The sequence below is a fragment of the Rhodopseudomonas sp. genome, from assembly GCF_013377015.1.
Taxonomy (GTDB): Bacteria; Pseudomonadota; Alphaproteobacteria; order Rhizobiales; family Xanthobacteraceae; genus JARJEH01.
This window is the reverse complement of the sequence record NZ_JACABA010000002.1, coordinates 342299-453254: the sequence shown is the minus strand read 5'-3', so window position 1 is coordinate 453254 and position 110956 is coordinate 342299. Positions and strand designations below refer to the sequence as shown.

Annotated in this window: 115 protein-coding genes and 1 pseudogene (1 of these 116 only partly in view); 45 read left to right on the top strand and 71 right to left on the bottom strand. The window is 64.3% G+C overall.

What is annotated here, in order from left to right; genetic code table 11:
- Positions 1-11: 11 nt before the first annotated feature.
- Positions 12-254 carry a hypothetical protein gene (locus HXX15_RS10465; protein WP_296515798.1) on the top strand — a complete coding sequence of 81 codons (243 nt, stop codon included), beginning with the start codon at positions 12-14 and terminating at the stop codon, positions 252-254.
- A gap of 66 nt (positions 255-320) precedes the next feature.
- Here HXX15_RS10465 and HXX15_RS10460 read toward each other — a convergent pair whose 3' ends face one another.
- From HXX15_RS10460 to HXX15_RS10450, 3 genes are all read right to left on the bottom strand, one after another.
- Positions 321-1868, bottom strand: a complete 1548-nt coding sequence (locus HXX15_RS10460; RefSeq protein ID WP_296515796.1) for an undecaprenyl-phosphate glucose phosphotransferase — start codon at positions 1866-1868, stop codon at positions 321-323.
- Between the two features lie 108 nt (positions 1869-1976).
- The gene (locus HXX15_RS10455) at positions 1977-3110 is read right to left on the bottom strand and encodes a glycosyltransferase family 4 protein (RefSeq protein ID WP_296515794.1); all 1134 of its coding nucleotides are present in this window, start codon (positions 3108-3110) and stop codon (positions 1977-1979) included.
- Between the two features lie 2 nt (positions 3111-3112).
- Positions 3113-3757, bottom strand: a complete 645-nt coding sequence (locus HXX15_RS10450; protein WP_296515792.1) for a polysaccharide biosynthesis/export family protein — start codon at positions 3755-3757, stop codon at positions 3113-3115.
- A 182-nt stretch (positions 3758-3939) separates the two neighbouring features.
- Here HXX15_RS10450 and HXX15_RS10445 point away from each other — a divergent pair, with 182 nt between their 5' ends.
- The gene (locus HXX15_RS10445) at positions 3940-6186 is read left to right on the top strand and encodes an exopolysaccharide transport family protein (RefSeq protein ID WP_296515790.1); all 2247 of its coding nucleotides are present in this window, start codon (positions 3940-3942) and stop codon (positions 6184-6186) included.
- A gap of 128 nt (positions 6187-6314) precedes the next feature.
- On the opposite strand, the gene HXX15_RS10440 is transcribed toward HXX15_RS10445, so the two are convergent.
- A complete protein-coding gene (locus HXX15_RS10440; RefSeq protein ID WP_296515788.1) occupies positions 6315-7517 on the bottom strand; it encodes a GNAT family N-acetyltransferase in 1203 nt (400 codons plus the stop codon).
- Between the two features lie 129 nt (positions 7518-7646).
- On the opposite strand from HXX15_RS10440, the gene HXX15_RS10435 reads away from it, so the two are divergent.
- Positions 7647-8693, top strand: coding sequence for a polysaccharide deacetylase family protein (locus HXX15_RS10435; protein WP_296515786.1), 1047 nt, complete (start codon positions 7647-7649; stop codon positions 8691-8693).
- Here the strand turns inward: HXX15_RS10435 and HXX15_RS10430 are convergent.
- Positions 8690-8896: a DUF2842 domain-containing protein gene (locus tag HXX15_RS10430; protein ID WP_296515785.1), complete on the bottom strand. Its 207-nt coding sequence runs from the start codon at positions 8894-8896 to the stop codon at positions 8690-8692. The genes HXX15_RS10435 and HXX15_RS10430 overlap by 4 nt on opposite strands.
- Positions 8897-8994: 98 nt before the next feature.
- Here HXX15_RS10430 and HXX15_RS10425 point away from each other — a divergent pair, with 98 nt between their 5' ends.
- A complete protein-coding gene (locus HXX15_RS10425) occupies positions 8995-10077 on the top strand; it encodes a COX15/CtaA family protein (protein ID WP_296515783.1) in 1083 nt (360 codons plus the stop codon).
- A gap of 37 nt (positions 10078-10114) precedes the next feature.
- On the opposite strand, the gene HXX15_RS10420 is transcribed toward HXX15_RS10425, so the two are convergent.
- The 4 genes from HXX15_RS10420 to HXX15_RS10405 form a co-directional block, all read right to left on the bottom strand.
- Positions 10115-10702, bottom strand: coding sequence for a TMEM175 family protein (locus tag HXX15_RS10420; protein ID WP_296515781.1), 588 nt, complete (start codon positions 10700-10702; stop codon positions 10115-10117).
- A gap of 28 nt (positions 10703-10730) precedes the next feature.
- Positions 10731-12011 (bottom strand): O-acetylhomoserine aminocarboxypropyltransferase, encoded by a 1281-nt coding sequence (locus HXX15_RS10415; RefSeq protein ID WP_296515779.1) that lies wholly within the window; start codon positions 12009-12011, stop codon positions 10731-10733.
- Between the two features lie 93 nt (positions 12012-12104).
- A complete protein-coding gene (locus HXX15_RS10410; protein ID WP_296515777.1) occupies positions 12105-12689 on the bottom strand; it encodes a CoA-binding protein in 585 nt (194 codons plus the stop codon).
- Between the two features lie 136 nt (positions 12690-12825).
- Positions 12826-13653: an enoyl-CoA hydratase gene (locus HXX15_RS10405; protein ID WP_296515775.1), complete on the bottom strand. Its 828-nt coding sequence runs from the start codon at positions 13651-13653 to the stop codon at positions 12826-12828.
- Between the two features lie 120 nt (positions 13654-13773).
- Between HXX15_RS10405 and HXX15_RS10400 the strand changes: the two genes are divergently transcribed.
- From HXX15_RS10400 to HXX15_RS10380, 5 genes are all read left to right on the top strand, one after another.
- The gene (locus HXX15_RS10400) at positions 13774-14187 is read left to right on the top strand and encodes a PaaI family thioesterase (RefSeq protein ID WP_296515773.1); all 414 of its coding nucleotides are present in this window, start codon (positions 13774-13776) and stop codon (positions 14185-14187) included.
- 154 nt (positions 14188-14341) lie between these two features.
- A complete protein-coding gene (rplM, locus tag HXX15_RS10395; protein WP_296515771.1) occupies positions 14342-14806 on the top strand; it encodes a 50S ribosomal protein L13 in 465 nt (154 codons plus the stop codon).
- Between the two features lies 1 nt (position 14807).
- Positions 14808-15284, top strand: a complete 477-nt coding sequence (gene rpsI, locus HXX15_RS10390; RefSeq protein ID WP_296515768.1) for a 30S ribosomal protein S9 — start codon at positions 14808-14810, stop codon at positions 15282-15284.
- 210 nt (positions 15285-15494) lie between these two features.
- Positions 15495-16742, top strand: a complete 1248-nt coding sequence (locus HXX15_RS10385) for a GGDEF domain-containing protein (protein WP_296515765.1) — start codon at positions 15495-15497, stop codon at positions 16740-16742.
- A 78-nt stretch (positions 16743-16820) separates the two neighbouring features.
- The gene (locus HXX15_RS10380; protein WP_296515764.1) at positions 16821-17123 is read left to right on the top strand and encodes an antibiotic biosynthesis monooxygenase family protein; all 303 of its coding nucleotides are present in this window, start codon (positions 16821-16823) and stop codon (positions 17121-17123) included.
- A gap of 7 nt (positions 17124-17130) precedes the next feature.
- Here HXX15_RS10380 and HXX15_RS10375 read toward each other — a convergent pair whose 3' ends face one another.
- Positions 17131-18261: an AI-2E family transporter gene (locus HXX15_RS10375; RefSeq protein WP_296515762.1), complete on the bottom strand. Its 1131-nt coding sequence runs from the start codon at positions 18259-18261 to the stop codon at positions 17131-17133.
- A gap of 269 nt (positions 18262-18530) precedes the next feature.
- Between HXX15_RS10375 and HXX15_RS10370 the strand changes: the two genes are divergently transcribed.
- Positions 18531-19478 carry a septal ring lytic transglycosylase RlpA family protein gene (locus HXX15_RS10370; protein WP_296515759.1) on the top strand — a complete coding sequence of 316 codons (948 nt, stop codon included), beginning with the start codon at positions 18531-18533 and terminating at the stop codon, positions 19476-19478.
- Positions 19479-19485: 7 nt separating this feature from the next.
- Here HXX15_RS10370 and HXX15_RS10365 read toward each other — a convergent pair whose 3' ends face one another.
- A complete protein-coding gene (locus HXX15_RS10365; protein WP_296515757.1) occupies positions 19486-20436 on the bottom strand; it encodes an alpha/beta hydrolase in 951 nt (316 codons plus the stop codon).
- 161 nt (positions 20437-20597) lie between these two features.
- On the opposite strand from HXX15_RS10365, the gene HXX15_RS10360 reads away from it, so the two are divergent.
- The 6 genes from HXX15_RS10360 (at position 20598) to HXX15_RS10335 (ending at position 26799) form a co-directional block, all read left to right on the top strand.
- Positions 20598-21854, top strand: coding sequence for a D-alanyl-D-alanine carboxypeptidase family protein (locus tag HXX15_RS10360; protein ID WP_296515755.1), 1257 nt, complete (start codon positions 20598-20600; stop codon positions 21852-21854).
- A gap of 2 nt (positions 21855-21856) precedes the next feature.
- The gene (gene tmk, locus HXX15_RS10355) at positions 21857-22549 is read left to right on the top strand and encodes a dTMP kinase (RefSeq protein ID WP_296515753.1); all 693 of its coding nucleotides are present in this window, start codon (positions 21857-21859) and stop codon (positions 22547-22549) included.
- A complete protein-coding gene (locus HXX15_RS10350) occupies positions 22546-23586 on the top strand; it encodes a DNA polymerase III subunit delta' (RefSeq protein WP_296515751.1) in 1041 nt (346 codons plus the stop codon). The genes tmk and HXX15_RS10350 overlap by 4 nt, the downstream gene beginning before the upstream one ends.
- Before the next feature lie 68 nt (positions 23587-23654).
- Positions 23655-25199 carry a methionine--tRNA ligase gene (gene metG, locus HXX15_RS10345; RefSeq protein WP_296515749.1) on the top strand — a complete coding sequence of 515 codons (1545 nt, stop codon included), beginning with the start codon at positions 23655-23657 and terminating at the stop codon, positions 25197-25199.
- 14 nt (positions 25200-25213) lie between these two features.
- Positions 25214-26005, top strand: coding sequence for a TatD family hydrolase (locus HXX15_RS10340; protein WP_296516903.1), 792 nt, complete (start codon positions 25214-25216; stop codon positions 26003-26005).
- Positions 26002-26799 carry an MBL fold metallo-hydrolase gene (locus tag HXX15_RS10335; RefSeq protein ID WP_296515746.1) on the top strand — a complete coding sequence of 266 codons (798 nt, stop codon included), beginning with the start codon at positions 26002-26004 and terminating at the stop codon, positions 26797-26799. The genes HXX15_RS10340 and HXX15_RS10335 overlap by 4 nt, the downstream gene beginning before the upstream one ends.
- Positions 26800-26891: 92 nt before the next feature.
- On the opposite strand, the gene HXX15_RS10330 is transcribed toward HXX15_RS10335, so the two are convergent.
- Complete coding sequence (locus HXX15_RS10330; RefSeq protein WP_296515743.1) at positions 26892-27287, bottom strand: MAPEG family protein; 396 nt, start codon at positions 27285-27287, stop codon at positions 26892-26894.
- A gap of 60 nt (positions 27288-27347) precedes the next feature.
- Here HXX15_RS10330 and HXX15_RS10325 point away from each other — a divergent pair, with 60 nt between their 5' ends.
- Entirely contained in the window at positions 27348-27578 is a 231-nt protein-coding gene (locus HXX15_RS10325) for a helix-turn-helix domain-containing protein (protein WP_296515740.1), read from the top strand.
- 445 nt (positions 27579-28023) lie between these two features.
- Here the strand turns inward: HXX15_RS10325 and HXX15_RS10320 are convergent, their stop codons facing one another.
- The 3 genes from HXX15_RS10320 to HXX15_RS10310 all read right to left on the bottom strand — a co-directional run bounded on the left by HXX15_RS10320 (position 28024) and on the right by HXX15_RS10310 (position 32659).
- Positions 28024-29673, bottom strand: a complete 1650-nt coding sequence (locus HXX15_RS10320; RefSeq protein ID WP_296515738.1) for an acyl-CoA synthetase — start codon at positions 29671-29673, stop codon at positions 28024-28026.
- A gap of 70 nt (positions 29674-29743) precedes the next feature.
- On the bottom strand, positions 29744-31630 hold the full coding sequence (locus HXX15_RS10315; RefSeq protein ID WP_296515735.1) for a TRAP transporter large permease subunit: 1887 nt from the start codon (positions 31628-31630) through the stop codon (positions 29744-29746).
- 9 nt (positions 31631-31639) lie between these two features.
- A complete protein-coding gene (locus HXX15_RS10310) occupies positions 31640-32659 on the bottom strand; it encodes a TRAP transporter substrate-binding protein (protein ID WP_296515733.1) in 1020 nt (339 codons plus the stop codon).
- Here HXX15_RS10310 and HXX15_RS10305 point away from each other — a divergent pair.
- A complete protein-coding gene (locus HXX15_RS10305) occupies positions 32592-32894 on the top strand; it encodes a hypothetical protein (protein WP_296516972.1) in 303 nt (100 codons plus the stop codon). The genes HXX15_RS10310 and HXX15_RS10305 overlap by 68 nt on opposite strands.
- A gap of 254 nt (positions 32895-33148) precedes the next feature.
- Here the strand turns inward: HXX15_RS10305 and HXX15_RS10300 are convergent, their stop codons facing one another.
- Positions 33149-33646, bottom strand: a complete 498-nt coding sequence (locus HXX15_RS10300; RefSeq protein WP_296515731.1) for a collagen-like protein — start codon at positions 33644-33646, stop codon at positions 33149-33151.
- A 241-nt stretch (positions 33647-33887) separates the two neighbouring features.
- Between HXX15_RS10300 and HXX15_RS10295 the strand changes: the two genes are divergently transcribed.
- On the top strand, positions 33888-35984 hold the full coding sequence (locus HXX15_RS10295) for an ATP-dependent helicase (protein ID WP_296515729.1): 2097 nt from the start codon (positions 33888-33890) through the stop codon (positions 35982-35984).
- Between the two features lie 3 nt (positions 35985-35987).
- Here HXX15_RS10295 and HXX15_RS10290 read toward each other — a convergent pair whose 3' ends face one another.
- From HXX15_RS10290 to HXX15_RS10280, 3 genes are all read right to left on the bottom strand, one after another.
- A complete protein-coding gene (locus tag HXX15_RS10290; protein ID WP_296515727.1) occupies positions 35988-36308 on the bottom strand; it encodes a YdhR family protein in 321 nt (106 codons plus the stop codon).
- Positions 36309-36355: 47 nt separating this feature from the next.
- A complete protein-coding gene (locus HXX15_RS10285) occupies positions 36356-37162 on the bottom strand; it encodes an enoyl-CoA hydratase/isomerase family protein (RefSeq protein WP_296515724.1) in 807 nt (268 codons plus the stop codon).
- A 67-nt stretch (positions 37163-37229) separates the two neighbouring features.
- On the bottom strand, positions 37230-37967 hold the full coding sequence (locus tag HXX15_RS10280; protein WP_296515722.1) for a hypothetical protein: 738 nt from the start codon (positions 37965-37967) through the stop codon (positions 37230-37232).
- 61 nt (positions 37968-38028) lie between these two features.
- Between HXX15_RS10280 and nthA the strand changes: the two genes are divergently transcribed.
- From nthA to HXX15_RS10265, 3 genes are read left to right on the top strand one after another with little or no spacing between them, the layout of a single operon-like run.
- Positions 38029-38643 carry a nitrile hydratase subunit alpha gene (gene nthA / locus HXX15_RS10275; RefSeq protein ID WP_296515719.1) on the top strand — a complete coding sequence of 205 codons (615 nt, stop codon included), beginning with the start codon at positions 38029-38031 and terminating at the stop codon, positions 38641-38643.
- Positions 38643-39299, top strand: a complete 657-nt coding sequence (gene nthB, locus HXX15_RS10270; RefSeq protein ID WP_296515717.1) for a nitrile hydratase subunit beta — start codon at positions 38643-38645, stop codon at positions 39297-39299. Before nthA ends, nthB begins: the two co-directional genes overlap by 1 nt.
- Positions 39299-39685 (top strand): nitrile hydratase accessory protein, encoded by a 387-nt coding sequence (locus tag HXX15_RS10265; RefSeq protein ID WP_296515714.1) that lies wholly within the window; start codon positions 39299-39301, stop codon positions 39683-39685. Before nthB ends, HXX15_RS10265 begins: the two co-directional genes overlap by 1 nt.
- 21 nt (positions 39686-39706) lie before the next feature.
- On the opposite strand, the gene HXX15_RS10260 is transcribed toward HXX15_RS10265, so the two are convergent.
- On the bottom strand, positions 39707-40975 hold the full coding sequence (locus HXX15_RS10260; RefSeq protein WP_296515712.1) for a serine hydrolase: 1269 nt from the start codon (positions 40973-40975) through the stop codon (positions 39707-39709).
- Positions 40976-41264: 289 nt separating this feature from the next.
- Between HXX15_RS10260 and HXX15_RS10255 the strand changes: the two genes are divergently transcribed.
- Entirely contained in the window at positions 41265-41489 is a 225-nt protein-coding gene (locus HXX15_RS10255) for a DUF3222 family protein (RefSeq protein ID WP_296515709.1), read from the top strand.
- Here the strand turns inward: HXX15_RS10255 and queC are convergent.
- The gene (gene queC / locus HXX15_RS10250; protein ID WP_296515706.1) at positions 41486-42202 is read right to left on the bottom strand and encodes a 7-cyano-7-deazaguanine synthase QueC; all 717 of its coding nucleotides are present in this window, start codon (positions 42200-42202) and stop codon (positions 41486-41488) included. The two genes, HXX15_RS10255 and queC, sit on opposite strands and share 4 nt — an antisense overlap.
- 131 nt (positions 42203-42333) lie before the next feature.
- Between queC and mazG the strand changes: the two genes are divergently transcribed.
- Positions 42334-43161 carry a nucleoside triphosphate pyrophosphohydrolase gene (mazG, locus tag HXX15_RS10245; RefSeq protein ID WP_296515704.1) on the top strand — a complete coding sequence of 276 codons (828 nt, stop codon included), beginning with the start codon at positions 42334-42336 and terminating at the stop codon, positions 43159-43161.
- Between the two features lie 119 nt (positions 43162-43280).
- On the opposite strand, the gene HXX15_RS10240 is transcribed toward mazG, so the two are convergent.
- The gene (locus HXX15_RS10240) at positions 43281-43772 is read right to left on the bottom strand and encodes a single-stranded DNA-binding protein (RefSeq protein WP_296515700.1); all 492 of its coding nucleotides are present in this window, start codon (positions 43770-43772) and stop codon (positions 43281-43283) included.
- A 484-nt stretch (positions 43773-44256) separates the two neighbouring features.
- Between HXX15_RS10240 and HXX15_RS10235 the strand changes: the two genes are divergently transcribed.
- The 5 genes from HXX15_RS10235 to HXX15_RS10215 all read left to right on the top strand — a co-directional run bounded on the left by HXX15_RS10235 (position 44257) and on the right by HXX15_RS10215 (position 50178).
- The gene (locus tag HXX15_RS10235; protein WP_296515697.1) at positions 44257-45006 is read left to right on the top strand and encodes an outer membrane beta-barrel protein; all 750 of its coding nucleotides are present in this window, start codon (positions 44257-44259) and stop codon (positions 45004-45006) included.
- A 393-nt stretch (positions 45007-45399) separates the two neighbouring features.
- Positions 45400-48525 carry an excinuclease ABC subunit UvrA gene (uvrA, locus tag HXX15_RS10230; protein WP_296515694.1) on the top strand — a complete coding sequence of 1042 codons (3126 nt, stop codon included), beginning with the start codon at positions 45400-45402 and terminating at the stop codon, positions 48523-48525.
- Between the two features lie 6 nt (positions 48526-48531).
- Positions 48532-48855: a DUF4258 domain-containing protein gene (locus tag HXX15_RS10225; protein ID WP_296515691.1), complete on the top strand. Its 324-nt coding sequence runs from the start codon at positions 48532-48534 to the stop codon at positions 48853-48855.
- Positions 48852-49067, top strand: coding sequence for a hypothetical protein (locus HXX15_RS10220; RefSeq protein ID WP_296515689.1), 216 nt, complete (start codon positions 48852-48854; stop codon positions 49065-49067). The genes HXX15_RS10225 and HXX15_RS10220 overlap by 4 nt, the downstream gene beginning before the upstream one ends.
- A 256-nt stretch (positions 49068-49323) precedes the next feature.
- Complete coding sequence (locus HXX15_RS10215; protein WP_296515686.1) at positions 49324-50178, top strand: restriction endonuclease; 855 nt, start codon at positions 49324-49326, stop codon at positions 50176-50178.
- Positions 50179-50224: 46 nt separating this feature from the next.
- Here HXX15_RS10215 and HXX15_RS10210 read toward each other — a convergent pair whose 3' ends face one another.
- From HXX15_RS10210 to HXX15_RS10200, 3 genes are read right to left on the bottom strand one after another with little or no spacing between them, the layout of a single operon-like run.
- Positions 50225-50587 (bottom strand): DUF5615 family PIN-like protein, encoded by a 363-nt coding sequence (locus tag HXX15_RS10210; RefSeq protein ID WP_296515683.1) that lies wholly within the window; start codon positions 50585-50587, stop codon positions 50225-50227.
- 2 nt (positions 50588-50589) lie between these two features.
- Positions 50590-50898, bottom strand: coding sequence for a DUF433 domain-containing protein (locus tag HXX15_RS10205; RefSeq protein ID WP_296515681.1), 309 nt, complete (start codon positions 50896-50898; stop codon positions 50590-50592).
- A gap of 28 nt (positions 50899-50926) precedes the next feature.
- Positions 50927-51055 carry a hypothetical protein gene (locus tag HXX15_RS10200; RefSeq protein ID WP_296515678.1) on the bottom strand — a complete coding sequence of 43 codons (129 nt, stop codon included), beginning with the start codon at positions 51053-51055 and terminating at the stop codon, positions 50927-50929.
- Positions 51056-51201: 146 nt separating this feature from the next.
- On the opposite strand from HXX15_RS10200, the gene HXX15_RS10195 reads away from it, so the two are divergent.
- Entirely contained in the window at positions 51202-51726 is a 525-nt protein-coding gene (locus HXX15_RS10195; protein ID WP_296515675.1) for a DUF3828 domain-containing protein, read from the top strand.
- Positions 51727-51736: 10 nt separating this feature from the next.
- On the opposite strand, the gene HXX15_RS10190 is transcribed toward HXX15_RS10195, so the two are convergent.
- Complete coding sequence (locus HXX15_RS10190; protein WP_296515672.1) at positions 51737-52693, bottom strand: tetratricopeptide repeat protein; 957 nt, start codon at positions 52691-52693, stop codon at positions 51737-51739.
- A gap of 121 nt (positions 52694-52814) precedes the next feature.
- On the opposite strand from HXX15_RS10190, the gene HXX15_RS10185 reads away from it, so the two are divergent.
- Both HXX15_RS10185 and HXX15_RS10180 read left to right on the top strand, forming a co-directional pair.
- A complete protein-coding gene (locus HXX15_RS10185) occupies positions 52815-53099 on the top strand; it encodes a GNAT family N-acetyltransferase (RefSeq protein ID WP_296515670.1) in 285 nt (94 codons plus the stop codon).
- Positions 53100-53185: 86 nt separating this feature from the next.
- Positions 53186-53590 carry a PaaI family thioesterase gene (locus HXX15_RS10180; RefSeq protein WP_296515667.1) on the top strand — a complete coding sequence of 135 codons (405 nt, stop codon included), beginning with the start codon at positions 53186-53188 and terminating at the stop codon, positions 53588-53590.
- Positions 53591-53598: 8 nt separating this feature from the next.
- On the opposite strand, the gene HXX15_RS10175 is transcribed toward HXX15_RS10180, so the two are convergent.
- The gene (locus HXX15_RS10175) at positions 53599-54390 is read right to left on the bottom strand and encodes a fumarylacetoacetate hydrolase family protein (protein WP_296515664.1); all 792 of its coding nucleotides are present in this window, start codon (positions 54388-54390) and stop codon (positions 53599-53601) included.
- A 191-nt stretch (positions 54391-54581) separates the two neighbouring features.
- Positions 54582-54962, bottom strand: coding sequence for a DUF3597 domain-containing protein (locus HXX15_RS10170; RefSeq protein WP_296515662.1), 381 nt, complete (start codon positions 54960-54962; stop codon positions 54582-54584).
- 439 nt (positions 54963-55401) lie between these two features.
- Between HXX15_RS10170 and HXX15_RS10165 the strand changes: the two genes are divergently transcribed.
- The 3 genes from HXX15_RS10165 to trmFO all read left to right on the top strand — a co-directional run bounded on the left by HXX15_RS10165 (position 55402) and on the right by trmFO (position 58535).
- Positions 55402-56310, top strand: a complete 909-nt coding sequence (locus HXX15_RS10165; protein WP_296515660.1) for a DUF2189 domain-containing protein — start codon at positions 55402-55404, stop codon at positions 56308-56310.
- A 496-nt stretch (positions 56311-56806) separates the two neighbouring features.
- Positions 56807-56959 (top strand): DUF1127 domain-containing protein, encoded by a 153-nt coding sequence (locus tag HXX15_RS10160; protein ID WP_296515657.1) that lies wholly within the window; start codon positions 56807-56809, stop codon positions 56957-56959.
- A 142-nt stretch (positions 56960-57101) separates the two neighbouring features.
- Entirely contained in the window at positions 57102-58535 is a 1434-nt protein-coding gene (trmFO, locus tag HXX15_RS10155) for a methylenetetrahydrofolate--tRNA-(uracil(54)-C(5))-methyltransferase (FADH(2)-oxidizing) TrmFO (RefSeq protein ID WP_296515654.1), read from the top strand.
- A 1-nt stretch (position 58536) separates the two neighbouring features.
- Here the strand turns inward: trmFO and HXX15_RS10150 are convergent, their stop codons facing one another.
- The 5 genes from HXX15_RS10150 to yajC form a co-directional block, all read right to left on the bottom strand.
- Positions 58537-59403, bottom strand: a complete 867-nt coding sequence (locus tag HXX15_RS10150; protein WP_296515652.1) for a phytoene/squalene synthase family protein — start codon at positions 59401-59403, stop codon at positions 58537-58539.
- Complete coding sequence (locus HXX15_RS10145) at positions 59400-59783, bottom strand: Mth938-like domain-containing protein (protein ID WP_296515650.1); 384 nt, start codon at positions 59781-59783, stop codon at positions 59400-59402. Before HXX15_RS10145 ends, HXX15_RS10150 begins: the two co-directional genes overlap by 4 nt.
- Before the next feature lie 3 nt (positions 59784-59786).
- Complete coding sequence (gene secF / locus HXX15_RS10140) at positions 59787-60866, bottom strand: protein translocase subunit SecF (RefSeq protein ID WP_296515648.1); 1080 nt, start codon at positions 60864-60866, stop codon at positions 59787-59789.
- A gap of 25 nt (positions 60867-60891) precedes the next feature.
- Entirely contained in the window at positions 60892-62493 is a 1602-nt protein-coding gene (gene secD / locus HXX15_RS10135) for a protein translocase subunit SecD (protein WP_296515645.1), read from the bottom strand.
- A 68-nt stretch (positions 62494-62561) separates the two neighbouring features.
- On the bottom strand, positions 62562-62990 hold the full coding sequence (gene yajC / locus HXX15_RS10130; protein WP_296515642.1) for a preprotein translocase subunit YajC: 429 nt from the start codon (positions 62988-62990) through the stop codon (positions 62562-62564).
- Positions 62991-63169: 179 nt separating this feature from the next.
- On the opposite strand from yajC, the gene HXX15_RS10125 reads away from it, so the two are divergent.
- Positions 63170-64141 carry an ATP-binding protein gene (locus HXX15_RS10125; protein ID WP_296515640.1) on the top strand — a complete coding sequence of 324 codons (972 nt, stop codon included), beginning with the start codon at positions 63170-63172 and terminating at the stop codon, positions 64139-64141.
- A 257-nt stretch (positions 64142-64398) separates the two neighbouring features.
- Positions 64399-66951 (top strand): HWE histidine kinase domain-containing protein, encoded by a 2553-nt coding sequence (locus HXX15_RS10120; protein ID WP_296515637.1) that lies wholly within the window; start codon positions 64399-64401, stop codon positions 66949-66951.
- A gap of 31 nt (positions 66952-66982) precedes the next feature.
- On the opposite strand, the gene HXX15_RS10115 is transcribed toward HXX15_RS10120, so the two are convergent.
- Together HXX15_RS10115 and HXX15_RS10110 are read right to left on the bottom strand one after the other, a co-directional pair.
- Positions 66983-68362 carry a peptidoglycan DD-metalloendopeptidase family protein gene (locus tag HXX15_RS10115; RefSeq protein ID WP_296515635.1) on the bottom strand — a complete coding sequence of 460 codons (1380 nt, stop codon included), beginning with the start codon at positions 68360-68362 and terminating at the stop codon, positions 66983-66985.
- A gap of 95 nt (positions 68363-68457) precedes the next feature.
- Entirely contained in the window at positions 68458-69108 is a 651-nt protein-coding gene (locus HXX15_RS10110) for a protein-L-isoaspartate(D-aspartate) O-methyltransferase (RefSeq protein WP_296515633.1), read from the bottom strand.
- Positions 69109-69341: 233 nt separating this feature from the next.
- Between HXX15_RS10110 and HXX15_RS10105 the strand changes: the two genes are divergently transcribed.
- Positions 69342-69719, top strand: coding sequence for a response regulator (locus HXX15_RS10105; protein WP_296515631.1), 378 nt, complete (start codon positions 69342-69344; stop codon positions 69717-69719).
- Positions 69720-69889: 170 nt separating this feature from the next.
- Here HXX15_RS10105 and surE read toward each other — a convergent pair whose 3' ends face one another.
- A complete protein-coding gene (gene surE / locus HXX15_RS10100) occupies positions 69890-70657 on the bottom strand; it encodes a 5'/3'-nucleotidase SurE (RefSeq protein ID WP_296515628.1) in 768 nt (255 codons plus the stop codon).
- 218 nt (positions 70658-70875) lie between these two features.
- On the opposite strand from surE, the gene HXX15_RS10095 reads away from it, so the two are divergent.
- The gene (locus tag HXX15_RS10095) at positions 70876-71154 is read left to right on the top strand and encodes a hypothetical protein (protein ID WP_296515627.1); all 279 of its coding nucleotides are present in this window, start codon (positions 70876-70878) and stop codon (positions 71152-71154) included.
- Between the two features lie 92 nt (positions 71155-71246).
- Here HXX15_RS10095 and HXX15_RS10090 read toward each other — a convergent pair whose 3' ends face one another.
- The 9 genes from HXX15_RS10090 to HXX15_RS10050 form a co-directional block, all read right to left on the bottom strand.
- Positions 71247-71798 (bottom strand): CAP domain-containing protein, encoded by a 552-nt coding sequence (locus HXX15_RS10090; RefSeq protein ID WP_296515625.1) that lies wholly within the window; start codon positions 71796-71798, stop codon positions 71247-71249.
- Positions 71799-71811: 13 nt separating this feature from the next.
- The gene (gene serS, locus HXX15_RS10085; RefSeq protein ID WP_296515623.1) at positions 71812-73203 is read right to left on the bottom strand and encodes a serine--tRNA ligase; all 1392 of its coding nucleotides are present in this window, start codon (positions 73201-73203) and stop codon (positions 71812-71814) included.
- A gap of 117 nt (positions 73204-73320) precedes the next feature.
- Positions 73321-74133, bottom strand: coding sequence for a twin-arginine translocase subunit TatC (tatC, locus tag HXX15_RS10080; RefSeq protein WP_296515622.1), 813 nt, complete (start codon positions 74131-74133; stop codon positions 73321-73323).
- The gene (tatB, locus tag HXX15_RS10075; protein WP_296515620.1) at positions 74130-74663 is read right to left on the bottom strand and encodes a Sec-independent protein translocase protein TatB; all 534 of its coding nucleotides are present in this window, start codon (positions 74661-74663) and stop codon (positions 74130-74132) included. The genes tatC and tatB overlap by 4 nt, the downstream gene beginning before the upstream one ends.
- A gap of 124 nt (positions 74664-74787) precedes the next feature.
- Complete coding sequence (locus tag HXX15_RS10070) at positions 74788-75027, bottom strand: twin-arginine translocase TatA/TatE family subunit (protein ID WP_296515617.1); 240 nt, start codon at positions 75025-75027, stop codon at positions 74788-74790.
- A 155-nt stretch (positions 75028-75182) separates the two neighbouring features.
- Positions 75183-75911: an SMC-Scp complex subunit ScpB gene (gene scpB, locus HXX15_RS10065; protein ID WP_296515614.1), complete on the bottom strand. Its 729-nt coding sequence runs from the start codon at positions 75909-75911 to the stop codon at positions 75183-75185.
- A 20-nt stretch (positions 75912-75931) separates the two neighbouring features.
- Entirely contained in the window at positions 75932-76762 is an 831-nt protein-coding gene (locus tag HXX15_RS10060; protein ID WP_296515613.1) for a ScpA family protein, read from the bottom strand.
- Positions 76759-77784 (bottom strand): beta-N-acetylhexosaminidase, encoded by a 1026-nt coding sequence (nagZ, locus tag HXX15_RS10055; RefSeq protein WP_296515611.1) that lies wholly within the window; start codon positions 77782-77784, stop codon positions 76759-76761. Before nagZ ends, HXX15_RS10060 begins: the two co-directional genes overlap by 4 nt.
- 47 nt (positions 77785-77831) lie before the next feature.
- Positions 77832-78968: an SPOR domain-containing protein gene (locus HXX15_RS10050; RefSeq protein WP_366558574.1), complete on the bottom strand. Its 1137-nt coding sequence runs from the start codon at positions 78966-78968 to the stop codon at positions 77832-77834.
- Positions 78969-78974: 6 nt separating this feature from the next.
- Between HXX15_RS10050 and HXX15_RS23160 the strand changes: the two genes are divergently transcribed.
- Positions 78975-79280: a hypothetical protein gene (locus tag HXX15_RS23160; RefSeq protein ID WP_366558573.1), complete on the top strand. Its 306-nt coding sequence runs from the start codon at positions 78975-78977 to the stop codon at positions 79278-79280.
- Between the two features lie 78 nt (positions 79281-79358).
- Here HXX15_RS23160 and argS read toward each other — a convergent pair whose 3' ends face one another.
- Together argS and HXX15_RS10040 are read right to left on the bottom strand one after the other, a co-directional pair.
- Positions 79359-81152: an arginine--tRNA ligase gene (argS, locus tag HXX15_RS10045; RefSeq protein ID WP_296515607.1), complete on the bottom strand. Its 1794-nt coding sequence runs from the start codon at positions 81150-81152 to the stop codon at positions 79359-79361.
- Between the two features lie 50 nt (positions 81153-81202).
- Positions 81203-82417 carry a deoxyguanosinetriphosphate triphosphohydrolase gene (locus HXX15_RS10040; protein ID WP_296515604.1) on the bottom strand — a complete coding sequence of 405 codons (1215 nt, stop codon included), beginning with the start codon at positions 82415-82417 and terminating at the stop codon, positions 81203-81205.
- Positions 82418-82516: 99 nt separating this feature from the next.
- On the opposite strand from HXX15_RS10040, the gene HXX15_RS10035 reads away from it, so the two are divergent.
- Positions 82517-82849: an iron-sulfur cluster assembly accessory protein gene (locus HXX15_RS10035; protein WP_296515601.1), complete on the top strand. Its 333-nt coding sequence runs from the start codon at positions 82517-82519 to the stop codon at positions 82847-82849.
- Positions 82850-82975: 126 nt separating this feature from the next.
- Here the strand turns inward: HXX15_RS10035 and HXX15_RS10030 are convergent, their stop codons facing one another.
- The 4 genes from HXX15_RS10030 to HXX15_RS10015 all read right to left on the bottom strand — a co-directional run bounded on the left by HXX15_RS10030 (position 82976) and on the right by HXX15_RS10015 (position 88904).
- On the bottom strand, positions 82976-83932 hold the full coding sequence (locus HXX15_RS10030) for a hypothetical protein (RefSeq protein WP_296515599.1): 957 nt from the start codon (positions 83930-83932) through the stop codon (positions 82976-82978).
- 159 nt (positions 83933-84091) lie between these two features.
- Positions 84092-84418: a helix-turn-helix transcriptional regulator gene (locus tag HXX15_RS10025; protein WP_296516902.1), complete on the bottom strand. Its 327-nt coding sequence runs from the start codon at positions 84416-84418 to the stop codon at positions 84092-84094.
- Between the two features lie 223 nt (positions 84419-84641).
- Positions 84642-87770, bottom strand: a complete 3129-nt coding sequence (locus tag HXX15_RS10020) for an efflux RND transporter permease subunit (RefSeq protein WP_296515597.1) — start codon at positions 87768-87770, stop codon at positions 84642-84644.
- A gap of 3 nt (positions 87771-87773) precedes the next feature.
- Entirely contained in the window at positions 87774-88904 is a 1131-nt protein-coding gene (locus HXX15_RS10015; RefSeq protein ID WP_296515595.1) for an efflux RND transporter periplasmic adaptor subunit, read from the bottom strand.
- A 146-nt stretch (positions 88905-89050) separates the two neighbouring features.
- Here HXX15_RS10015 and xth point away from each other — a divergent pair, with 146 nt between their 5' ends.
- The gene (gene xth / locus HXX15_RS10010; RefSeq protein ID WP_296515593.1) at positions 89051-89842 is read left to right on the top strand and encodes an exodeoxyribonuclease III; all 792 of its coding nucleotides are present in this window, start codon (positions 89051-89053) and stop codon (positions 89840-89842) included.
- A 38-nt stretch (positions 89843-89880) separates the two neighbouring features.
- Here xth and HXX15_RS10005 read toward each other — a convergent pair whose 3' ends face one another.
- The 11 genes and pseudogenes from HXX15_RS10005 to HXX15_RS09955 all read right to left on the bottom strand — a co-directional run bounded on the left by HXX15_RS10005 (position 89881) and on the right by HXX15_RS09955 (position 99195).
- The gene (locus HXX15_RS10005) at positions 89881-90702 is read right to left on the bottom strand and encodes a tetratricopeptide repeat protein (protein WP_296515590.1); all 822 of its coding nucleotides are present in this window, start codon (positions 90700-90702) and stop codon (positions 89881-89883) included.
- Positions 90689-90910: pseudogene (locus HXX15_RS23155) on the bottom strand (dihydroxy-acid dehydratase); the annotation flags it as partial. The gene HXX15_RS10005 and the pseudogene HXX15_RS23155, both read right to left, overlap by 14 nt.
- Before the next feature lie 598 nt (positions 90911-91508).
- Positions 91509-92108: a DUF4337 domain-containing protein gene (locus tag HXX15_RS09995; protein ID WP_296515586.1), complete on the bottom strand. Its 600-nt coding sequence runs from the start codon at positions 92106-92108 to the stop codon at positions 91509-91511.
- Between the two features lie 105 nt (positions 92109-92213).
- Positions 92214-93635 (bottom strand): dihydrolipoyl dehydrogenase, encoded by a 1422-nt coding sequence (lpdA, locus tag HXX15_RS09990; protein WP_296515585.1) that lies wholly within the window; start codon positions 93633-93635, stop codon positions 92214-92216.
- Positions 93636-93884: a hypothetical protein gene (locus HXX15_RS09985; protein ID WP_296515583.1), complete on the bottom strand. Its 249-nt coding sequence runs from the start codon at positions 93882-93884 to the stop codon at positions 93636-93638.
- Between the two features lie 6 nt (positions 93885-93890).
- Positions 93891-94211 carry a hypothetical protein gene (locus HXX15_RS09980; protein WP_296515581.1) on the bottom strand — a complete coding sequence of 107 codons (321 nt, stop codon included), beginning with the start codon at positions 94209-94211 and terminating at the stop codon, positions 93891-93893.
- Positions 94212-94231: 20 nt separating this feature from the next.
- Positions 94232-95572: a pyruvate dehydrogenase complex dihydrolipoamide acetyltransferase gene (locus HXX15_RS09975; RefSeq protein ID WP_296515579.1), complete on the bottom strand. Its 1341-nt coding sequence runs from the start codon at positions 95570-95572 to the stop codon at positions 94232-94234.
- A 17-nt stretch (positions 95573-95589) separates the two neighbouring features.
- The gene (locus HXX15_RS09970) at positions 95590-97017 is read right to left on the bottom strand and encodes a pyruvate dehydrogenase complex E1 component subunit beta (protein WP_296515577.1); all 1428 of its coding nucleotides are present in this window, start codon (positions 97015-97017) and stop codon (positions 95590-95592) included.
- A gap of 53 nt (positions 97018-97070) precedes the next feature.
- A complete protein-coding gene (gene pdhA / locus HXX15_RS09965; protein WP_296515574.1) occupies positions 97071-98102 on the bottom strand; it encodes a pyruvate dehydrogenase (acetyl-transferring) E1 component subunit alpha in 1032 nt (343 codons plus the stop codon).
- Between the two features lie 153 nt (positions 98103-98255).
- Positions 98256-98573, bottom strand: a complete 318-nt coding sequence (locus HXX15_RS09960; protein ID WP_296515572.1) for a septum formation initiator family protein — start codon at positions 98571-98573, stop codon at positions 98256-98258.
- Positions 98574-98637: 64 nt separating this feature from the next.
- Complete coding sequence (locus HXX15_RS09955; RefSeq protein WP_296515570.1) at positions 98638-99195, bottom strand: NADPH-dependent FMN reductase; 558 nt, start codon at positions 99193-99195, stop codon at positions 98638-98640.
- A 267-nt stretch (positions 99196-99462) separates the two neighbouring features.
- Here HXX15_RS09955 and HXX15_RS09950 point away from each other — a divergent pair, with 267 nt between their 5' ends.
- Entirely contained in the window at positions 99463-100077 is a 615-nt protein-coding gene (locus HXX15_RS09950) for a LysE family translocator (RefSeq protein WP_296515568.1), read from the top strand.
- A gap of 3 nt (positions 100078-100080) precedes the next feature.
- On the opposite strand, the gene HXX15_RS09945 is transcribed toward HXX15_RS09950, so the two are convergent.
- Both HXX15_RS09945 and eno read right to left on the bottom strand, forming a co-directional pair.
- On the bottom strand, positions 100081-101220 hold the full coding sequence (locus tag HXX15_RS09945; protein ID WP_296515566.1) for a zinc-binding dehydrogenase: 1140 nt from the start codon (positions 101218-101220) through the stop codon (positions 100081-100083).
- An 85-nt stretch (positions 101221-101305) separates the two neighbouring features.
- Positions 101306-102589: a phosphopyruvate hydratase gene (eno, locus tag HXX15_RS09940; RefSeq protein WP_296515564.1), complete on the bottom strand. Its 1284-nt coding sequence runs from the start codon at positions 102587-102589 to the stop codon at positions 101306-101308.
- A 137-nt stretch (positions 102590-102726) separates the two neighbouring features.
- Between eno and queF the strand changes: the two genes are divergently transcribed.
- Entirely contained in the window at positions 102727-103203 is a 477-nt protein-coding gene (gene queF / locus HXX15_RS09935; protein WP_296515562.1) for a preQ(1) synthase, read from the top strand.
- Positions 103204-103205: 2 nt separating this feature from the next.
- Here the strand turns inward: queF and HXX15_RS09930 are convergent, their stop codons facing one another.
- From HXX15_RS09930 to HXX15_RS09900, 7 genes are all read right to left on the bottom strand, one after another.
- The gene (locus tag HXX15_RS09930; RefSeq protein WP_296515560.1) at positions 103206-104408 is read right to left on the bottom strand and encodes an MFS transporter; all 1203 of its coding nucleotides are present in this window, start codon (positions 104406-104408) and stop codon (positions 103206-103208) included.
- Complete coding sequence (kdsA, locus tag HXX15_RS09925) at positions 104408-105271, bottom strand: 3-deoxy-8-phosphooctulonate synthase (RefSeq protein ID WP_296515558.1); 864 nt, start codon at positions 105269-105271, stop codon at positions 104408-104410. The genes HXX15_RS09930 and kdsA overlap by 1 nt, the downstream gene beginning before the upstream one ends.
- Positions 105272-105457: 186 nt before the next feature.
- A complete protein-coding gene (locus HXX15_RS09920) occupies positions 105458-105784 on the bottom strand; it encodes an NIPSNAP family protein (protein WP_296515556.1) in 327 nt (108 codons plus the stop codon).
- A gap of 90 nt (positions 105785-105874) precedes the next feature.
- Positions 105875-107506, bottom strand: coding sequence for a CTP synthase (locus HXX15_RS09915; protein ID WP_296515554.1), 1632 nt, complete (start codon positions 107504-107506; stop codon positions 105875-105877).
- A gap of 165 nt (positions 107507-107671) precedes the next feature.
- Positions 107672-108064, bottom strand: a complete 393-nt coding sequence (gene secG / locus HXX15_RS09910) for a preprotein translocase subunit SecG (RefSeq protein ID WP_296515552.1) — start codon at positions 108062-108064, stop codon at positions 107672-107674.
- A gap of 170 nt (positions 108065-108234) precedes the next feature.
- On the bottom strand, positions 108235-109011 hold the full coding sequence (gene tpiA, locus HXX15_RS09905; RefSeq protein WP_296515549.1) for a triose-phosphate isomerase: 777 nt from the start codon (positions 109009-109011) through the stop codon (positions 108235-108237).
- Between the two features lie 56 nt (positions 109012-109067).
- Positions 109068-109670, bottom strand: a complete 603-nt coding sequence (locus tag HXX15_RS09900) for a hypothetical protein (protein WP_296515547.1) — start codon at positions 109668-109670, stop codon at positions 109068-109070.
- Between the two features lie 283 nt (positions 109671-109953).
- Here HXX15_RS09900 and HXX15_RS09895 point away from each other — a divergent pair, with 283 nt between their 5' ends.
- Positions 109954-110956, top strand: the 5' portion of a protein-coding gene (locus HXX15_RS09895) for a peptidylprolyl isomerase (protein WP_296515545.1). Its footprint extends 902 nt past the window's final position; the window shows 1003 of its 1905 coding nt (coding positions 1-1003); its start codon is at positions 109954-109956; the stop codon falls past the right edge of the window.

Here is a 110956-nt window from a genome sequence, read left to right as displayed (position 1 = left end):
AGGATCTTTCGATGTTGAAGAAATTCGCTCTAGTCGCTTTCGCGGCGCTGGTTTGCAGCGCTGCTCCGGCTGCGGCCCAGGTCCGCATCGGCGACGACGGCGTCAGTATCGGCGCGCGTGATGGCTATCGCGATCGAGGCTATCGTGGCGACCGGGGTTATCGAGGCGATCGGGTGATCGTTCGTCGCGACCGCGATCGGGACTACGATCGCCGCCGCCACGGGCGCAATCGCACCGTGATCATCGAGCGCTAAGCGCATCGAGATGCAAAACAGCCCCGCGCGAGCGGGGCTGTTTTCGTTTGCGGATGTCAGGTTGGCTCAGTAGGCGTTCTCTCCCTTGATCAGCGCCAGCGGCGTCTTCAGCAGGATGTAGAGGTCGAACAGCACCGACCAGTTCTCGATGTAGTACAGGTCGAATTCGACACGCTTCTGAATCTTCTCTTCGCTGTCGACTTCGCCGCGCCAGCCATTGATCTGCGCCCAGCCGGTGATGCCGGGTTTTACCCGGTGGCGGGCGAAGTAACCGTCGACGGCTTCGTCGAACAGCCGGCTCTGCAGCTTGCCCTGCACCGCGTGGGGTCGGGGACCGACCAGCGACAGGTTGCTCTTGAATACTACGTTGAACAGCTGCGGCAGTTCGTCGAGGCTGGTCTTGCGAATGAAACGTCCAACACGCGTCACCCGCGGATCGTTCCTGGTCACCATCTTGGCGGCGAGCGGATCGGCCTGGTCGTGATACAGCGAGCGGAACTTGAACACATCGACGCGCTCATTGTTGAAGCCGAACCGCTTCTGCCGGAACAGCACCGGCCCCGGGCTGTCGAGCTTGATCGCGATCGCCACCAGCGCCATCAGCGGCGCCGCCAGGACCAGGATCAGCGCGCCGACGACGTGGTCGAACAGTCGCTTCATCACCTGGTCCCAGTCGGTGATCGGCGCCTCGAACACGTCGAGCGTCGGCACCGTGCCGAGATAGGAATAGGCACGCGGCCGGAACCGCAGCTTGTTGGTGTGGGCGGAGAGCCGGATGTCGACCGGCAGCACCCATAGCTTCTTCAGCATCTGCAGAATCCGAGTCTCGGCCGAGATCGGCAGCGCGAACAGCACCAGGTCGACCCGGGTGCGGCGGGCGAATTCGACGATGTCGTCGATCTTGCCAAGCTTCGGACTGCCGCCGCAGGTGTCGAGCGCACGAGCATCGTTGCGGTCGTCGAACACGCCGAGAATGTCGAGGTCGGAATCGGCGTCCTGCTTCAACGCCTCGATCAGCTTCTCGCCGTTCTCGTCGGAGCCGACGATGATGGTGCGGCGGTCGAGCCGACCTTCGCGTGCCCAGCGCCGCACCATGCCGCGCAGGATCAGTCGTTCGGCGATCAGCGCGGCGAGCCCGACAAGGAAAAATGACGACAGCCAGAATCGTGAAATCTCGCCGCCGAGTTTGGCGAAGAACGATGCGCCGATGAACAGCAGGAACACGAACGACCACGCCGAGATCATCCGCGTCATCTGTCGCAGCGTGCCGCGAAATACCTGGACTTGGTAGATGTCGGCAGCCTGGAAGCAGACCACGGCGGTCGTGGTCATGCCGAGAATGGCGGCGATGTAGTCCCATCTGAAGCCGTCGAGCCGCGCGACGTAGCCGAGGTACAGCGCGATGCCGACGAGCGCGATCAATCCGAAGTCGGCCAGGCGGACGAAACCGGCGATCACGATCGGCGAATAGGCGGCGCGCACTTTCTGATTGGTGACGGCGAGCGCGGCCGGCGACAGCCGCCGGCGGCGCTCAAGCACCGGAGGGCTGGCCTCGGCAGTCGCGGCCGCCCCCGCGGCGTCATTGATGATGGAGCGTGCGTTGATTGGTTCCACGTCACTAATCCGTTGTCGCGCAGGCATGTCGTCGCGCAGGCCAAGCGAGATCCCCACGGCGGATTTAGCGGACAAATCGGAAGAAAGAGTTATCGCGTCAAGACACGGTTAACGATTGTCGAAGGCGTCGCGATAGCCGGCCAGGACGCCCTCGACCATCGACTTCTGGGAGAAGTTCTGGAAGATTCGCTCGCGCAGCAGCCGGGCACGCTCCTGCACCGCGGCCGGGTCGTCGATCGCGGTCTCGATCGCGTCGGCCATTGCGGTTGCCAGATTCGGCGCAAACAGCGCGTCGGTGTACGGGCCGAAAATCTCGGGAATGCCGCCGACATTGGCGGCCACCATCGGGATTCCCGCCGCGGCGGCCTCGATCACCACATAGGGCATCGAATCCCCGCGCGATGGCACCACCAGCAGCCGGCCCTTGGAGAAACCATAGCGTGCCTTGACGTGACCGATGAAGCGCACCGCGTCGGTGAGGCCGAGCCGTTGGATCTGCGCCTTCAGCGTATCGAGTTCCTCGCCGTCCCCGGCCAGGGTCAACGTCACCGGCCGGCCGTCGGCGCGCAGCCGCGCCACCGCGTCGATCAACAGATCGGCACCCTTGATATGGCGAAACTCGCCGACATAGACGATGTCTGTGGCGTCGTCGGCGATGGCTACCGGATCGAACTCGCTGGCGGTGACGCCGTTGAAGACGCAGCGCACCAGTCCGGATGGGTTGCCGATCATGCGCTGATAGGTGTTGCGCGCGAATGCGCTTTCGAACAGGAACAGTTCGGTGCGGTTCATCAGGAACCGTTCCATCCGGCTGTAGAGCGCGCCTTTCAAGGTGTTTTTCGGATAGTGCAACGAGCCGCCGTGCGGGGTGTAGACCCGGATCGTGCCGTTGGGGATCGGGCTTACCCTTGTGAACACGCCGGCCTTGGCGCCGTGTCCGTGCAGCACGTCGGGCTTCAGTCGGTTGATCAGCCGGGCGAAGTGCGCCCAGACCAGAACGTCGGACGGGTTCGGTTCGCGGCGGATCGGCATTCGGTAGATGCCGAGCTTCAGCCGCGGCGCGATTTCGGCCAGCGCGGCCTCGGCGCGTTCGCCGCCGGTCAGGCTGTCAGCAATGAGTCCGATTTCATGGCCGCGATCGGCCTGCCCGTTGGCGAGATCAAGAATATGCCGGATGATTCCGCCGACCGGGGCGCGAACCGCGTGAAGGATGCGAAGCGGTTGATCGAGATTTGGCCTCATGCTCAGAACCAGCGTTCGCCGACCAGCACGGTATCGCCGGGGCCAAGCGGAGTCCCGAGCGGGACCACGGCGCGAACCGCGCCGCCGCCCTCGGGATGGGTCAGGGTGACGCGGTCGCGCCGGGCGCGCGGCGAGAACCCGCCGGCGATCGCCACCGCGCTCTCGACGCTCATATTCGGCACGTAGGGATATTGGCCGGGAGCGGCGACTTCGCCGAGAATGAAGAACGGCCGATAGGTCTCTATCTCGACCGCGACCGAGGGATCGCGGATGAAGCCGTTGCGCAGCCGTCCGGTGATCTCGGAAGCGAGGCCGGCGGGGGTGCGGCCGCGCGCCGGAACGCCGCCGATCAGCGGCATGGTGATCGCGCCGCCGGCGCCGATCATGTAGGTGTTGGTGAGCCCTTCCTGACCGTAGACCACGATCCGCAGTCGGTCGCCGGCGTCCAGCCGGTAGTCCGGACCATAGATCGGCACCACGAGCGGTGCGGCGGCATAGGCCGACGGCTGATAGCCGCGCTGGCCGTACGCCATCGCATCGAGATCGCTTTGCGGATTCATCATCGCGACCGGCGTGGAACGTCGCATGCAGCCCGCCAGCGCCAATGCGGCCAATAGACAGGTGATGATGGCGCGCAGGCGTTGCATCGGAGAATCCATGAGAAGTATCGACTTCGATTAAGGGTATCCATGGTTAACAAAGGGTAATCGCGGTACTTTCCGCCGCGTTCGCAGTCGCCGGGGCGAGCAAATTAACCGGGCAGCAACCTTAATCGTTTGTAATCGGACCAGTTGGAGAGATCGGTCGTCGCGTTAGGTAGGAGTGTACAATGCGGTTCGCGTTTTGGCGTGCAGGTAAGGACAAGGCGCCTCGCAACAGTTCGCCTGCCGACACGCTCGCCACGGATTCCGCGGAAAAGCCGAAGAAACCGAAGGTTGCGGCGGCCGCGGTGGTCTCGGCGCCGAACGGCGATATGGATCTTCGCCTGATCACCCAGGCACTGGGGCGCAAGAAACATCTTATCATCGGGCCGACGCTGCTGGCACTGGTGATCTCGATCGCTGCCGTCAACCTGATCACGCCGCGCTACAAATCCGAGGCCCGCATTCTGATCGACGGACGCGAGAACGTGTTCCTGCGGCCGAATGGCGAGCGCAATGAAGAGCGCAACGCGCTCGATCCCGAAGCCGTCACCAGCCAGGTGCAACTGTTGCTGTCGCGCGACCTTGCGCGTGAAATCATCAAGAAGAACAAGCTGGCCGAGCGGCCGGAATTCGATCCGGTGCTGCAGGGGCTGTCGCCGGTGAAGTCGCTGCTGGCGCTTTTCGGGATCGGCCGTGATCCGTTCTCGATGACGCCGGAAGAGCGCGTGCTCGACGCTTACTTCGACCGGCTCACCGCTTACGCTGTCGACAAATCCCGCGTCGTTGTGATCGAATTCCAGTCCCGCGATCCAGATCTGGCGGCGCGCGTCGCCAATTCGATCGCCGACGGCTATCTGGTGCTACAGCAGGGCGCGCGGCAGGCACAGGCGAAGTCGGCCGGGCAGTGGCTGTCGGGCGAGATCGACAGCCTGCGCAAGAAGGTCGGCGAGGCGGAATCTCGGGTCGAGGATTTCCGTTCGAAGTCCAGCCTGTTCATCGGTACCAACAACACCTCGCTGTCGAACCAGCAGATGGGCGAGCTGAACACGCAACTGAATAACGCGCGGGCGCTGAAGTCTGACGCGGAATCCAAGGCGCGGCTGATTCGCGAGATGCTGCAAAGCGGCAAGCCGATCGAAGCCTCCGAAGTGATGAATTCGGAGCTGACGCGCCGATTGTCCGAACAGCGCGTGACGCTGAGCGCGCAGCTCGCCGAGCAATCCTCGACGCTGCTCGACGGCCACCCGCGGATCAAGGAATTGAAGGCGCAGCTGGCGAATCTCGACCGGCAGCTGCGCGAGGAGGCGAGCAAGATTTCGCGTTCGCTCGACAATGACGCACGGATTGCTGGCGGTCGGGTCGAGGGGCTCACCGCCAGCCTCGAACAGCTGAAAAAGCAAGCGAGCTCGAGCAACGGTCAGGACGTCCAGCTCCGTGCGCTGGAACGCGAGGCCAAGGCGCAGCGCGACCTGCTGGAATCCTATCTGGCGAAGTATCGCGAGGCGACCACCCGCGAATCAATCGATGCGGCGCCCGCTGACGGCCGGATCATCTCCCGCGCCATCGTCTCCAATACGCCGGCCTATCCGAAGAAGCTGCCGATCGTGCTGATCGCCACGCTGGCGACGCTGATGCTAACCGCGGGCGGCGTCGCCACAGGCGAACTGCTGCGCATCACCCAGCCGCGCGGCCGCGACGCCGTGGCCCCCGTCAGCGCTGATCCGGTCGCCCTTCCGGTCGTTACCGCGCCGCCGGTTGCGCCCGAGCTCGCCGCGGCGCCGGTTGGCCCGGCGGTGCGCGACACCCATCCGGAGCTCGCCGCCGCGGTTGGCGAAATCGAAAGCCTGGCGCAGCAGTTGCGCGCCGCCGGTGACGCCGCGCGCAAGGTCACGGTGCTGGGCACCGGCAAGACCGAAAGCGTGACCCTGACCGCGTTGACGCTGGCGCGACTGCTGGCGCGTCACGCCAAGGTGGTGCTGGTCGATCTGTCGGAGTCCTCGGCGACGCTGAAGGCAGTTTCGGTGGATACCACGGCGCCGGGTCTGGCCGAACTGATGCTCGGCGAAGCCTCGTTCGGCCAAGTCATTACCAAGGACCGGATGTCGGGTCTGCATCTGATCAGCGCCGGCCGGCCGGGTTTCGACCGCGCGCTGCTGCAATCGCCGCGGCTGACGCTGGCGCTCGACGCGCTGCTGCGGGTCTATGATCACGTGCTGCTCGACGCCGGAACCGCGGCCGATCTGCCCGCGGAACTGCTGACCGCGCAGGCCCGCGCCATCGTGGTTCCGGATCCGGCGATGCCCGCCGAAGCGCGCACCCAGATGGCCGATCAGCTGAAGGCGATCGGCTTCTCGGCGGTGACGATGCTGAGCAAGCCGTCGCAGCCGGCCGATGCGACCGAACCGGGCGCGCGCAGCACCGTGGCGGCGTAGTCGCTAGAACGAGTCATTCCGGGGCGCGAGCCATTTGGCGAGCGAACCCGGAATCTCGACGCTAGTCGAGGTCGCGAGATTCCGGGTTTGCTTGAGCTGCGCTCTCGCGCCCCGGAATGACGGCTTCGTTAGCGCTGTAGTGCGGTGCGCAGGCGCTGGGCCATCTGCATCAGGGCCGGGGTATGCTTGACGAGGCGCTTGGCGCGCACCATCGACGACATCGCGGCGGCGGCGACCCTGCCGCGGCCGCTGAGTGCGATGAAGCTGTCAAAGATCGGCTCCTGGTCCTTGCAGAACAGCAGCTTGTATTCGTCCGAGCCGATCCCGAGATCGAGCGAGCCGTAACCGCGCTCGGCGTAGTGGTCGATGATATTGCGCATCAGGATCAGGCCGGGGCTGTAGCGCGAATTTTCCGACATCGTATAGGTGTTGAACATCATTGAGAACCGCTGACCGTCGGCGACGCCGGCGAACAGCGCGATCATCTCGTCGTCGCATTCCAGCGCATGGATATCGATCGCGTGGCCGCCGTCGGACAACGGTGCGGCGCAGGCGGCGCGGATGAAATCCTCGATCCCGGGGTCGGCGAACACGTTGGGCAGTTTTTGCGCCGCCATCCGCGCCGGCTTGATCTTGAAGAAGGCATCGAGCAACCGCTTGATGTCGGCTTCGTCACGGGCGAGGTAATAGCGGTAGCCGTCCAGCGCCTGCAGCTTGCGTTCCTTGCCCTTCAGTCGGCGGCGGAACGAATTGCTGATCCGCGCTGTGGCCGGCGCACCCGGCGCGATCGTCAGCAGCGGGCAGTCGTTGGTCGAGGCCTGATGCGGCAGCAGCGCCATCGGATTGCCGAGCGAGCGCCAGCGCAGCGGCTGCTGCGTCAGCGCGAGCACGTCGGCCTTGGCGGCGTGGCCGCGCAGCAGATCGATCAGCGCGACGACATCGCCGGCGCCGGCGGATTGGGCGAAATCGCGTCGCCACAACGGCATGTTGAAGGTCGCATGTTTGCCGCCGAGAAATCTGGCGATGCCGACGCCACGGCTGCGCTCAAGTCCCATCGGCAGCAGCAGCAGCGGCCGGCGTTCGGCGTCGGAGGCGACAACGATGAACGGCGTGAGATTTTCGTTGGTGCCGACGTGAGTTTGCCAGGCGTTGAGAAAATCGAAGCGCTGATACGGGGTCGACAACTGCTCGGGCTGTTCGAGCGCGCGCCAGATCGGCTCCGCCGCAGCCATATCGCGAAAAATTTCGACCCGCGCGATCCGGCTCACCGGTGGCGATGAGGTCCTGGCTTCCGCCGTCCGGCTCTCGATCAGCGCGGTCATCATCGTCATTGCCATGCTCGCTTTAGAGAATTCTTTACGCTTTTCGGCGTGTCGGGACCTTTGCAAAGAAATGTCAACAAAGAGTAATGACAATGCGCGAGCGGTGCATGGGGGTGTCGCGGCGCGAGGGATCTGGACTTGTCATCGGTGGAACGATTCTGGGCCGGGGCGAGGTTGCAGCTGGCCTATTTCAGCGGCGTTTCGCGGCTGGCCGAACTGGCCGGCGGCGGCGCTGGCGTCATCCTCAGATTCGAGCGGGTGCGGCCGGCGCGCAACGAGCGGTTTCAACCGCTGAAATCGCGCGAGATCACGCCGGAGTCGCTCGACCGCGTGATCCGTGCGATCCGGCGCTGGAAATGCGACCTGATTACGCTCGACGAGGTTTGCGCGCGGCTCCAGCGGCCGGAGTCGGCCGGCCGCTTCGTCTGTCTGACCTTCGACGGCGGCTATCGGGACCTGATGACGTTCGCCTATCCGGTGCTGGCGCGGCACGGCGTTCCGTTCACGGTGTACCTGCCGACGGCGTTTCCGGACGGGCTCGGCGAGGCGTGGTGGCTGGCGCTGGAGCAGGTAATAGCCGGTACCGACCGCGCCGCGCTGGTGATCGACCGCGCCGAGCGCCGCTTCGACACTGCGGCCGTCGCCGACAAGGTTCAAACCTATCATTTTCTCGGCAGCTGGCTGCGCTCGCTACCGCCGGCTGACCTGTCGATCGCAATCAACGATTTGTGCAAGCGCTACTCGGTCGACCTGGTGCGACTGTCGCGTGACGACTCGTTGAGTTGGGAAGACGTGGCGAAACTTGCCGCCGATCCCAACGTCACGATCGGCAGCGCTACCGTCAACTACCCGGTGCTGAGCCAACTGAACGACGCCGCTGCGCAGAAGGAGATCACCATGGGCCGCGCGGTGGCGCGCGCGGCGCTGGGCCGCGAGGTCGGGCATTTCGCCTATCCGTTTGGTGATCGCGGTTCGTTCAACCAGCATCACGTCCGGATCGCGGAGCAGGCCGGATTTGCCAGCGCGGTGACGGCGCTGCCGGGCCTGATCGGGCCGCGGCCGGTGAACCTGCACGCGCTGCCGCGGATCACCTGGGGCGGGCGAAACCGCTCGATGCGCGCGTTGCGGGTGATGCTGTCCGGGGTGTTGACGGACGTCGCGACACGAACTGGACGGGTGACTTAAGCGTCGGGCCGCAACATCCAGCTGATGATCGGCATCGCCGGTAGCACCCAGCCCAATCCGGCGACCACGTAATAGACGCCCTGCAGCAGCTGCGAATCCGCCAGCACCGGCAGTTGCGCCAGCGCCATCGCTAGCAGCGACCACACCACCACCAGCACCAGCAGGGCGATGGTTCCAAACAGCTTGCGGGTACGGATGGTCATGGTGAAATCGCGGGCTCGTTGCGGACGTTCTCGCAACGCCTTGCGCGTCGGAACGGCGGGACTATAAGGGGCGCGAAAATCCATTCAAGGCATGCTTTATGACCGCTGCCGCGGAGTTCCGCACATCCCGCTTTCGCGCCGTTCGGGGCTGGCTGGTGACAGTCGCGGCGCTGATCGTGCTGATGGTGCTGGTCGGCGGCGCCACCCGCCTCACCGAATCCGGACTGTCGATCGTGGAATGGAAGCCGGTCACCGGCGCGCTGCCGCCGCTGACGCAGCAGCACTGGACCGACGCGTTCGAGGCCTACAAGACCATTCCGCAATACCGCGAGCTCAATGCCGGCATGAGCCTGGCCGAGTTCAAGACCATCTTCTGGTGGGAATGGAGCCACCGAATGCTGGGGCGGGTGATCGGGATCGTCTTTCTGCTGCCGTTTCTGTGGTTCATGTGGCGCGGCGCGCTCGGCCGCGAGCTGAAGCGGGCGCTGTGGATCATCTTCGGACTCGGCGCGCTGCAGGGCGGCGTCGGCTGGTGGATGGTGGCGTCGGGGCTGTCGCAGCGCGTCGAGGTCTCGCAGGTCAGGCTGGCGACGCATCTGGTGCTGGCGCTGTTGATCTTCGCCGCGATCGTCTGGACGCTGCGGCGCCTCGCGGACAAGCCGCCGATCGTCGCGGCGGCACGGCTGAGATTCACCGCGATCGCGCTGCTGGTGCTGACCTTCGTCCAATTGTATTTCGGCGGATTGGTCGCGGGTCTGCGCGCTGGCAAGATGTTCAACACCTGGCCCGAGATCGACGGCGCGCTGATTCCGGCGGCGTCACGGCTGTGGTTCGAGCAGCCGTGGTGGAAGAACCTGTTCGACAATCATCTCACCGTGCAGTTCGATCACCGCATGCTGGCCTATACGCTGTGGACGCTGGCGCTGCTGCACGTCGTCGACGCGCTGCGGTCGCGGGCCGCGGCGCGGGGCGCGCTCTGGCTGTTCGCGGCGATGTCGCTGCAGGCCATGCTCGGCATCCTGACGCTGCTGTATCAGGTGCCGATCGGGCTGGCGCTGGCGCATCAGGCGGTCGGCGTTCTGGTGCTGGCGCTGGCGGTGGTGCAGGTCGAGCGGCTGACCGCGACGTTGCCGGCGGCGGTGTCGCGGCAGGCGCCTTTGCCGGTCGGTCAACCCGGCTGAGCGAAGATCGGCGCGCCGGCGCTGCGGCCACGGCGATTCACGTTCCTGCGCTCTTTCGCCGTTCGATATAGGCGGCGAGGACGGGCGACAGGAAGGCGAGGTTCCAGATAAATCTTGGCCATAGCGGATCGATCAGACTGCTCAGCAGCGCGATGGCGAACAGCGAAGTAGCGAACACCGGCGTGGTCAGCGTCCACCAGTCTCGTCGCGGAGCAACCGCCATCGCCCACAGCAGGGTATTGAACGCCGCGATCAGGAAAAGGTTGAAGCTGTACAGCGTGGTGACGTTGGGAGATTCGTAGTTGTTGCCATAGAGCCCGCAGCTCACCGGCAGCAGGATGATCGACAACAGGAAAAGCAGGTTGACCAGCACCTCGGGACGGGTGCCGTGGGTGGCGTAGGACAATCGGCGCTGATGGCTGTACCAGAACATTCCGGCGATGATGAAGCTGAGCAGCAGCGTCGACAGATAGGCACCGTAGACGTGCCAGATCTCGCGCCATAGCGGGTCGGGGCCGATGAACTTTTCCTTCGGCGCCTGATAGGCGAGCAGCGTCATCGCCACACCGAACACCGTGTTGCTCAGCGCCTCCAGACGCCGCAATTCGAAATGGCCGCCGCTCATCGCCGCGCTCCGGTCGCCGTCGTCGGCTTCACCCGCCGAGCGCCTGCTCGAGATCGGCGATCAGGTCTTCCTTGTCCTCGATGCCGATCGACAGCCGCACCACATTCGGCGCGGCGCCGGCGCTGGTCTTCTGCGCGTCGTCGAGCTGGCTGTGCGTGGTCGAGGCCGGATGGATCACCAGCGAGCGTGTGTCGCCGACATTGGCCAGATGCGAGAACAGCTTGAGATTGCTCACCAGATCGACGCCGGCCTGATAGCCGCCCTTGAGGCTGAAGGTGAACACCGCGCCGGCGCCCTTCGGCGCGTATTTGCGCGCGAACTTGTTGTAGGGGCTGGCGGGCAGGCCGGCATAATTGACCTCCTCGACCGCCGGATGGGTCGCGAGGAATTCGGCGATCGCCTTGGCGTTTTCGCAATGCTTCTGCATCCGCAGCGGCAGCGTCTCGATCCCGGTCAGGATCATGAACGCGTTGAACGGCGACAGCGCCGGGCCGAGGTCGCGCAGGCCGAGCACCCGGCAGGCGATCGCAAAGGCGAAATTGCCGAACGTCTCCTGGATCTTGATGCCGTGATATTCCGGCCGCGGCTCGCTCAGCATCGGATATTTGCCGTCCTTCGACCAGTCGAAGGTGCCCGCGTCGACGATGATGCCGCCGAGCGAATTGCCGTGGCCGCCGAGAAATTTGGTCAGCGAATGCACCACGATGTCGGCGCCGTGGTCGATCGGTCGGATCAGATACGGCGTCGCCAGCGTGTTGTCGACGATCAGCGGCACGCCGGCGTCGCGCGCGACCTCGGCGATCGCCTCGATGTCGGTGACGCTGCCGCTTGGGTTAGCGATCGATTCGATGAAGATCGCCTTGGTCTTCGGCGTCACCGCGGCCTTGAAGCTGGCGACGTCATCCGGGTCGGCCCACACCACGTTCCAGCCGAAACTCTGGAACGCGTGCTTGAACTGGTTGATCGAGCCGCCATAGAGTTTGCGGGCCGCGATGAATTCGTCGCCGGGTTTCAGCAACTGCTGGAACAGCACGAGCTGCGCGGCGTGGCCGGACGCCGTCGCCAACGCTGCGGTGCCGCCTTCGAGGGCGGCGACGCGCTCTTCCAGCACCGCGGTGGTCGGATTGGTGATGCGCGTGTAGATATTGCCGAACGCCTGCAGCCCGAACAATGACGCGGCGTGATCGGCGTCGTTGAACACGAACGAAGTGGTCTGGTAGATCGGCGTCACCCGCGCGCCGGTGGTCGGGTCCGGCTGAGCTCCAGCGTGCACGGCGAGGGTGGCGAATCCGGGAGTGCGTTCGGTCATGACTGATCCTGGTCTGCTCGATGGACGGGCGTTGCGCGCTATCTGATCGCAACATGGTGCAAGGTCAAGGCGCGGCAGTTCGCCGCGGAGATTTCAGCCGGTCTCGTTGCGGGTTTTCGCGGCGCGGTCGGAGGCCAGCGTATCGCCGCCGGCGACGCTGGCGCGATTTAGCGACAACCGCATGCCCTGGGTCGGCACCGGACCGCGCTTCGAACTGATGGTGCGCGAATTGACGCCCATCCAGGAAATCTCCGACGACAGCCGGCCGTATTCGATCTTGGGGCAGCGGTTCATCACCACCTTGACGCCGACGGCCTCGGCCCTGGCCGCGGCCTCGTCATTGCGGGCGCCCAATTGCATCCAGATCACCTTGGGCAGCGGCACCACCGCCAGGGCTTGCTCGACCAGCGGCATGACGTGTTCGGAGCTGCGGAAAATATCGACCATGTCGATCGGGCGCCCGATTTCCGCCAGTGAGGCGACGAACTGTTTGCCGAGCAGGGCTTTGCCGAGCTGTCCCGGGTTCACTGGGATCATGTCGTAGCCGCGCTCGGCCAGATATTTGAACGCAAAATAGCTCGGACGCACGTTCTGCGGCGACGCGCCGACCATCGCGATGGTTTTGACCGAATTGAGGATCGCGCGGATGTAGTCATCGGGATAGGAGTCGTGGTTCATCAGTTACACTCGATCACGTCTAACGCGACATTGCGAGAAGCGAAGCGACGAAGCAATCCAGGCGTGCGGATGACGCTCCTGGATCGCTTCGCTGTCGGGCGGCGCTGCGCGCCACCCTCGGCTCGCGATGACAGGCTTATCGGTCCTTCCAATTCGGCTCGCGCTTCTCGATGAACGCGCCGATGCCTTCCTCGGCATCCTCCGCCATCATGTTTTCCGCCATCACTTGTGACGCATAGCGATAGGCGTCGGCCAGATTCATTTCCGCCTGGCGGTAGAACGCGGCCTTGCCGATCTTGACCGTGTAGGCGGATTTGCCGGCGATCGTTCGTGCCAGTTCGATCGCGGCGGCGCGTTCGGTACCGGCCGGCACCACGCGGTTGACCAGGCCGATGTCGCGCGCCGCGGCCGCCGTCACCGGCGCGCCGGTGAGCAGCATGTGCATGGCATGCTTGCGCGGCACGTTGCGCGACAGCGCCACCATCGGGGTCGAGCAGAACAGCCCGATATCGACACCGGGGGTGGCGAAGGTCGCCTGCTCCGAGGCGATTGCCAGATCGCAACTTGCTACCAATTGGCAGCCGGCGGCGGTCGCCACCCCTTGCACGGCGGCGATCACCGGTTTCGGCAGGTTGACGATGCTCTGCATCATCGCGCTGCAGGCGTTCATGATCCGCGTGAAGCTGGCTTGCCCGCGGTCGGCATCGTTGCGATGCGCGGTCAGTTCCTTCATGTCGTGGCCGGCCGAGAACGCGGAGCCGTTGGCAGCGATCACCAGCGCGCGCACGCCCTCGTCATGGCCGATCAGATCCAGCGCGGCCTGCAGCTCGCCGATCATTTCCAACGACAGGCTGTTGCGCGCGGCCGGGCGATTGAGGGTGAGCACCGCGATGCCGCCGGCGATGGTTTCGCGCAGCAGGATCGGCGGTGGCGAGGTGGTGGCGAATGCGGGCGGGGCGTTCATGGCAAGTCCTGGGGATGAATCCAACGCTGGGAACGGCTGTCACCTTATTGTAACAAGCACCATGAGGCGAGGGCGGGGGCGTGCGACATGGCGATTGCGAAGAAGACGGCAATTCAAAAAATGAGCGTAGCCGAACTCGAGAGCTTTTTGCATCTCGAGTTCCCGCAAGCCTTCAAGAACGGCGATATTTCGATCGAGACCGCCGACGGTTCGACCAGCCTGCTGCGGCAGCGCTACAGCGAGCAGATGCTGCGCCCGGGCGGAACGGTGTCGGGGCCGACGCTGATGGCGCTGGCGGATTTCGCCATGTATGTCGTGCTGCTGTCCGCGATCGGCCCGGTCGGACTCGCGGTGACCACCAACCTCAACATCAATTTCCTGCGCAAGGGCCAGCCCGGGCAGGACGTCGTGGCGGCGGCCCGGCTGCTGAAGCTCGGCAAGCGGCTAGCGGTCGGCGAAGTGCTGCTGCTGTCGGGCACTTCGCCGGATCCGATCGCCCACGTCACCTCCACCTATTCCATTCCGAATGTTTGACGATTTTGACGGTATCATAGAACCATAAATACAAGTCTTTGTTTTTGCTTAATAAATATGATCGATGTGGGGTTGACGCGATCGGCGCGCTTATTTAAAAGCGCGTCAGTCCGGCGCGGTTTGCCGAATTTCCCCTTTTCACGGATATCCTCACATGAAGACGTTTTCGGCAAAGCCCGCCGAGATCACGAAGAAGTGGATCGTCATCGACGCCACTGGCCTCGTGGTCGGCCGGCTCGCGACGCTGGTCGCCAATCGCCTGCGCGGCAAGCACCTCCCGATCTACACGCCGCATGTTGATTGCGGCGATCATGTCATTATCGTCAACGCCGCCAAGGTGGTGCTGACCGGTCGCAAGCGCGACAACAAGGTCTACTACAACCACACCGGCTTCATCGGCGGCATCAAGGAACGCACCGCGAAGTCGATCCTGGAAGGGCGCTTTCCGGAGCGCGTGGTCGAGAAGGCTGTCGAGCGCATGATTCCGCGCGGACCGCTCGGCCGCGTCCAGTTCGGCAATCTCCGCGTCTATCCCGGCCCCGAGCATCCGCACGAGGCCCAGCAACCCGAGCCGCTCGACGTTGGCGTCATGAACCGCAAGAACAAGAGGGCCGCATAAGATGTCCGATACCATGCAGTCTCTCGAGCAGTTGGGTTCGTTGAAGGTCACGGCACCGGATGCGCCGAAATACGTCAAGAAGGTCGACAAGCAGGGCCGCGCCTATGCCACCGGCAAGCGCAAGGACGCGGTCGCCCGGGTCTGGATCAAGCCGGGCGCCGGCAAGATCCTGGTCAACGCCCGTGAGGTCGAAGTCTATTTCGCCCGTCCGGTGTTGCGGATGATGATCCAGCAGCCGCTGGTCGCAGCCGCCCGCGCCGGCCAGTACGACGTGATCTGCACCGTCGCCGGCGGCGGTCTGTCGGGTCAGGCGGGCGCGGTGCGCCACGGCATCTCCAAGGCGCTGACCTATTTCGAACCGGACCTTCGCGGCGTTCTGAAGAAGGGCGGCTTTCTCACCCGCGACAGCCGCGTGGTGGAGCGCAAGAAGTACGGCCGCGCCAAGGCTCGCCGCTCGTTCCAGTTCTCGAAGCGCTAATTCGGCGCGATTTCGACTTCGCAAAGGGCGCCTTCGGGCGCCCTTTTTCGTGGTGATTTGCGCCTAAATTGACGTGACTTATCGCGAAAACTTGCAGCGTGGCGACAACCGGATTTCAATCAGCCGCCGGTAATTTCATCATCCGCAGAAGCTCCTTCCGTCGCATCTTGGCGTTGGGAAAAGTCTGCAATGAAATCGCCGGGACTTCCCATGTCACTTGATCTCTCCACGCTCTATCTGGTCGCCACGCTGGTGTGCGGGTTGCTCGGCGGCATGCTGCTGTATTTCGGCCGGCAGGAGAACATCCCGGCGCTGGACTGGTGGGGCTACGCTTATCTGCTCGGCGCCACCGCGGTTGCGTCCTGGGCGCTGCTCGGTCCGATGCTGGGCGACACGTTGGCGCTGTGTCTCGATGCCATTGGCTTCGTCGCCTGTGGCATGATGTGGAACGCGGCGCGGGTGTTCCACGGCCGCACGCCGAACTGGCCGGGACTGTTTCTGGGCCCGATCGCCTGGGTGGCCGCGGTCATGAGTCTGCCGGTCGAGGCCTCGGCCCTGCGCGTGACGATCGGCGCCGCGATCGTCGCAGCCTATGCGGTGCTGACCGCGAGCCAGTTGGCAGCCGAACGCCGCAAGGCGATGCGCCGGCGCTGGCCGACCATGTTGGTGCCGCTGCTGCACGGCGCGGTGTTGCTGCTGCCGATCCTGCTGGCCGACCTGTTGCGACCGCACGACGAAACCTTCATCGGCAGCATCTGGGTGACGGTGTTCGCGATCGAACTGGTGCTGTACGCGGTCGGCACGGTGTTCGTGATCTTCATGCTGGTGTCCGAACGCACAGTCCGGGCGCACAAGGCCGCCGCCTCGATCGATCCGCTGACCGGGATGTTCAACCGGCGCGGCTTTTCGGAAGCCACCGCGCGGATGATCGAACGCGAGGCTGCCGCCGGCCGGCCGGTGTCGGTGATGATTTTCGACATCGACTTCTTCAAGTCGATCAACGATCGCTTCGGTCATCCGGCCGGCGACGAGGTGCTCAAGCTGTTCGCGGTGATCGTCACCAACAATCTGCGCATCACCGATCTTTGCGGACGGATCGGCGGCGAGGAATTCGCCGCCCTGCTGCCATGCACGATGGACGAAGCGCTGCACGCGGCCGAGCGCGTCCGCGAGGCGTTCGAGACCTGCGGCATAGCGGTCGACGACGCGCCGGTTGCGACCACGGTCAGCATCGGCGTCGCCAGCGGCCCCGCCAACACCGAACTCGACGTGCTGCTGGCCGCGGCCGATACCGCGCTGTATCAGGCCAAACGCGGCGGCCGCAATCGCGTCGTGGCGACAGCCGAAGAGCCGCTGTCGCTGCTGGACACAAGGCGGAAATCGGCCGTTGGATCGGACCATCCGCGTCAGCCGGTCGTGGTCCAGCGCATGGTCGCCATGAACGAGATCGGCGCTTAGCATTGGGCACGGATCGCTTCAATTGCGCCGTGGATTGCGATAAGACGGCGGGCCTCTCATGACAAAGGTCTGCACCGCATGATCACCGAAATCGCCCAGATCGACATCAAGCCGGGCTGCGAAGCCGAGTTCGAGGCCGCGGTCAGCAAGGCTCGCGCCGCATTCGGCCGCTCGAAAGGCTTTCACGGTTTCGAGCTGCATCGCGGCATCGAAAAGCCGCAACGCTACCGGCTGATGGTGAAGTGGGAGACGCTGGAAAACCACACGGTGGATTTCCGCGGCTCGGAGAATTTCGCCGAATGGCGCGGTCTGGTCAGTGCGTTCTTCGCCGCGCCGCCGGAGGTCGAACACACCAACACGGTGGTGACGGCAGCGGTCTAGCGTAGCGCTACGCTGTCACGCCCTCGGCGGCCGGATCTTCCGCCCGCAGATGGTTGATCACCACCTTGGCGATCGCCATCAGCGGCAGCGCCAGCGCCAGCCCCCATAGTCCGAACACGATGCCGAGCAGGATTTGCGTCGCGAACAACGTCGCCGGCGGGATGTCGATCGCCTGGCGCTGGATCAGCGGCGTCAGGATGTAGCTTTCCAGCGAATGCACCCCGAGAAACAGCGCGAAGGCGCTGACGACCGCGACCCAACCCGACGCGATCGCTGCCAGCACGATGATCAGCCCGCCGAGGATGGCGCCGACGGTCGGAATGAAGGCGAGCAACCCGGCCTGGATGCCGAGTATGAACGCGCCGGGAATGCCGATGATGGTCAGGCCAATCGCGGTCACCGCGAACACCGCGAACATGGTGATCATCTGCGCCAGCAGCCAGCGTTGCAGCATGTCCCCGGTGTCGTCGACGATGGCGGAGACCTGGGGCCGGAACTGCCTCGGCGCGGTCCGGATCAGGCCGGCGCGGTAGACCCCGGGTTGCGCCGCAAAGCAAAGCCCCAGGAAGATTACGATGAAGAAGTTCCCCACCGCGCTGACGGCGCCGAGGATCAGCTTCAGGGTCTGGCTGACGATGGCGCCGCCACCCGAAGCGATCGCGCCCGCGCTCGGCAGGTTGCGTGGCGGCACGACGCCCGGATGATCGGTTGTTGTGGTCGTCGTTGTGGTCGATGTCGTCGTCCCGAGTTCAAGGAAACTGGTGTCGACGCCGTGTTGCTCGAGGAAGCCTTTGACGTTGACGATCTGTGACTTGATCGTATTGCTCAGCAGCGTGGCCTGATCGGCGATGGTATTGCCGCCCAGCACCACAATCCCGGAAAACAGCCCGGTCAGCACAACGCACACCAGTAGCAGCCGCAATCCGTGCGGTCCGCCGATCACCCGCCCGACCAACTCGGTGATGGCGCTGAGGAACACCCCGAACAAGACCCCGGCGAAGATCAGAAACAGCGTGGCGGCGAAATACCAGGCGGCGAAAAGCGACGCGGCAAAGGCCACCGTGCTGATGCCGCCGATGGCGATCGCGGATGCCAGATCATTGCGGGCCTGCTTGGGGTCTTCGGCTGGAGCAGTCACATGCGATCCTTTTCGATTCCCGCCGAGTGTTCCGTCAAACGCCGGCAAGAGCAAGCGCCGGGAGCCGCCATGTGCGAGCAGGTCGCATCATGCCGGGGTAGGGTGTCGGAATCGCAACGGTTGATTCACCACCTCGGACGTCTCCCCATTTTCGCCGCGTTCGGACTGCGATATGGTCAGATCTTGATGCTGATGTGGGCGGCGTCTGGATCGCGGTCGGCAATAGTCCGAATTGGGCAGCCGGCCAGCGTAATGGTATTTGGGGATTCATGAGGATTCGCGAACGAGATTCGTTTGGCCGCGCGGCGCGCGCCGTCGCCATGGTGGGCGCGTGTCTCGCTGTCGCGAACTGCGCGCAATCAGGAAAATTCAGTCGCGTTGATCCGAAATATGGCGTTTCCAGCAGCCCGCGGGTGGTCGGTTTTGGCGAGCCGGTGCCGAAGGGCGGCGGCACTTACCGGGTCGGCAAGCCCTATAGCGTCGCCGGGCGGGTGTATGTGCCGGAAGAAGATCCGTCCTATCGCGCCGAGGGCATGGCGTCCTGGTATGGCGACGATTTCCATGGCCGGCTGACCGCCAATGGCGAAGTGTTCGACATGGCGTCGTTGACCGCGGCGCACCCGACCTTACCGATCCCGAGCTATGCCCGCGTCACCAATCTGGGCAATGGCAAGTCGCTGGTCGTGCGCGTCAATGATCGCGGCCCCTATCACGGCAATCGGCTCATAGATGTTTCCAACAAAGCCGCCGAACTACTTGAATTCAAAGGCAAAGGCATCGCCCGCGTGCGGGTCGAATATGTCGGCCGGGCGCCGCTGGAAGGCTCCGACGACCGCCAGTTGATCGCCACCTTGCGGACCGGCGAGCCGGCGCCATCGCCGTCGCTGGTGCGGGTCGCGGCGGCGCGGTCATTTGTTCCGGACATGCAGGGCGGCTCGGCCTCGACAAGACCGTTGCGCGGCGACATCCCGATGCCGGAAGGCAGGCCCTATTCGCTCGGCAACACCGCAATGGACGTGGCGTCGATCAACGCCACCTCGGAAATCTCGGCCTCGCGCAGCTCGCGTTCGGCAGGCCGGCAGCTGGCGAATCCGCGCTCGGTATCCTATGAGGCCGATGGCGCCGATACGCCGCCCACGGCCCGTCCGGTCGCCGCCTATGCTCCGGCCAGCAATGACAGTATCGGCAGTCTGCTGTCGGCCCGCGGGCTATATTAGCGCAAGGTTAGACCGCCGCGTCTTTCAGGAAGCCGATCAGCGCCGCGTTGACCTCGGCGGGGCGCTCCTGCTGGATCCAGTGGCCGGCGCCGTCGATGATCAGCTTGCCCTTCAGAATCGGCAGTACCTGCCCGAGATCGGCGACGCGCTTGGCGCCGATCAGGCCGGTGATGACGGAATCGTTCGATCCGGCGATAAACAGCGACGGCTGATGGATCTGGGCGCCATGCCACGGCGCGGTCAATTCCCAGTTGCGGTCGATATTGCGATACCAATTGAGCCCGCCGCGAAACCCGGATTGCCGGTAGCTGTCGACGAAAAAGGCGAGGTCGGCTTCCGTCAGCCAGTCCGGCAGCGGCCGGTCGGCGGGCGCGTCGCCGAGAAACCCCTTGCCGTCTTCGACGAACAGCGACGCCGATGGGTCAGAAAAGCCGCGGCCCAGCAGCGCGCGCATCGTCAGCGCGACGTCGCGCTCGAATTCGGCCTCGGCGACGCCCGGGGTCTGGAAATACTGCCAGTAGAAATTCTTGATGCCGCCGTCGCGCAGACTGTCCAGCGGCCGGCCGCGGCCGCGCCATGGCGGCGGCACGCTCAATCCGGCCACCGCCGAAAACAGATCGGGCCGGAACAGCGCGGCATGCCACGCCACCGGCGCGCCCCAGTCATGGCCAATGATCGCGGCGCGGCTCTGCTTCAATTCGGCCACCAGGGCGACCATGTCGCCGACCAGATCGAAGATGCTGTAGGCGTTGATGTCCTGCGGCGCGCTGCTGCGGCCATAGCCGCGCATGTCCGGCGCCACCACGTGAAACCCGGCCGCCGCGATGGCGGCGATTTGGTGCCTCCAGGAATACGACAGTTCCGGCCAGCCATGGCAAAGCAGGACCAGCGGTCCTTCGCCCTGTTCACGCAGAAAAAGATCGATCCCGTTGACCGAGACCGTTCGTGACGTTTCCATCGCGTTTCCGCCCTGTCTTGGAGTTCTTATGGAAGCAGACCTCGTTGCACGATAGGATTGATCAAACGCCATCACAATCGAAACCAGCCGGTGCAGCGCGCGACAGCCGCGTTGTTCGCGCTGACTGCAACTGTTAGAACGCCGCGTCCGGGATTCCCTTCATGGCCTTCACGCGATCATCATCTGGCGCTGTCTGCCGCAAGCGCGCGCCGATCTGGCGCGGGCTGCTGTCCGGCCTGGTCGTCATCGCGGTCGGCCTGGGTGGGTTAGCCTATGCGGCCAACAACAGCGTGCAGGGCGCCAAGAAGGACGACGGCGGCTACGACACCGACGCGCCGACCGCGATCCTGATCGAGGCCGACAGCGGCAGCGTGTTGTTCGAGAAGAACGCCGACGAGTTGCGCGCGCCCTCCAGCATGATGAAGCTGATGACCGCCGAGCTGGTGTTCAGCCTGATCATGAAGGGCGAGGTCAAGCTGACCGACGAATATCGGGTCAGCGAGAACGCCTGGCGTCGGGGCGGCGCGCCGGCGGGCGGCTCGACCATGTTCGCCGAGATTCACAGCAAGATTTCGGTCGACGACCTGCTGCACGGCGCCATCATCCAGAGTGGCAATGATGCCTGCATGATCCTGGCCGAGGGCATCGCCGCCAACGAGACAGTGTTCGCCGAGATGCTGACCAAGCGCGCCCGCGAACTCGGCCTGCCGAAATCCACCTTCGCCAATTCCAACGGTCTGCCCGACCCCGGCAACAAGATGACGGTGCGCGAACTGGCCCGACTGGCGCGCCATGTGATCCAGACCTATCCGGAGTTCTACAAGCTGTTCGGCGAGAAGGAATTCACCTGGAACAAGATCCGGCAGAGCAACCGCAATCCGCTGCTGAATTCGCTTAACGGCGCCGACGGGCTGAAGACCGGTTACACCAAGGAGGGCGGCTACGGTATGGTTGGCTCCGCGGTGCAGAACGGGATGCGGCTGATCGTCGTGGTCAACGGGCTCGAGGACGGCGACGACCGTGCCAGCGAGGCCAAGAAGATGCTGGAATGGGGTTTTCGCAACTTCGAATCGCGCACTTTGTTCGCGCCGCAGGCCCCAGTCGGCTTCGCCAAAGTTTTTGGCGGTGAGAAGCGCAGCGTGCAATTGACCAGCGCCGAACCGGTGCGGGTGATGGTGCAAAAGAACGGCAGCGACAAGCTGATCGCGCGCATCATCTACACCGGACCAGTGCATGCGCCGGTTCAGCCCGGCCAGCCGGTCGGCGTTGTCAGGGTCTGGCGCGGCGCCAATATCGCGGTGGAAATCCCGCTGCGGGCCGCCGAGGCGGTGGCGACCGGTTCAACCCTGCGCCGCGCCGTCGATGGCGCCAGCGAGTTGATGATCGGATTGTTCCGCGCCGGCGCGGCGAAGCTCTGACAATGGTTGAGCAAAGCGCCGCAGCCAACGTGAATCGTGGACGATTCATCACCTTCGAGGGCGGCGAGGGCGCCGGCAAGTCGACCCAGATCAAGCTACTGGCGCAGCGGCTGGAGGCCGCCCGGCTGCCCGCGATTGTGACGCGGGAGCCGGGTGGCTCGCCCGGTGCTGAGATCATCCGCCATGTGCTGCTGTCCGGCATCGGCAGACTGATCGGCGGCGCGGCGGCCGAAACCCTGCTGTTCGCCGCCGCCCGCGACGATCATGTCGAGTCGCTGATCAGACCGGCGCTGGCGCGAGGCAGCTGGGTGTTGTGCGATCGGTTTTCGGACTCGACCCGCGCCTATCAGGGCAGCCTGGGCGCAGTGGATCCGGGGGTGCTGAACGCGATCGAACGGGTGACGATCGGCGATCTGAAGCCGGACCTGACCATCATTCTCGACGTCCCGGTCGAGATCGGCATCACGCGCGCCGCCGCTCGACGGGGCGCTGCCGCGCCGGACCGGTTCGAGGCGGAGGGGATCGAGTTTCACCGCAAGCTGCGCGAGGCCTACCGACGGATCGCCGCGGCGGAACCGGGACGCTGCGTCATGATCGACGCCGTTCAGCCGCCGCGCAAAGTCGCGGACGACATCTGGGCGGCGGTGCGCGATCGGCTGCCGTTATCCAAAGTCACCGAAGCGGAGCTGACATGAGCGCCCGCAAGGCCGAGCCCGAGCGGGCGGTGAAGAGCCCGCGCGAGACCACCGCGCTGTTCGGCCATCGTGCCGCCGAGCAGACGCTGCTCGAAGCCTACCGCAGCGGCCGGATTCCGCATGCCTGGCTGATCGGCGGCGCGCAGGGCATCGGCAAGGCGACGCTGGCCTACCGGATGGCGCGGTTCGTACTCGCGCATCGTGATCCCCAGGCGCCTGCGGTGCAGGCGGCCGAGACGCTGGCGATCGATCCAACGCATCCGGTCGCCCGCCATGTCGCGGCCGGCGCCCATGGCGGGCTGTTGACGCTGGAGCGCTCGCTGAACGACAAGGGCGTGCTGCGCAACGTGATCACGGTCGACGAATCGCGCGAGACCATCGGCTTCTTCGGCTCTACCGCCGCGGTCGAAGGCTGGCGGATCTGCATCGTCGACACCGTCGATGAATTGAACGCCAATGCCGCCAACGCGCTGCTCAAGGTGATCGAGGAGCCGCCGCTGCAGTCACTCTTCTTGCTGGTCAGCAACGCGCCGGCCCGGGTGCTGCCGACGATCCAGTCGCGCTGCCGCAAACTGCGGCTGCGCCCACTGGACCCCGACGACGTGGTCCGCGCCGCCGCCGAAGCCGCCGACATCGACCCTGCCGACCCGTTGCTGGCGGAGGCGGCGGCGGCGTCCGAAGGCAGCGTCAGTCGGGCGCTGAGCCTGCTCGGCGGCGGCGCGCTGAAGCTGCACCAGCGCACCACCGCGTTGCTGAATAATCTGCCCGCTGTCGATCCGCGCGCGCTGCATGCATTGGGCGAGGCGCTGGGCGGCACCGATCGCGCCACGCTGGCGGCGTTCGTCGACGGCGTCGACCGCTGGATTGCCGTGCAGCTGCGCGCCGGCGACGCCAACGCCAATTTGCCTCGCCTTGCGCGGCTGGCGGAGGTGTGGGAAAAGATCAGCCGCGCCGCGCGCGACACCGAAGCCTACAATCTGGAGCGCAAGCCGCTGGTGTTTTCGGTGTTCGGGCTGCTCGCGGAAGCGGTCCGCTGACGCGCCTGTCCGGGCGATTGTCCGTGTCGCCGGGCTCCGACTGACATCACTGAAAGGCGTCCGCGCAAATGGCGCAGAGAAATTCATATTACATCACCACCGCGATTGCCTATCCGAACGGCGTTCCGCATATCGGCCACGCCTATGAGGCGATCGCCACCGATGCGCTGGCGCGGTTCCAGCGGCTCGACGGCCGCGACGTGTTCTTCCTGACCGGCACCGACGAGCACGGCCAGAAGATGGTGCAGACCGCGCAGAAAGAGGGGCTGACGCCGCACGATCTGGCGACCCGCAACGCCGCGCTGTTTCGCCAGATGGACGATCTGCTGAAGGTCTCCTACGACCGCTTCATCCGCACCTCGGAGGGGCAGCACCATCGCTCGACCCAGGAAATCTGGAAGCGGATGGAGGCCAATGGCGACATCTACCTCGACTCCTATGCCGGCTGGTACTCGGTGCGCGACGAGGCCTATTACGCCGAGGACGAAACTACGGTCGGCGACGACAAGGTGCGGCGCGGCCCACAGGGCTCGCCGGTCGAATGGGTCGAGGAGAAGAGTTACTTCTTCAAGCTGTCGAAGTATCAGGAACCGCTGCTGAAGCTCTACACCGATCAGCCTGACTTCATCGGTCCGGACTCCCGCCGCAACGAAGTGATGTCGTTCGTCAAGAGCGGCCTCAAGGACCTCTCGGTGTCGCGCACCACCTTCGACTGGGGCATCAAGGTGCCGGACGCCGACGGCCATGTGATGTATGTCTGGGTCGACGCGCTGACCAACTACATCACCGGCGTCGGTTTCCCCGACGAAACCGATCCGAACTGGCGCTACTGGCCGGCGGATCTGCACGTCATCGGCAAGGACATCATCCGGTTTCACGCGGTGTACTGGCCGGCGTTCCTGATGTCGGCCGGCATCCCGGTGCAGAAGCGGGTGTTCGCCCACGGCTTCCTGTTCAACAAGGGTGAGAAGATGTCGAAATCGGTCGGCAACGTCGTCGATCCGTTCAATCTCGCCACCCAATACGGCGTCGATCAGCTGCGCTACTTCCTGCTGCGCGAGGTGCAGTTCGGCCAGGACGGCAGCTACAATCACGAGGCGATCGTCAACCGCATCAACGCTGACCTCGCCAACGACCTCGGCAATCTGGCGCAGCGTTCGCTGACCATGATCGCCAAGCAGTGCGACGGTGCGGTGCCGGAGCACCGCGCGTTCAGCGACGCCGACACGGCGATGCTGGCGCAGGCCGACGCCATGATCGATCTGGCGCGCACCGCGATGGCGACGCAGCAGATCCATCAGGCACTGAACGCGGTATGGGCGGTGGTGGCGGAAGCCAACCGCTATTTCGCCGGCGAGGCGCCATGGGCGCTGGCCAAGACCGATCCGCCACGGCAGCGCACCGTGCTGTACGTCACCGCCGAGGTGCTGCGGCAGGTCGCGATCCTGGCGCAGCCGGCGATGCCGGACGCGATGGCGAAGCTGCTCGACATCCTGGCGATCCCGACCGACCAGCGCGTTTTCGCGGCACTAGGCCAGCGTATCGTCGCGGGGGCAAAGCTGCCGCCGCCGGCGCCGATCTTTCCGCGCTACATCGAGCCGACCGCCGCATGAGCGATCAACCGCCGATGCTGGTCGACAGTCACTGCCACCTCGAGTTTCCGGACTTCGCCGAGGATCTCGATGGCCTGATCGGCCGCGCCCGGGCCGCCGGCGTGGCGCGGATGGTGACGATCTCGACACGGGTGCGGCGACTGCCCGCGCTGCTGGCGATCGCCGAGCGCTTCCCCGATGTCTATTGCTCCGTCGGTACCCATCCGCATCATGTCGACGAGGAAGACGGCATTCCGGCGGAGGAACTGATCGAATTGACCCGGCATCCCAAGGTCGTGGCGCTGGGCGAGGCCGGGCTGGACTATTTCTACCAGCACGGTTCGCCCGAGGCGCAGGCGAGGGGATTTCGCGCCCACATCGCCGCGGCGCGGGTCACCGGCCTGCCGCTGGTGATCCACACCCGCGAGGCGGATGACGACTGCGGCCGGATTCTCGAAGACGAGATGGCCAAGGGCGCGTTTTCAGCGGTGCTGCATTGCTACACCGGCGGCCGCGAGTTGGCGCTGCGGGCGATCAATCTCGGGCTGTCGATCGGCTTCACCGGCATTGTCACCTTCAAGAAATCGCAGGCGTTGCGGGATCTCGCCGCCGAACTGCCGGCCGACCGCATCCTGGTGGAAACCGACGCGCCCTATCTGGCGCCGGGAAAATTTCGCGGTAAGCGCAACGAGCCGTCCTATGTGGTCGAGACCGCGAAGGTGTTGGCGGAGGTCCGCGGCGTGACGCTCGAAGAGATCGCGCGCCAGACCACGCAGAACTTCTTTCGCCTGTTCGGCAAGGTGTCGGCGCCGGACGGAGTCGCATGACGCTCACGCTCACCATCCTCGGCTGCGGATCCTCGGCCGGCGTGCCGCGCCCGGCGCTGGGCTGGGGCGCTTGCGATCCCGCCAATCCGAAGAACCGCCGCCGCCGCTGCTCGCTGATGGCAGAACTCGCTACGCCCGACGGTGTCACCAGGGTGGTGATCGACACCTCGCCGGATCTGCGCGAGCAGTTGCTCGACGCCGATGTCGAGCACATCGACGCGGTGTTCCTGACTCACGAACACGCCGACCAGACCCACGGCATCGATGATCTGCGCTCGGTGGTGATGCACCAGCGCCGACTGATCCCGGTCTATCTGAACCAGTCCACCGCTGCGCATATCCTGCTGCGGTTCTCCTACTGCTTCGAGCGGGCGCCGGGCAGCCACTATCCGCCGATCCTGGAAGCGCGGGACATCGAAGCCGGCGAGAGCCGGACCGTCACCGGGACGGGCGGGGCGTTGGTGCTGTCTGCCTTCCTGCTCGAGCACGGCACCATTCCGGCGCTGGGCTACCGGATTGGCGACGCCGCCTATACGCCCGACGTCAACGACATTCCGCCCGAGAGCTGGCCGATGCTGGAAGGCCTCGATCTGTGGATCATCGACGGCCTGCGCTATAATCACCACTCCAGCCATTTCAGCGTCAGCGACGCGCTGAAATGGATCGACCGCTTCAAGCCGAAGCGCGCGGTGATCACCAATATGCACGCCGACATCGATTACGAGGTGCTGCGCGGGCAGTTGCCGGCGGGCGTGGTGCCGGGTTTTGACGGGATGCGGCTGACCATCGGCTGATGTGCCGAAATGCTGCCAGGCTATGAATGCAGCTTTTCAGATCCGGTCGCTGCAACCCAACCGCGACATCCCGGATACATTGTGGTGAGGACTTAAGGGGTGGCCAGGAGGATGATTGACGCTGCTGCAATGACGATCCAGGTCACCGTGACGGAGGGGGCTCGCAGCGCGTATTGTCCGAACGAAGCGACAGGCATCAGCATGCCGATCGGATGAACGAGGCGGGCAACGACAAGAGGGGCGAGCATTGTATGGATGGTCGCGGGTGCGGCCCCGTAGCCCTCCACCCAGCCGACCAGCAGTAGCGCCAGCGGAACGTATTCGGCGAAATTGCCATGCGCGCGAATGCGCCTGTTGAGATAATCCACCCCGCCGTCGCCGTGATGGACTTTGTCCTTGGCGCGGCCGGCAACTACCCAAATCGACAGAGCGACAAACATAAGACCGAAAATGCCGCCATAGACGGCCGTCAATGCCGGGTAGTGCATCGTCACCTCCGGGGTATTCAGGAAAGATGCCCGAATATAAAATATGTTCAAGAACATATTTTGGGGCCGCGCATTCCTTACCCACCGGAGCACAAGCCGGCGATCCGCGACCGGATCGTTCGAAGTGCCAGAGTGCTGTTCAATCGATACGGCTATAGCGCCGTTTCAATCGACGCTGTGATGAAGGCTACCGGCCTGACACGCGGTGCGTTCTATTATTACTTCCAGACCAAGCAGGCGCTTTACCTGGAAGCGGTGGTGTCCATTCTGAGTGACCACCCGGCTAAATAATGGCCGGAAGCGCAGCTCGACCTAACGCCAGAGCGCGCCGCTTACAGCATTGTCAATGCCTACCTCAGCGACCGCCATTGCAAGGAAATCGAGCGATCCTGTCCGCTTGTCACTCAAGCCGAAACTGCCGCACGTGGCGCGCAATCGATCAAGAATACCTATCAGCAGATCCTCGACGCATTGGTCTTCAGCATTCGCCGGTCGCTGAAGGGACCCTCAAAGCAAGTTCAAGCGAAGGCGCTCGCTGTCGCAGCCTTGTGCGTCGGCGGTTTGACCCTTGCAAGAGCCGCTCCCAACGAGAAGACGGCGCGTCGCTTGCTCCGCGCAGCCAGATCGACTGCGCTGCATCTGTTGGGCAGCCCGTAGGCCCGGGCCGCAGCGCGGGCGGGTCGCTCCCAATTGGCGAGTCGCTCCGCCGGGCCGGTCCGCCGCTCGGGATCATGCTCTAATCCGAAATCGCCTTCGCCGATTTCACCTGGTCGCGCAGCATGAATTTCTGGATCTTGCCGGTCGAGGTTTTCGGGATCGCCGAGAACACCACCACCTTCGGAGTCTTGAAGCCCGGCATGTGCTCGCGGCAATAGGCGATGATCTCGGCCTCGGTGGCGTGAGCGCCTTCCTTCAGTTCGATGAAGGCGCAGGGCACTTCGCCCCATTTCGGATCGGGCTTCGCCACCACCGCGGCGAACAGGATCGCCGGGTGCTTGTAGAGGATGTCCTCGACCTCGACCGACGAGACGTTCTCGCCGCCGGAGATGATGATGTCCTTGGAGCGGTCCTTGATGATGACGTAGCCGTGCTGGTCCAACACGCCGAGATCGCCGGTGTGAAACCAGCCGTCGGCGAGCGCTTCCTTGGTGGCCTTCTCGTTCTTCAGGTAGCCCTTCATCACGATATTGCCGCGGAACATCACCTCGCCGATGGTCTCGCCGTCGCGCGGCACTTCCTGCATCGTTTCGGGATCGAGCACCGTGACGGCTTCCTGCAAAGGGTAGGGCACACCCTGCCGGCGCTTCAGCTGCGCCCGTTCGGCGGCCGGCAGGTCGTCCCAGCCGGGCTGCTCGGCGCAGACCGAGGCCGGGCCGTAGACCTCGGTCAGGCCGTAGACATGGGTCAGCTTGATGCCGATGGTTTCGGCGCCCGCCAGCACCGCCACGGGTGGGGCGGCGCCGGCGATCAGACCGACCACCGGCCGCGACTTGCCGGCCTTCGGCGCGTCGGGGGCGTTGATTAGGGTGTTGTAGACAATCGGCGCGCCGGCCATGTGGGTGACGCCGTGCTTGACGATCAGCTCGAAGATCTTGGCCGGATCGACCTTGCGCAGGCAGACATTAACGCCGGCCGCGGCGGCGAGGGTCCAGGGGAAGCACCAGCCGTTGCAGTGGAACATCGGCAGGGTCCAGAGATAGACCGGGTGCGGGCCGAGATTGGCGGCGAGGATATTGCTGACGGCGTTGAGATAGGCGCCGCGGTGATGCGTCACCACGCCCTTGGGATTGCCGGTGGTGCCCGAGGTGTAGCCGAGCGCGATGGCGTCCCATTCGTCCTGCGGCCGGATGCCGGCGAAGCCCGGATCGCCGGCCGCGACCGCATATTCATATTCGAGTTCGCCGATCCGCTTGCCGCCGGGGAACGCCGCGTCGTCGACGTCGATCACCAGCGGCTTCGGTCCATGCATCACGGTCAGCGCCTCGGCGATCACCGCTGAGAATTCCGGATCGACCAGAATGATCTTGGCGCCGCCATGATCGAGCTGGAACGCGATCGAGGCGGCGTCGAGCCGGATGTTGAGCGCGTTCAGCACCGCGCCGGCCATCGGCACCGCGAAATGGGCCTCGTTCATCGCCGGGATGTTGGGCAGCATCGCCGCGACGGTATCGCCGCGGCCGATACCGCGACGGACCAGCCAGGAGGCGAAGCGGCGGCAGCGGTCGCGGGTCTCCGCCCAGGTGAAGCGCCGGCCCTCATAGACCGTGCTGGTGTGGTTCGGATAGATGTTGGCGGTGCGCTCGAGGAAGCTCAGCGGCGACAGCGGCACGAAATTCGCCGGCGTCTTGTCCAGCCCGATGCTGTAGTGCCCTTGCGCGGTGCTCATGACGATTGCCTTTTTACTTCAAGAGATTGCGGGAGCCTTTTCGACTCGTTTGGCGTTTTCGGCCAGCGCGCTACAGGAAGCCGATCGAGATCCAGGGAAACGCCGCGACGATGATCAGGCCGATCATCAGCGCCAGCATGTAGCCCCAGATCGGGCGGATACCTTCCGCCGGATCGACCCGGCCGATCGCGCAGGCGGCATAATAGCCGACTCCGAACGGCGGCGCGAACAATCCGATGCCCATCGCCAGAATGATCACCATCGCGTAGTGGACCTCGTGAATCCCGACCGCGCGAGCGATCGGAAACAACAGCGGCCCGAACAGCACGATCGCGGGAATACCTTCGAGCACGCTGCCGAGGATGGTGAAGGCGACGATCGACACCGCCAGGAAGGTCGGCGGGCCGCCGGGCAGGCCGGTCATCGCCGTCGCCAGGGCCTTGGAGAAACCGGACTGGGTCAGCCCCCACGCCATCCCGGTCGCGGTGCCGATGATCAACAGGATCGCGCCGGACAGGCTGGCGGTCTCCACCAGCATCGGCATCAACCGCCGCCAGCTGAACTGGCGGTAGATCAACAGCCCCGCGGCCAGCGAATAGACAATGCCGATGGTCGAGACCTCGGTCGCGGTGGCGATGCCCTCAACGACGGCGGCGCGGATGACGAACGGCAAGGCCAATGCGGGCAGGGCGATGATCAAGGTTTTCAGGACCTCGCCGCCGCTCGCCTTGGTGACATGGCTGAGGTTCTCGTCGCGGTAGCGCCACCACACCAGCGCGCACAGCGTGATCGCCAGCACCACGCCCGGTAACAAGCCACCGGTAAACAAAGCGGCGATCGACACCCCGGTGACCGAGCCGATGGTGATCAGCACTAGGCTCGGCGGTATGGTTTCGGTCTGCGCGCCGGTGGCGGCGAGCAGGGCGACCAGATCGCCCGGCCTGGCGCCGCGGCTCTTCATCTCCGGAAACAGCACCGGCGCCACCGCCGCCATGTCGGCGGCCTTGGAGCCGGAAATGCCGGACACCAGATACATCGCGCCGACCAGCACGTAGTGAAGGCCGCCGCGGACATGGCCGAGCAGGCTGGCGAGGAACGCCACCATCGCCCGCGCCATACCGGTCATCTCGATCAACAGGCCAAGGAACACGAACAGCGGCACCGCCAGCAGGATCAGATGGCTCATGCCCTCGTCGATCCGACCGACCAGCACCATCAGCGGCGTATGCGTGGTCAGCGCCAGATAGCCGTAGATCGCCAGGCCAAAGCCGAACGCGATCGGCACCCCGGCGAACACGCAGGCGCCGGCGACGCCGACGAAAAAGATCACCAGATTGATGTTCCCGAGCGGCCGCAGCCAGGGCTGCGCCAGCCAGAACGCGCCGATCAGCAGCGCCACCGTCAGCGTTGCGCCGAGCACGAAGCGCAGATTGCCGGTCCGCGCCAGCCGCAGCAGCGCGAACAGCGCCATCAAGCCGATGCCGACCGGCAGCGCCGCGGCGCGCCAGACATTGGACAGCTGCAGCGCCGGCGTGGTGATGAAGGTTTCCTCATAGGCGTAGTCCACGGCGGGCCAGGCGATCATCAGCAGGAAGGCCAGCGCCGCGCAGGTCGCCACCACGTCGAAGAACGCCCGCCGGCGCGGCCGGGCGTTGGCCACCAGCGCGGTCATCCGCATGTGCTCGCCGCGGCGGAACGCTACCACGGCGCCGAGCATCGCCAGCCACAGGAACAGGATCGAGGCCAGTTCGTCCGACCAGATCAGCGGACGATGGAAGCCATAGCGCGACACCACGCCGGCAAACAGCACGGCGATTTCCGCGACCACCAGCACGGCGGCGGGGACCTCAACCAGGACCCCGAGCCAATCTTCCAGCAGGCCGATCATGGATCTGCGGCGCAAAGGATGCAGCGTCTCTGCGCCGGCCGCCGGTTGCGAAGCGTCGGCGTGATCCATGTTCAGCTGCTAGGCCAGCTTGCCCACGGACTTCTCGAGCAGGGCCCAGGCCTCATCGCCGTATTTGCCTTTCCACTCGGCATAGAACCCGGCCGCACGCAGCTTCTCGCGGAACGGCGCCACCACCGGCTGATTGAAGATCAGCCCCTTGCCGGCCAGATCCGTCTGCAGCCCGGCATTCAGCTTGGCGACGTCGCCACGCTGCTTCAGGCCCGCGGCGTTGATGTTCTTGGCGACGATGGCGCGGAGGTCGTCCGGCAGCTTCTCCCAGGCGCGCTTGTTGGCGAGGAACCAGAACCCGTCCCACATGTGATTGGTCAGCGAGCAGTATTTCTGCACTTCGTACAGCTTCGCGGTGGAGATGATCGCCAGCGGATTCTCCTGGCCCTCGACCACCTTGGTCTGCAGCGCCGAATACACTTCGCTGAAATTGATCGAGGCGGGGGAGGCGTCGAATGCCTTGAACATCGAGGTCCACAGCGGCGACACCGGCACCCGGATCTTGAAGCCCTTGAAATCCTCCGGGCCGTTGATCGGCTTGGTCGACGAGGTGGTCTGGCGGAAACCATTGTCCCAGATCTTGTCCATCACCACCAGATTGGCCTTGCCGATCTCGCCGCGCACATAGGCGCCGAGCTCGCCGTCCATCGCCTTCCACACCGTGTCGTAGTCCGGGAATGCGAAACCGATGCCGTTGATCGATGCCGCCGGCACCAGCGTCGCCAGGATCAGGCCGGACAGCGTGAAGAACTCGACGCCGCCGGAGCGGATCTGGCTCAGCATGTCGGTGTCGGAGCCGAGCTGGTTGCTCGGGAAAATCGCGATATCGACCCGGCCGTTGGTCTCGGTCTTGATCGCCGCCGACATCTCCCTGGCGCGGACGTTCATCGGATGGGTGTCGGGCAGGTTGTTGGCGTATTTGTAGCTGAACTCGGCCTGCTGCGCGCGGGCCACCCAGGGCATGCCGCCGCCGCCGATGACGGTCGCTGCCGCCGATGCCTTCAACAATGTCCGACGCGAAACGCTCATCCTGATTCTCCCTGCAACGTTTTCTTGTTGTGCGATCGACCCGATAAAACAACTCGTCTTTGGTCATCATCCAATGCGGCTGCGGTCAAGCGATTTCAGGCAGCTTCGACCAAAGGATGCGCCGGTCAATCGGCCGCGATCGCGCCGCCGCTGCGAGCGCCGCCAGCTGACCGCAGACGACGATGTCGAGCTCGGCCTTCAGCAGCTCGGCGCGGTCATCCCACGTGAGTGTTGATTGGGAAAGTCCGACAAGTCATTGTTTCATTGGATGGAATAAAATATTCCATAATATACCTTATGCGAATCGAGGATATCCGAGTATGTCCCCATTTCCTCGGCGCTCGGAGCATTCCTGCAAGCGCGACTCTCCTGTTCAAGTGAGATCGGCCCGAGCTTGCTAGCTCGGGCCGATTTGCTGTCGGGCGTATGAGAGAGGCTGGCCGTCAGGCCGCGGGGCGATACGCGGACCTTTGGCGCTGACCCTCGAGGCTAACCTTTAGGGCCGGGCTCGCCCTTCGGGCCCGCGTCACCCTTGGGACCTGCTGGCCCGGCCGGGCCGGTGTCGCCCTTCGGGCCTGCGGGGCCGGCCACGCCGGCCGGGCCTGCGGCTCCGGTGTCTCCCTTAGGACCGGCGGGACCGGCCGGGCCGGCAGGACCAGCGGGCCCCGTAGCGCCCGCCTCGCCCTTAGGACCGCGCGGCGCGCAATTGGCCACCAGTCGGTCCTTCAGCGTTTCGGTTTCGGCTTTGAGATCGAGCTTGCAGGTCTCGGGCAGGTAGGACAGCGAGAACCGGAATTTCTTGTTCCCGGCGCTCTTCACCTTGTCGCCAGTGTTGACGAGTTCGACCTCCTGATTGGCCTTGGTCGTAGTGCCGGCGATGATCAGCTTGCCGGCATCGATGGCGACGGTGGTGAGGTCGAGCGCCATCGCGGCGCCGGAGATCATGACCAAACTCGCGAACCCGACCAGAACTGCTCGTTTCTTCATTGCGCGGAGCCCTCTCATTTCAAGTCGACGCGTGTGGCGTCGGTTCATTTCGACGCGTGTCGCGTCGTTGTTATTCCGATTCGATGACGGCCAGACTGGCGACCTCCTTTGGGTCGAACGGACCCAAAGTGGGCGCAGCCTAACACGAGAGTTTTCGATCCGGGAATGGACGTCACCGTACCGATCGCCATCTCGGCGTGCCTGCCGAGCCGTGATCGGCATTGCGAACAAAGCAGGAATCATGGACCGTGCAGGACCCATCACACAGGCGCCGCTTTTGTCCTTGCCCGCAACCTATCTGGACGGCCTCAATCCCGAGCAGCGGCTGGCCGTCGAGCATGGCGTCGGCATTGCGGCCGCCTGCCCGCTGCTGGTGATCGCCGGCGCCGGGTCCGGCAAGACCAACACGCTGGCGCATCGCGTCGCGCATCTGCTGGTCAACGGCGCCGATCCGCGACGCATTCTGCTGATGACATTCTCGCGCCGCGCCGCGGCCGAAATGACGCGCCGGGTCGAACGAATTGCCCGCAAGGTGATGGGCGATAGCGCCGGCGTGATGACCAGCGCGCTAAGCTGGGCCGGCACCTTTCACGGCATTGGCGCGCGGCTGCTGCGCGAGCATGCCGAGCAGATCGGACTCGATCAGGCATTCACCATCCACGACCGCGAGGATTCCGCCGACCTGATCAATCTGGTGCGCCACGACCTCGGCTTCTCCAGAACCGAGAGCCGGTTCCCAACCAAGGGCACCTGCCTCTCGATCTATTCGCGCTGCGTCAACGCCGAGACCGAACTGGATCAGGTGCTGGGCGCTGCGTTTCCGTGGTGCGCCGGCTGGTCGGCCGAACTTAAGGCGCTGTTCGCCGGCTATGTCGAAGCCAAGCAGCGCCAGAACGTGCTCGATTACGACGACCTGCTGCTGTACTGGGCGCAGACCATGGCGGAGCCGGCGCTGGCCGCCGACATCGGCGGTCGGTTCGACCACGTGCTGGTCGACGAATATCAGGACACCAACCGACTGCAATCCTCGATCCTGCTGGCGCTGAAGCCGGGCGGGATTGGCCTCACCGTGGTCGGCGACGACGCCCAGTCGATCTATTCGTTCCGCGCCGCCACGGTGCGCAACATTCTGGATTTCCCACAGCAGTTCAGCCCGCCTGCCCGCATCGTCACGCTGGACCGCAACTATCGTTCGACCCAACCCATTCTTGCCGCCGCCAATGGTGTGATCGATCTGGCAGCCGAGCGTTTCACCAAGAATCTGTGGACCGACCGGACGTCGGGCGCGCGTCCGCAACTGGTCGGGGTACGCGACGAGGCCGATCAGGCGCGCTACATCGTCGAGCGGATTCTTGACAACCGCGAGGGCGGCTCGACGCTGAAACAGCAGGCGGTGCTGTTCCGCACCTCGTCGCATTCCGGTCCCTTGGAGATCGAGCTGACCCGCCGCAATATCCCGTTCGTCAAATTCGGCGGGCTGAAATTCCTCGACGCCGCGCATATCAAGGACATGCTGGCGCTGCTGCGCTTCGTGCAGAATCCGCGCGACCGCGTCGCCGGCTTTCGCCTGATGCAATTGATGCAGGGCGTCGGCCCGACCTCGGCGCAACGCGCGCTGGATTTCATCGACGCGGCCGCCGATCCGATCGCAGCCCTCGCCCGCGCACCGGCGCCGCCGCGCGCCGGCGACGACTGGCGCGCATTCATCGAAACGGTGATCGAGCTGCGCGCCGGCAGCGGCGGCTGGCCGGCGGAGATGGAGCGCGTGCGGCTGTGGTACGAGCCGCAACTCGACCGCATCCATGAGGACGCAGCGACCCGTCGCGCCGACCTGATCCAGCTCGAGCAGATCGCTGGCGGCTATCCGTCGCGCGAACGCTTTCTGACGGAGCTGACGCTGGACCCGCCGGACGCCACCTCGGATCAGGCCGGGGTGCCGTTGCTCGACGAGGACTATCTGATCCTGTCCACGATCCATTCCGCCAAGGGCCAGGAATGGAAGTCGGTGTATGTGCTCAACGTGGTCGACGGTTGCATGCCTTCCGATCTCGGCACCGGCACCTCGGCCGAAATCGAGGAGGAGCGCCGCCTGCTCTATGTGGCGATGACCCGCGCCAAGGACGATCTGCATCTGGTGGTGCCGCAACGATTTTTCACCCACGGCCAGAACGCCCAGGGCGACCGCCACGTCTACGGCTCGCGCAGCCGCTTCATTCCCGACCGGCTATTGAACCTGTTCGAGCGCGTCAGCTGGCCGCCGGCGACAGCCGAAACCATCGCGGCGCGGCAGGGGCCGCGGATCGACATCGGCGCGCGGATGCGCGGGATGTGGCGGTAGCTTTCAGGCGGCATCCACTGTGATGGTTCCACCGGATTGATTGTCGACGATCACCGGCGTGTCGAACCAGGCGATCACCGGCTCGGCGCCGTAGAGCTGCGCCACCCGCGCCCGCCATTCGCCGCCATAGACCGCCTCGGCGGCCTGCCGGCTTTCCCACAGATAGACGCCGCCGGCGCTGCGGCCATCCTCGGAGCGGATGTAGTACTTCCGGATCAGCCCCGGCAGGTTCTGGTACTTCGGCGCGCTGCTCTCGAAGCGGCGGGTCGCCTCCTCCAGACTGATCGGCGTCGCCATGTGAAATTGCACAATGGTGGTGATCATCGAAGCCTCCTGTTTGATGTCGACTTAATCGCCAAGCGCGCCGCGTGTCACTTGCCGCGGAACCTCGGCTTGCGCCGTTCCAAAAACGCCGCGACGCCTTCCTTGTGGTCCTCGGTCATGCCGGCCAGTGCGAACTGGTCGAGGTCCATGTGGCTGGCCAGATCGTCGAGCGCATGCGCCAGCCGGTTGACGGTGAGCTTGGTCATCGCCACTGAGATCGGCGGCTGCGCCGCGACCTTGGCGGCGAGCGCCATCGCGGTCGCGAACGCCTCCCCGGGCTCGGCGATCTGCTCGACCAGCCCCCATTCGTAGGCCTGCGCGGCGCCGATCCGCTCATCGGCCAGAATGACCGCCTGCTTGGTGCGCGCCGGTCCGATCAGATGCAGCATCCTTGGAACGCTCTGCCAGCTCATGTTCATGCCGAGCCCGATCTCCGGCACCCGCAGATGGGCGTCGCGCGCCATCACCCGGAAATCCAGCGCCACCGCCAGCGCGACACCGCCGCCGACGCAAAATCCCTCGATCGCCCCGATGGTGATCTGCTCCATCTCCTGCCAGGCGCGGGTCAGCCGCGGCCCGAGTTTCAGGTGCCGGCGCAACGCCCCGAGATCCATGGTGGCGCGGGTCCGGCCTTCGGTGTCCTTCAGATCGAAACCGGCGCTGAACGCCTTGGCGCCGCCGGTCAGTACCACCACCGAAGTGTCGCCGTCGTCCTCGAAGCTGCGCGCAGCGTCGGTGAGCTGGCGCAACGCCTCCGGCGACAGCGCGTTGATGCCGTCGCCGCGATCGAACCGCACCACCGCGATGCGACCCTCGGGGCCGAGGCCTTTTTCGGTCTTCACAAAATCCGCCAACGCCCTCGCCTCCCGCTTGTTGATTGGGAGCATCTGTAGGACGAATTCGCCGGCCGCGCCAACCGCGCTATTTGAAAGCTTCGGGAAACCGCACCGTGGTGCCGAGCGTGATCCAGTTGCCACCATTGCCGGTGATGTTGTGGCCGACGATCAGGTCGACCGAAAAGATTTCGTTGGGCCGATAGCGGACCCCGGACTGCACGCGCGGGCGATTGACGCTGGAAAATTCGGTAGCGCCGGCGAGCCCGTAGCCTTCGATGGTGAATTGCAGCGTGTCGGTAAACTTCCAGTCGAAGCCGAGACCGTAGCTCAGATAGTGTTGATCGACGCTGCGGTCCCACAGCCAGCCGGCGTTGATATTGAAGCGCATCACCTCGGACAGCCGATAGGTCGCCGGCACCACCGCGAACACCACGGTGTTGTCGCCGCTCTGCGCGTCGAACGAGCCGCCGGCCTCGAACGAGAAACCGAACTTCCCGATCCCGGTCGGCACCAGCACGGTCTTGGCCTTCGGCGACAATGTGGTGCTCCAGTCGCCATCGCTGCGCGCGCGGTTGGCCTGCAAAGTCAGTTCGACCGGCCTGCCGATATTGACCACACAGGACGGATTGGCGACCGCTGAAAAATCGGTGTTGGTGGCGGTCGAAATCCAGCTCTCCAGCTTGCAGGAGCCGACTTCCGAAATATCGGCGGCATCGACCGCATAGGCGCCATTTGCCGCCCAGGCAGCGCCGGGGAGCAGCAACGCCGCGACCGTCAGGATCGCGCCAATGAGTCCGGGCGCGCGGATCAACTTCGAATTCATGCCGAAACGCTAGCAGAGTCCCGGCTCGACATCCCAACAAAATTGCAGCTATCCTCAACTCATGACCGATCATCACGACCACGACCATTCCGAACTGTCGGAGACCGAGTTGCGGGTCCGCGCATTGGAATCCGTGCTGACCGAAAATGGCTATGTCGACCCCGCCGCGCTCGACCTGTTGATCGAGACCTATGAGACCAAGGTCGGCCCACGCAACGGCGCGGCCGTGGTGGCGAAGGCCTGGGTGGACCCGGCCTATCGCGCCCGACTGTTCACCGACGCCACCGCCGCGATTGCCGAGCTCGGCTACGAGGGACGCCAGGGCGAGCACATCGTCGCGGTCGAGAACACCGAGACGACGCACAACATGGTCGTCTGCACGTTGTGCTCTTGCTATCCATGGCCGGTGCTGGGGCTGCCGCCGGTGTGGTACAAATCAGCGCCATACCGGTCGCGCGCGGTGAAGGAGCCGCGCGGCGTGCTCGCCGATTTCGGCGTGACGCTGCCGGACGACACCGCCATCCGGGTCTGGGATTCCACCGCGGAAATTCGCTATCTGGTGATCCCGATGCGGCCCAAAGGCACCGAAGGCTGGAGCGAACAACAGCTCGCCGACCTCGTCACCCGCGACAGCATGATCGGCACCGGGTTGCCGAACGCGCCGGAGGCCGGCTGATGGACGGCGCGCATGACATGGGCGGCGTCGCAGGTTTCGGTCCGGTGGTGCCTGAGCCGAACGAGCCGTGGTTTCACGCCGAATGGGAGCGCCGCGCCTTCGCGTTGACGCTGGCGATGGCGCGGCCCGGCGGCTGGAACATCGACATGTCGCGCTTCGCCCGCGAAAACCGCCCGCCGCAGGACTATCTGTCGAAGAGCTATTTCGAGATCTGGCTGGCCGGGCTGGAGCGGCTGATGGCCGAGCGCGAACTGGTGACGGCCGACGAGATCGCGGCGGCGCGCCCGCTGCATCCTCGCAAGGCCGTGCCGGTGCTAACCGCGGCTGACGTGACGCCGATGCTGCGCAGGGGGGCGCCGACGGCGCGCGCGGCTAGCCACCCTGCCCGGTTCGCGATCGGCGATCGGGTGCGGACCAAGGATCTTCATCCGCCGACCCACACGCGGCTGCCGCGCTATGTCCGCGGCCATCTTGGTGTGATCGAACTGGTGCATGGCGCGCATGTGTTCGCCGACAGCAACGCCAGTGGCGCCGGCGAAGATCCGCAATGGCTCTACACCGTCGTGTTCGACGGACGGGAATTGTGGGGCGCGGACGGCGATGCATCGGCGACGGTCTCGGTGGATGCCTGGGAACCCTATCTGGAGCGGGCGTGATGGCGCTCGACGCGCAAGCCGCGGCTGAAGCCACGAACGCCCTGCGCGGCTTGCCACGCGACGATGGCGGCCCGGTGTTCCGCGCGCCGTGGGAAGCCCATGCGTTTGCGCTGGCGTTGGCGTTGCATCAACGCGGCGTGTTCAGCTGGAGCGAATGGGCGACGGCGCTAGCGGCCGAGATCAAGCGCGCGCAAGCGGCCGGCGATCCCGACAGCGGCGAGACCTACTACCAGCGCTGGCTGGCGACGCTGGAACGGCTGGTCGCCGACAAGGGCGTCGCTAGTGCCGAGACCCTGCATCGCTATCGCGATGCCTGGAACCATGCCGCCGATCGCACCCCGCACGGCAAGCCGATCGAACTCAAGCCGGAAGATTTTGAAAGATAGCCGCGACCTTAGCCGATCGCTTCAATCGGTCGCGGCAAACGCGTCATAGACCAGTTGCTTGAAGGCCGGGGTGATGCGTCCGCGTTCGTTTTGGGTCTGCTGCATCAGGATGTAAATCATATCCAGTTTCGGATCGACGCCGAAGTAGGTGCCGCTGCCGCCGTCCCATTTCAACTCGCCGATCGAACCCGGCGGCGGCGGTTTGGCCTCGCCCGGATCGGTCCGCACCGCGAAGCCGTAGCCGAACCCGAAGCCGTCGCCCGGAAAATAGAAATAATCTCGTTCGACACCGGAGCCGGGCCCGATATGGTCGGTGGTCATCGCCTTGAACGCAGCTGCGCTCAGGTAACGCTTGCCGTCGAGTTGTCCGCCCTCGAGGATCATCTGCGCAAAGCGCGCGTAGTCGGTGAGCGTCGAGACCAGACCGCCGCCGCCGGACTGCCATTCCGGGTGAGCGCGGCGCAGCGCCTCGGACTGTTTCAAGATGGTGTCGCCCGGCAACGGCTCCGCCATCCGCGCGCGTTCGTCGGTGCTCTCCAGCGTGTATTTGGTGCTGGTCATGCCGAGCGGATCGAAGATGCGCTCGCGCTCGAATTGATACAGCGTCTGGCCGGAGACGATCTCGATGACGCGGCCGAGCACGTCGGTCGAGTGGCCGTAGCGCCACAGCGTCCCTGGCTGCCGCGCTAGCGGCAATTGCGCGATCCGCTCGGCGAATATCCGGTTGTCGAATGGGCCGTCGAAAATGTGCCCGTCTTCGTATGCTTTCTTGATCAGCTCGCCGCCGATATATTCGTAGGTGATGCCCGAGGTGTGCCGCAGCAGATCGTCGATGGTCACCGGCCGGTTCGGCGGCACCAGCTTGAGAACGGGCTTGCCGTTTGCAGCGACAGATTCGATGCCGACCTTGAGGTCGGCGAACGCCGGGATGAATTTCGCCACCGGATCGGCCAGCGCCAGCTTGCCTTTATCGATCAGCATCATCGCCGCGACGCTGGTGATCGGTTTGGTCATCGAATGCAGCGCAAAGATCGTGTCGGGAGTCGTCGCGGCTTTGGTTGCGACGTCGCGAACCCCGAAACATTTCAGATAGACCGGCTTGCCATGCTGCTGGATCAGGACCGTCGCGCCGGGCAATTTCCCGGCAGCGACCTCGTGATTGAAATAGTCGGTGATGCGCTGGAGCTTGCTCGCCGACGGGACGGCGGCGTCGCTGGCCCGGCAGTCCGCAGTCCCCTGGGTCCAGATCGCGAGGACAGCCGCAAACGCCATCCGACCGACCCGCTGCATTGCGACCGAACCGAAGAGGAAATACGCCGACGTCGCCATGACACCCGTTGGTTCAGCCAAGGAATGCGGTGATCCGATCGAGGTGTGGACCGACAACCGAAAGGCTACCACATCACCGGATCGGTATCCATGCGGAGCGGCTCGCTTCCGGGACCAGGGGGTCTCGTTCTTTGTGGGCAGTCGGCCACCGTTGTGGTCCGTTGCAAGACGGCTGGAACGGCGTCAGTATTCTGTTCTTGATCTTGTTCTTGGCCTGCACGAAGCTCCTCGAAGATTACGGAACATAGCCATGACCGAAACCTCCGCCGAAGACATCCAGAAGATCGCCGTCGCATTGGTGAAGACGGCCATCGAAATCGTCTCAGAGGAAGATGGCGGGGCTCGCAATCATTGCAAGATTTGCGATGCCTCGGTGCCCTGGCTGCAGACCGGCGACGAAATCAAGCACAAGCCCGACTGCGCGGTGGTGATCGCTCATCGCGTGTTGGCGAAGCCGCGGCTACACAGCGTCTAGCCGGCCGCGGCGGCATATTGCCGCCAGCCTTTGGCGCGCAACTGGCACGCCGGGCATTGCCCGCAGCCGTAGCCCCAGTCGTGCCGCGCGCCGCGCTCGCCGAGATAGCAGGTGTGCGAGTGCTCGCGGATCAGGTCGACCAGCGCGGTGCCGCCAAGGTCATGCGCCAGCTGCCAGGTCGCGGCCTTGTCGCGCCACATCAGCGGCGTCAGCAATTCGAACTTCCGCGCCATGCCGAGATCGAGCGCGTGGTTGAGCGCCCGGATGGTGTCGTCGCGGCAATCCGGATAGCCCGAATAGTCGGTCTCGCACATTCCCCCGACGATCGCGGAGATGCCGCGCCGATACGCCAGCGCTGCGGCGAAGGTGAGGAAGATCAGATTGCGGCCGGGGACGAAGGTGTTGGGCAAGCCGTCGGCGCCCATCGCGATCGCGACGTCGCGGGTCAGCGCGGTATCGGAGATCACGCAGAGCGTCGGAATCGCCAGCGTATGGCTGTCGCCGAGTTTGGCCGCCCAGGCTGAGTTGATCGCTTTCAAGCGATCGATCAGCCGGGCCCGGCAATCGAGTTCGATGGCGTGGCGCTGGCCGTAATCGAAGCCGAGCATTTCGACGCGCGCAAACTGCGACAAGGCCCAGGCCAGGCAGGTCGCCGAATCCTGTCCGCCGGAAAACAGCACCAGCGCGGTTTGATCGTGAAAAGCCTCAGTCATGCAGCTGGCCATAGCACCGCCGGCGGTTGCCGCAAATGGCCGTGCGGCGAGAGCGCCGTTGCGGTTTTCGCTGGGCCGCCGCCCCGGGTTGCGGCATAGGGGACCGGTACCCGCGTCACAGCCGAGGCAGCATGACCCCTTCCCGCGATATCGCTCGACTGCTCGAGATCATGGCGCAGCTGCGCACCCCCGGCACCGGCTGCCCGTGGGACATCGAGCAGGATTTCGCCTCGATCGCGCCCTACACCATCGAGGAAGCCTTCGAGGTCGCCGAAGCGATTTCCCGCAACGATCTCGACGATCTGCGCGACGAACTCGGCGACCTGTTGCTGCAGGTGGTGTTCCACGCCCGGATCGCCGAAGAGCGCGCGGCGTTTTCGTTCGGCGATGTGGTCGAGGCGATCACCGCCAAGATGATCCGGCGCCACCCCCACGTCTTCCCGGACAGCGAGGGCCGGATCGCGCCGGCCCATGTCGAAGGCGTCTGGGACCGGATCAAGGCCGAGGAAAAGGCCGAGCGCGCCGCGCGCCGGTCGGAGCCGGTACCGGCGCTGGCCGACTCGGTGCTGGCCGGCGTCAAACCCGGGCAGCCGGCGCTGAGCCGGGCGATGGAATTGCAACGCAAGGCGTCCAGCGTCGGGTTCGACTGGAACGATCCGCGCGAGGTGCTGAGCAAGATTCGCGAGGAAGCGGACGAGATCGAGGCCGCGCTCGATCGCGGCGACCACGCCGAAGTCGCCGCCGAGACCGGCGACCTGATGTTCGCGCTGGTCAATCTCGCCCGGCACGTCGGCGCCGATCCGGAAACGGCGCTGCGCGGCACCAACCAGAAATTCGAAAGGCGGTTTAGCTATATCGAACGGCAGCTGGCGTCGCAGGGCCGCGCGCTGGAAGCCGCCTCGTTGCCGGAAATGGACGCGCTATGGAACGAGGCCAAACGCAACGAGGCGGCGGACTGACTCCGCCGCCTCGTTGTCATCGTCAGCGAGATGATTTTCGCCTGCCAAACGGCTTAGCGCAATAAGCTCATCCAGTTTGCGAGATCGACGGTCGGTCCCGCAAAGCGATTTCGGCCCCCTCAGAAGGGAATGTCGTCGTCCATATCGTTGCTGCGGCTGGTGGCCGCGACAGCGCGCCGGGGCGCTGCGGCCGACGGGCTGCCGGAGCCGAAATCGCCGCCGGCGGAATCATCGGGTCCGAAACTGCTGCCGCCACCGCCCTTGCCGTCGAGCATGGTCAGCGTCGAATTGAACCCTTGCAGCACCACCTCGGTGGAATAGCGCTCGATATTGTCCTTGTCGGTCCATTTCCGGGTCTGCAACTGGCCCTCGATGTAAACCTTGGCGCCCTTCTTGAGGTACTGCTCGGCAATCTTGCACAGCCCCTCGCTGAAGATCACGACGCGGTGCCACTCGGTCTTTTCCTTGCGTTCGCCGGTGTTCTTGTCGCGCCAGGTTTCCGAGGTTGCGATCCGCAGATTGGCGATCGGCCGCCCGTCCTGAGTCCGCTTGATTTCCGGATCGGCCCCGAGATTGCCGATCAGAATCACCTTGTTCACACTTCCCGCCATCACCACTCTCCACTGTCGAAATCAGATACCAAATCAGATTCGCATGCCAATCTGCCGGGCGCCCGCTGCGCGCGATGCCGAGATTGACCCGCCGAAACCATCCGGGCGGACGCTATACGTTCTGGCCGGCGCGCGAGGCTATCGTGCCGCGTTATCCACACAGGATCAGATCAATTATGTTCCAGTTTTGTTCACGATCAACACCTAAATCGCGGTACGGACATGTATTTTGCTGGCAACCGCAACCCGTTTTCGCGTCCGGGACGCGGCCAATGTCGCGTAGTCCAATCCGGGCGCCCGCTAATATGCTAAATAAATCATTAAGTTCCCGGCGTTTCACTTCCTCGGCGAGTGTTGCTTTTGGGTGACGGCCTTTTGCGGGAATCGCGGGTATAGTCTGATTACAAATTCGAGGAACGGGCGCTCGCGTTGCCGAGTAACTGCTCCGGAATTCCTGAAGCGGACGGACACTGGAGACACGACGATGAAAAAGTTTTTGCTGGGAACTGTTGGTTTGATTGCATTGGGTGTTGCTGCTCCTGCGGTTGCCGCTGACCTTCCCGCCCGCGCCTACACTAAGGCACCGGCCTATGTCGCCGCGGTCTACGACTGGAGCGGGTTCTATATTGGTGCCAACGGCGGTTGGGGAACGAGCCGCAAGTGCTGGGATTACTCGGGTACGGCCGCTGCGCGCTTGGCAGTGAATGTTAGCGAAGGTTGCCATGATGCCGACGGCGCCGTGGCTGGCGGTCAGATCGGCTATAATTGGCAGATGGGTTCTTGGGTGTTCGGCTTGGAAGCTCAGGGCGATTGGGCCGACTTGAAGGGCACCAATGTCAGCTTGTTCGACGGCCGCTTCACCAACCAGTCGAAGATCGATGGTCTCGGCCTCTTTACCGGTCGGGTCGGTTACGCTTGGAACAACGCGCTGCTCTACGTCAAGGGCGGTGCGGCAGTGGCCCACGACAAGTATGACTATCGGGTGACTGGTGCGGCGGCGGTGACTGGCACCGCGGGCGAAACCCGTTGGGGTGCAGCTGTCGGTACCGGCTTCGAATACGGCTTCACCCCGAACTGGTCGTTCGCGGTTGAATACGATCACATGTTCCTCGGTTCGCGTGACATCACGTTCACCTCGCCGGCGACCACGGTCGATCGTATCAAGCAGGACGTCGATCTCGTCACTGCCCGCATCAACTATCGTTGGGGTGGCCCGGTCGTCGCGAAGTATTGATCTTCGTCTGACCTGAGCGCTCCTTGAGCTACGAGAGGCCGGCTTCGCGCCGGCCTTTTTCGTGTTCGTATTTTTGTTGTCGTTGTCGTCGTCTGCCGATGCCCGCATTGGCAACCGCACGCATCAACTATCGCCGGGGCGGTCCGGTGGTCGCGCGTTACTGACCCCGGTCTGAGCCGACCGATTGCAGGAGGCCGGCTTCGCGCCGGCCTTTTTTGCGCCTGAGCGCGTCAACCCGCGCCTTGGCCAAGAAACCGTTGATGGCCGCCACGCGGGACTGGAAATCACCCGGCGTTCTTCCTATGTTCCAGGTTCAGCCAACTGGCGTCAGCCCCGGTGAATCCGGCGATGCGCGCCCGAATGCGGCGCGCCTCTCGCGTCTGGGAATCCGTCATGGACGAAGTCATCAAGGCGAAGCGTCAGCAGACCTCGTTGCGCGCGATCACGATCCGCGGCGCCCGCGAGCACAATCTCAAGAACGTCGATCTGGAAATCCCGCGCGACAAGCTGGTGGTGTTCACCGGCCTGTCCGGCTCCGGAAAATCCTCGCTCGCGTTCGACACCATCTATGCCGAGGGCCAGCGCCGCTACGTCGAATCGCTGTCGGCCTATGCCAGGCAATTCCTGGAGATGATGCAGAAGCCCGACGTCGACCAGATCGACGGGCTGTCGCCGGCGATCTCGATCGAGCAGAAGACCACCTCGAAGAACCCGCGCTCCACCGTCGGCACCGTCACCGAGATCTACGACTACATGCGACTGCTGTGGGCCCGCGTCGGCGTGCCCTACTCGCCGGCGACCGGCCTGCCGATCGAGAGCCAGACCGTGTCGCAGATGGTCGACCGCGTGCTGGCGCTGCCGGAAGGCACCCGCCTCTATCTGCTGGCCCCGGTGGTGCGCGGCCGCAAGGGCGAGTACCGCAAGGAACTCGCCGACTATCTGAAGAAGGGTTTTCAACGGGTCAAGATCGACGGCGCGTTTCACGAGCTCGCCGAAGCCCCGGTGCTGGACAAGAAATTCCCGCACGACATCGACGTCGTGGTCGACCGCATCGTGGTCCGTCCCGATATCGGCCAGCGCCTCGCCGAAAGCTTCGAGACCGCGCTGAAGCTCGCCGAAGGCCTGGCGGTGATCGAATATGCCGATGCGCCGGCAGCAGCGGCGCCGGTGGCCTCATCCTTCGAGACGCGCCCTGCGGGCGCTCCTCAGGATGAGGGACAGGCGCCGCGATCCAGAGGCAAGCGAGCCGCCGCCCCTCACCCTGAGGAGGCGCGAAGCGCCGTCTCGAAGGGTGAGGCCGTTCACGCCGCAGCCAAGGATGAATCGTCGGCCAGGAAGGTCGCAAAAATCCACGACAAGTCCGGGCCCGAGCGCATCCTGTTCTCGGAGAAATTCGCCTGCCCGGTGTCGGGCTTCACCATTCCGGAAATCGAGCCGCGGCTGTTCTCCTTCAACAACCCCTATGGCGCATGCCCGGCCTGCGGCGGTCTCGGCATCGAACAGCATATCGACGCCGATCTGGTGGTGCCCGACAAGGAGCTGACGCTGCGCAAGGGCGCGATCGCGCCGTGGGCGAAGTCGTCGTCGCCCTATTACATCCAGACCCTGACCGCGCTCGGCAAATTCTACAAATTCACCCTCGATACCAAGTGGAAGGATCTGCCCAAGAAGGTGCAGACCGCGCTGCTGCATGGCTCCGGCGACGACGAGATCAAGTTCTCCTATGAGGACGGCGTCCGCTCCTACGACACCAAGAAGCCGTTCGAGGGCGTCGTCACCAATATCGAGCGCCGCTTCCGCGAGACCGAAAGCGAATGGGCACGCGAGGAGCTCGGCAAATACTTCTCCGACGTCCCCTGCGCGGCCTGCTCCGGCTTCCGGCTGAAGCCGGAGGCGCTGTGCGTGAAAATCGGCGGCAAGCATATCGGCGAAGTCTCCGAATTGTCGGTGCGCCGCGCCGGCGAATGGTTCGAGCAGGTGCCGAAGGCGCTCAACAAGCAGCAGAACGAGATCGCCGTCCGCATCCTCAAAGAGATCCGCGACCGGCTGTCCTTCCTGCTCGACGTCGGCCTCAACTACCTGACCCTGGCGCGCGCCGCCGGCACGCTGTCGGGCGGCGAGAGCCAGCGGATTCGCCTCGCCTCGCAGATCGGCAGCGGCCTCACCGGCGTGCTCTATGTGCTGGACGAACCCTCGATCGGCCTGCACCAGCGCGACAATGCCCGGCTGCTCGACACGCTGCGGCGGCTGCGCGATCTTGGCAACACCGTGATCGTGGTCGAGCATGACGAGGACGCGGTGCTGGCCGCCGACTACGTCGTCGATGTCGGCCCCGGCGCCGGCACCCATGGCGGCCATATCGTGGCGCAAGGCACGCCGCGCGAGGTGATGGCGAATCCGAAATCGCTGACCGGCAAATATCTCACCGGCGAATTGTCGGTGCCGGTGCCGGAGCGGCGGCCGCCGAACCATCGCCGCACCATCAAGGTGATCAACGCCCGCGGCAACAATCTGAAGAACGTCTCGGCGGAAATCCCGCTCGGCCTGTTCACCTGCGTCACCGGCGTCTCCGGCGGCGGCAAGTCGACGCTGCTGATCGATACGCTTTACAAGGCGATCGCCCGCAAGCTCAACAATGCCAGCGAAGGCGCCGCGCCGCACGACCGCATCGAGGGGCTGGAGCATATCGACAAGATCATCGACATCGACCAGTCGCCGATCGGCCGCACCCCGCGCAGTAACCCCGCGACCTATACGGGCGCTTTCACCCCGATCCGCGAATGGTTCGCCGGCCTGCCGGAATCGAAAGCGCGCGGCTACGAGCCCGGCCGCTTCTCCTTCAACGTCAAGGGCGGCCGCTGCGAGGCCTGCCAGGGCGACGGCGTCATCAAGATCGAGATGCACTTTCTGCCCGACGTCTACGTCACCTGCGACACCTGCAAGGGCAAACGCTACAACCGCGAGACGCTGGAAGTGCTGTTCAAAGGCAAGTCGATCGCCGACGTGCTCGACATGACGGTGGAAGAAGCCGCCGACTTCTTCAAGGCGGTGCCGCGCGTCCGCGAAACCTTCAAGACCCTGCACCGCGTCGGCCTTGACTACATCCATGTCGGCCAGCAGGCGACGACTCTCTCAGGCGGCGAAGCCCAGCGCGTCAAGCTCGCCAAGGAGCTGAGCAAGCGCGCCACCGGCCGCACGCTCTACATCCTCGACGAGCCGACCACCGGCCTGCACTTCCACGACGTCGCCAAGCTCTTGGAGGTGCTGCATGAGCTGGTGGCGCAGGGCAACACCGTGGTGGTGATCGAGCACAATCTCGAAGTCATCAAGACGGCAGACTGGGTGATCGACCTCGGCCCCGAAGGCGGCGACGGCGGCGGCGAAATCGTCGCCTGGGGCCCCCCGGAAGACATCGTCAAGGCGCCGCGCAGCTACACGGGCAAGTTTCTGGCGCCGGTGCTGGCGAAGGCGGCGGGCGCGGGGCGGAAGAAGCGGAAGGCGGATGAGGCGGCGGAGTGAGGACTCGTGAGCGAGACGCTTCGCAGTGTGCAATCTCTCGTGTCAGCGGGCGACTATATCGTCTCCCGGCACGGCTTCCGCGAACTCGCGAATGATGGTATTTCTGCGGAGGAAGTGATTGCCGGCGTCATGGCGGCGGTTCTGGTTGAGGACTATCCCGATAGCCGCAAAGAACCGTCCGTCCTGACTCTGCAGTCCGATCGCGATGGTCCTGTTCATGTGATGTGGGGTATACCCAAGGCCAACGGCCGTCCGGCCATTCTGGTGACGGCGTATCGACCCGATCCGCGACGATGGTCCGCGGACTTCATGCAGCGGAGGCCGCGATGACACGTGTGTCGAAAGAATTCATCCATGAAGGTCGATACTGCGCCGAAATCCAGGTCGAATTGATCGAGGATGACACCGCATGGTCGCCCTATTTGTCGCCGGTGGACGTCCATAAGCTCGAAGCCGCCCGCGCCGCGCTGCGTCGTGGCGACCTGGCGGAAGCGGCAAAATACGGACGCGTGTTCGAACTGACCCCGGTCGCCGCGGAGTGATGTGCGTATCATGAACCCGGTCGAGATTGAATGGAAGTCATCAAGACCGCCGACCGGGTGATCGACCTCGGCCCCGAAGGCGGCGACGGGCGGCGGCGAAATCGTCGCCTGGGGCCCCCCGGAAGACATCGTCAAGGCGCCGAGGAGCTACACGGGCAAATTCCTGGCGCCGGTGCTGGCGAAGGCCGCGGGTGCAGCGAAGAAGAAGCGGAAGGCGGACGAGGCGGCGGAGTGAGATTTAACTTTGGGGCAACTTATGGCATTTCCATCCTTTCACACTTTTTTTGTTCCCGTTGTTCACGCTCTGCGTTCGCGAGGTGGTTCCGCAACCATCGACGAATTGGAGGAAGCCGTCGCGATTGAGAGCGGTCTCTCTGATGAAGAGCGCGCGCAGCCGCACGGTGACGGACCCCGTACCGAATTTAGCTATCGACTTGCATGGGCGCGCACTTACCTCAAGAAGGGCGGCGCATTGGACAATTCGGAGCGTGGTGTGTGGCACCTTACGCCTGCTGGGTACGAAATGTCCGATGAGCAAATTAATGAGATAAAGTATCAGGTTCAGCAGCAGAATCGGCAGGCTCGAATTGCTGCTATTGTTGATACGGAGCCGGATGACGAACAAGACGAAGAAGGTATCGCAGAGGTCGATCTTTCGTGGAAGGAGCGATTGCTCGAAATACTGTTGAGAATCGAACCAAGTACCTTTGAGCGACTTTGCCAACGAGTTTTGCGGGAGTCTGGCTTTGTTAAAGTTGAAGTAACAGGGAGAAGTGGCGACGGCGGTATCGACGGGACGGGCGTTCTCAGACTTAATCTGCTCTCCTTCCAGGTGCTCTTCCAGTCAAAACGTTATCGGGGTTCGGTCGGTTCGTCTACTGTGCGCGATTTTCGAGGAGCGATGGTGGGACGTGCTGACAAAGGCCTAATCATAACAACAGGAACATTCACTGCTGACGCCCGGAAGGAAGCTACTCGTGATGGCGCGCCAGCGATCGATCTTGTCGACGGAGACGCGTTGTGCGATCTGCTTAAATCGTTGCGGATAGGCGTCAGGATAGAGGTTATTGAATCTATTATCGTTGATCCGGATTCTTTCGCTTCGCTTTAGAGCGTAGGGCGGAATAGGGAAGCATATTCCGCCGATAGAGCTGCGTTCATCCTGCATTGCTCAACAGGCGCGCCCGCAACCGCCCTTCCTCGATCACCAAATAGCGACCAAACAAACCTTCGCCAAAGTGTGCGATCGCTGCTGCAAGTCGCGTTGCCTTCAATGACGGCTTCGCTGAATCGATTCGTATCAGCACGACGCCCGGAACCGAACGACCTTGCCGAACGACCAGATCGCCGAAATCCTTGTCCTCGGTCAGCAGCAGTCGTCGCTCGTGCAAAGCCAATCCAATCACTTCGGCATCGCTCAAACCCGCCGCCATTTCAGCAATGTAAAGTACGTCATGGCCATCCGCACGCAGCGCCATCACCAGCGATGCGGAGACGCACTCATCTCCGAGCCAGCGCATGCTCAGCCGTAGATCACGTCTTCGTCGGCGAGATAGTCGGCGGCAAAGGCTTGCGCCGCCAAAATATCGTCTTGGGTCAGCCGCGGGTGGTCAGCGAGGATATCCGCGGCTGACAGACCCGCGCCGAGCTTGCGCAGGATCAATTCGACCGGAACGCGCGTGCCCCGCACGACCGGCTTGCCGCCCATGATCTCCGGATTGATCTCGATGCGTTCGTGCGGCATGGCGGCCTTTTGAAGGCGACGTTGAAGCTGCAACGTTGATAGCATGTTTTTCGGGGCCTTGCCACGCTCGCGGCGCTGAGCCAGCACCGGCTACGCGACTGGCGTGCGATGCCCCTTACCTTAGCCCCGTGCCGTGACACCGCTGGCACTTCACCACCTTGTCGCCCTTCTTCAACAGGCCCTTGCCTTCGCAATTCTTGCACTTCTGCTTCTTCTTGACGTTGGGGCCTTTTTCGTTGGCCATGGCGGCCTCCTGTCGCTGAATCGGGTGCGTCGGCGGCGTTGGCGCGACGCGGTCAGATGTCATACCATCAATCGGCCGCTGCCGCGCCAACGCTCGATCCGGATCGCCAGGGTCCGGCTCGCGCGTCTGCTGAATTGAGGTCTGTTATGCTCACCCGCCGAAGCTTTGCCGTCACCGGCGCCGCCACGATCCTTGCGGCCACCGCTCTCGCCCTGCCCGCTGTCGCCGCGCCAGCCGCCAACGATCCGGTCGCCATCGTCACCGCGCTCTACGACAAGGCGATCAAGGACGACAATCGCGGCGGCGACTTCGCCAACGTGCCGGCGGCGCGCGCGAAAGTTCTGTCGAAATCCTTCGCCGCGCTGTGGCTGCAGGCCGAGGCGCGCACCCCGAAGGGCGATGCCGGGCCGATCGACTTCGACCCGGTGAGCAATTCGCAGGACCCCGGCATCAAGTCGGTCTCGGTCAAGGTCGAGAGCAAGGACAGCGGCACGGCGACGCTCGCGGTCACGCTGATCGAAGGAGCCAAGCGCAACAACCCGGCCGATGCGATCGTGCGCTACGACTTCGTCCGCGACGGCGGGCACTGGCGGATCGATGACATCCGCGGCAGCGTCGAGGGCAAGCCGTGGTCGATTCGGGACATCCTCAGGGCCGCGCTGAAGAGCTGACCCCCGCGCGCTACGGCTTGGCGCCGAGCCGGCGCAGGCTGGCGCGCGCGATCTCGAGGTCCGGGCGCAGCGCCAGCGCCTTGCGGAAATCGGCGATCGCGCCCTTACGGTCGCCGAGCCGCAATTTGGCCTGGCCGCGATTGTTCCAGGAATCGACGTCGGCCGGATCGAATTGCAGCGCCTTGTCGTAGTCGGCGAGCCCGCCCTTGGCGTCGCCCTGGAACAGCCGGATCAAGCCGCGATTGCGCCAGCCGCGGGCGTCCTCGGGCGCCAGCCGGATCACTTCGGCGTAGTCGGCGGCGGCGCGGTCGAGCTGCTCGGAATCGCGATAGGCGTTGCCGCGGTTGATATAGGCGAGCAGGCTCGGCCGCAGCCCGATCTGTGCGGTGTAGTCGGCGATGGCGCGGGCGTTGTCGTGGCGGCGATAATACAGAAAACCGCGATTGCCATAGGCGATCGCCAGCTGCGGATCGAGCTCGATCGCCTTGTCGAAATCGGCCAGCGCCCGCTCGGTCTCGCCCTTGCCGACATAGGCGTCCCCGCGGTTGTTGTAGGCGAGCGCGAAGTCGGGATTGATCCGGATCGCCTGGTCATAGTCGGCGATGGCGCGGTCGAGGTCGCGCTTGAAGGCATGGACCCGGCCGCGATTGCTGTAGGCGCAGGCGTAGTCGGGATCGATCCGGACCGCCTCGTCGAGATCGGCCAGCGCGCGATCGAGCTCGCGCTGTTCGGTCAGGCCGTGGCCGCGGTTGCAATAGGCCGCGGCGAGCCGGTTACCGGTCTCGGTCTTGGTCTTGATCACCGTGGTGCAGGCCGACACCCGTTGCGGCGGCGGCGTCGCGGTGCCGACGCAGCTTTGCCACGCCGGGCTGTCCTCCGCCGCGGCCGCGCACGGCATCGCCAGCAGCGCCATCGCCACCATGATCGACGCAGTCAGGCACGGCATCAGGCTGGGCAATGGTCGCATGGTTTCGAACCCCGATTCTCCTTGCTTTGTCACCCGTTGACGCTGCCGGGTTCATTCGCTCTACACTTTCCCGACACGTAGAGCGTGACCGGCCCATGCGAAAGACCGATCGGAAGACATCATGCCCATTGCCATGTCAGAGGTTCGCGACAACAAGGCGCTAAGCCGTTTCGAGCTTGCTGTCGAGGGCGCCACCGCCTTTGCGAATTATCGCCGCGCCGCCGACCGTGTGATCATTACCCATACCGAGACGCCGCCGAGCCTGCGCGGCCGCGGCGTCGCCTCGCAGCTGGTCAAGGGCGCGCTCGAGCTGATCCGCGCCGAGCGGCTCAAGGTGGTCGCCGGCTGCAGCTTCGTCGTCGATTATCTCGACGCCCACCCGGAATATGCCGATCTGGCCGGATAGCCGCCGAACGGCCTTGCGCCGTTGCCACGGCGAATTCGGTGTGGCATCGCTTGCGCCTGGCGCAGTACCTTGGGGACAATCCAGCAATGACCGACGTACCGGAGGGATTTCAGCCGTTCGAAATCGGCAGCGGCTTCATCCATCACAACGGCCCGTACTTCTGGCGCAAGGACGCCGCCGGCCAGTATGATTTCGGCTTCCAGAGCGATGTCCGGCACGGCAATCCCAATGGCGTTCTGCATGGCGGCGCGGTGCTGGCGTTTCTCGACACCGTCCTCGGCTTTGCGGTGGTGATCGCCACGCAGCGCAAATGCGCCACTGTTTCGCTGGATACCCGATTCATTTCCACGGTGCCGCCCGGCGGCTGGATCGACGGCCGCGTCATCATCAAGAAACTGACCCGCAGCCTCGCCTTCGTCGATGCAGAAGCCTTCGCCGGCGACAAGCTGTTGGTCACCACCGGGTCGGTGTTTCGGATCTTCGAGGCCTGAGCGCCGGCTCAGACGATCCGGATCGACATGTCCGGCAGGCCCTCCAGCTTGCACAACAACACGTCGCCCTTCACCACTGGGCCGACGTTTTCCGGCGTGCCGGAATAGATGATGTCGCCGGCCTTCAATTCGAACGCCTCCGAGAGTTTCGCAATCTGCTCGGCGACGCTCCACATCATGTTCCGCAGGTCGGAGTTCTGTTTGACGGTGCCGTTCACCGCCAGCGAGATCGCGCCCTTGGTGAGATGCCCGGTCTTGGCGACCGGATGGATCGGCCCCAGCACCGCGGCGTGATCGAAACTCTTGCCGATTTCCCACGGCTTCTTCTCGTCGCCCATCGCGCGCTGCAGGTCGCGCCGGGTCATGTCGAGTCCGAGCGCATAGCCGTAGACGTGATCGAGCGCCTGCTCGATCGCAATATTCGTGCCGCCGGATTTCAGCGCTGCGACCAGCTCGACTTCGTAGTGATAGTTCTTGGTCAGCGACGGATAGGGATGATCGGCGACCGCGCCGATCGCAACGTTCTGGATCGCGTCGGTCGGCTTCTGGAAGAAGAACGGCGGCTCCCGCGTCGGGTCGGAGCCCATCTCGCGTGCATGCGCCGCGTAGTTGCGGCCGATGCAATAGATCCGGCGGACCGGAAATACGTCAGTCTCGCCGACGATCGGAATCGTGGTCTGGCCGAGCGGGAAGATCGTCTTCGGTCCGGCCTGCGCTGCGGCGGGCGGGCTCTGCGTCGCGGCGCCGGCCAGCGCCAGCGCGCCGGTGGCCAATAGGGTTCTGCGGTCGATAGTCGTCATCGGCGTTCTCCTCGGGTCGTTTCTTGCGTGGTTTCTTGTCTCTTGCTCGGCCGCGAGCACAGCATCAAACAAGCGCCGCCACCAGATATTCCGTTTGGAATTATGCGACGACCGCCGGTCGGCGCGATGCGTTGCAACACGAAAAGACCCGCCAAAACGGCGGGCCCTCGTGTGTCGGAACCCCGGTTAGGTCAGTGCTTGATCTCCGGCGGCAGCTTGCCGCCATTGGCGGCGAGTTTGGTCATCACCTGCTTGTGCAGCCAGATGTTCATGCTGGCGGAATCGCCGGTGTCGCCAGTGTAGCCGAGCTCCTTGGCGAGTTCCTTGCGTGCCGACAGGCTGGAATCGATATCGAGCGCCTTCATCAGGTCGACGATCGAGGTGCGCCATTCCAGCTTCTCGCCCTTGCTGGCGACGGCCTTGTCGAGGATCGGCGCGACGTCGACGGTCGGCGCGGACGCTCCGCCCGTCGATGAACCGGCGGACGGCGCGGCGCCGCCAGCGGTGCCGGGAGTTGCTGCATCGGCCTTGGTGCCGAAGATGGCGCTCATGATCTTTCCGAAAATGCTCATTCAATTCTCCAATGTCGCAATGACAGGGTGAGGCTAACGAAGCGCATGCTGATGTGGTCTGTGAACGCCGCGTCGAACCGGCGGGACCGGTTCGGAAGTGAAGCGAGCTTAGCCCTTGGCGATGCGCTTGCCAAATATGGCAATGGTGCGACGGATCGATGGACACACCGATCGCGTGCAGTTTGCTGCAGCGCGATCCACCAACGGTCACATCCGCTCGCGCTCGCTCAGTAGCCGTACACGCTGTGACAAATACGACCTTCACCGAACCGTGAGCAACCTGATCGCCGGATCGGCGTTAGGCTCACGCTAACAGGTCGCGGCAAGTCCAGTTCACTCTGTTTGCTCTCGCGTCTGGCTTGATCGTGATCGTTTCCGCGCAGCTCCAGCCTCGCCGATATCGGCGGAGGACCATGGTCTGCAACAAGGGAGAACGACCATGGCGACTCCATATTCGGTGGAGACCGAGCAGATGCTTCAAGCCAGCGCCGATGCCCTGCCGGCGCCGGTGATCCACCGCATCACCTTCTCGGACCTGCACGACGCGCTGCGGCTCGGCTGGGACGATTTCAAGGCGGTGCCCAGCCACGCCATCATGCTGTGCATCATCTATCCGGCTCTCGGCCTGGCGCTGGCGCGCGCCGCGCTCGGCTATTCGGTGTTGCCGCTGCTGTTTCCGCTCGCGGCCGGTTTCGCGCTGGTCGGGCCATTCGCGGCGCTCGGCCTCTATGAACTCAGCCGCCGTCGCGAGACCGGCGAACCGGCTTCGGCCTGGCACGCCACTGAGGTGCTGCGCTCGCCGTCATTCGGCGCCATGCTCGGGCTCGGCGCCATCCTGCTGGCGATCTTCGTGGTCTGGATCGCGGTGGCGCAGGCGGTCTATGTCTCGGCATTCGGCAACGCCCCGGCGGCCGCAGTGCCGGATTTTGTCCGGCGCGTGCTGACCACGCCGGAGGGCTGGAACCTGATCCTGGTCGGCTGCGGGGTTGGCTTCCTGTTCGCGGTCGCCGCGCTCTGCCTCAGCGTGGTGTCGTTCCCGATGATGCTGGACCGCCACGCCGGGGTCGCCGACGCGGTGACGACCTCGCTCCGCGCCGTGGCCCGCAACCCGGTACAGATGGCGGCTTGGGGCCTGATCGTCGCGGCGCTGCTGGTGGTCGGCTCGCTGCCGGCGTTCCTCGGCCTCGCGGTGGTGATCCCGCTGCTCGGCCACGCGACCTGGCATCTCTATCGCAAGGTGGTGGAGCCCAATCCGAATCCCCCGGTGATTCCGCCCGCCAACAAGATCAAACGCTCTGCCGCCGATTTTCCGGCGTCGCTGTTCCAATGGAAGAACGACGAAAAATAGTTCCGTCACGGCTCGCACTGACGCGAAAGCCATCGATTTCCGGCTCGGATTCGATGGCTTTCGGCTTGCGCCAAAGAGCTGTTTTGATTCACCTCAAAGAACGACTGAACAATAATTCAGCTTTGTGGTGCATGCGAATCGCGCATGCTGTCGAGGCGCCGAAATCCTAAAATTGTACGTGAGCCGCGGGGCTTTGGCGCATCCAGGCAGGCCACGAGCGACCGATCTCCGGCGGCGGAATGCCCGTATTTTGCGCGCAATCATGCCGCCTGCCGGTGCCCTCTTGCAGTTGCGACCACATCTTATTTGCGCTGGGTGCGACGTTCTGCGCGTCGACCTCACGAGCAATTCGGTTAAGCATTCCTTGCCTAAGCCATGCACGCGCAGTCTAGCTGCAGTGCAACATTTGTAGTGCCGCGGCGCGATTGGGTGATCTATATTCATTTCAACGATTCAGTGCTGGGCAAGTGCTGAATCTGAGATAAGGAGACTTTCCATGTTGCTTTCGCTCATCCGCGCCTTCCGTGCGTTTCGGGATTATCAGCGTAACGTTGCTGAACTGTCCCAGCTCAGCGATCGCGAACTGGCCGATATTGGGCTCGATCGTTCGGACATTCCGCGCGTCGCGTCCGGTCACTACAACGGCTGATCCAATTCAGTACCGACCTGTTCACGGATAACGCCCGCCTTGCAGCGGGCGTTGTCGTATCCGGGCTCCGGAACCCGGCCTGAAGCGTGCGCCGCACGCGATACGGATTTCGCGCCGCGCCGAAACGCGCTAGCAGTGGCGGATGTCCAATCCATCCCCGACCGACCCAACCGTCCATATCATTGGCGCCGGCCTCGCCGGCTCTGAAGCCGCCTGGCAGGTCGCCAGCGCCGGCGTCCGCGTTGTGCTGCACGAGATGCGGCCGCAACGGATGACCGAGGCGCATCAGACCGACGGCCTCGCCGAGCTGGTCTGCTCCAATTCATTCCGGTCCGACGACGCCGCCAACAACGCCGTCGGCCTGCTGCATGCCGAAATGCGTCGGCTCGGTTCGCTGGTGATGCGCGCGGCCGACGCCAACCAGGTGCCGGCCGGCGGCGCGCTGGCGGTGGATCGCAACGGCTTCTCGGCCGCCGTCACCAAGGCGCTCACCGAGCATCCCCTGATCGAGATCAGCCGCAGTGAAATTACCGGCCTGCCGCCGGCCGACTGGCACAATGTCATCGTCGCCACCGGCCCGCTCACCTCGGCGCCGCTGGCGGATGCGATCCGCGCGCTGTCGGGCGAGGACGCGCTGGCGTTCTTCGACGCGATCGCGCCGATCGTGCACAAGGACTCGATCGACATGTCGGTGGCGTGGTTTCAGTCGCGCTACGACAAGGTCGGCCCCGGCGGCACCGGTGCCGACTACATCAATTGCCCGATGACCGAGGCGCAGTATCACGACTTCGTCGATGCGCTGCTCGAAGGCGATAAGGTCGACTTCAAGGAGTGGGAAACCAACACGCCGTATTTCGACGGCTGCCTGCCGATCGAGGTGATGGCCGAGCGCGGCCGCGAGACGCTGCGGTTCGGCCCGATGAAGCCGGTCGGGCTGACCAATCCGAACGATCCGCAGGTGAAGGCCTACGCCATCGTCCAGCTACGCCAGGATAATAAGCTCGGCACGCTCTACAACATGGTCGGCTTCCAGACCAAGCTGAAGCATGGCGCGCAGATGCGGATTTTCCGCAGCATTCCAGGGCTGGAAAATGCCGAATTCGCAAGGCTTGGCGGACTGCATCGCAACACGTTTCTGAACTCGCCAAAGCTGCTCGACACGCAGCTCCGCCTGCGCGGGCAGCCGCGGCTGCGCTTCGCCGGCCAAATGACCGGCTGCGAGGGCTATGTCGAATCCGCCTCGATCGGGCTGATCGCCGGGCTCTATGCCGCCGCCGATGCCCGCGGCGCTGCGCTGGCCCAGCCGCCCTCGACCACCGCGCTCGGCGCCCTGCTCGGCCACATCACCGGCGGCCACCTCGAGACCATCGATGCCGGGCCGCGCTCGTTTCAACCGATGAACGTCAATTTCGGGCTGTTTCCGCCGCTCGCCCAACCGCCGACCAAGGGTCCGGACGGCAAGCGGCTGCGCGGCACCGACAAGACGGTGGCGAAGAAGCAGGCGCTCAGCGCCCGCGCGCTGGTCGATCTCGATACCTGGATTGCGGAACAGCTGCGGGTGGCGAAGGCGGCGTAACTCAGCCCCGGAACGGTTTCGACCGCTGTGCCCGCCACAGTGTCCATAGTGTCGCCAGCCGCGAGCGCGCGACAGGGACGAACGGGTTGGTATCGGCCCGCGACAGCCGTGCCAGATCGCGCTGCGTCAGCGCCAGCGGCAGGAATGCCGGGCGGGCTTCGGCAGGCAGATCGGGCAACAGCGCCAGCGCCGTGGCCAGGTGCCCCTTCGCCTCAGCGACCAGCTGATCCAGCGCGGCGCGCAGCGTCGGGGTCTCGACGCCGGCGAAGGCTTGTTCGAGGCCGCTGCCGTGCCGCTCCAGCACTTGCAGCGGTACGAACAATTGCCGCCGCGATGAATCGAACGGCAGCATCGCCAGCACCCGCGTGATGCCCTGAGCTAGGCCGGCGTGGCGGGCCGCGTGATCGATCGCGTCCGAACGGTGACCGAGAATCCGCGCCGCCAGCCCGAACAAGGCCGAACCGGTGTCGTCGAGATAGGCCTCCAGCGCCGGCAGCGTCGGCATCGGATCGTTGTAGAGGTCGAAATGATGCTCCTCGATCAGCCGCGACAGCGGCGCGAGCGGCAGCGCATGCGCCTTGATCGCGAGCTGCAATTCGGCGGCGACCGGATTGCCCTCGACGCCGCCATGCGAAGTGCCGGCCAGCATGTCGCTCCACCATTGCAATCGGATTTCGCCCGGCAGCGGCTGGCTCACCTGCTCGCGCACCCGGACGATCTCGACATTGAAGGCGTAGAGCGCCAGCAGCGCGCGGCGGCTCACGGGATCGACGAATAGCGTCGTGGCGTAGCGCTCGAAATCGTGACTGCGCACCAGCTCGGCGCAGAACGCCGCCGCCGACGGCGTCGATCTGATGTCGCTACTCATGGCACCGCGATCAGCGCCGCAGCGACCCGCCTCCGTTCGCCGATCATGATGTTGTAGGTGCGGATCGCGGGTCCGGTCTGCATCGGGTCCAACACCACGCCGACCGCACGCAGCGCCTCGCGCAACGGTGCCTGCGGCCGCCACACGCCAGTTCCGGTGCCGATGATCAGGGTGTCGATCTTTGCCGCCGCCTCGAACACCCGCGTCAGCGAAGCCCGGTCGATCTGCTCCGGCGCGGTCACCGCCCAGCCCCACACCGCGTCGGGCAGAAACAGCAGCGAGCCCTGATGCGACATCTCGTCGAAATAGAACCCGCCCTTGCCGTAGGCCTCGACCGATGCCGATCGCGGAAGATACGGAGTGTCAGGGTGGTCCGCCAAGGCTCAGCGCTTCCGGGGCTTGGCGACCTTTTCGGGCTTCGCTGGCTGCAAAGCCGTCTCGGCCGCTTCGGCCTTCTCGATCTTGGCCGGCTTGTCGTCCGGGCCGTCCTGGCGGTGAGTGCCGACGCCAAGATAGATCAGGATCGGCGCCGCGATGAAGATCGAGGTATAGGTGCCGACCAGCACCACGCCGAACATCATCACCGCCGTGAAGGAGTGGATCGCGTTGCCGCCGAACAGCAAGAGCGCCAGCAGCGCCAGCGTCACCGTGACGTGAGTGATGATCGAACGCGACAGCGTCGAATTGATCGATTCGTTGAGCAGTTGCGGCATCGGCATTTTCTTGTAGCGCCTCAGCATTTCGCGGATCCGGTCGTAGATCACCACCGTATCGTTCAGCGAATAGCCCAGAATGGTCAGCAACGCCGCGATGCTGGTGAGGTCGAAATCGACCTGGGTGATCGACATGAAGCCGATCGTCAGCACGATGTCGTGGACGTTGGCGATCATCGCGCCGAGCGCGAACTGCCACTCGAACCGGAACCAGAGGTAGACCAGAATCCCGAGGATCGCCAGCATCAGGCCGAGCATGCCGTAGGCCAGCAATTCGCTGGAGACCCGCGGGCCGACCACTTCGACGCGGCGGTAATCGACATTGTCGCCGAGCGCGCCGCGCACCTTCTGCACTGCGGCCTGCTGGGCGGCGTCGCCGCCGGGCTGTTCCGAGACCCGGATCAGCACCTCGGCGGGGCCGCCGAACTGCTGCAGCTGCACATCGCCGAGGCCGAGGCCGCTGAGCGTCGCGCGCATCCCTGGAATGTCGGCAACGCCGGTCTTGACCTTCACCTCGAGCAGCGTGCCGCCTTTGAAGTCGATGCCGAAATTCAGCCCGTGGGTGAAGAACAGCGTGATCGCCAGGATCGACAGCAGCGCCGAGATCGGGAAGCTGATGCGGCGAAACCGGGTGAAGTCGAAATGGGTGTCGTCGGGCACGATGCGCAGCGACGGCAGCCAGCCCATGATGCTGACCACCGTCAGCGCCACGATCACCACGCCCAGCCCAATCAATATCCAGTGTGTCACAGCCGGCTCTTTCGGATTCGGGTCATTAGATCGGCACGCTGTGCGGCCGCTTCCAACGTACCCAGGCGGCGACGATCAGCCGGGTCAGGGTGAAGGCGGTGAAGACCGTGGTGATGATGCCGATGCCGAGCGTCACGGCGAAGCCGCGCACCGGGCCAGTGCCGATATAGAATAGCACCGCCGCGGCAATGAAGGTGGTGATGTTGGAATCCAGGATGGTCGACAGCGCGCGCTTGAAGCCGGCGTCGATCGCCGAGATCGCGTTGCGGCCGCCGCGGATTTCCTCGCGGATGCGCTCGTAGATCAGCACGTTGGAGTCCACCGCGATGCCGACGGTGAGCACGATGCCGGCGATGCCGGGCAGCGTCAGCGTCGCGTTCAGCAGCGACAGCACGCCGAAGATCATCGCCACGTTGATCGCCACCGCGATGTTGGCGAACACGCCGAACAGCCGGTAGGTCAGCAGCATGAAGACGATGACGAGGATCGAGCCGACATAGGCGGCGAGCTCGCCCTTTTCGATCGAGTCCTGCCCGAGCCCGGGGCCGACGGTGCGTTCCTCGATGATGGTGAGCGGCGCCGGCAGCGCGCCGGCGCGCAGCAGGATCGACAGGTCGTTGGCGCCCTGCACGGTGAAGCTGCCGGAAATCTGGCCGGAGCCGCCGATGATCGGCTCGCGGATCACCGGCGCCGAGATCACCTCGTTGTCGAGCACGATCGCGAACGGCTGGCCGACATTGTCGGTCGTCGCGCGGGCGAATTTACGCGCGCCCGAGGTGTTGAAGCGGAAGCTGACGATCGGTTCGCCGGAGCGCTGGTCGAAGCCCGGCTGGGCGTCGGTCAGATCGGCGCCGGAAACCAGCACCGACTTCTTGATCACATAGGGGGTCTTGGGGCTTTGCGAACTCATCAGCACTTCGGAATCGGCCGACACCCCGCCCCGCATCGCCTGCTCCGGCGGCACGGTCGAATCGACCATCCGGAAATCGAGCTTCGCGGTCTTGCCGAGTAGTTCTTTCAACCGGGTCGGGTCCTGCAGGCCCGGAACCTGGACAAGAATGCGGTCCGTGCCCTGGCGCTGGATCAAGGGTTCGACGGTGCCGAGTTCGTTGACGCGGCGCTCGACGATCTGGATCGATTGTTCGACCGACTGGCGCACCCGGTCGGCGATCGCCGCCGGCGGCACCGTGAGCCGGATCAGACCGCCGCCGGCGTCGGACACCTCAAGGCTGCGCTGGCCGTTGGCGCCGAGCAGTCCACCCAGCGGCTGCGACAGCTCGCGCAGCTTGGTCAGCGCGGTCGGGATTTCGGCATCCTTGCTGATGCGAACCTCGGCATAGTCGGCGCGGGCGGCAAGGCCGGTGTAGACGATCTTGGCTTCGCGCAAGATGCGGCGGACGTCGTCGCGGACCTGATCGAGCTTGTCCTTTTTCACCGAATTGGAATCGACCTCGAGCAGGATGTGCGAACCGCCCTGCAGATCGAGCCCGAGCACCAGGTGACGCTGCGCCCATTTCGGCCAGGTCTTGACGGTGTGCTCAGGGAAGAAATTCGGAACGGCGCAAAGGCACACCGCCAGCGCGGTCAGAATGATCGCCAGCGCCTTCCACCGCGTGAAATACAGCATCGAGTTGTCCCGTCAGAATCCGAAAATGGCGGCGCTTGCAGCGCCGCGAGGCGAACTCGGTAATCGCGTCAGCTTGAGGCCGTATCGTCCTTGGACGGCTCGGTCTTGTCCGCGTCCTTGGTGGTTTCCTTGGTCGTGTCCTTGGACTTTTCCTTGTCCTTCTCGCGTTCCTTGACGGGCTCGCCCTTGGCGCGCACGCCGGAAATCATCTGCCGCATCTGCCGGACCCGGACGCCGTCGGAGACTTCGAACTCGATCTGGTCGTCGTCGACCACCTTGGTAACCTTGCCGACCAGGCCGCCCGAGGTGATGATGGTGTCGCCGCGCCGGATGTTCTTCACCAGTTCGGCGTGATCCTTCACCTTCTTCTGCTGCGGCCGCAGAATCAGGAAATACATGATGACAAAGATCAGCGCGAACGGCAGAAGCGACATCAACATGCTGTTGGTATCGCCGCCGGCGGCAGCGGCCTGAGCAAACGCAGGAGTCACAAACATCGGATATTCCCCGTGAAATGGAGCGCGCCGGCGCGACGCATGGACGTTGGCCGGCCTGGCAAATTCGCGCGGACTATAGCGGCCGCGGTCCCAATTGCAACGCCGCCAAGCCCGCTCATTTCGGCCCCTCGCAGCCCGCGCCGAAGCTCAATAAAGCTGCACCGTCAGGAAGTTAGATGATGTCCAAGAAGCCCGTCAAAACCGCGTCCCGCGTGGTCGCCAAGGCTGCGCCGTCGAAATCCCGCGCGAGTGCGGCAAAACGTCCGCGCAAGGCGTCAAATCCTACCGCAGAGCAGCGAATCGCGCTGGCGCTCGAGGCGATCCTGGCGCAGCTCACCGCCGCCGCAGCCGATCGGCCCGGCGCCGCTTCGTTGGCGAGCGCGGAAGCGTTTGTCTGGCACCCGGACGGGCGGCTGAGCGGCGTGTCGAAGGTCAGCCGGGTTGATCTGGAACTGCTGCAGGGCATCGACCGGATGCGCGATATCCTGATCGAGAACACCGAACGCTTCGCCACCGGCCTGCCCGCCAACAACGCTTTGCTGTGGGGCGCGCGCGGGATGGGCAAGTCGAGCCTGGTGAAAGCGGCGCATGCCAGCGTCAACGCCCGTCCCGACGTCGCCGGCAAACTGAAGCTGATCGAGATCCACCGCGAGGACATCGAAAGCCTGCCGGCGCTGATGACGCAACTACGCGCATCCGAATTCCGCTTCATCGTATTCTGTGACGATCTGTCGTTCGACGGCAACGACGCCTCGTACAAATCGTTGAAGGCCGTGCTGGAAGGCGGCATCGAGGGCCGCCCCGACAACGTGATCCTGTACGCGACCTCGAACCGCCGGCATCTGCTGGCGCGCGAGATGGTCGAGAACGAGCGCTCCACCGCGATCAATCCCGGCGAAGCCGTCGAGGAGAAGGTGTCGCTGTCGGATCGGTTCGGGCTGTGGCTCGGCTTCCATCGCTGCAGCCAGGACGAATACTTGGCGATGGTGAAAGGCTATTGCGGCCATTTCGGCATCTCGATGAACGAGGCCGAACTCGAGCGCGAGGCGCTGGAATGGTCGACGACGCGCGGCGCCCGCTCCGGCCGCGTCGCCTGGCAATTCACCCAGGAACTGGCGGGGCGTTTGGGCGTACGGATCAGGGGCGGCTAGGTCGCCCCTGGCCGTTTCCGAACAAATTCCGCGCCGACGACCGATCGAGACCAGCTTGGGCCCCCGGCAATCGCCTGCATGAAGGACCGGGCGCCCGCCCCCGGTGACCGATCATCCCGGACCGGCGCTCGCCCTTGTTCGTCATGCGGCCCTTAGACATTGATCTAAGTCAGGTGGGATCCGCACCAGCACTGCAATCTAATCCTCTAATCAGTCCCCGAAGATCGACGAGCCAATGCGTCGGGCATGGAATGATAATGGACGATCAGACGGCTTTGCTGAATTGCGAGAGCGAAGAGATTCACTTGCTCGGTGGCATCCAACCGATCGGCTTTCTGCTGACGGTGAACGCCGACTGGATCGTGCTGCGCGCTTCAGAGAACGTGTCTGACTACCTGAAGCGCCCGCACGACCAGATCGTCGGCCACCCCGTCAAGACCATACTGCCCGTCGATCTGTTGCACGACATTGGCGGTCGGCTGCAATCGGTTTCTGGCACAGCTACCGTCGGGCGGCTGTTCCGGCGTTCGCTCGGTCCAGACGATGCACTGTTCGACATCGCCGCGCATTTTTCCGGTCCTGAAATCGTTCTGGAGTTCGAGCGCTCGGCCGGCGATCCCGGATCGCCGTTGCCGGTGTTGCGGGCGATGATGGCGCGAGTCCAACGCAACCAAACACCGCAAGCGCTTTACAATGAGGCGGCTCGCCAGATCCAAGCTCTCACCGGGTTCGAGCGGGTGATGATCTATCGGTTCGATGCCGACGGCTCAGGCGAAGTGGTCGCCGAATGCGCCGAGAGCGGTCTGCCATCCTATCTCGGCCACCATTATCCCGCCTCGGACATCCCCGCGCAGGCCCGCGCGCTGTATCAGCGCAACTATATTCGCCTGATCGAGGATTCCCACGCAGCACCTGTGCCGGTGACGCCACAGGTGCTGCCGGATGGCGCCAGACTCGATATGTCGATGTGCGACCTGCGCAGCGTGTCGCCGGTCCATCTCGAATATCTGCGCAACATGGGCGTGCGCGCCTCGATGTCAATTTCGATCCTGGTCGACGGAGGGCTGTGGGGCCTGATTGTTTGCCATGATCGCGAGCCACGCGATATCGGCGTTGAAATGAGATCGACCGCGGAGTTGTTCGGCCAGTTTTTTTCGTCTCATTTGGAGTCGCAGCAGCGCCGCGCCGACAGCGTCTACGAAGAACGCGCCCGCCAAATCCACGACCAGGTCGCCGCAGCATTCGCCGCGCCAGGCGCCTCGCTCGGAAATCTTCCGGCATTCTTGGCCGGAGTCTCCGACTACGTCCCATCCGACGGCATCGGCATCTATTATGGCGGCGAAATCAGCCTCAGCGGCACCACGCCGACCCGGGAGGAATTCTTTCAGATCGTCAAGTTCTTGAACAAGACTGCTGCCGGGAAAGTATTTGCGACGCATTGCCTGGAAGAGCAATTTCCGCCCGCCGCCGACTACCCGATGCGCGCCGCCGGACTGTTGTCGATTCCGATCTCGCGGCTGCCCCGCGACTATTTGGTGTTCTTCCGCCGCGAGATCGCGAAAACCGTGACCTGGGCCGGCGAGCCCGGCAAGATCGAGACCACCGGCCCGAGCGGTGTCCGGCTGACGCCGCGCAAGAGCTTCGAGGCCTGGTGTGAAATCGTCCACGGCCAGTCCCGGCATTGGGAGAAGCGCGAAATCCGCGCCGCCGAGGCGCTGCGATTAACGCTGATCGAACTGGTGCTGCGATTGTCGGAGTTTACCGAATCCGAGCGGGCCTCGGCGCAGCGAAACCAGGAAATTTTGATCGCCGAACTCAATCATCGGGTTCGCAACATTCTGGGTCTGGTGCGCGGGTTGATCACCCAGAGTGCGGCGTCAGCGACCGACGTCTCCAGCCTGGTTGAAAGCCTCGACCAGCGGATTCAATCGCTGGCCCGCGCCCATGATTTCCTGTCCACCGTGGGCTGGCAGCCGCTGTCGCTGCGGCAGTTGCTGCGGGCTGAGCTGAGCGAGGGCGAGGGCCGACTGACGCTGACCGGCCCCGACGTGACGCTGCAATCCAGCGCCTGCACACCGTTGACGCTGGTGATCCATGAGCTCGTCACCAACACCAGGAAATACGGCGCGCTATCGAAACCCGGCGGCGGCATCCGGGTCGAGACTTCCGCCGATGCGGTCGGCAACGTCAGCGTGATCTGGCAGGAATTCGGTGGACCGCCGGTGACGCGCCCGGTCCGACGGGGTTTTGGCACCACCATGCTCGAAAAGATGATTCCGTTCGAGCTGAGGGGTAGCAGCGTGCTGCACTACCTACCGAGCGGATTCCGTCTTGAGCTGGTGCTTCCCGCAGCGGTTGCCGAATGCGTGGTCGCGCCGACGCCGCCGACATCGAGCGCTGAGACGGCCGGCACCGCCGAATCGAAACCGCTGACCGGCGCCTGCATGTTGGTCGAGGACAATCTGTTCATCGCGGCCGATGCCGGGGACATGCTGCAATCGCTCGGCGCCGATCCCGTGATCGTGGTGAAATCGGTAGCCGAGGCGATCGAGGCGATGGCGGCGCACGAGTTCCGCTTCGCACTGCTCGACGTCAACCTGGGATCGGAAACCAGCATGCCGGTGGCGAGCGAACTGCGGGCGGCCAATATCCCCTTCGCGTTCGGCACCGGCTATGGCTTGGCGCTGCCGGAGCCGTTCAAGGATGCGCCTGTCGTCGCCAAGCCGTATCACCGTGAGGCGTTGCTGAAGGCGATCCGGGCGACGCAGCCGACTCGGTCAGGCGCGCAGAAAGACCAACGGCAGGGCTGACCCTGCCGCGTGACCTGGACCTACGCGGCGCTTACGCGCCGTTGAGGAATTGCAGCGGGTCGACCGGCGAGGATCCCTTGCGGATCTCGAAGTGGAGCTGCGGCGACCCCACCTCGCCCGACTGGCCCGATTTGGCGATGGTCTGGCCCCGCTTGATCGTCTCGCCGCGTTTTACCATCAGCTCACTCGCATGGGCATATGCGGTGACGTAGCCGTTGGAGTGTCGAACCAGAACCAGGTTGCCATAGCCCTTCAGCTCGTTGCCGGAATAGGCCACCACGCCGTCCTCAGCGGCTTTGATCGGCGTCCCTTCCGGCACCGCGACGTTGATACCGTCGTTCGATTTGCCGTTGGTCTTGGCGCCGTAGCTGGTGATGACGCGACCGCGGACCGGCCAGCGGAAGGTTGGCAGCGTGCCGGTAGCTTCCGCGGTCTTTGCCGGCGATTGGGTCGCGGCAACGGCTTCCTCGGGAGTCGTCGTCGCAGTCGCCATCCGCGCCTTCTGCAGCGGCTCGGCGGAAACCGCCGCCATCTTGACCGGCGCAGCCGCGACGGGTGCCGCTGCGACGGGTTGCGTCGGTGCGGTGGCCGCGGCCGTGGGACCGGTCGGCACCGAGAGCTTGGAGCCGACCTTGAGCTTGGCCTTGACGTCAAGACCGTTGGCCTGGGCCAGCGTGGCGACCGGCACGTGGTTGCGGCGTGCGATGCTCGCCAGGGTATCGCCGGGGTTGACGAAGTGGACCCGCGCCGGACTCGCGGCTGGGGCCGCAGCGACGGCGACCGGACGGCTGGTCGGGGCCGCCAGAGCCGGCGGCTGGGCGCTGGCCGAGCGCTGTGGGATGATCAGCGACTGGCCGGGCTGCAAGGCGCGTGGGCCCCTGTAGCCGTTGGCATGCAGGATCTCGGCCGAGGTGACGTGGTAGCGCTGCGCCAGCGCGTCCAGCGTATCGCTGGTGCCGACGATGATAGTGGTGCCGGCAGGACGCGCCGAAGGCTTTGTGGCGGCAACCGAGCGCGGCGCGACGCTGCCGGTGGCCTCGATCGGGGCACTTGCGGGCGGTGTGTAAGACGCGATCCCGCGGCCTCCGCCCGACACGCCGCCATCGGCATGGCCGGCATTGGCGACCGGATAGCTGCGTGGGGCCGAGATCGGCGGCGGCAGCGCTTGCGATTGATATTGCGGCTGTTGCTGCGGCTGATATTGCGGTCGCGCATATTGCGGCAGCTCGGCGCGTTCAACCTGCCCGCTCCGCGTCGGCACCGAACCGGTGGCCTCGCGTGTCGCGAACGGGTTCTCCTGGAAGCGGCTCTGCATGTCGGCGCTGCAGCCGCTGAAACCGATCGACATCAACGCCAGCACCGCAACCTGCGGAGTGCGGCGCGAGCATAGCAACTCGATTACGCGGGACATGGTTACTCACTCATACGCAACAGAACTTGTGATTTGAGTAAACACCTTCCCAGTAAACAAGCCTTTAACCCTGCGGCGAGCTTGTCGGCGGCGGCCTATAGTTCGCGCGCGATGCCGGGCAGCGCCGGCACGAAGCGGACGTCGACCAGCGGCTTGCGCTCGAATCCGTCCTTGGTGCGATGGACCCTGATCAGGGTTTGGGCGCTGTGCTGCGGTCCGACCGGCGCGATCAGGATGCCGTCCGGTTCCAGCCGCTCGAGCAGGGCCTGCGGGATTTCCCGCATCGCCGCGGTGACGATAATGCGGTCGAACTGCCCTGCCCCGGCCGGCACGTCGAAGCCGTCGCCGAGCAGCACCTCGACATTGTCGCAGCGCAGTTGCTCGAGCCGGTTGCGGGCGCGATCGGCCAGGGTCTTGAACCGCTCCATGCTGATCACCTGACGGCACAGCCGCGACAGGATCGCGGCCTGGTAGCCCGATCCGGTGCCGATCTCGAGTACACGGTGACCGGGGCGCAGTTGCAGCTGTTCGGTCATATAGGCCACCACGAAGGGCTGACTGATGGTCTGGCCGCAGGCAATCGCCAGCGCGGAGTCACGCCAGGCGTAGGCGCGGTCCTCCGGCTCGACGAACAGGTCGCGCGGCACCGCCTCCATGGCGTGCAGCACCGCCTGGTCGCTGATGCCGCGCCGCCGCAGACTGAGTTGGAACATCATCTTCTCGGGCGGCTGGGTGGCGCTTGGCATGGCACTCTCTCGGGCTGGCGTGGCTCGCTGCGGCGGGCAGCCCTCGCATTGCTGCGAACAGGTGAAATTTTCAGCGAATTGTTGTTCCGGCGCTGGAACTTGGCAAGCCTTGACGTTCACTGCGCTGTGACACAAGCAGGTTGCGATTGCGTCTGTCGGACAATTTTGCAAATTTGACTACGGATGCGCCGAACGCGGGTTTGGCGGTGCCATGGCTGACAAGGATTCCGGCGATGACGATAACGCGGCCTCCCGGCGGCTCGGTGTTCCTGGTCGAGGACGAGGCGATGATCAGGATGATGGTCGCTGACATGCTCGAGGAGTTGGGCTACAGCGTTGCCGCCGAAACCGGCGAGATCAACGAAGCGATCAAGCTCGCCGGCTCGACCGAGTTCGACATCGCGATCCTCGACGTCAACGTCAACGGCAAGGTGATCTCGCCGGTCGCCGACCTGTTGAAGGCGCGCAACCGCCCGTTCATTTTCGCCACCGGCTACGGCGCACAGGGCGTGCCGGAAGATTACCGCGATCGCCCGGCGTTGCAGAAGCCGTTCCAGATCGAATCGCTGAAGGACATGATCGACGCCACGCTGAACGGCGGAGCGGGTTAGCACTCCGCTCCGGTAGCCGGTATTGGCGCCAATTCGTCATTCCGGGGCGCGAGCCACTTGGCGAGCGAACCCGGAATCTCGAAGCACGGCCGGGTCGCGAGATTCCGGGTTCGCTCACAGCTGAAGCTGTTCGCGCCCCGGAATGACGGCTTGCTGAATGCCGGATTCGATTACTTCAGTGTCGCGGTCAGCGCTTCGGAAAACGCCTCGTCGGTGCGGTCGAGCCGCAGTGGCGTCACCGAGACGTAGCGCGCCGCCAGCGCGGCCAGATCGGTGCCCTCGGCCGGCATGTCGACCACCGCGATGCGCTCAAAGCCGATCCAGAAATACGGATTGCCGCGGCCGTCGCGACGCTCGTCGACGCGAAGGAACCCCTGATTGCGCTTGCCCTGCCGCGTCACCATGATGCCGGCGACCTGGTCCGGCGCGCAGGCCGGGAAGTTGACGTTGATCACGGTGTTCTTCGGCACCCCGGCGGCGATCACCTTGCGCAGGATGTCGGGACCGAATTTCAGCGCGGTGTCCCACAGCGGCGCGTCGCGGGTCTCGATCGAAAACTCCTGGGACAACGCGAATGACGGCAGGCCGAGAATGGTGCCCTCCAGCGCGCCCGCGATGGTGCCGGAATAGACCACGTCCTCGGCGACGTTGCGGCCCTTGTTGACGCCGGACAGCACCAGGTCCGGCAGCTGCGCGCCGAGAATGTGCCGCGCGCCCATGATGACGCAATCGGTCGGCGTGCCGCGTACCGCGAAATGCCGCGGGCCGACCTCGCGCAGCCGCAGCGGATCGTTCAGCGACAGCGAATGCGACACCCCGGACTGATCGAGCTCCGGCGCCACCACCCAGACGTCGTCGGACAACGCCCGCGCAATCTCCTCGACCACCTTCAGCCCGGGAGCATGGATGCCGTCGTCATTGGTGCAAAGAATCCGCATTCGCTCAATCGCCTTTTCGGTCATTCTTGAGGCTGTCGTCTTATCCGGCCGGCGCGGCGGAGGCAAATTCGCCGGAGCCGCGGCCTGACAGGCCGGCCGGGCGACGACCGCGGCATTCGCAATAAATTTGAGTGACGCCTGTCACAGTCCGTTGAATCCCGATCAGGCATGCTGGGTCATCAACAAGCCGCATCGGGCGGCCGATCAGGGAGCCGAACATGACCGCTTTCAGCATCAAGACAGTTCGCCAGATTGGGTTCGCATTGGTTGCCGCCGCATCGATGTCGATGGCTTCGACCGCAAGCTACGCCTACAGCGACGAAGCGGCGCAGATGTGCACCAGCGATGCGTTCCGGCTATGCAGTTCGGATATTCCGAACGTTTCGAAGATCACCGCCTGCATGCGTTCGCACCGCTCGGATCTGAGCGTCGGGTGCCGTACCGTGATGGACCGCGACGCCGCCGCCGCCCGTACTCACAAGGTCGCAGCGGAGTAACAAGTTTCGTCCTTCCGGGTTCGCTCGCAACTGCTCGCGCTCCGGAATGACTGTTGCGGTGCATCGGCGCGCAATCGTCGCGCTGACGTATGTCAGAGGCAGAGGCCAAGCAGTTTGATGTGGCAGTCCTGCTTGCGCTTCGGCTTTGATTCCTTAGCCGGCTTTGCGACGGCGACCAGCGGCTCCGATCGCTGCGGCTCGCGGCGCTCATAGAGGCCGGCGATCACCATCGCCCAATAGGTCTGCCCGTTGGCGCTTTTCGCGCTGGCGACGCCGATCCGCGACGCATCGTGCAGCAGCAGGTTCTTGCGATGTCCGGACGAGTCGATCCATTGCTGCAACGTCTTCGGAAAGCTGGCATAGCCATAGGCGATATTTTCCGCCGCCGTCCCGGCCTTCGCCGGCGCGACCCGCGAGCTAAATGACCCCAGCACCTCATGTTCGAGTACCGCCTTCGCCGCCATCGCGTCGGCCTGGGCGCGGGCGATTTTGTTCAGCGTCGGGTCCATCGTCACCCGGCTCTCGCCGTGCTGCAGGCGGAACGCGGAGATCATCTCGGCCGGGCCGCCGACGGCCTTCTGGGCCATCGCCGGCGTGCCGCAGACGAATATGCCGCCCAGCACCAGCAGCGCCGCAATTCGCATCGCTGTGTCAGCACTACGAATTGCTGATCACCTTGACGCCGCCCATATAGGGCAACAGCACGTCCGGCACCGCGATCGAGCCGTCGTCCTGCTGATAGGTTTCCATCACCGCGATCAGCGCGCGCCCCACGGCCGTTCCCGAGCCGTTCAGCGTATGCACGAAGCGCGGTTTGCCGTCGGAGGCACGATAGCGCGCGTCCATCCGACGGGCCTGGAAATCGCCGCACACTGAGCAGGACGAAATTTCCCGAAAGGCGCCGCCGTCGCCCTGCCCCGGCATCCAGACCTCGATGTCGTAGGTCTTCTGCGAGGCAAAGCCCATGTCGCCGGTGCACAACGTCATCACGCGATAATGCAACCCGAGCCGGCGCAGCACTTCCTCGGCGCAGGACAACATCCGCTCGTGCTCGTTCTTGCTCTCCTCCGGCGTGGTGATCGAGACCAGTTCGACCTTGGTGAACTGATGCTGCCGGATCATGCCGCGGGTATCGCGCCCCGCCGCCCCCGCCTCGGCGCGGAAGCACTGCGTCAATGCGGTCAGCCGCATCGGCAGTTCCTTTTCGTCGAGGATGGATTCGCGGACCAGATTGGTGAGCGGGACTTCGGCGGTGGGGATGAGCCAGAGGTTGCGTTCTTCCATCAACTGCGTGAGCCGCCGATCGAAAGCGTCAAGATCGGTTCTAAGATCGAACTCTGTCTTAGTTTGCCGAAATGCTTCCTGAAAAATGGAACTGCTTTGCGCGCTAAACTGATCATCCCTAAATTTTGGCAATTGCGCCGTCCCGAACATCGCATCGTCGCGCACCAGCAGCGGCGGATTGATTTCGGTGTAGCCGTGCTCGCCGGTGTGGACGTCGAGGAAGAACTGCCCAATCGCGCGTTCCAGCCGCGCCAGACCCTTCTTCAGCACCACGAAGCGCGCGCCCGACAGCTTCGCCGCCGCTTCGAAATCCATCATCTTCAACGCGGTACCGAGATCGTCATGCGGCTTCGTCGTGAACGCGTAGGTACGCTTGGCGCCGAAATGGTGCCGCTCGATATTGCCGTGCTCGTCGGCGCCTTCCGGCACCTCGTCGAGCGGCAGGTTCGGAATGGAGGCCAGTGCGGTCTTCAACTCCTCATCGGCCGCCTTCACCGCCGCTTCCATCTGCGGCATCGTGGTCTTGAGTTCGGTGACCTCGGCCATCAGTGCGGCAGCGCGTGCGTCGTCCTTCGCCTTCTTGGCGTCACCGATTTCCTTCGAGGCCGCATTGCGCCGCGCTTGCGCCTGCTCCGAGGCTAGGATCGCGCTGCGCCGACGCTCGTCGATCTCCAGCAGCCGCTTCGACTCGCCGGCCAGCCCCAGCCGCTTCAGGGCGGCGTCGAAAGCGTCGGGATTGTCGCGGATCGATTTGATGTCGTGCATGGCAAGATGTCCTGCGTCATGGCCGGGCTCGTCCCGGCCATCCACGTCCTGGTGCGAGGGTCTGTAAAAGACGTGGATGCCCGGCACAAGGCCGGGCATGACAAATTGAGGCCAGTGCTATTCGGCCGGCGGCGGCGCGGGGGAAGCGCCCGCCGCAGTCGCAGCGGCGGCCTTCACCGCATTCTTCTCCACCATGCTGACCGAGATGATCGAGCCCTCGTAGAGAATCAGCAGCGGGATTGCCAGCGAGGCCTGGCTGATGACGTCGGGCGGCGTCAGCACCGCGGCGATGATGAAGGCGACGACGATGAAATAGCGGCGCTTCTCGCGTAATTGTTTCGAGGTGATGATGCCGATCCGGCCCAGCAGGGTCAGGATCACCGGCAGCTGGAACGCCAGCCCAAAGGCGAAGATCAGCGACATCATCAGCGACAGATATTCGCCGACCTTGGGCAGCAACTGGATCTGCGCGGTCTCGATGCCGCCGGCCTGCTGCATCCCGAGCGAGAACCGCACCAGCATCGGCAGCACCACGAAATACACCAGCAGCGAGCCCATCACGAAGAACACCGGCGTGGCGACCAGATAGGGCAAGAACGCACCGCGCTCGTGCTTGTAGAGGCCGGGCGCGACGAATTTGTAGATCTGGGTGGCGATGATTGGAAACGAGATGAAGCCGGCGCCGAACATCGCCAGCTTCAGCTGGGTCAGAAAATATTCCAGCAGCGCGGTGTAGATGAATTTCGAGTTTTCCGGGCCGGCGATCCAGACGAACGGCCAAACCAGGATGTTGTAGATCTGCTTGGCGAAGAAGAAGCAGAAAATGAACGCGATGCCGAACGCCAACAGCGCCTTGATCAGCCGCGAACGCAGCTCGATCAGGTGATCCATCAGTGGCGCCTTGCTGGCCTCGATGTCGTCGACGCTCATGACGCTTTGGCGTCCTTGGCGAGGTCGGGCTGGACAACATCAGGCTGGACCAGATCGCGCTCGGCGAGCGCATGGGTTTCGGCGGGCACCGGCAATCCCGCCGGTGCCTCCGGCTGCACCTCTTGGACGATCGCCAGCGGCTCCATCGCCGGTTGATGCGCCTCGGCCTCGACGAAGGTCTCCGGGGTCGGCGGCTCCGGCGTGGTCGGGATCGCCGGGGGCGTGTCAATGTTCTCGATCTTGTCGATGCTCATCGCTTCGCTGACGTCCTTCTGCAGCGAGGTCAGAAGGTTGCCGCCGGACAATCCGGTCGCGGCTTCCTTGACCTCGTCGAAGGATTTCTTCAGGTCGGCCATTTCGGCTTCGCGCATGGCGTCGTTGAACTGGCCCTGGAATTCGGCGGCCATCTTGCGCGCCTTGCCCATCCACTGCCCGACCATGCGCAGCACGCCAGGCAGTTCCTTCGGGCCGATCGCGATCAGCGCGACGACCGCGATCACGACCAGTTCACTCCACCCGATATCGAACATGAAAACTTCCGCTCACGCGCTGACGTCACCCGAACGTCGGGCGCGCTAGCGTCTGCCTTGGCCGATTACTGCTTGCGGCAGCCTGCCTTCGGTTCGCCGCAAGCCCGCCGCAACGGTTTCGCGGTCAGACCGCCTTGCTGCCGACGTCGCTGCGGTTCGCCGCACCGGGAGTTGCCGCGTGATCGATCGACTTCACCGGCTCGGCTGGCTTTTCCGCTGTCTTTTCATCGTCCTGCATGCCCTTCTTAAAGGCCTTGATGCCCTGCGCGACATCGCCCATCAGATCGGAAATCTTGCCCCGACCGAACAGCAGCAGGACGACCGCGATCACGACGATCCAATGCCAAATGCTGAGTGAACCCATCCTGCAACCTCCAAACACGAGCCCGGCGCGCCAGCCTCAATCTGTTCGAGAAACTAGGCGCAGGGGGTGCCAAAAACAAGGACTTAAGCCGCCGCATGGTGCGACTTAAACAACCGCCTGCGAGCACGGTTAGCGGCACCTGCGCCGATGCCCGTTCAAGCGGCGTTTCCGCCGCCCTCGTCGACATCGACCTGCGGCGCCAGCGCCAGCTCACCGATTTCCAGCGGCTCCTCGTCCTCACGCAACATCGGATCGTCCGACGGGGTGGGAACGCTGAAGCCGGTGGGAAGCCGGGAATCGAGCAATCCGGTGCCTTTCAGTTCCTCCAGGCCCGGCAGATCGCCGAGCGCCTCGAGGCTGAACTGCGACAGGAACGCTTCGGTGGTTCCAAAAGTCAGCGGCCGGCCCGGCGACTTGCGCCGTCCGCGCGGGCGCACCCAGCCGGTTTCCAGCAGCACATCGAGCGTGCCCTTGGAGGTGATGACGCCGCGAATCTCCTCGATCTCGGCGCGGGTCACCGGCTGATGGTAAGCGATGATGGCCAGCATCTCGATCGCGGCGCGCGACAGCCGACGGGTTTCGGTGGTTTCCCTGGTCATCAGCCAGGCCAGATCGCCGGCGGTGCGGAACGTCCATTTGTTGGCGACGCGCACCAGGTTGACGCCACGGCAAGCGTAGTCAGCCTGCAACTGCGCCAGCGCCGCCTTGATGTCGACGCCGTCCGGCATTCGCTTGGCGAGCGCGGCCTGATCGAGCGGCTCGGCGGAGGCAAACAGCAGCGCTTCCAAGAGCCGCAGTTCTTCCGGTCGGGCCTGCGGTTGCTCGACGGTGAGCTCGACGACCTGTTCGAGTTCCACGATGCGCTTTTCCGCCAGACTTGCCATGGCTCGGTCTCCTTCTTCCACTACTCTGCCGGAACGTCCGGCACGGCCATCGCATCCATGGCTGGATGCGACGGTCGCTTACGAAAATACAACGGCGCGAAGGCTTCCGATTGGTGAAGCTCGACGGTGCCCTCGCGTACCAGTTCCAGCGCCGCGGCGAAGCTCGAGGCGAACACAGTGGCCTTCTGCGACGGGTCGACCACATAGCTGATCAAATAGTCGTCGAGCCGGCTCCAGTCCTCGGCGATCCCGACCAGCCGCTCCAGTGACGCCCGCGCCTCGCTCAGCGACCACACCGTGCGCCTGGCCAGATGCACCGTGGCAAGCACCCGCTGCTGGCGCTGCGCGGCGTAAGCGCTGAGCAGATCGAACAGCGTCGCGGTGAAACGCGGATGACGGATTTCGTCGATCGCCTCCGGCATCCCGCGCGGAAAGATGTCGCGCTGCAATTGCGGCCGGGTCATCAGCCGGTTCGACGCCTCGCGGATCGCCTCCAGCCGGCGCAGCCGGTTAGCCAGCGCGGTCGCCATTTCCTCTGCGCTCGGGCCCTCGGCGCTGGGCGGCTCCGGCAGCAGCAGCCGCGATTTGAGATAGGCCAGCCAGGCCGCCATCACCAGATAATCGGCAGCGAGCTCCAGCCGTATCTTGCGGGCTGCCTCGATGAACAGCAGGTACTGATCGGCCAGCGCCAGAATCGAGATCTTGTGCAGATCGACCTTCTGCTGCCGGGCCAGCGCCAGCAGCAGGTCGAGCGGGCCTTCATAGCCCTCGACATCGACCACCAGCGCCGGTTCCTCGTCGAGCAGCTCGGCGGGGCGGCCGGTTTCGAATGACAATATCTCCGCGGTCATGCGCTCATCCCTGCCCGGCCGATCAGATCGTCGAGTTCGCGCCGCGCCGCGATTCGGTCGAACGGCTGCGGCGGTTTGCGGCAGGCCAGCGCCGCGTTGGCGCGCATCAGCGCCTTGCCGGCGAGCTCCGGCGTTTGAGCCGCGACCTCACGCATTTCGTCGAGCCTGCCGTTGCAATGCAAAACCATGTCGCACCCCGCCGCCACGATCGCCCGGGTGCGCTCGGCGATGGTTCCGGCCAGTGCGTTCATCGACACGTCATCGCTCATCAATAGACCTTGGAACCCGATATCGTTGCGAATCACCTGTTCGATGATTGTCGCAGAAGTGGTCGCCGGTTGGGCGGGGTCGAGCGCGCTAAACACAACATGTGCGGTCATCGCCATCGGCAGGTCCGCTAGCGGTCGGAACGCCGCAAAATCGGTCCGTTCCAGCTCGTCCCGCGGCGTATCGACCACCGGCAGCCGGAAATGGGTGTCTGCAGTCGCCCGCCCGTGACCCGGAATGTGCTTCAGGACCGGCAGCACTCCGCCCTGCGCGAGGCCATCGGTCACCGCACGCGCGATCGCCGCGACCTTGCCCGGCTCGGTCCCGTAGGCCCGATTGCCGATCACCGCGTCGGCGCCTTCGACCGGAACATCGGCCAACGGCAAACAATCGACGTCGATGCCAAGATCGGCCAGATCGGCAGCGATCAGTCGCGCACTGAGCCGCGCCGCTGTGAGACCCAGCCGCGAATCAGTGTCATAGAGCGCAGAGAAGACCGCGCCCGGCGGATAGGACGGCCAGTTCGGCGGCCCCAACCGTTGCACCCTTCCGCCCTCTTGGTCGATCAGGACCGGAGCGTCTTGGCGATCCACAGTATCGCGTAATTCTTTCACGAGACTAGAGACTTGGGCCTTATCTTGGATGTTTCGCTTGAATAGAATGAAGCCCCACGGACGCGCGGCGCGCAAGAATTCACGCTCGAGGTCGGTCAGGCTCGGTCCGGAGATGCCGGTGATGAAAGCGCGCGTGCTCATAAGGGCCGATTAGCCCGCGGCATCGCCCAGGGTCAAGGAAACGGCCGCTAATTCCTCTGGACGACGCACTGTCCGCCGGCACTTTTCAGGCTGCCGCAGAACTGCGAGGCTTCTTCGGGCGATCCGAACGGTCCGACCATGGCGCGATAATAGACGCCCTTGTCGCCGAGATCCGCCCGTTTGATCAACGGCGGGTGGGAGCCGAGCACCGAGGGGAACTTGCCCTGCAGGGTCCGGAACGACGACCGTGCCTCGGCTTCGCTGCGTTGCGACGATATCTGCACTAGATAATCGCCGCCGGCGCCGGCGGTGTGCTGCGCGGCCGGAGCGGAGGCCAGGCGAGTGGCGGGCCGCGGCGCGTCAACGGCCTGCGGCGACAGCGACAGCGGCGCATTGCCGGCGGAGGCGTTGGCATTTGCGATCGGAGCTGGCGGATTTCGGGGCGCGGCAGGCGCCGGATTGCGCGTCGCGGTTGGCCGCGCGGCAGGCGCAACCGGGACCGCCGCCGAGTCGACGTTGTCTGGCCGGACAGCGAAGGTCTGGATCTTGCGCGGCTCGTCACCCCCGAGCGTGCCATTGCCCAGCCGACCGGCCGGTGCCCTCGGACTGGGTACCATGGCGGACGGCGCAGGCTGATTGGGGATCTGGTTCATTTGCGGCAGCACCACGCGCGGGCTTGTCGCGGTCGGATCGATCGGTTGCTCCTCGCGCGACACCAGCTTCTCGGTGCCGCTTCCGCCACCGAGACGATCCTGAATTTGCTTACCCGATGCATCCGCCGCCGGAGCCGGAACCACCTTGGTCGGACCGGCATCGGCCTTGATCACCGGTGGTTCGCCGGAGCGAGACGATCCCATATAGGTGCGATAGCCGAACGCCGCTCCGGTTCCGACCACGGCCAACGCCAGCACCGCCACGACCGTCAACATGCCGCCGCGGCGCGGTTTCAGGTTCGGCGCTTCGGTGCCATCGCCATAGGGGTCCTGGTAGTCATAAGGGTCGTTCGAATAGGCGTCGCCGGGCGGCAGAGTCGACGGGGCTTGCGCCGGGTCGATCCGGCCGTAGAGCGTCTCGTCATAGCGGTCCTGATCGGCATATGGCTCGGCGTATTGCGGCGAATTCGGAACCGCGAACGCCGGCGGCTCGCTGAAATGCGGCTCGGGCGAAGCTTCGGATTCGCTCAAGCGCCGATGCTGCATCCAGGATGGCAGCGGCGCGGCCGGCGCATCATCATCGAAAGCGGGAGCCGGCATCGGCAACCGGTATTGCTCATTGCCGTGTGGCTGATCGTCGCGGCGCGGTTGCGCTACCGGATTGGCCCGACCGAGATTGGTAAAAGGATCAGTCTGACCGATCAGCCGCGCCAGCTCAGCCAGCGGATCGCTCTCGCTGCTTTGTGGGGCTTGCTGCGCCGCGCGGTGATGCTCGTCGGCCGCGGGGAAAGGTCGGTCCTGATATCGATCGGTCATCGTGATGTCGCTGCCCCTTCGGGATAGCCGCCAACCCGCCCTTGCAAACGAAATGGCCGCTGTCAAAAGCCGCCGCAGATCCCCATCTGACCGGCCGTCCCCTGCCTATCGCATCTCGTCCGGCGCCTGCACGCCGAGAACGGCGAGCCCCGATGCCAGAACCGAGACGACGCCCTGGACCATCGCCAATCGCGCCTTTGTTATCTCTGCATCATTATTGATAATGAAGCGTAAATGAGGCAAATCGCGCCCCCGCGTCCATAGCGCGTGAAATTCGCTGGCGAGATCATAAAGGTAGAAGGCGACCCGGTGAGGCTCGTGGGCCAGCGCCGCGGCCTCCACAGTGCGCGGGAACAGTGCCAGCCGTCGCAGCAGATCCAGTTCGGTGGGGTCGGTCAGCCGCTCCACCGCTGCGCTGCGCAAATACGCCACCCGCGCCTGCGCCTCCTCCGGCAGATCCGGCACAACTTCGCGCGCATTGCGGAAGATCGAGTGGCCGCGGGCGTGGCCGTACTGGACGTAGAACACTGGATTGTCTTTGGACTGCTCGATCACTTTGGCGAGGTCGAAATCCAGCACCGCGTCGTTCTTGCGGAACAGCATCATGAAGCGGACGGCGTCGGAGCCGACCTCGTCCACCACCTCGCGCAGGGTGACGAAGTCACCGGAGCGCTTCGACATCTTCACCGGCTCGCCGTTGCGCAGCAGCTTCACCAGTTGCACGATCTTGACGTCGAGCGCGGCCTGACCTTCGGTGACCGCCTTGATCGCCGCCTGCATCCGCTTGATATAGCCGCCGTGATCGGAGCCCCAGACGTCGACCATGTTACGAAAGCCACTATCGAACTTGGTCTTGTGATAGGCGATGTCGGAGGCGAAATAGGTATAGGCGCCGTCCGATTTCAGCAGCGGCCGGTCGACGTCGTCGCCATAGGCGGTAGCGCGGAACAGGGTCTGTTCGCGATCCTCGTAGTCCTCGACCGGGGCGCCCTTCGGCGGCGGCAACCGGCCCTGATAGACGTCGCCCTTGGCGCGCAGGAAGTCGATGGTCGCAGCGACGCGGTTGACATCACCGTCGATCAGCGAGCGCTCGGAGAAGAACACCTCATGGGTGATGTTGAGCGCGGCGAGATCGCCCCGGATCTCCTCCATCATCATCGCGATCGCCTTGGCGCGCACCAAGGGTAGCCATTCCGGCTCCGGCTGGCCTAACAGCTTGTCGCCTTGCTCGGCCGCGAGCGCCTGCCCCACCGGCTTCAGATAGTCGCCCGGATACAGCCCTTCCGGGATCGCACCGATGTCTTGGCCGAGCGCCTCGCGGTAGCGCAGGTAGGCGGAGCGCGCCAACACGTCGACCTGGGCGCCGGCGTCGTTGATGTAGTATTCGCGGGTGACGTCGTAGCCGGCGAAATCCAGCAGGCTTGCCAGCGCGTCGCCGAACACCGCCCCGCGGCAATGGCCGACATGCATCGGCCCGGTCGGATTGGCCGAGACGTATTCGACGTTGACCTTTTCCCGCGCGCCGATGTCGCTCCGGCCATAGGCTGCGCCGGCATCGAGAATCGCGCGCAGCGCGTCCGACCAGACCTTCGGTTTCAGCGTCAGGTTGATGAAACCGGGACCGGCGATTTCCACCGCGGCGATCAACTCGTCGGCGCGGAGCTTCTCGGCGATCTTTTCGGCGAGGTCGCGCGGCTTGGCCTTGGCCTCCTTGGCCAGCACCATCGCGGCGTTGCTGGCCATGTCGCCATGGGAGGCGTCTTTCGGCGGCTCGACTACCACCCGTGCCAGATCGATGCCGGCCGGCAGCACGCCCTCGGCAATCAGGCCGGCGCAGACGGCATGGACGCGCGCGAGCACGTTGGCGAATGGATGCGGTGGCTGGTCTGGATTGATCATGAACCTGACGGGACCGGGATTACGCCGAAGCTGCGGCCTTCGGCCGCCGCCTAACGCAAATCCGGGGTCAAGTCAAAAAGCCGCTGATGCTCGGTCATCGCGAAACGGTCGGTCATGCCGGCGATGAAATTGCAGATCCGGCGCAGCCGGTCGGTCTCGGACTCCGCGTCGACGCCGGCCGCCGGCAGCCATTCCGTCGGCAAATCCGCCGGCCGCTCCCGATATCGTGCAAACAGCTCGACCACGATCTGTTCGGCATCCCGCATCACCGCCATCACCCGGTCATGGCGGTACATCCGTTTTTTCAGGAACGCCTTGATCTCGGCCTCCGCCGCCGCGGCCTCGGGCGGAAACGCGATCAGCGCCCGGCTCTGGTTGCGGACGTCCTCGACCGACCGCGGCTGCGCCTGGTCGAGGCGCCGGCGCGCTTCGGCGGTTACCGCGCCGATCAGATAGGAGATCAGCTCGCGCACCAGTTCGGCGCCGCGCCGGCTTTCGTCCAGCATCGGAAAACGCTGCGCGATCCCGGCGATGATCTCCGCCGTTAGCGGCATGCATTTGAGATCATCGACGCAGAATAGCCCAGCGCGCAGGCCGTCGTCGATGTCGTGGGCGTCATAGGCGATGTCGTCGGCAAGCGCTGCGACCTGGGCCTCGAGTGAGGCGAAGCTCGACAGCTCAAGGTCGAATTTCCGATTGAAATCGGCGATCCCGACCGGCACCCCGCGGTCGCGGTAGCGTTCAAGTGGAACTCCATCGCGGGCGGTGAGCGGCCCATTGTGCTTCACCACCCCCTCGAGCGTCTCCCAGCTCAGGTTCAACCCGTCGAATTGGGGATAGCGATGTTCCAGCGCGGTCAGCACGCGCAGGGTCTGGGCGTTGTGGTCGAAGCCGCCATGATCCTTCAGGCAGCGGTCCAGCGCGCGCTCGCCGGCATGGCCGAACGGCGGATGGCCGAGGTCGTGCGCCAGCGCCAGCGCCTCGGTCAGATCCTCGTCGAGACCGAGCTGGCGGGCGATGGCGCGGGCGATCTGCGCCACTTCGAGGGTATGGGTCAGCCGGGTACGATAATGGTCGCCCTCGTGAAACACGAACACCTGGGTCTTGTGCTTCAGCCGGCGGAACGCGGTGGAATGGATCACCCGGTCGCAATCGCGTCGAAACACGCTGCGGGTCTTGCTCGGCGGCTCGCCAAACAGCCGGCCGCGGCTGCGGTCCGGATCGCAGCCATAGACGGCGCGGGGAGCTGCCATTCCGACCGACACGCTGGCTTTATCCCTTATCCATTTGATTCCATCGCTCGGCGCACTTAACTATGGTTGACGGGGAAATCAAAACGCGGCCCCGGCGTGCGGAGCGACGTCATGACCACCGACAGCGTCACCATCAGCGAGCGCGCAGCGCGCCGGATCGGCGAAATCCTGAAATCCGAAGGCGACGGCGCGATGCTGCGGATCAGCGTTGAAGGCGGCGGCTGCTCCGGCTTCCAGTACAAGTTCGACGTCGAGCGCGCCAAGGCCGATGATGATTTGGTGATCGCGCGCGACAGCGCCGTGGTGCTGATCGATCCTGATTCGGTGCCATTCCTGGCCGGCTCCGAGGTCGATTTCGTCGATGACCTGATCGGCGCCTCGTTCCGGGTGGTTAACCCGAATGCCACCGCGTCCTGCGGCTGCGGCACCAGCTTCTCGATCTGAGAAACAGCACCTGCCCCAACGTTGAATTGCTTTGCGATACAACGCGAACGACCGGGGGCCCCAATGAGAGGCTCCCGGCTGTTGTGTGACGATTTGGTCGCTTAGCGTCGACGTTGCTCGCGGCCGCTAGGAAAACGTGCCCGTCGTGCCCGCGAGCCCGGTGCACATGGCACCGCGACGCTGGCCGCCGGTTGGGCCGATCTGATATTCGTTGAACACCGCAAGTCCGCCCGGGTTGCTGAGGTTGGTGATCGTGGTCGGCGGATTGAAGTTCGCGGCACTGCCGGTGGAGATCACCGCGGAGCCGGCCTCGTTCCAGACCTCGGCATTGGCCAAAATCTCAGGTCCGGTCGAATGGCGGGCTTTCTCGACCAGGCCCATGCTGCCGTCGGCCAGTCGTTCCACCGCCATGCTTTGGATTGTCCAGGTCCCGTTCAGATTGTAGGTCACGTTGAACGTCGTATAGCCCGGGGTTGCATCGCAGATCGCGGCATTGATCGACGAACTGGTGAAATTCATCACCGTGCCGGGCGTATACGTTCCGGTCTGCACGTAGAATTTGATGACGGGCTGACAGTCGAGGTTGGTGTTCGGCTGAGCGGTCACAAAGTTCGACAGCGTGATCGCGCCCGACAGCGCCTGCACCGCCGATCCGGCATTGTAGGCGGTCAGCGCCGGATTGAAGATCGGCGTCACGATGCGGAACGAGCCCGCCTGCGGGCCGACCGTCGAGACCGGTACCGACAGTCCCAGCGAGGGCGAGACCGTCATGGTGGTGGTGTTGTTGGTTTGCGCGCCGCCAGGAGCCGGCGTCAGATTGATGGCCTGAATCGCGGCCAGTTGCCCCGAGGACTGCCCAACCTGCGGCGGAGTGACCTGCTGTTGGACCCCGGCGTAATACTGCAGCACCATCGTGAAGGTGAGTTGGGCGCCCGAGGTGGCGTTGGGCAGCAGCGCCTGGGTGTAGAGGCTGTTGGTGTAGACCTGCTGGCCGCCGGAATACTCCGCAGGCTGCTGGAAGAAGAAGAAATTCTGCAGGGACAGACTCTTGTTGATGACGTTGATGGTAATGGTCGTTGCCATGTTTACCTCCTGCCGGCCGAACCGGCGCCAGTTGCCTCCGGTCGAATGCAACCGGAGATTGTGCAACTCTAGGGAAGCAGTCGAGAATTAATACATCCATAGATTGCATAATAGGCAAGCCACAACCGAAGTCCTTGCGCTGGCCGCAAGGACCGTTCGTCACAAGGTTCCGGTTTCGCCCAGGACCGATTCGATGAAGGCAACGAGCAACGTCCTGGACTGCTCGGTCATCGCCGTTTCAGCCCGCTTCATGCAGGACAACAGGCTCGACTCGCCGATACCGACCTTGTCCGGCTCCGGCTCGGGAGCGTCGATTCCACCGACGCCGTTCAGGAACCAATCCAACGATATGTCGAGCGCCTTGCAGAGCCGAATGACGTGATCGACCGACATCGGTCCGTTGTTCTTCCAGCGTGTGATGGTGCTTTCATTGACGCCCATTGCGAAGGCCAGCGCGTGCTGTTTGGCCATCCCCCGCAGTTTCATGGCCACGACCATTCTTTCCCCGCGATTCGACATTCCAACGCTCCGCAGACAGGACTATTGCGTCTCGAAGAGTGGCGATGCCGCCTCTTCGGGTGGCTCCAGTATTCACAGGGAGAGTCGACCGGCCCAATTTTTCCATCGTCGAACGGCGAGCAGCAATTTTGCTGGCCGATCGAAACGGCGAGCGCGTATGACGGTGCGTCACGGCGGGGATGGAACGCCCCTACGCCGCCGCCGCCGCACGCGGCCGGTCGAGATCGTCTATCACGTCGAGCTGCGGCTCCAGCCGTCGCTTCAGCCGGCGGTCGATCTTGTCGAGATAGATGTAGATCACTGGCGTGATGAACAGCGTCAGCAGCTGCGAGACGCACAATCCGCCGACCACCGCGACGCCGAGCGGCTGGCGCAGTTCAGCACCGGCGCCGGCGCCGAGCGCGATCGGCAGCGTGCCGAAGATCGCCGCGAAGGTGGTCATCATGATCGGCCTGAACCGCAGCAAAGCCGCCTCGCGGATCGCGTGCTCGGCAGAGAGCCCAACGCGGCGCCGCTCCAGCGCGAAGTCCACCATCATGATGGCGTTCTTCTTGACGATGCCGACCAGCATCACGATGCCGATCATCGCGATCACCGACAGTTCCATGTTGAACAGCATCAAGGTCAGGATCGCGCCGATGCCGGCCGAGGGCAGCCCGGAAATGATGGTGATCGGATGGATGAAGCTCTCGTAGAGAATACCGAGGATCACGAAGGCGGCGAACACCGCGGCGAGAATCAACACGCCCTGCCCGCGCAGCGAATCCTGGAACACCTGGGCCGTCCCGGAGAATCCGGTGGCGATCGTCGCCGGCAAGTTCGAAGCCTGCTCGATCGCGGTGATCTGGTCGACCGCGTAGCCTAGCGAGTTGCCGGGCGCCAGGTTGAAGGAGATCGTCACCGCCGGCTGCTGGCCCTGGTGGTTGATTTGCAGCGGGCCGACCGTCGGCACCAGCTTCGCCACCGCGTCCATCGGGATGGTCTGGTTGGCGGCGGTCTTCATGTAGAGCTTGGAGATATCCGACGGATCGACGCGAAACTGCGGCTGGGCCTCCAGGATGATCTGGTAGTCGTTCGACGGCATGTAGATGGTGCCGATCTGTCGCGAGCCGTAGGCGTTGTAGAGCTGGTTACGGACCTGATCGACGGTGATCCCATAGACCGCGGCCTTCTCGCGGTCGATCTCGACCGTCATCTGCGGATTCTTGATGTAGAGATCGGTGGTGACGTCCAACAGCCCGGGAACTTTTGCAATTCTGTCGCGCATCTCCGGCGCGAGGCGATACAGCGCCTCGGTATCGCCCGACTGCAGCACGTATTGGTACTGACTCTTCGACGGCCGGCCGCCGATGTTGAGATTCTGGATGCTCTGGAAGAACGCCTGCAGGCCCGGCACCGCTGTTGCCTTCTGCCGCAGCCGCGCCATCACCACAGCAGCCGGCTCGCGCTCGTTCGCCGGCTTCAGCGCGATGAACAGCCGACCGTAATTGGCGGTGGGATTGGGACCGCCGGAGCCGACCGTGCTGTTGATGTAATCGACCGCGGGATCGGTCTTCAGGATTTGGGTCAGCGCCTGCTGCCGCACCTTCATGGCTTCGAACGAGGTGTCGGTGGCGGCCTCGGTGACACCAGTGAGAAAGCCGGTGTCCTCCTGCGGGAAGAATCCCTTCGGCACCACGGTGTAGAGATAGATGGTGCCGCCCAGCGTCGCGAAGGTCACCAGCAGCATCAGGAATTTGTGCGCCAGCACGTGATCGAGCGCCCACTCGTAACCGCGCAGCCAGCCGTTGAACATCTGTTCGAACAGCCGCAGCACAATGTTTTCCTTCTTGCCGGGATCGTGCGCCTTCAAAACTCGGGCGCACAGCATCGGCGTCAGCGTCAACGAAACGAAGCCCGACACCACGATGGCGACCGCGATGGTGACGGCGAATTCACGGAACACCCGGCCGACGATGCCGCCCATCAGCAGCACCGGGATAAACACCGCGATCAGCGAGAAGGTGATCGAAATAATGGTGAAGCCGATCTCGCGGGCGCCCTTCAGCGCCGCATCGAACGGTCGCATGCCGTGCTCGATGTGACGGACGATGTTTTCCAGCATCACGATGGCGTCGTCGACCACGAAGCCGACCGACAGCGTCAGCGCCAGCAGCGTCATGTTGTTGATCGAGAAATCCAGCATGTACATCACGGCACAGGTGCCGAACAGCGAGATCGGCACCGCCAGCGCCGGAATGAAGGTGGCGGAAGCCGAGCGCAGGAACAGGAAGATCACCAGGATCACCAGCACCACGGCGATCAGCAGGGTTTCCTCGACGTCGGCGACGGCCTGGCGCACCGAAACCGAGCGGTCCATCATCACGTCCATGCTGACCGAGGGCGGGATCTGTGCCCGCAGCGCCGGCAGTTTGGCGCGAACGCCGTCGACCACCGCCACCGTGTTGGCGTCCGGCTGTTTCTGGATCGCCAGCACCACGGCGCGGGTGTCGTTCAGCCAGGTCGCGATCTTGTCGTTCTCGACGCTGTCATAGATCCTGGCGACCTCGTCCAGCTTGACCGGCGAGCCGTTGCGCCAGGCCACCACGATGTGGCGGTAGTCCGAGGCGTTGATCATCTGACCGGAGGCCTGCAGCGAGATGTCCTGCTTCGGGCCGTTCAGCGTGCCGACCGGGGTCGAGGAATTGGCGCGCGCCACAGCGGTGCGGATGTCCTCCAGCGACAATCCGCGCGCGGCGGCGGCCTCCGGATCGGCCTGCACCCGGATCGCGAATTTCTGCGCGCCGAAAATCGACACCTGCGCCACCCCGGGAATCTGCGACAGCGCTTGCCCGATGGTGATGTCGCCATATTCGTTGACGGCCGACAGTGCCAACGTCGCCGAACTCAGCGACACGAACAACACCGGGAAATCCGCCGGATTCACTTTGCGGAAACTCGGCGGCGTCGTCATCTCGATCGGCAACCGTCGCTGCGCGATGGTCAGCGCGGTCTGCACGTCGAGCGCGGCAGCATCGATGTTGCGGTTGAGGTCGAACTGGATGGTGATGACGCTGGTGCCCTGCGACGAGCTCGACGACATCGAGGAGATCCCCGAGATGGTCGAGAGCTGCCGCTCAATGATGCCGGCGACCGACGCCGCCATGGTATCGGGACTGGCCCCGGGCAATGTGGCCGTCACCGCGATGGTCGGAAAATCAACCTTGGGGAGCGCGGACACCGGCAGCAGCCGGAACCCGAAAATACCGAAGGCGATAATCGACGCCGTGATCAGCGTCGTCATCACCGGGCGGCGAATGCAGAGCTCGGAAAGCGTCATCGCTCAGGCCCCGGCCTTGCGCGCGCGCTGCTCGACCTTGGTTCCGTTCGATAGCAACAATTGGCCGTCCACCACGACGTCCTCGCCGCCGGAAAGCCCTTCGGCGATCACCGACTGGCCGTTGAAGGTGCGGTCGACCTTGACCGGCTGCACCCGAGCGGCGCCATCCTTGACCACGAATACGAAGTTGCCGGTCTGGCTGCGCTGAACCGCGACCGTGGGCACCACGACGGACGATTCGGTGCGGACGATCAGCTTGGTCGCAACCAAGATTCCCGGCCACAGCGTCTCGCTAGTATTATCCATGATACCGCGGACGGTGACCATGCCGGTGGTTGAATCCACCGAATTCTCGACCATCGCCACCTTGCCCTGCTCCGACCGGTCATTGCCGGGGATGGTCGCAATCACCTGGGTGGTGTCGGCCGCAATCGCGTCACGCAAATCGGCCAACACCCGCTGCGGCACCGCGAAAGAGACGTAGACCGGGGCCATCTGATTGATGGTCGCCATCGGCGCGGTATCGGCCGGTCGGACGAAATTTCCGACCTTCACATTCGCCGCGCTGATCCGTCCGGCGAACGGCGCGCGGATGGTGGTGTAACTCTTCTGCACCTTGAGATTTTCCAATGCGGATTCGTCCGCCTTGATAGTGCCGGTCAGAATGTCGGCCTGGGTCTTGGCGTTGTCGAGGTTGACCTGGGTGGTGGCGCCCTTGCCGATCAATTCGCCGTAACGCTTGAGGTCGCGTTCAGCGCCGGCGAGCTGGGCGCGGTCGCGGACGAGATTGCCCTCGGCCTGTTCGAGCTGGGCCTCGATCTGGCGGGAGTCGAGCGTGAACAGCAGGTCGCCCTCCTTGACCTTGGCGCCATCCTGAAAATGCACACCGACGATGGTGGTTTCGATCCGCGACTTCAGCGCGACGCTGGAGATCGGCGTGACCGTGCCGATCGAATCGACATCGACCGCCACCGGCTTGCGCTCGGCCTTGGCAAGGTCGACTGAAACCACCCGCGCCCGCTGCGGTCCCTTGGCGTCGGTTTCCTTGCCGCTCCATGACGACCGCGTCATGAAACCTGCCACAAGGACGGCGCCGATGAGACCGGCCAGAATGATCGTATTGTGCTTTTTCATGCCATCTCACGACGACCGGTCCGGTTGACCGGACTGACCGCTTGCTTGCCCCCTGGACGACTTCTGCGCCCTATTGCAATGATTTATCACAGCCGCGCTGGTCATGGTATGCCAGCAACATGAAATTTGCGTAAGCAGGGAACGCCATGCGGATTGCAACCTGGAATGTCAATTCAGTCCGGCAGCGGCTCGATCATTTGCTGACCTGGCTGCATGATTGCGCGCCGGACGTGGTCTGCCTGCAGGAGATCAAATGCGTCGACGAGGCGTTTCCGCGCGAAGCCATCGAAGCGCTGGGCTACAACGTCGTCACCCACGGCCAGAAGACTTTCAACGGCGTGGCGCTGCTGTCGAAGTATCCGCTCGAGGAAGCCACGCCGCGACTGGCCGGCGACGATGACGACGCCCATGCCAGGTTCCTCGAAGGTGTGGTGTCGCTGCAGCGCGGCGTGGTCCGCGTCGCCTGCCTCTATCTGCCCAACGGCAATCCGGTCGAGACGGAAAAATATCCGTACAAGCTCAAATGGATGTCGCGGCTTCTTGAATATTCGAAGGAGCGTCTGAAGACCGAGGAGCCGTTGATCCTGGCGGGCGACTTCAACGTCATCCCGGCGGCCGGCGACGTCCACAATCCCGCCGCCTGGGTCAACGACGCGCTGTTCAAGCCGCAGACCCGCGAGAGTTTTCAGGCCCTGCTCGGGCTCGGTCTTACCGACGCGCTGCGCGCAGTGACCGACGCGCCGGGGCAATATACCTTCTGGGACTACCAGGCCGGTGCCTGGCAGAAGAATCACGGGCTGCGGATCGACCACCTGCTGCTATCGCCGCAGGCTGTGGATCGGCTGACGGGTGTCGGGATCGATAAGCATGTCCGGTCGTGGGAGAAGCCGTCCGACCACGTCCCGATCTGGATCGACCTCGATCTGGCGGCTGCATAAGGCGCGACCCAGCCTGCGACGCCACGTCGCGGTGGTTCTCAGTCCCTGCGGCCCTGAACCCAGTGCTCAAGCATCTGCAGCGCCATCGCGCGGTCGTCCTCGGAGGCCTTGGCGATCGCCTTGTTGTAGCTGTCCTTGATCCAGGTCTCATCCGGCGTGGCGCTGTCGCGTGCCAGCGTTAGCCACATCAGCCCGCGCGCCGACTGTTTCGGCAACTGGTCGCCGTTGAACAGCATCTGGCCGAGCATCGCCTGCGCCTGATGCTGACCCTTTTGCGCGGCGAGGCCGAGCCAGCGCGCGCCGTAGCGGGAATCCCGCGGCGTGCCGACGCCGCTGAGGTACAGCCGCGCCAGATCGTACTGCGCGTCGGCATTGCCGAAATACGACGCGGCATAGGAGAACATTTCCCGTGCCCGCTCGGTGTCGGCCTTGATCTTTGAATTCGGGATGCCTTCGAGGTAATAGCGGCCGAGTGCCACGAAGGCGTTGGCGACGATCGCCGCCTGCGGCGCCGACGGGCTGTCCTCGGCGTGGGCATTGGCGATCCGGCTGAAATACTCAAAAGCACGCAAATCGTCCTGGGTGACGCCATTGCCGTCGGCATACATCCGGCCCAGTCGCCACTGCGCCACCGGATGGCCGCCTTCGGCCGCGTATTGCAGTGCGGTAAGAGAGGTCGCCGTCGTGGTCGAAGGGATCGCCTTCTTCAGCGCGGACGCGGTGCCGGGCTGCGCCGATGCCACCGGGATCGCGGTCGTCTCCGGTGCAACCGGAGTGCCCTCAAAGGCAAGCGAAGGAGCGGACGTCGACATAACGCCCAGAAGCAACGCAACGAAAAGGCTACGCTCAAATATCCGCATCACACTGTTTCTCGTGGGCGCCACCCGAACGGGTCATGGCGGCGTCGACCGCCGGTCCGACCTGCTGGGCGTATTTCCAAGGCATTCCCGACGTACGATCGGTCGCGCGCGGCTTCGATTTGGTCTTGCGCTCGGCCAGTTCGACGTCGGTCAAATTTGCGTTAGGTGTGCCGGCCACGACGTCGATCCCGATGATGTCGCCATCCTGATGCGGATTCCATTTCCGGCTCGTCAGGCGATCTGTGATCTTCAGAAATGGTATTCGGGGAGTTTCGATCAGGTCTTTGGCGACATCACGGCCGCGCGGTTTCAAAACCGGGACACAGGGTGTTTTTTTGAAGATTTCTGCGGCGAGCTCGACCGCGATGCCCAGGTGCTGCCGTCCGCCGGCGGAGCCGATGCCTACCAAGCCGTCGTAGTGCACGTCGCAGCTCAGTCCCAACGAATCCAAGTTCGGCCGAAGCGGCGCACGCCCCGGGCGGCGGTTGGGCAGTCTCACCTTGAGGCTGATCGTGGCGTCCATCGAAATTGCGTTTCCCCGGTCACAGGACCCCGAAGATAGGAAAATCCGAGGATCTTCCAGGATCTTGGCAGTCATTGTGACCCACCTTACTGAGCGGTAATGATTTCAGTGAGCGGTGTGGCTAAAAAGCGGCGCGGGCAAGGGTCAGCTGCGGGAACGGTTAAATGTTCCGGAAGTGTTGCAACGACGCAACATTCGTTGCTGCAAGGCAACCATCCTACAGCGGCGCTGATCAGCGTGGCGCAACGGGCAGACCGCCTATCGCCGAATGCCCGAAACAGCTTCAGCCAAGCCAGGGAATGTCGACCGCCAGCGTGTAGCCGTTCAACATCAGCAGCGTGCCGACCATACCGAGTCCGCCGCCGCACATTGCCAGCAAGCGAAACGACGACACAATCGACACCGAAATCAGCACGATCCCGATTTGCAGCAGCGCTTCGGCGTAGTCGAAATACGGGTCCTGCTTCAGCGCACGGTCCCGCTTCTGCTCGAATTCCTTGGCCTGTCTCAACAATTCCTTCTTGCCCTCGTTGTTCTCAGGCTCCGACTCGTAGCGCGCCGCGGTCTTGCGATAGTCCTCGGCCTTGGCTTTCAGCTCGGTCTTGATCTGCTCGCTGAGGCCCGGGGTCTGCGCAAAAGCCAGATCGATGGCATCGGCGGCGATATTGTAATTGGTCTGGCGGATGTATTTGGCCTGATAGAACGAATAGAAGTTCGCCGCATAGATGTTGTTGTTGGTGGCTTCCTTGCCGGCATTGGCGCCGCCCAGACCGGTGATCGCCAACAGCATCGCCAGGACGCCAATTCCGATCGCCGCCCATTGCTTGAAGCGATCGTCGGTGCGTTCCTGATCCATCATGTCGGCGGCATCTTCAGCTTCCATCGGACCTCGCTTTCGACCCGCATGATAGCAGCAGCGGCAGGAACGCCGCGCCGCGGCTCCGTGCTGTCCCCAACATTTGCGCGCTCGGCTTCCGCCCCGGCAACGTCAGGCGTTCAGCACTTGGCCGTAGGCGTCCAGCACGGCTTCCTTCATCATCTCCGACAGCGTCGGATGCGGGAACACGGTGTGCATCAGCTCGGCCTCGGTGGTCTCCAGATTCATCGCCACCACATAGCCCTGGATCAGTTCGGTGACTTCGGCGCCGATCATGTGGGCGCCGAGCAGCTGCCCTGTTTTCTTGTCGAAGATCACCTTGACCAGGCCCTGGTCCTCGCCGAGCGCGATGGCCTTTCCGTTGCCGGCGAACGGAAAACGGCCGACCCGGCTCTCGCGACCGCCCTCCTTCGCCTTTGCTTCGGTCAAGCCGACCGAGGCGATCTGCGGATTGCAATAGGTGCAGCCGGGAATCAGATTCTTGTCCATCGGGTGCGGATGCAGGCCCTTGATCGCCTCGACGCAGATCACCCCCTCATGCTCGGCCTTGTGCGCCAGCATCGGCGGACCAGCGACGTCGCCGATCGCGTAGATGCCGGGGATGTTGGTCTTGCCGGTGCCGTCGATCACGATACAGCCGCGGTCGGTCTTGATGCCGAGCTTTTCCAGCCCGAGGTTTTCGATATTGCCGACCACGCCGACCGCGGAAATCACGCGGTCGAACTCGACGGTCTGCGGCTTGCCATCGCCGGCGTCGATGGTGGCGACGACGCTGTCGGCCTTCTTCTCGAGTCTTGTCACCCTGGTGCCGGTGAGAATCTTGATGCCCTGTTTTTCGAACCGCTTGCGCGCCAGTCCGGCGATCTCGGCGTCCTCGACCGGCAGGATCTGCGGCAGCACCTCGACCACCGTGACGGCCGCGCCCATGGTGTGAAAGAACGAAGCGAATTCGATTCCGATCGCGCCGGAGCCAACCACCAGCAGCGATTTCGGCATCTTCTCCGGCACCATCGCCTCGAAATAGGTCCAGACCAACTTCTTGTCGGGCTCAAGCCCCGGTAGTACCCGGGGCCGGGCGCCGGTGGCGACGATGATGTGCTTGGCCTGATAGGCCCCGGGGCCGAGCGTGCCCTTCGGCGCCTCGGTCTTGGACGCGCTCACAGTGACCTTGCCCGGCGCATCGATCGAGGCGGCGCCCCAGATGATCTGAATCTTGTTCTTCTTCATCAGGAAGCCGACGCCGTCATTGAGCCGCTTGGAGACCCCGCGCGAGCGGGCGACGACGGCCTTCGGGTCGTAGCTTACATTGTCGGCCGACAGCCCGTAGTCCTTGGCGTGTTGCATGTAGTGATAGATCTCGGCCGAACGCAGCAGCGCCTTGGTGGGGATGCAACCCCAGTTGAGACAAATGCCGCCGAGATAGGATTTTTCGACGATCGCGGTCTTGAGGCCGAGCTGCGCCGCCCGGATCGCGGCGACATAGCCGCCGGGGCCGGAGCCGATGATGATGATGTCGAATGTGGTGTCGGACAACTAACCCTCCGTCTGCAACACAGGATGCCGGCGGCGGATGCGGGCGCGGATCGCCCACTCGGCCAGCGCAAGGATCGAAACAATGGCGGCGGCAGCAAGCACGATAGCCAGCCACAAGCCCGCCAGCCAGCCGGTGGCGGCTTCGACCAGCGTGAACTTGTCCCAGGTCCAGAACGCATAGGCCAGCGCCATCGCGATCGCCGTCGCCACCGAGGCGGGCACCAGAAAGTTAACGGTGAGTGCGGGCATCGGCAGCTACCGATCGCAGCGCTTGTCGGAAATGTCGACTCTTGAGATTCGCGACGCCCCAGGCAGCGGTTGGCCATCGGAGTCCCGCGTGGGTTCGCGGCTGATGGACACTTCGACAAAGCAGGCGCCGCTGCGTACTTGATACTTCCCGTTGGGCAGCCGCTCGATTCGATCGACCACGCCGAGTGTGTGCGGGATGTCTAATTCCGATGTCACCGCTCCAAACTCTTGCCAAATCGTGAAATGCGGAGGCGGTTCGGCGTGCGCGGACAGACTGACCCACGTCACCGCGAGCCCCGCTGCCGCAATGCGGGCGAGTGTCGGCATCAACGCGCTCCGCATCACATTCACACCATCATCATCACGGGGTTCTCGATCAGCAGCTTGAGCGCGCCGATCAGCTCGGCGCCGAGCGCGCCGTCGACCGCGCGATGATCGCAGCTCAGCGTCACGCTCATGATCGTGGCCGCTTCGATCTTGCCGTCGCGCACGATGGCGCGCTGCTCGCCGGTGCCGACCGCGAGGATCGTGGCGTGCGGCGGATTGATCACCGCGGTAAAGTCCTTGATGCCGTACATGCCGAGGTTGGACACCGCGGTGGTGCCACCCTGATATTCTTCCGGCTTCAGTTTGCGCGCCCGGGCGCGGGCGGCAAAATCCTTCATCTGGCTGGAAATCACCGATAGCGGCAGCGTCTCGGCGCTGCGAATGATCGGGGTAATCAGCCCACCTGGCATCGCTACTGCTACGCCGATATCGGAATGCTTGTGATTCAGCATGCCGCCGTCGGTCCAGCTGACATTGGCGTTTGGAATCCGCTGCAGCGCCACCGCCATCGCCTTGATGACGAAGTCGTTGACCGAGAGCTTGTAGGCCGGCTTGCCGTCCTTGTCCTTCGGTGCGGCGGCATTGATCTGCTCGCGCGCGGCGAGCAGGCTGTCGATGTTGCAGTCCATCGTCAGATAGAAATGCGGGATGGTCTGCACCGATTGCGTCAGCCGTTGCGCGATGGTGCGGCGCATGCCGTCGTGCGGTATCACCTCGTAGCTGCCGTCCGGATACAGCGCGCGGATCTGTTGGTCCGACATCGATGGCGCGAGCGCAGGCGCGGCGGACGGAGCCGCGGCTGGTGCCTTCAAGCCGCCGCCGGCTTTCGCTTGCTCGACGTCGCGCGCGATGACCCGGCCATGCGGCCCGGAGCCATTGATGCGCGACAACTCGATGCCGGCGTCTTTTGCGAGGCGCCGGGCTAGCGGCGACGCAAAGGCGCGCGCACCGTTGGCTTGCGGCGTAACTGCTTGTGCTGAAGCAGGCGCAGCAGCGACCGCTGGCTTGGCTGCGGGTATGGCAGGCGCTGGTGCCGCGGCAGGCCTCGGCGCGGGCACTTCGGCAGCCGGGGCCGGCTTGGCTGCGGAGGCCCCTCCCCCCGCGGCCTTCGCATCCTCGCCCTCGCCGGCCAGCACCGCGATGATGTCATTCACCGGCACGTCCTGGGTGCCTTCCGGCACCACGATCTTCGCGATGGTGCCGTCGTCGACCGCCTCGACCTCCATGGTCGCCTTGTCGGTCTCGATCTCGGCGATCACATCGCCGCTCTTGACCTTGTCGCCCTCCTTCTTCAGCCATCTCGAAAGGTTGCCCTTCTCCATGGTGGGCGACAGCGCGGGCATCAGAATGTTGATCGGCATGTGTCGGCCCTGCCCTGTCAGCGATAGCAAACGGCTTTGGCGGCCTCGACCACCTCGGCCACGCTGGGCAACGCCAGCTTCTCGAGATTGGCGGCGTAAGGCATCGGCACGTCCTTGCCCGAGACACGGCCGACCGGCGCGTCGAGATAGTCGAAGGCGTGCTCCATGATTCGTGCGGCGATTTCCGCGCCGACGCCGTTCTGCTGCCAGCCTTCCTCGACCGTGACCGCGCGCCCGGTCTTCTTCACCGAGGCGATGATGGTCTCGGTGTCGAGCGGCCGCAGCGTGCGCAGGTCGATCACTTCGGCCTCGATTCCGTCTTTCGCCAGTTCCTCGGCGGCCTTCAGCGCGTAGGTCATGCCGTTCGACCACGAGATCAGCGTGACATGGTTACCGGCGCGCGCCACCTTCGCCTTGCCGATCGGGATCACATAGTCGTCGAGCTTCGGCACCTCGCCGGAATGGCCGTACAGCATCTCGTTTTCGAGAAACACCACCGGATTTGGATCGCGGATAGCGGCCTTCAACAGGCCCTTGTAGTCGGCGGCGGTAGATGGCGATCTCACCTTCAGTCCGGGGATCTGCGAGTACCAGGCCGAGTAGTCCTGGCTATGCTGCGCACCGACGCGGGCCGCCGCGCCGTTCGGGCCGCGAAACACGATCGAACAGCCCATCTGGCCGCCCGACATGTACAGCGTCTTGGCGGCGGAGTTGATGATCTGGTCGATCGCCTGCATGGCGAAATTGAAAGTCATGAATTCGACGATCGGCTTCAGCCCGGCCATCGCCGCGCCGACGCCGACGCCGGCAAAGCCGTGCTCGGTGATCGGGGTGTCGATCACCCGCGTGTCGCCGAATTCCTGCAACAGCCCCTGCGTCACCTTGTAGGCGCCCTGATATTCCGCCACCTCCTCGCCCATGATGAAGACGTCGGGATCGCGGCGCATTTCTTCCGCCATCGCGTCGCGCAGCGCCTCGCGGATCGTCATCGTCACCATCTCGGTGCCGGCTGGGATCTCCGGATCTGCGGCCGCCTGAACGCCCGCGCCCTTCGCGACGGGCGCTGTCGCGCCCTCCTCAGGGTGAGGGCTGCGCGACTCTGCCGTTGCCGCACGTGCTGCTCCCTCATCCTGAGGAGCCGGCGTCTCGAAGGATGCGGCGGGCTTTGCGGTCGGCGCCTTGCCCAGATCGGAGGCGCTTTCGCCCTCGCTCAGGATCGTCGCGATCGGGGTATTGACCGCGACGTCATTGGTGCCTTCGGGGATCAGGATCTTGCCGAGCGTACCCTCGTCGGTGGCCTCGACTTCCATCGTCGCCTTGTCGGTCTCGATTTCCGCGATCACGTCGCCGGACTTGATCGCCTCGCCTTCCTTCTTCAGCCATTTCGACAGGTTGCCCTTCTCCATGGTCGGCGACAGCGCGGGCATCAGGACTTGAATCGGCATATTGGCTCCGGAGTCATTCGGTCACAGCAGTCGGCGGCACGTCGCGCGCGGCTCTAGCGATACACATCGGTCCATAATTCGGCGGCGTCGGGCTCCGGATCGTGCTGCGCGAACTCCGCGGCCGCATTGACGATGTCGCGCACTTCGGCATCGACCGCCTTGAGATCCTGCTCGCTCAGCTTCAGCGCCAGCAGACGGTTGCGCACTTGCTCGATCGGGTCGGAGTCGTGGCGGACCTTGTCGACCTCCTCGCGGGTGCGATACTTCGCCGGGTCCGACATCGAATGGCCGCGATAGCGATAGGTCTGCATCTCGAGGATGAACGGCCCGTTGCCGCCGCGACACCAGGCGACCGCCTTGTCGCCGGCGGCCTTCACCGCGCGTACGTCCATGCCGTCGACCTGCACGCCGGGAATATTGAAGGAGATACCGCGCTTGGAGAAATCGGTCTGCGCCGAGGCGCGCGTTACCGAGGTGCCCATCGCATAGCGGTTGTTCTCGATGATGTAGATCACCGGCAGCTTCCACAGCTCCGCCATGTTGAAGCTCTCATAGACCTGGCCCTGATTGGAGGCGCCGTCGCCGAAATAGGCCAGGCTGACATTGTCGTTGCCGCGATAGCGGTTGGCGAAGGCGAGACCGGTACCGAGCGAGACCTGAGCGCCGACGATGCCGTGGCCGCCGTAGAAATTCTTCTCCTTGCTGAACATGTGCATGGAGCCGCCCTTGCCCTTGGAATAGCCGCCATGGCGTCCGGTCAGTTCGGCCATCACCCCCTTGGCGTCCATCCCGCAGGCCAGCATATGGCCGTGATCACGATAGCCGGTGATGACCTGATCGCCGTCCTTCAGTGCCATCTGCATGCCGACGACGATCGCTTCCTGGCCGATATAGAGATGGCAGAACCCGCCGATCGCGCCCATGCCGTAGAGCTGGCCGGCCTTTTCCTCGAACCTTCGAATCAGCAGCATGTCGCGGAACGCGCGCAGGTCCTGGTCCTTGGTGAAGTCAGGTACCGGCAGATCCGCGCCGTTGCCTTTGTCCTGTCCTGTCTCTTTCGCGACGCTCTTCTTAGGTGCAGCCATGGCGATTCCGATGAGAGGATAGATCAGCCTGTCTACCGCAACTCAAATCACCATGAAAGGATTGCGTGGCGTTACACCGCGCTCGCTATGCCGCAGTGCAACGCGGCGCGAAACTTTCGCGATGGTTTTTGCGCGATTTTGGAATTTGCGGAATCAGCGCGGCGGCAGGACGCGAACCAGATCGGCTGGGTTCACGTAATCGAGCTGATAGCGTACCCGTTCGTCGAGCATGTCGGGGTCGACGCGTTCCGACCGCAGCAACGACACCTGCTGCTCGCCCTTGGCGCGCTCCTGCTTCAGTCGCTCCAGCTCCGAGGTCAGGGAGATGATTTCCTGATCGAGTTCCTGCCGCGCGTTCAGACCGTACTTGCCGGTATAGGCGTTGACGCCGAAATAGCCGACCATAGCCGCCGCCATCGCATACAGGGCGATGCCGGTGAGGAACGATTTGAGGCGGCTGCGCGAAACCATAGCGCAAACATGCGACAGCGCGGTTAAGAGAGCCCTAACCGCGCTGCGATCGGTCCGGGGGCTGCTATTTCTTCTGCTGGGCGATCCAGGCGGCGAAGGCGTCGATATATTGCTGCAATACCGGCCGCAGCGACTCCTTGGTCAGCTCCCCGGCCTCGTCGAACGCGTCGCCGATCGCGTTGAGATAGATTTCCGGCTGCTGCATAATCGGCCCGCTGATGCCGGGCAGGATCTGCTGCAGGTGCTTGGCGGCACTGACGCCGCCGAGCGGTCCCGGCGAATTGCTGACGATGCCGGTCGGCTTGCCCAGCAACGAACTCTTGCCGTAGGGCCGTGAAGCGACGTCGATGGCGTTCTTCAGCACGCCCGGGATCGAGCGGTTGTATTCGGGGGTCACGTACAGCACCGCATCGGAGGCCTGCAACAGCGCGCGAAAAGCCAGCCAGTCGGCGGGCGGGCTGGCCTCGAGGTCCTGATTGAAGAACGAGATGTCGTGGAGCGTCACCACGTTCAGTTTCAGTGATGCTGGCGCGAGCTTGGCAAAGGCGTGGGCGATCCTGAGCGAGAACGCCTGTTTGCGAAGGCTGCCGACGATGACGGCGACGTTGTACGGAGTGGTCATGGTGGTGGGTCCTGACGAGATGATGCCGAAAGGCGGAAGAGCCGCGACGCTAGCCCACCGCCAAAAAGATGCAAGTGCATGTATTGCCGTTGCGTCGCAATGACGAAGTCTTGATCGATTCAGCGGCGGTGGGGTGTGGATCGCCTCGATCCGACGCGGTCCCCGCCTCCAGCTTCCGCCCTTTGTCGAATTCGACAATGCGCGGTCCGTGATTATCTGAGATGCAGCCCGCAAGGCGGGCGGACCGATCGCGACCGGGGCGTTGGCATGGTGAGCATCGAATTCCTGATCACGTCGCTGATCGTGATCGCCTCACCCGGCACCGGCGTCCTCTATACGCTGGCGGCGGGACTCTCGCGCGGCTCGCGCGCCAGCGTGGTGGCCGCGTTCGGCTGCACCATCGGCATCGTGCCGCACATGGCGGCGGCGATCATGGGGCTGGCGGCGCTGCTGCACACCAGCGCGCTGGCGTTCCAGACCTTCAAATATCTCGGCGTCGCCTATCTGCTGTACATGGCCTGGACCACGCTGCAGGAGCGCGGCGCCCTGCAGGTGGAAAAGGAGACCGGCGCGCAGTCGGCGGCGCAGGTCACGATCACCGGCATCCTGATCAACATCCTCAATCCGAAACTGTCGATCTTCTTTCTGGCGTTCCTGCCGCAATTCGTGCCTGCCGACGCCGTGCACCCGTTGCCGCAGATGCTGACGCTGAGCGCCATCTTCATGCTGATGACGTTTGTCGTGTTCGTCGGCTACGGGCTGTTCTCCGCATCGGTACGCGACCATGTCATCTCGCGGCCCCGCGTGCTGACCTGGATGCGTCGCTCCTTCGCCGCGGCATTCGTCGCGCTCGGCGCCAGGCTGGCATTCGCCGAGCGCTGACGCTCAGCGCTTGCTCGGGTCGATCAGGAACTTCTCGCCGGTGGCGCGCTTGTTGTAGGTCGCGATATTGTCCAGTTGCAGCGCCTCCTGCAGCGACACCACGCGGGTGTAGTGACTGGCGAAGGTGGTCTTGATTTCGGCGGCGACGCGGGCGCGCAGTTTGCCGGCATCCTCCATGCCGATCTTCTGCAAGAAGTTGAACAACAGCCAGCCGCCGATGCCCCAGGTCATGCCGAAATTGCGGACGAGCTCGGTCGGCCGCAGATCGAGCCCGCCATAGATGTAGACTTGCTTGTAAACGCTGGAGCCGTAGCGGCTGTAAACCTTGGCGCTCTTGTTGGCGGCGACCTCCATGCAGGTCAGGATCTGTCCGGCCAGCTTGCCGCCGCCGATCGCGTCGAACGCGATGGTCGCACCGGTCTGCTCCAGCGCCGCGGTCAGATCGTCCATGAAACTCGGCGCGGTGGAATCGCAGATGTACTTGGCGCCGATCTCGCGCAGGAGTTTCGCCTGCGCCTCGGAGCGGACGATGTTGACCAGATCGATGCCGTCCTTGAGGCAGATCTTGTTCAGCATCTGGCCGAGGTTCGATGCCGCGGCGGTATGCACCAGCGCCTTGTGACCCTCGCGCCGCATCGTTTCGACCATGCCGAGCGCGGTCAGCGGATTGACGAAGCACGACGCGCCCTCGGCCGGCGTGGTGCCGACCGGCAGCGGCAGGCAATCGCTCGCTTTCATCAGCCGGTATTGCGCGTACATCGCGCCGCCGATCATCGCCACCGTTTTGCCGAGCAGCGCCTGCGCAGCGACCGATGACCCGGCCTTGATCACGGTGCCAGCGCCTTCGTTGCCGACCGGCATCGGCTGATCGAGCCGGCCGGCCATCGCCTTCATCGCTGCCGGCGGCACCGTCGCGGTGATCACGGGCGCGTCGGCCGTGCCGGATGCCTTGGCGGTGGTCATATCGGCGGCGCCGAACAGCAGGCCGAGATCGGACGGATTGATCGGCGTCGCCTCGACCCGCACCAGCACCTCGTCGGCGCCGGGCTCGGGAATTGGCAACGGCGCCAGCGACACTTCGAGTTCGCCGCTCGCCTTGATCAGCGAGCGCAGTTGAAGTCCAGTGTTGCTGTCGGTGCCCACGCGCAATCTCCCTGCTTTGTTTTGTGGCCGCACCATGGTGCAACCACGCGCAGGGTTCAAGCCGGCCGGCTCGATGGGGCGTGCGTCAGCGGAATGCCTTCAAGGCCGCCCGGCCAGCGAACTTGGCCTGGCCGCCCAGTTCCTGCTCGATCCGCAGCAACTGGTTGTATTTCGCGGTGCGGTCGGAGCGGGCCAGCGAGCCGGTCTTGATCTGTCCGCAATTGGTGGCGACCGCGAGGTCGGCGATGGTGGAATCCTCAGTCTCGCCGGAGCGATGCGACATCACCGCGGTGTAGCCTGCCTTGTAGGCCATCTCGATCGCACTCAGCGTTTCGGTCAGAGTGCCGATCTGATTGACCTTGATCAGGATCGAATTGGCGCGGCCGTTCTTGATGCCGTCGGCCAGCCGGTTGACATTGGTGACGAACAGATCGTCGCCGACCAGCTGGCACTTGTCGCCGATCAGATCGGTGACGCGCTTCCAGCCGTCGAAATCGTCTTCCGCCATGCCGTCTTCAATGGAGATGATCGGATAGCGCGCAACGAGTTCGCCAAGATATTTCGCCTGGTCCTCGACCGAGCGGGTTTTGTTTTCGCCTTCATACACATAGGCGCCGTTCTTGAAGAACTCGGTGGAAGCCGGGTCGAGCGCCAGGGCGATGTCCTCTCCGGGCCGGTAGCCGGCCTTTTCGATCGCCTTCATGACATAGCCCAGCGCCTCGTCGGCGGATTTCAGGTTCGGCGCGAAGCCGCCCTCGTCGCCCACATTGGTGTTGTGGCCTTCGTCGTGCAGCGATTTCTTCAGAGTCTGGAACACCTCGACGCCCATTCGCAGCGCTTCTGAGAACGTCGGCGCGCCGATCGGCATGATCATGAATTCCTGAAAGTCGATCGGATTGTCGGCATGCACACCGCCATTGATGATGTTCATCATCGGCACCGGCAGGGTCCGGGCCGAGGTGCCGCCGACATAGCGGTACAACGGCATGTCGAAGGATTCCGCCGCGGCCTTGGCCACCGCCAGCGACACGCCGAGGATGGCGTTGGCGCCGAGCCGGCTCTTGTTTGGGGTGCCGTCGAGTTCGATCATCACCTGGTCGATCTGGACCTGCTGCTCGGCATCCATGCCGCCCAGCGCGTCGAACAGTTCGCCATTGACCGCCTCCACCGCCTTCAGCACGCCCTTGCCGAAATAGCGTCCCTTGTCGCCGTCGCGCAGTTCCACCGCCTCATGGGCGCCGGTCGAAGCGCCCGACGGCACCGCGGCGCGGCCCATCGAGCCGTCCTTGAGCACCACGTCGACCTCCACGGTCGGGTTGCCGCGGCTGTCGAGGATTTCGCGGCCGATGATGTCGACGATGGCGGTCATGGGAGCCTCTTCGGAATTGGGGGGAGACGATTGGCGCTGCTTCTACAGCAACGCATCCAGCGGGAAAAGGCCGCCCGGCGCCGGACCACGTGACGCAGCCACGACTATTGGCTAAGACGGCCACAACGGAGACGTCGATGCCGAAACCGCCCAGCAAAACGCCGAAATCAGCCAGCCTGCAACTTGGCCGCGCGGTCGCGTGGCCGCAGACGCCGGATGCCGCCACGCTCGATCGCGTCCCCAATCCGCAGAAGGATACGAATTATCTGGTGCGCTTCACCGCGCCGGAATTCACCTCGTTGTGCCCGATCACCGGCCAGCCCGACTTCGCCCATCTGATGATCGACTATGTGCCGGGCGCCTGGCTGCTGGAGTCGAAGTCGCTGAAACTCTATATCGCCAGCTTCCGCAACCACGGCGCGTTCCACGAGGACTGTACGGTGTCGATCGGCAAGCGGATCGCCCAAGAGATCAAGCCGAAATGGCTGCGGATCGGCGGTTACTGGTATCCGCGCGGCGGGATTCCGATCGACGTGTTCTGGCAGACCGGCCGGCTGCCGAAGGGCATATGGATTCCCGAACAAGGCGTGGCACCCTATCGCGGGCGGGGTTAGAGTCAGTCCGCCGGGGCGGTCTGCCGCAGGAACCGCGCGCAGATCGGACCCAGCGCCAGGATGATCGCGGCGGCGACCAGCAGCGTCGGCAGCTTGCCGAGATTTGAGATTCCCATACCATAGGCGATCGGACCCACGGTCTGCCCCATGAAGAAGAAGAACGAATGCAGCGACATCGCGGTGGCGCGCGCGTCCTGCGACAATTCGCTGGAAAACACCTGCAGCGAACCATGCAGCAGGTAGAAGCCCCACCCCATCAGCAGGAAGCTCACGCCCTGGACCTGCCATGACGGACCGAATGCGATCACGACCAGTTGCGCCGCCATCAGACAGCCGCCTGAAATCATCATCCAGTTGACGCCGATCCGCGGCAGCAGCGTCGAGATTGTCGCGGTGTAGAACAGCCCGCCGAACGCAAAACACGCCAGCACCAATCCGGCGATCGACAGGCTGGTGACGCCGAGCTCGAACAGGAACGAAGCGACGTAGGGAAACAGCCCGAGCACGCAGCAGCCTTCGATGAACACCGCGGAGAACACGATCAGCGTGTTCGGATTGGCGAAGATGGTGCGATAGCCGTCGCGGAGCACGCCGAGATCGACCTTGCCAGCCGGCTTGGCAAGCGCCGCACCCTTGAAGCCGATCGCCACCGCGACCGACGCCACGATTGCCAGCAACCCCATTACTGCCAGCACGCCGCGCCAGCCGAGGAAATCGCCAATGATCCCGGACGCCGTGGCGCCGAGCAGATTGCCGGTCATCGCCCCGGCCAACACCCGGCTGATCGCGATCTGCCGCTTGTCCGGCCCGACCAGATCGCTGGTCAGGCTGAGCGTGACCGGGAACACCCCGCCCGCCCCGATGCCGCCGAGCACGCGGGTGGCCAGCAGCAGCGTATAGGACGAGGTCATCGCGCCGAGAATGTTCGACAGCCCGAGCAGCATCAGACAGACCACCATCAGCCGCGCCTTGCCAAATAGGTCGGCGGCGGCGCCCAGCACCGGCTGGATGATCGCGAAGGTGAACGCCAGGGCCGCCGACAGCCCGGCGGCGGTGGCGATGCTGACCTGAAGATCTTCTGCGAGATGCGGCAGCACCGGATCGAGCGCCCGGGTCGACAGCGCCGCCGCGAACGAGGCCAGCGCGATGATGTAGAGAACCGGCGGCAGCTTTGAATTTGCGCCGGCGATCCCGTCTTCCGGCATCAAACCGCCCCGAGGCCGGCCGCGTTCTTGGCGAGTTTGTCGAACGCCATCAGGGTCCGCAGCAGGCCCTCGAAGTCGCGCAGCGGCACCATGTTGGGGCCGTCAGACGGCGCATGATCCGGATCGGGATGGGTCTCGATGAACACGCCTGAGACGCCGACCGCGACCGCGGCACGCGCCAGCACCGGGACGAATTCGCGCTCGCCGCCCGACGAGGTACCCTTGCCGCCGGGCTGCTGCACCGAATGGGTGGCGTCGAAGATCACCGGCGCGCCGGTGGTGCGCGCCAGGATCGGCAACGCGCGCATGTCCGAGACCAATGTGTTGTAGCCGAACGACACCCCGCGCTCGGTCACCAGCACATTCCGATTGCCGGTTCCGATGATCTTGGCGACGACATTGGCCATGTCCCATGGCGCCAGGAACTGGCCCTTTTTGACGTTGACGATCTTGCCGGTGGCGGCGGCAGCCACCAAAAGGTCGGTCTGCCGGCACAGGAATGCTGGAATCTGCAGGATGTCGACTGCCTGCGCGGCGCGAGCGCATTGTTCGCTCTCATGCACGTCGGTCAGCACCGGCAGGCCGAAGGTCTCGCGGATTTCGGCGAAGATCGGCAGCGCCTGGTCGAGGCCGATGCCGCGCGCCGCCGCGGCGCTGGTGCGGTTGGCCTTGTCGAACGAGGTCTTGTAGACGAGGCCGATACCGAGGCGATCGGCGATCTCCTTCAGCATCGAGGCCACTTCGAGCGCGTGGGCCCGACTTTCGAGCTGGCACGGGCCAGCGATCACCGCCAGCGGCAGCGCGTTTCCGAATTTGACGTGTCCGGCGGCCACGATCGGCGTCGCCGCGGTGCTGTCGTTCAACTGATCGTTCCTTTGCCCTCTGAAGCACGCCAGACCATGCCGGGCCGGCCGGGCCGGATCAAGACTTGGCGACTATGCATTGCCGGACCGTTCGAATATCGGCGTTGCGCCCCACGCATTTTGGGCTGAGACCACGATCGCTTTCAGCCTGGGTAGCATGCGGTCGTTTTGATGTCCGCTGTCGGATCACTTCAGCGCGGAGAATGCCGTCGGCTGCAGCAACTGGTTGACGATATTGTCGACGATCTGGCCGTCTTCCTCGGTTTTGGCGCGGGCCGCCAACCACTCCGGATCGGTCGCGAATGCATTCCATTTCTGCTCGCGCTCGGCCAGCGATTCCCAGGCCAGGATATAGGTCAATTCCTGGTTGGAGGCCCCGACCAACGTGGTGAAAAAACCGACCGGCCTGATCCCGCGCTTCTCCCACAGCTTGAGCGTGATGGTCTCGAACCGCTTCAACAGCGCCGGCAAACGGCCCGGCACGCAGCGATAAACGCGGGTCTCGTAGATCATGACTAGCTCCCTGATTTTCTTGTTCTTGTTGATGCCAGGATTGTCGCAACAAATTGCGGCTTCGTCAAAAACGTGCCGGGCGCGGCAACACTACACCAGACGGCTCCGCACCACCGCGGCCTGAATGAACGACGCGAACAGCGGGTGCGGCTCGAACGGCCGCGACTTCAACTCCGGATGAAACTGGACCCCGATGAACCAGGGATGGTCCTCATATTCGACGATCTCCGGCAGCACACCGTCAGGTGACATTCCGGAGAACAGCAAGCCGTGCTGCTCAAGCCGGTCCTTGTAGGCGGTGTTGACCTCGTAGCGGTGGCGGTGACGTTCGGAAATCTCCAGCGCGCCGCCATAGACCTCGGAGACCCGGCTGCCGCGCTTCAGTGCTGCAGGATAGGCGCCGAGCCGCATGGTGCCGCCGAGATCGCCGGCGTTGGAGCGCTTCTGCAACTCGTTGCCGCGCAGCCATTCGGTCATCAGTCCGACCAGCGGTTCGGGAGTTGGACCGAACTCGGTCGAGTTGGCGTTGGCGATCCCGGCGAGATTGCGGGCCGCCTCGATCACCGCCATCTGCATTCCGAAGCAGATGCCGAAATACGGCACGTCGCGTTCGCGTGCGAACTGCGCCGCCTTGATCTTGCCCTCGGCGCCGCGCTGACCGAAGCCGCCGGGCACCAGAATGCCGTTGACGTGTTCAAGAAACGGCGCCGGGTCCTCGTTCTCGAACACCTCGCTCTCGATCCAGTCGAGATTGACCTTCACCTTGTTGGCAATGCCGCCGTGCGACAGTGCTTCGCTGAGCGACTTGTAGGCGTCCTTCATGCCGGTGTATTTGCCGACGATCGCGATCGTCACGGTCCCTTCGGGATTGCGAATCCGCTCGTTGATGACGTGCCAGCTCTGCAGATTCGGCGGCGCCGCCGGCACGATGCCGAACGCCGCCAGCACCTCGTCGTCGAGTCCGGCGGCGTGATAGGCCTCCGGCACTGCATAGATATTGTCGGCGTCCCGCGCCTCGATCACGGCGCTTTCGCGGACGTTACAGAACAGCCCGAGCTTGCGGCGTTCTTCCTTCGGGATCGGTCGGTCGGTCCGGCACAACAGGATGTCGGGCTGGATGCCGATCGAACGCAGCTCCTTGACCGAATGCTGGGTCGGCTTGGTCTTCAACTCGCCGGCGCTGGGAATGTAGGGCAACAGCGTCAGATGCAGGTAGATCGCATCGCCGCGCGGCAGGTCGTTCTTGATCTGGCGGATCGCCTCGAAGAACGGCAGGCCCTCGATGTCGCCGACGGTGCCGCCGATCTCGCACAGCACGAAATCGTAGGCATCGTTGCTGTCGAGAATGAATTCCTTGATTGCGTTGGTGACGTGCGGAATCACCTGGATGGTGGCGCCGAGATAGTCGCCGCGGCGTTCCTTGGTCAGGATGTCCTGATAGATTCGCCCCGTGGTGATATTGTCCTGCCTGGTGGCGGGACGTCCGGTGAACCGCTCGTAATGGCCGAGATCGAGGTCAGTCTCGGCACCGTCGTCGGTCACGAACACTTCGCCGTGCTGATACGGCGACATCGTGCCGGGATCGAGGTTGAGATAGGGATCGAGTTTGCGCAACCGGACCTTGTAGCCACGCGCCTGCAGCAGCGCTCCGAGCGCCGCCGATGCCAAACCCTTGCCAAGCGAGGAGACCACGCCGCCGGTGATGAAAATGTACCGCGCCATGGGACTTAACCTTTAAGGCCCCGGGACCGATTCGCAAAACGAATCGGAGCCGACGGCCCGATTGTAAGATGCCTGTGGGTGACCTTGAAACGATATTAGTTTCAAACGATTGCAACCGAGACCTAATGCGCTGCAGCAGGTCCGGTGGGGCATAACCGCAATGCTTTATTGCGAACGCGGCGCTTCCGGGACAGCGGGTGGCTGTTGGTTCTGCTGCTGATCTGCCTTTTTCAGCGAATCCAGCAACCCGCCTCCTTCAGATAGTGGCGGCGCGGGCACCGCCGGCTGCGATTGGCTCGCAGGGCTGGTCGGAATGATCGAGCTCGGCTTGCGGTCGTAGCTGGCCAGCCATGACAACAGCAGACTGGTGACGAAGAAGCCCACTGCCAGAATTGAAGTGGTGCGCGTTAACAGGTTCGCCGTGCCGCGGCTCGACATGAAACCTCCACCGCCGCCGCTACCGACGCCCAAGCCGCCGCCCTCGGATTTCTGGAGCAGCACCGCGCCGATCAGCGTCGCGACGAACATCAGGTGGATCACGATAATGACAGTCTGCATTGTACCCTTCCGTCGCAAGCCCAAGGCCACCGAGTTCACCGCCGGCGGGCGGCGGCTCGACAGGCTTGCGGGATGTTGAAGTCCGGCGGTGTCTACACGATCGAACGGGGGATTGTCACCCCTGCTGGTTCCCGACTGTGAATGCCAATCCGTCGCTGCTGCCGGGTTAGCTAAGGGCAGCCGGCGGCGATCGCAAGGAAGTCCGCGGCCTTCAAGCTGGCGCCGCCGACCAGCGCGCCGTTGACATGGGGGACAGCCATCAATTCGCGGGCGTTCGACGGCTTCACCGACCCGCCATACAGGATCCGGATTGCAGCGCCCTCGCCGCTAAAGCGTTGCTCCAGCCCTGCCCGGATAAAGCCATGAACTTCCTCGACATCCGCCGCAGTCGGGGTGCGGCCGGTACCAATCGCCCAGACCGGCTCATAGGCCACCACGACATTGCCGGCGGTGGCCGCATCGGGCAGCGATCCGGCAAGCTGGCCCGCGACGACATCGAGCGTATGGCCTGCGTCGCGCTCGCCCTGGGTCTCTCCGACGCAGACAATTGCCACCAGTCCGGCGCGCCACGCCGCCTGCGCCTTCAGCCTGACATTGGCGTCGGTTTCGCCGTGGTCGGCTCGGCGCTCGGAGTGCCCGACAATAATCGCATTGGCGCCGGCATCGGCCAGCATTTCGGCGGAAAGATCGCCGGTATGGGCACCGGACATGTTGGGGTGACAATCCTGCGCGCCGATTGCAAAGGGAACCGCCCCCGTTTGCGCGGCGCTGGCCAGCTTCTGTGCAAATGTCAGGATCAGCGTCGCAGGCGGGCAGACCAACAGGTCGACGGTGTTCGGCAGCAGCATCGCGCCCTGCATCATCGTCTCGAATTCGGACATCGAGGCGCGCAGGCCATTCATCTTCCAGTTACCGGCAATCAGCGGACGAATGGCAGCGACTGGCATGGGGACACTCTCGCGGGAAATTGAGTTCGATCCGCTAGCAGAGCCGCTGCCGTTGCTCAAGGGCGGGCGTTTGCGTCAGCTTGCCCGACGGGATGCCGGGCGCGTTCGCGCGCGACCTCATCCTCGGTGAGGCTGGGTGCGTCCCGATCGAAACCTGCCCAGCCCGAGGACGTCAGATGGTCGCACCGGTGCGCAACATTGACCGAGGACGGGTCCAGTTCAGCTTCGAGGCGACTCCGCTCGGCCTCTTCGACCCGCGCAGTTACCAAGCTACCGCCCCGTCGAATGCTTTCGGCGTAGACCTCTGCCTCATTGGTGGCGACACCGGTTTCCGCCAACATCCCGATCACGCTGCCGGCGGCACCCGCCGCGACCGCGCCAGTCAACGCCGCCGCCAGCCAGCCCACTGCGACGACCTCCCCGATACCGGGAACTGCCAGCAGGCCGAGCCCGACCAGCAGCCCTCCGAAACCGCCAAAACCGGCGCCGACCGCTGCGCCCTTCTCCGCCGCGCCCTTCAGATCCGGCGCGAACCACTTGTCAGAATTGTTTGCGACCAGGCTGATTTCGTCGTGTTCGACGCCGGCCTGTCGCAGCCGATGGATGGCCCGCTGGGCTTCGATCACATCGTCGAACAGCCGGGAGATCGTCACCTTCATCGCCGTCCTCCCTCGCCGGCATTGATTTTGTGCGCGGGATCACCTCGCAGGTCGTGCTTGGCAGCCCGTCTTCGCCTTGACCCATTGACGTTGCAGGACAAACGACCGGTCGGCGGTGGATGTTTGGGCAACGCCGAAGCGCGGTCAACCGCTCCATTGGACGATGCCGCCGCAGGTTGCGACCGGGCGGCTGCCACTTTATGATGGATTCTCAAGCCGGCGACGCCAATTTGCGCAATCCGCTTCGGGCGCGGCCGGTTCCCTCCTGAAAAAAAGTGACTCCATGCTTCGAGGAATGCGCAAAGCCTCATCCAACTGGGTTGGCAAGACCATCATGAGCGTCGTGATGGGGGTGCTGATTATCAGCTTCGGTGTCTGGGGGATCGCGGATATTTTCCGCGGCTTCGGGCAATCGACGCTGGCCAAGATCGGCCGCACCGAGATTTCGATCGAGCAATTTCGTCAAATCTACACCGATAAGCTGCAGCAGATCGGGCGCCAGTTTGGCCGGCCGCTGACCCAGGATCAGGCCCGCGCCTTCGGTCTCGACCGTCAGGTGCTGCAGCAGGTCGTCGCCGAGGCGGCGCTGGACGAGAACGCCCGCAGATTAGGGCTCGGCCAGTCCGACGCTGAAACCATGCGGACGATCCTGAGCGACCCCAACTTCAAGGGAGCTAACGGCGCGTTCGATCCGGCCCGTTTCCAGCAGACCATCAGGCAGTTCGGCTATTCCGAGCAGCGCTATATCGCCGAGCAGCATCGCGTGGCGCTGCGGCGGCAGATCGCCGGTACCCTTACCGCCGGGCTGGAGCCGCCGAAGACCCAGCTCGAGGTGATGAGCCGGTTCCAGAACGAGCAGCGCAGCATCGACTATGTGAAGCTTGGACCGGCCCAGGTCGGGGCCATCGAGCCGCCGTCCTCGGAAGCGCTGGCTGGTTATTTCGACGATCACAAGGCCCAGTTCCGGGCTCCCGAGTACCGCAAAATCGCTTTCGTCGCGGTGACGCCGGAAGCGATCGCGAAATGGAGCGATGTCTCGGATGAGGACGCCAAGAAAGCGTTCGAGGAACGCCGCGACAAGCTCGCGACGCCCGAACGCCGCGAGATTTCACAGATCGTGTTCGCCAATGGAGAAGAGGCGCAATCGGCCCGCACCCGGCTTGACGGCGGCCTGTCGTTCGACGATCTGGCCAAGGAGCGAAGTCTGAAGCCGTCCGATGTCGAGCTCGGGACCATCACCAAGGCCGAGATGCTCGATCCGGCGGTTGCCGACGCCGCATTTTCGC

Coding starts and splice junctions, on each gene's coding strand:
- HXX15_RS10465 (WP_296515798.1), top strand. CDS start 12: ATGTTGAAGAAATTCGCTCTAGTCGCTTTCGCGGCGCTGGTTTGCAGC.
- HXX15_RS10455 (WP_296515794.1), bottom strand. CDS start 3,110: ATGAGGCCAAATCTCGATCAACCGCTTCGCATCCTTCACGCGGTTCGC.
- HXX15_RS10450 (WP_296515792.1), bottom strand. CDS start 3,757: ATGCAACGCCTGCGCGCCATCATCACCTGTCTATTGGCCGCATTGGCG.
- HXX15_RS10445 (WP_296515790.1), top strand. CDS start 3,940: ATGCGGTTCGCGTTTTGGCGTGCAGGTAAGGACAAGGCGCCTCGCAAC.
- HXX15_RS10440 (WP_296515788.1), bottom strand. CDS start 7,517: ATGACGATGATGACCGCGCTGATCGAGAGCCGGACGGCGGAAGCCAGG.
- HXX15_RS10430 (WP_296515785.1), bottom strand. CDS start 8,896: ATGACCATCCGTACCCGCAAGCTGTTTGGAACCATCGCCCTGCTGGTG.
- HXX15_RS10425 (WP_296515783.1), top strand. CDS start 8,995: ATGACCGCTGCCGCGGAGTTCCGCACATCCCGCTTTCGCGCCGTTCGG.
- HXX15_RS10420 (WP_296515781.1), bottom strand. CDS start 10,702: ATGAGCGGCGGCCATTTCGAATTGCGGCGTCTGGAGGCGCTGAGCAAC.
- HXX15_RS10415 (WP_296515779.1), bottom strand. CDS start 12,011: ATGACCGAACGCACTCCCGGATTCGCCACCCTCGCCGTGCACGCTGGA.
- HXX15_RS10410 (WP_296515777.1), bottom strand. CDS start 12,689: ATGAACCACGACTCCTATCCCGATGACTACATCCGCGCGATCCTCAAT.
- HXX15_RS10405 (WP_296515775.1), bottom strand. CDS start 13,653: ATGAACGCCCCGCCCGCATTCGCCACCACCTCGCCACCGCCGATCCTG.
- HXX15_RS10400 (WP_296515773.1), top strand. CDS start 13,774: ATGAGCGTAGCCGAACTCGAGAGCTTTTTGCATCTCGAGTTCCCGCAA.
- rplM (WP_296515771.1), top strand. CDS start 14,342: ATGAAGACGTTTTCGGCAAAGCCCGCCGAGATCACGAAGAAGTGGATC.
- rpsI (WP_296515768.1), top strand. CDS start 14,808: ATGTCCGATACCATGCAGTCTCTCGAGCAGTTGGGTTCGTTGAAGGTC.
- HXX15_RS10385 (WP_296515765.1), top strand. CDS start 15,495: ATGTCACTTGATCTCTCCACGCTCTATCTGGTCGCCACGCTGGTGTGC.
- HXX15_RS10380 (WP_296515764.1), top strand. CDS start 16,821: ATGATCACCGAAATCGCCCAGATCGACATCAAGCCGGGCTGCGAAGCC.
- HXX15_RS10370 (WP_296515759.1), top strand. CDS start 18,531: ATGAGGATTCGCGAACGAGATTCGTTTGGCCGCGCGGCGCGCGCCGTC.
- HXX15_RS10365 (WP_296515757.1), bottom strand. CDS start 20,436: ATGGAAACGTCACGAACGGTCTCGGTCAACGGGATCGATCTTTTTCTG.
- HXX15_RS10360 (WP_296515755.1), top strand. CDS start 20,598: ATGGCCTTCACGCGATCATCATCTGGCGCTGTCTGCCGCAAGCGCGCG.
- tmk (WP_296515753.1), top strand. CDS start 21,857: ATGGTTGAGCAAAGCGCCGCAGCCAACGTGAATCGTGGACGATTCATC.
- HXX15_RS10350 (WP_296515751.1), top strand. CDS start 22,546: ATGAGCGCCCGCAAGGCCGAGCCCGAGCGGGCGGTGAAGAGCCCGCGC.
- metG (WP_296515749.1), top strand. CDS start 23,655: ATGGCGCAGAGAAATTCATATTACATCACCACCGCGATTGCCTATCCG.
- HXX15_RS10340 (WP_296516903.1), top strand. CDS start 25,214: ATGCTGGTCGACAGTCACTGCCACCTCGAGTTTCCGGACTTCGCCGAG.
- HXX15_RS10335 (WP_296515746.1), top strand. CDS start 26,002: ATGACGCTCACGCTCACCATCCTCGGCTGCGGATCCTCGGCCGGCGTG.
- HXX15_RS10330 (WP_296515743.1), bottom strand. CDS start 27,287: ATGCACTACCCGGCATTGACGGCCGTCTATGGCGGCATTTTCGGTCTT.
- HXX15_RS10320 (WP_296515738.1), bottom strand. CDS start 29,673: ATGAGCACCGCGCAAGGGCACTACAGCATCGGGCTGGACAAGACGCCG.
- HXX15_RS10315 (WP_296515735.1), bottom strand. CDS start 31,630: ATGGATCACGCCGACGCTTCGCAACCGGCGGCCGGCGCAGAGACGCTG.
- HXX15_RS10305 (WP_296516972.1), top strand. CDS start 32,592: ATGCCGCCGCCGCCGATGACGGTCGCTGCCGCCGATGCCTTCAACAAT.
- HXX15_RS10310 (WP_296515733.1), bottom strand. CDS start 32,659: ATGAGCGTTTCGCGTCGGACATTGTTGAAGGCATCGGCGGCAGCGACC.
- HXX15_RS10300 (WP_296515731.1), bottom strand. CDS start 33,646: ATGAAGAAACGAGCAGTTCTGGTCGGGTTCGCGAGTTTGGTCATGATC.
- HXX15_RS10295 (WP_296515729.1), top strand. CDS start 33,888: ATGGACCGTGCAGGACCCATCACACAGGCGCCGCTTTTGTCCTTGCCC.
- HXX15_RS10290 (WP_296515727.1), bottom strand. CDS start 36,308: ATGATCACCACCATTGTGCAATTTCACATGGCGACGCCGATCAGTCTG.
- HXX15_RS10280 (WP_296515722.1), bottom strand. CDS start 37,967: ATGAATTCGAAGTTGATCCGCGCGCCCGGACTCATTGGCGCGATCCTG.
- nthA (WP_296515719.1), top strand. CDS start 38,029: ATGACCGATCATCACGACCACGACCATTCCGAACTGTCGGAGACCGAG.
- nthB (WP_296515717.1), top strand. CDS start 38,643: ATGGACGGCGCGCATGACATGGGCGGCGTCGCAGGTTTCGGTCCGGTG.
- HXX15_RS10265 (WP_296515714.1), top strand. CDS start 39,299: ATGGCGCTCGACGCGCAAGCCGCGGCTGAAGCCACGAACGCCCTGCGC.
- HXX15_RS10260 (WP_296515712.1), bottom strand. CDS start 40,975: ATGCAGCGGGTCGGTCGGATGGCGTTTGCGGCTGTCCTCGCGATCTGG.
- HXX15_RS10255 (WP_296515709.1), top strand. CDS start 41,265: ATGACCGAAACCTCCGCCGAAGACATCCAGAAGATCGCCGTCGCATTG.
- queC (WP_296515706.1), bottom strand. CDS start 42,202: ATGACTGAGGCTTTTCACGATCAAACCGCGCTGGTGCTGTTTTCCGGC.
- mazG (WP_296515704.1), top strand. CDS start 42,334: ATGACCCCTTCCCGCGATATCGCTCGACTGCTCGAGATCATGGCGCAG.
- HXX15_RS10240 (WP_296515700.1), bottom strand. CDS start 43,772: ATGGCGGGAAGTGTGAACAAGGTGATTCTGATCGGCAATCTCGGGGCC.
- HXX15_RS10235 (WP_296515697.1), top strand. CDS start 44,257: ATGAAAAAGTTTTTGCTGGGAACTGTTGGTTTGATTGCATTGGGTGTT.
- uvrA (WP_296515694.1), top strand. CDS start 45,400: ATGGACGAAGTCATCAAGGCGAAGCGTCAGCAGACCTCGTTGCGCGCG.
- HXX15_RS10220 (WP_296515689.1), top strand. CDS start 48,852: ATGACACGTGTGTCGAAAGAATTCATCCATGAAGGTCGATACTGCGCC.
- HXX15_RS10215 (WP_296515686.1), top strand. CDS start 49,324: ATGGCATTTCCATCCTTTCACACTTTTTTTGTTCCCGTTGTTCACGCT.
- HXX15_RS10210 (WP_296515683.1), bottom strand. CDS start 50,587: ATGCGCTGGCTCGGAGATGAGTGCGTCTCCGCATCGCTGGTGATGGCG.
- HXX15_RS10200 (WP_296515678.1), bottom strand. CDS start 51,055: ATGGCCAACGAAAAAGGCCCCAACGTCAAGAAGAAGCAGAAGTGCAAG.
- HXX15_RS10195 (WP_296515675.1), top strand. CDS start 51,202: ATGCTCACCCGCCGAAGCTTTGCCGTCACCGGCGCCGCCACGATCCTT.
- HXX15_RS10190 (WP_296515672.1), bottom strand. CDS start 52,693: ATGCGACCATTGCCCAGCCTGATGCCGTGCCTGACTGCGTCGATCATG.
- HXX15_RS10185 (WP_296515670.1), top strand. CDS start 52,815: ATGCCCATTGCCATGTCAGAGGTTCGCGACAACAAGGCGCTAAGCCGT.
- HXX15_RS10180 (WP_296515667.1), top strand. CDS start 53,186: ATGACCGACGTACCGGAGGGATTTCAGCCGTTCGAAATCGGCAGCGGC.
- HXX15_RS10175 (WP_296515664.1), bottom strand. CDS start 54,390: ATGACGACTATCGACCGCAGAACCCTATTGGCCACCGGCGCGCTGGCG.
- HXX15_RS10170 (WP_296515662.1), bottom strand. CDS start 54,962: ATGAGCATTTTCGGAAAGATCATGAGCGCCATCTTCGGCACCAAGGCC.
- HXX15_RS10165 (WP_296515660.1), top strand. CDS start 55,402: ATGGCGACTCCATATTCGGTGGAGACCGAGCAGATGCTTCAAGCCAGC.
- HXX15_RS10160 (WP_296515657.1), top strand. CDS start 56,807: ATGTTGCTTTCGCTCATCCGCGCCTTCCGTGCGTTTCGGGATTATCAG.
- trmFO (WP_296515654.1), top strand. CDS start 57,102: ATGTCCAATCCATCCCCGACCGACCCAACCGTCCATATCATTGGCGCC.
- HXX15_RS10150 (WP_296515652.1), bottom strand. CDS start 59,403: ATGAGTAGCGACATCAGATCGACGCCGTCGGCGGCGGCGTTCTGCGCC.
- secD (WP_296515645.1), bottom strand. CDS start 62,493: ATGCTGTATTTCACGCGGTGGAAGGCGCTGGCGATCATTCTGACCGCG.
- yajC (WP_296515642.1), bottom strand. CDS start 62,990: ATGTTTGTGACTCCTGCGTTTGCTCAGGCCGCTGCCGCCGGCGGCGAT.
- HXX15_RS10125 (WP_296515640.1), top strand. CDS start 63,170: ATGTCCAAGAAGCCCGTCAAAACCGCGTCCCGCGTGGTCGCCAAGGCT.
- HXX15_RS10120 (WP_296515637.1), top strand. CDS start 64,399: ATGGACGATCAGACGGCTTTGCTGAATTGCGAGAGCGAAGAGATTCAC.
- HXX15_RS10115 (WP_296515635.1), bottom strand. CDS start 68,362: ATGTCCCGCGTAATCGAGTTGCTATGCTCGCGCCGCACTCCGCAGGTT.
- HXX15_RS10110 (WP_296515633.1), bottom strand. CDS start 69,108: ATGCCAAGCGCCACCCAGCCGCCCGAGAAGATGATGTTCCAACTCAGT.
- HXX15_RS10105 (WP_296515631.1), top strand. CDS start 69,342: ATGACGATAACGCGGCCTCCCGGCGGCTCGGTGTTCCTGGTCGAGGAC.
- surE (WP_296515628.1), bottom strand. CDS start 70,657: ATGCGGATTCTTTGCACCAATGACGACGGCATCCATGCTCCCGGGCTG.
- HXX15_RS10095 (WP_296515627.1), top strand. CDS start 70,876: ATGACCGCTTTCAGCATCAAGACAGTTCGCCAGATTGGGTTCGCATTG.
- HXX15_RS10090 (WP_296515625.1), bottom strand. CDS start 71,798: ATGCGAATTGCGGCGCTGCTGGTGCTGGGCGGCATATTCGTCTGCGGC.
- serS (WP_296515623.1), bottom strand. CDS start 73,203: ATGCACGACATCAAATCGATCCGCGACAATCCCGACGCTTTCGACGCC.
- tatC (WP_296515622.1), bottom strand. CDS start 74,133: ATGAGCGTCGACGACATCGAGGCCAGCAAGGCGCCACTGATGGATCAC.
- tatB (WP_296515620.1), bottom strand. CDS start 74,663: ATGTTCGATATCGGGTGGAGTGAACTGGTCGTGATCGCGGTCGTCGCG.
- HXX15_RS10070 (WP_296515617.1), bottom strand. CDS start 75,027: ATGGGTTCACTCAGCATTTGGCATTGGATCGTCGTGATCGCGGTCGTC.
- scpB (WP_296515614.1), bottom strand. CDS start 75,911: ATGGCAAGTCTGGCGGAAAAGCGCATCGTGGAACTCGAACAGGTCGTC.
- HXX15_RS10060 (WP_296515613.1), bottom strand. CDS start 76,762: ATGACCGCGGAGATATTGTCATTCGAAACCGGCCGCCCCGCCGAGCTG.
- nagZ (WP_296515611.1), bottom strand. CDS start 77,784: ATGAGCACGCGCGCTTTCATCACCGGCATCTCCGGACCGAGCCTGACC.
- HXX15_RS23160 (WP_366558573.1), top strand. CDS start 78,975: ATGCTGCATCCAGGATGGCAGCGGCGCGGCCGGCGCATCATCATCGAA.
- argS (WP_296515607.1), bottom strand. CDS start 81,152: ATGATCAATCCAGACCAGCCACCGCATCCATTCGCCAACGTGCTCGCG.
- HXX15_RS10035 (WP_296515601.1), top strand. CDS start 82,517: ATGACCACCGACAGCGTCACCATCAGCGAGCGCGCAGCGCGCCGGATC.
- HXX15_RS10030 (WP_296515599.1), bottom strand. CDS start 83,932: ATGGCAACGACCATTACCATCAACGTCATCAACAAGAGTCTGTCCCTG.
- HXX15_RS10025 (WP_296516902.1), bottom strand. CDS start 84,418: ATGAAACTGCGGGGGATGGCCAAACAGCACGCGCTGGCCTTCGCAATG.
- HXX15_RS10020 (WP_296515597.1), bottom strand. CDS start 87,770: ATGACGCTTTCCGAGCTCTGCATTCGCCGCCCGGTGATGACGACGCTG.
- HXX15_RS10015 (WP_296515595.1), bottom strand. CDS start 88,904: ATGAAAAAGCACAATACGATCATTCTGGCCGGTCTCATCGGCGCCGTC.
- xth (WP_296515593.1), top strand. CDS start 89,051: ATGCGGATTGCAACCTGGAATGTCAATTCAGTCCGGCAGCGGCTCGAT.
- HXX15_RS10005 (WP_296515590.1), bottom strand. CDS start 90,702: ATGCGGATATTTGAGCGTAGCCTTTTCGTTGCGTTGCTTCTGGGCGTT.
- HXX15_RS09995 (WP_296515586.1), bottom strand. CDS start 92,108: ATGGAAGCTGAAGATGCCGCCGACATGATGGATCAGGAACGCACCGAC.
- HXX15_RS09985 (WP_296515583.1), bottom strand. CDS start 93,884: ATGCCCGCACTCACCGTTAACTTTCTGGTGCCCGCCTCGGTGGCGACG.
- HXX15_RS09980 (WP_296515581.1), bottom strand. CDS start 94,211: ATGCCGACACTCGCCCGCATTGCGGCAGCGGGGCTCGCGGTGACGTGG.
- HXX15_RS09975 (WP_296515579.1), bottom strand. CDS start 95,572: ATGCCGATCAACATTCTGATGCCCGCGCTGTCGCCCACCATGGAGAAG.
- HXX15_RS09970 (WP_296515577.1), bottom strand. CDS start 97,017: ATGCCGATTCAAGTCCTGATGCCCGCGCTGTCGCCGACCATGGAGAAG.
- pdhA (WP_296515574.1), bottom strand. CDS start 98,102: ATGGCTGCACCTAAGAAGAGCGTCGCGAAAGAGACAGGACAGGACAAA.
- HXX15_RS09960 (WP_296515572.1), bottom strand. CDS start 98,573: ATGGTTTCGCGCAGCCGCCTCAAATCGTTCCTCACCGGCATCGCCCTG.
- HXX15_RS09955 (WP_296515570.1), bottom strand. CDS start 99,195: ATGACCACTCCGTACAACGTCGCCGTCATCGTCGGCAGCCTTCGCAAA.
- HXX15_RS09950 (WP_296515568.1), top strand. CDS start 99,463: ATGGTGAGCATCGAATTCCTGATCACGTCGCTGATCGTGATCGCCTCA.
- eno (WP_296515564.1), bottom strand. CDS start 102,589: ATGACCGCCATCGTCGACATCATCGGCCGCGAAATCCTCGACAGCCGC.
- queF (WP_296515562.1), top strand. CDS start 102,727: ATGCCGAAACCGCCCAGCAAAACGCCGAAATCAGCCAGCCTGCAACTT.
- HXX15_RS09930 (WP_296515560.1), bottom strand. CDS start 104,408: ATGCCGGAAGACGGGATCGCCGGCGCAAATTCAAAGCTGCCGCCGGTT.
- HXX15_RS09920 (WP_296515556.1), bottom strand. CDS start 105,784: ATGATCTACGAGACCCGCGTTTATCGCTGCGTGCCGGGCCGTTTGCCG.
- HXX15_RS09915 (WP_296515554.1), bottom strand. CDS start 107,506: ATGGCGCGGTACATTTTCATCACCGGCGGCGTGGTCTCCTCGCTTGGC.
- secG (WP_296515552.1), bottom strand. CDS start 108,064: ATGCAGACTGTCATTATCGTGATCCACCTGATGTTCGTCGCGACGCTG.
- tpiA (WP_296515549.1), bottom strand. CDS start 109,011: ATGCCAGTCGCTGCCATTCGTCCGCTGATTGCCGGTAACTGGAAGATG.
- HXX15_RS09900 (WP_296515547.1), bottom strand. CDS start 109,670: ATGAAGGTGACGATCTCCCGGCTGTTCGACGATGTGATCGAAGCCCAG.